Below are 115343 nucleotides of genomic sequence, written 5' to 3'. Positions count from 1 at the left end.
GTTCGAGGTTATATCTCAACAGTTATTGGTTGTCCCTATGAGGGATATATCCATCCAGACAAGGTACTGCGTGTAACGGATAAATTACTGGAAATGGGCGTGGCTGAAATATCACTTGGTGACACAATTGGTGTTGGTGTACCAACACAGGTTGAGTATCTTTTAGAGGAATTACTAAAAAGATATGTACCTGAAAAGTTTGCCATGCATTTTCATGATACACGAGGCACGGCACTAGCTAATATTATGAAATCCTTAGAAATGGGGATTACAAAGTTTGATAGTGCACTTGGTGGATTAGGGGGCTGTCCATATGCTAAGGGAGCTTCAGGAAATGTAGCTACAGAAGATTTGTTGTATTTATTCGATGAGATGGGCATTGAAACAGGAATAGATCGCCAGAAAGTGCTAGAGGCAGCACTCTATATTGAAGAGAAATTAGGAAAAGCTGTTGCATCGAAGCAAATGGCCATTGTCCGTAATGAAAGGAGTGCAAATCAACTATGACGCAACTTGTTCGTTTTGAATTACTGGAGGGGAGTGTTGGGCTTATTACCCTTTCGAGGCCAGAAGCTGCAAATGCAATGTCTGTTCAGTTACTTCGTGAGTTGTCAGACACACTTGATCAAATGAATGGAGATCCTGCAGTGCGTGTAGTTTTACTGACAGGTGAAGGGGAAAAGGCATTTTGCGCAGGCGCTGATCTAAAAGAGCGCAAAGGGATGTCTGATCGCCAAGTAAAGCAAATCGTGCAACTAATTGGGTCGACGGTGGCAAAAGTTGAGACACTTGCACAGCCTGTCATAGCAGTGCTTAATGGCGTAGCTTTTGGAGGTGGTCTAGAGTTGGCATTAGCTTGTGATTTACGTATTGCCGCTACACATGTCCAGCTAGGTCTAACTGAAACCTCTCTCGGAATTATTCCAGGTGCTGGTGGAACACAACGGCTTCCACGTTTAATTGGCCTAGGTAAAGCGAAGGAATTGATTTATACAGCACGTAGGCTGAATGCTGAAGAAGCTAAAAATTACGGTATTGTTGAGCATGTTTATGAAGGACATGAGGTAATGGAAAAGGCACAACAGCTTGCGCTGGAAATGGCTAAAAATGCACCACTTTCTTTAGTGCAAGCTAAAGTCGCGATCAATCAGGGTGTTGAGGTAGATTTAGCTACCGGATTAAAAATTGAATCACTTGCATATAGTGCATTGATACCAACAGAAGACCGATTAGAGGGCTTGCTGGCTTTCCAAGAAAAGCGAACACCACAATATTCAGGGAAATAAAGCACTAAAATATTTCGGTGTAATTGATTGGGCAAAGGGAGGAATAAACATGAGCAATATCTCGACTGAAAATACACCACCTACAATGAAAGACAAAATTTTAACAGGTGGTTTACCAAAATATCATGATAAAAATGCACAACAAGGCAAGCTATTTGTACGTGAACGTCTTGAACTATTACTAGACGATGGTCTTCAATCAGAAGATGGACTTTATGCAAACTGTTTGGCGGGAGATTTGCCGGCAGATGGTGTTGTTACTGGTATTGGTAAAATACATGGACGCACAGTTTGTGTGTTAGCCAATGATTCTACTATTAAAGCTGGCTCTTGGGGAAAACGCACAGTTGAAAAAATGATTCGTATTCAAGAAACTGCTGAAAAGCTAAATTGTCCATTATTATATTTAGTTGATTCAGCAGGTGCACGTATTACAGATCAGTTAGAAATGTTCCCAGGACGTAGAGGTGCGGGTCGCATTTTCTACAACCAAGTAAAGCTGTCAGGAAAAGTTCCGCAAATTTGCTTACTGTTTGGACCTTCTGCAGCAGGTGGTGCTTATATTCCTGCATTTTGTGATATCGTGGTCATGGTGGAAGGCAATGCTTCAATGTATTTAGGCTCTCCTCGAATGGCTGAAATGGTGATTGGTGAGAAAGTAGATTTAGAAACAATGGGTGGCGCAAAAATGCACTGTTCAGTCTCAGGCTGTGGAGATGTGCTTGTCAAAACAGAACAAGAGGCTATTGCTTATGCTCGTAAATACTTAGGCTATTTCCCTAATAACTACGCAGAACGAAGCAAAGTAGAGACACCTAAACCACCTGCTTCATTTGATAAATCTATTGAGGAATTAATCCCTGAAAATCAAAATGTTCCTTTCGATATGTATAAATTAATTGATCGAATTATCGATGAAGATTCGTTTTGTGAGGTAAAGAAATTATTTGCACCTGAACTAATTACAGGTCTTGCACGAATTAATGGGCAATCAGTAGGCATAATCGCTAACCAACCTCGCGTTAAGGGAGGCGTGCTATTCCATGACTCGGCTGATAAAGCAGCAAAATTCATCTCACTTTGTGACGCATTTAATATTCCCCTGTTATTCCTAGCAGACGTTCCTGGCTTCATGATAGGTACACAGGTAGAGAAAGCAGGAATTATCCGTCATGGTGCAAAAATGATTTTTGCTATGAGTGAAGCAACTGTTCCTAAGCTAACGGTCATTGTTCGTAAAGCATATGGGGCAGGTTTATACGCAATGGCAGGTCCAGCATTTGAACCAGATTGCTGTATTGCATTATCTAATGCGCAAATTGCCGTAATGGGGCCAGAAGCAGCGGTCAATGCTGTTTATGCTAATAAAATCGCAGAGCTTCCGAAAGAAGAGCAAGCAAGCTTTATTGCCGAAAAGCGTAAAGAGTACCAAGAGGAAATAGATGTGTATCGTTTAGCATCAGAGCTCATTATCGATGATGTTATTGAGCCGAATGATTTACGCAAAGTACTAGAAAATCGCTTAGAGCTTTATATGTCAAAATACTTATTATTCTCACAGCGTAAGCATGGGGTAAATCCAGTATAACCATATACTTAATTGAAGGGCTGTCTCCGCTATTAGGGGCAGCTTTTTCAATGTTAATTTTTTCAGCTACTTGCATGGTGTAGAGTAGCATATTAAAATATGAAAAGGAATAAAGGGAAGTGGGTGTTAAGCTTGTCTAAAAACAACATAACGGATGTTCAGGGTAATGCTAAGCTCCCATTACCATATCGAGATGTCATTGATACATATTATTTGCCATTAAAGGTCACGGGTTGGATTTTATTTAGTATTTATTCATTTATAGCTTTTTATAAGTTAGTCATTGATCGCTTAGTAAATGTCGTAGTTGTTTTATTTAAGGGTGATTATTCTATAGGTGATTTAGGCTTGTTTGATTATAGTAGCTGGCGATTAACTACGAATTTTGTTCCCTTTGAAACGATTCTCCGCTATATAAACTATTCTCAATATTTTAATTGGGATATCATAATCGTAAATCTTCTTGGTAACTTATTAATTTTTACTCCAATGGGCTTTTTATTGCCATTATTATCGAAGAAATTTCGAAAAGCATGGGTCATTATTTGTTTGGGCTTTTTCGCAAGTCTATCAGTAGAAACCATACAATTTATTTTTACGGTTGGCTCTGCTGATATTGATGATTTAATTTTGAATACAATTGGTGCATGGTTTGGTTATTTAGCTTATAAGGGCATATTGATTAGACCAAAAAAGTGAGAAAAACAGTCCTGTTTTAAGGGCTGTTTTTTATATTGGTGAAAACTTTACTGAAATAGAAATGAAAATTGTCAATGAACGAAGGTCTTTATACCTAATGAAAAAAATAATTAATATCTCTTTAGGTGGTTAGTAGTCATTTCTACTTGAATTTAATAATGAAAATTCCGATAATGAGTGTACAGAAACTGTTCAGATGTTATAGATATAGTGTTAGAAGATATGTTCATATCTAGTATCTTATTGGCATATGAAAATAGAAGGGCGAGGTGAAAACTATGAAAATATTGAATTCTATGGAGCAAGACAGAGTTTCATCGCAATATAATCGTAAAAAGATCTTGCAACGAAAAGAGGCTGGAGACGCCTATCGAAAAAATGCCATGTATTTTCAGCCAAAGAAAAATCCATTATTGCTGGAGCTTGAAAATTTACTTTTAGGGCGTACAGATCAAGACTTATATGAGCAACAACAAGAAAAGGCAAAAGAAGTAACGCCTCAACAGCAAGCAATAATGGAAGATTTACAACAAACCGAAGCTTATGTACGTGCACATGAGCATGCCTATAAAGCAGGGGCTACTGATAACATTGATTCTTCTGCTGTATCCAATCTAGAGCAAAATGACACATTACAAATTTTAGAGCAGGTACGACATGCAGCATTAGCACCGACAGAGCCTTCACCGCAAGATTTACGTGTGGTACAAAGTGTCAACGCGCAAATACAGCAAATGTTAAATAATTCGCATTCTGCAGATGACATAATAGAAGATGGTGAGCCATCTTTTGTACGTGACATGATTGAGATAAAGGTTCCTGAACGTTTCTCCAAGGAATTGAATTTGGACCCATTTGCAGATACAATTTTCGGTAAGAACTATGAGATTACATTTAAGTTGAGAACATTCAAACAGGCCTCAGAAAAATATGTAGCTCACGTTCAAATGACGAAAAATGGCTATCGTCCAGACAAGGATCCTATGTTCTCTTTGATAGCCTGATGCTGTAGATAGGAGATTATTGACATGGCAAAGGCAAAGCATGCGAAAACAAACGCAATTCGATTATTAGAACAACAAAAAATCCATTTCGATGTGATTGAATATGAAATTGGAGACGGTCAGGTTGATGGTGTCTCTGTTGCTGAGAAAATTGGTCAGCCTGTTGCTCGTGTGTTTAAAACACTAGTAGCAAAGGCAAGCGCACAAAAGCTTTTTGTATTTGTCATTCCAGTGGCTGAAGAGCTGGATTTAAAAGCTGCTGCAAAGGTAGTTGGGGAAAAGAAAATCGAAATGCTCGCGGTAAAAGATTTACTTGGCTATACCGGCTATGTTCGTGGTGGATGTTCCCCAGTAGGAATGAAGAAATTATACCCAACAGTCATTGACGATTCCGCACAAGAGCAAGGTAGTATTATTGTGAGTGCAGGGAAAATAGGCATGCAAATTCATGTTCAGTTAGAGGATTTAATAACTGTTACAAAGGCGCAGCTTGCTCCAATTACAACTACCCATGCGTAAGAAAATGGGTAGTTATTTTTATGTATGATTAATACTGTAGCAAAAGCAAGAACTCTCTATTTTCATAGAAAATATGATACAGTAGTGCAATATCATACATAGAGAGAAGGGTACGAAATGCGGAAAATAATGGGGTGGCGTTGGGCATTCTTTATTGGAGGCTTAATTGTAATGTCACTTGGCATCACAATGTCCATAAAAGGGAAAATTGTTGGTACAAGCCCTTGGGATGTCTTGCATGTTGGATTATTTCAAAACTTTGGGCTAAGTATTGGGACATGGTCAATTTTAACAGGGCTTTTTATAGTTGCTTCAACATCTATTGTGTTGCGCGAATGGCCCAAAATAGGCACTTGGTTAAATATGCTGTTAATTGGCTCATTTATTGATGTATTTAACTGGCTATTGCCGTCAACAGATGTTTACAGTCTTCAGATTACATATTTTATCATTGGTTTATTTGTTTTAAGCTTCGGCTGTGGCATGTATATTGCGCCAAATATGGGGGCAGGTCCACGTGATACCTTAATGATGATCCTTGTTGAAAAGTTTGGTGGATCCATTAAAACAGCTAGAATGGGTATCGAGGTTTTGGTGACAATTGTAGGCTGGCTTCTAGGTGGGCCGGTAGGAGTGGGCACGGTATTAATTGCTTTAACTTCAGGCTATATTGTGCAGTATTCATTACCATATTGTCGTAAGCTTTTAATGAAATGTATTGGGAATATAGAGGGTATGAAGCCATTCTATTAAATTAAGAAGCTACTTTTATCTGTCAGGGAGAAGAGTAGCTTTTCATCTTTTTTAGCGTTCTTTCATATAATGCAGGGCAGAAGCTAAAGGAGGAACGACATTTGAATGGAAATGTAACATATTATTTTGGACACGCATTGACTGGGCAAGGTGTGAAACATTTATATAAAGAGATGATGGAAGAAGCGGAGCTTGTTTATTTTTTGCAAGGCGCGCCAACTTTTAAAGGGTCAGAACTGTTAAAAGAGCTAGGTTATTTTTATGTTAAACAAGGCTTTGCAGTCGAGTGGTTTAAGCACGCTTTATTAGAGGAGGTTGTTGAAGCCGTTTATGTAAAGGGCTGTAATAGACTTTTTGTATGGGCCTCTGAATGGAACATTGAGCCAACGCTGCTCGGTACAAAGCATCGTGTATTATCCTTTTATGATTGTTTAGAGGATGTGCAGCTTGAAAAGGTTGGTGAACAGCTAGCTACGGCAATGGAGGAGCGAGCAACATGGCGTGATAAATGTATTGCAAAGCTAAATCATGCAATCAAGCTTCATGATGATTGGGAGGTTGTCACGCAAAGCTGTATGAATTGGCAGGCATTGAATGAACAAGTGGAAAATTTAAAGACAGAGGTATTCCAATCCATTGTCTTAAATAAAACAGGCATGAGGACACATCGTTTACTTGGAACATTAACTCCTAGAGGTGCCGAAAATACAGTTGAAAGTATTACAAAGGGCATCACGACTAGATTGATGATTAAAGGCAAGCCTGGTACAGGTAAATCTTCATTAATGAAGAGCTTAGCTGATGAAGCGAATGCGAGGGGACTTGATGCACAAATCGTCTGGTGTGGTTTGGATGCAGGATCAGTAGATATGGTCATTATTCCAGAATTGAATTTTTGTATCTTTGATAGTACAGAGCCCCATGTCTTTAATCCAGAGGATGGTCGATTAGGGGATAAAATCTTTGATATTGGGCAACATTGTGCACTTTCTGATGAGGCTGAAACGGCCATTGATTTAGTACGTACCCAATATAAAGAAGCGATACAGGATGCGATGGGGCATTCAAAGCGGTATACAGAAGCAGAATATACTGTTCGCCGGCTATTTGATAATTGTCTATCAGCATCATTATGGCGTGAAAGAACAGCGCCACTATTCGAAAGATTAACAAAGTAATTTAGCTAATGGCTTGCATGTGCTAAACTAGGAGCTAGAACAGTTTTCCTAGGAAAGGATGATACGCTTGTCAAAAGTATTGAATGCATTTTTAGATGAAAACCTACAAGCATTACATGAACAAGGCTTATACAATGAAATTGATCCAGTAGAGGGCGCAAATGGCCCAATTATTCAGGTTCGTGGCAAAAATCTTGTTAACTTATCCTCTAACAACTATCTTGGATTAGCAACTAATGAAGAATTAAAGCGTATTGCCAAAGAGACAATTGAACAATACGGTGTTGGAGCAGGTGCTGTTCGTACAATCAACGGGACACTTGATCTACACGTTAAATTAGAAGAAAAGCTTGCTGAATTTAAAGGAACAGAAGCGGCTATTTCCTATCAATCAGGCTTTAATTGTAATATGGCAGCCATTTCAGCTGTCATGGATAAAAATGATGCAATTCTTTCTGATCAATTAAACCATGCATCTATTATCGATGGTTGTCGCTTATCAAAGGCAAAAATCATCGCGTTTAATCACTCTGATATGGATGATTTACGTGCTAAGGCAAAAGCGGCGAAAGAATCAGGATTATACAATAAGATTATGGTCATTACAGATGGTGTCTTCTCAATGGATGGTGATATTGCTAAATTACCTGAAATTGTGGAAATTGCTAAGGAATTTGATTTAATTACGTATGTCGATGATGCCCACGGTTCAGGTGTAACAGGAAAAGGGAAAGGAACTGTGAAGCATTTTGGATTAGAAAAAGAAATCGACTTCCAAATTGGTACACTGTCAAAAGCCATTGGTGTTGTGGGTGGCTATGTTGCGGGTAAGAAAAATTTAATTGATTGGTTAAAAGTACGCTCACGTCCATTTTTATTTTCTACAGCATTACCGCCAGGCGATGTAGCAGCGATTACAGCAGCTGTACAAATGCTAATTGATTCCACTGAGCTTCACGATAAGCTTTGGGATAATGGTAACTATTTAAAGGCCGGTTTAGAGAAGCTTGGCTTTAATATCGGTGAGTCTGAAACACCAATTACACCTTGTATCATTGGGGATGAAAAGCTGACACAGGAGTTTTCAAAACGTTTATTCGAAGAGGGCGTTTATGCAAAATCAATTGTCTTCCCAACTGTTCCTAAAGGTACAGGACGTGTTCGTAATATGCCAACAGCTGCACATACAAAAGAAATGCTTGATGATGCGATTGCAATATATGAAAAAGTTGGTCGTGAGTTAGGCGTTATTCAATAAGAAAAAGGCTTCCTCTGAGATGGGGAAGCCTTTTTTTATCAGTTTAACTGGACAGATGGTAAAAATGAGAAATCACTTTATTTCGAGCCAATAATTTTTGCTGCTCTTAACTGTTGCATGTCTTCATCGGTAATATTCAAAGCTCGTAATATTTCTTCATTATGTTGTCCTAAAGTAGGAGCTGCACTTGTTAGCTGACCAGGTGTTTGTGAGAACTTAGCTGGGAAGCCTAATGTACGCATTGGTCCTGCAGTTGGATGGTCATAGGACAAGACCATGCCTCGCTCTAAAATATGTGGATCATTCAATGTTTGATCATAGGAGTAGATAGGACTTGAAGGTACACCATGTTTATCTAAAAGTGCTAGCCAGTAAGTCGCTTTATGCTTCACTAATTCGCTCTCAATTTCTTTCTCTAGTACTTTCACATGTTGAGCACGAGAATAGTTAGTAGCAAAGAGAGGATTGTTTAACCAATCAGGTCGGTTGACAACCTTAGTCGCAAAAATCTCCCACAGCTTTTGATTACCTGCACCTACTAAAATATAGTCATCCTGAGTTTTGAAGCCTTGATAAGGAGCCGAAACACGATGAGCAGTGCCTGTCCGTTCGGGTAACACGCCTTGTCCAAAGTAAGCAGCCGCCTCCCAAACAGTCCATGCAAGTCCGGACTCTACTAAAGAGACATCTATATATTGCCCCTCACCACTGCGCAGCTTATAAATATAAGCCATCAAAATCGATTGTAATGCTGTTTGAGCAGCAGCAATATCATTGACGGCAAAGCCTACTTTTACAGGTCGGCCTTCCGCTTCGCCAGTCATATGCATTAAGCCACTTAATCCTTGGGCCATAATGTCATAGCCACCTTTTTGGCTATAAGGACCTGTTTGACCATAACCTGAAATGGAGCAATAAATAAGGCCAGGGTTGATGTTCTTTAAAGTGTCATAATCAATGCCAAGCTTTTTCGTGACACCAGGTCGATAGTTTTCTACAAGGACATCTACAGATTGAATAAGCTCTTTGAATAATGCTAGTCCCTCAGCCGTTTTTAAATTGATACAAACGCCTTTTTTATTGCGATTGACCATCATATACATATGGCTTTCTTCACTAATAAAAGGACCCATTGTACGTGTATCGTCGCCATTAGGATATTTTTCGATTTTGATTACTTCCGCGCCCATATCTGCTAGGACCATTGTGCAATAAGGACCAGCTAATACTTGGGATAAATCAACAACTCTTATTCCCTTTAATGCCTGTTTCATTTATCTTCAGTCCCATCAATTTTGACTAATGTGATGTTACGTAACCCCTTGACTGAGGTCACACCAGCTAACGCGATGGAAACCTTTAGCTCATCATAAAGATTGGTCATCACTTTCTCGACACCTTGTTGTCCATTAAGAGCTAGTCCATAAACAAATGGACGTCCAATCGCAACAGCATCTGCACCTAAAGCAAGTGCTTTTAGTGCGTCCATACCACGGTACACACCGCTATCTAAAATAATCGGAATTTGTCCATTTACTGTCTCCACAATAGCAGGAAGGGCATCCAGAGAACCGATCACACCATCTAGTTGACGACCACCATGGTTGGAAACAATGATGCCATCGATGCCATTGTCGATTGCTAACCTTGCATCTTCAGCATGTAAAATTCCTTTCAATAATATTGGAAGATTAGTGCGTCGCTTTAACTCTCGAACATGTTCCCAATTGAGTGTGGGGTGGAAGACATTTTGCAGAACCCCCTGTACATAGGACTCAAATGAATCATCAGGCAATGAGGCAGTAAAAACAGGATCATTCATATAATTTCCTTTTGCATAGCCTAGCTTTAGTGGTGAAAATTGGTTGCGCACATCTTCTTCTCGCCAGCCAAGCATTACCGTATCAATCGTTAAAACGATTGCTTCAAATCCAGCTGCCTCTGCTCGTGCAGCCATACTATAAGCAATTGCCTCATTTGTAGACCAATACAATTGGAACCATTTTGTTGCTGTTGGAGCAGCTTCGGCAACTTCCTCAAGCGCATAAGTGGAAACTGTACTTTGAATATATGGAATATTTAAATGTTGGGCAGCACGGACAACGGCAAGCTCTCCCTCATCGTGAACCATACCATTCATGCCAACTGGAGCAAAAAGCAATGGAGTTGGATAGGTTTTACCAAACAAATGAATCGACGTATCAACATTAGAGACATCATTTAAAAAGCGGGGTACAATGGAGTATTTTTTAAACGCTGCACGATTGTTGTGTAAAGTTTGTTCACCCCCAGCACCTGAACGTATATAGCCGAAGGGTCCAGCTGCTATTTTTTCTGCAACAGTCTTTTCTAGGTCAGCAAAGCAAATGGGAAAGGGGGCTTGTGCAGTAATATTCTTTAACAGTAGATCGCCATCAGTCGTGTTTGTCATCGTAACTACCTCACTTATTTATTGAAAATAGGCTTTCTTTTGTGTAAAAAGGCTTGAATGCCTTCGTTATAATCGTCTGAACTAAATGAATTAAGAACGGTTTGGGCCAGCTCTTCGTTCTCTTCGTTTTCACCATCTACAATCGCCTGAATGATTTTTTTAATGCCTGCATTTGCAACGGATGATTTACTTAATAGATGCTCTGCAAAATGCAATGTGGCATTTTCAATATCCTCTGGCTCATGTAAGGCTGTGATTAAACCAATGCTTTTTCCTTCTTCCGCTGTAAAAATGTTGGCTGTATATAAAATTTCCTTTGCCTTGGCGACACCCACAATATTGATTAAGCGTTTAGTGCTTTCAAGATTATAGACAATACCAATATTGGCTGCCGTAATACCAAGCTTACTATTCGGTGTGGCCAATCTAAAATCACATGCGTTTGCTAACTCTAAGCCACCGCCAATCGCTAAGCCCTGAATCATTGCAATGGTAGGGTGCGGAAATTTATAAAGGGCATCAATGGCTTTTAAAGCTATATCGTTATAGGCTTTGGCATTGTCAGCAGCATAACGAATATCTAAAAACTCACTAATATCTGCACCTGATGAAAAGGCAACTTCATTGATACCGCGAACAATTAATAGCTTAATAGAAGGATCTGTACGTAACTGCTCAAGCTGGTCTACTATGGCCTGAAACATCGCCCTCGATAAAGAATTACGTTTATCAGGGCGATTTAACACTAACGTTGCGATATAGCCGTTTTTTTCTACGTAAATTTCAGTTGTCATCGTCATTCTCCTAGTCTTTCTTTAATTTCGCAGCAAAGCGGTTGCCGATGGATTGTATGCTTTGAACAAGGATGATTAAGATAAAGACAGTGGCATACATAACATCAACCTCATAGCGTAAATGACCATAACGGTAGGCAAGGTCACCTAATCCCCCTGCCCCCACCATTCCAGCCATTGCCGTAGCGCCAATTAAGCCAATTGTGGCAATCGTTAAGCCTAAAATAATCGATGGGCGTGCTTCACGTAATAGGACATGCCAAATAATATGGCGACGTTTTATGCCCATTGCTGTATAAGCTTCTACCACACCTGAATCCACCTCTAAAAGAGCAGATTCCATTAAGCGTGCAATATAAGGAGCTGTATAAACAACTAGTGGGACTATAACACCTTTAACACCAATCGTTGTACCAACAATTAATTTGGTAAATGGTAAGATGAAGAATAATAAAATGATAAATGGAACAGAACGAATAATATTGATGATGAGATTAAAAAGCTGATAGATAATTTTATTTTCAAAGGATTGGCCTGGTCGTGTTAAAACGATTAATAGCCCTAAGGGAATACCAATTAGAATGGAGAAGAGTAGCGAAATTCCGACCATTTGGAATGTTTCGATAATTGATTTTCCAATGACATCTGACCAATCTGAAAAGAAGCTTTGAATACTACTCATTGAATTCGCCTCCTAATTCTTCTACCGCAACACCATTTTCTGTAAAATAGGTTAGGGCCTTTTGGACGATATGGGTTTCTCCATGTAAATGCACCACGATGTTCCCAACAATGCCGTTTTTTAATTCAATAATATTAGCTGTTAAAATATTCGGTTGCACATCGTACACCTTCGTGACTTCTGCTAGTAATGGCTTACCCGTACTTTCACCAAGGAATGTTAAACGAATGACACTTCCTGAAACGTTTAACTGCTCAATGAGTGAAGGGGATAAATTACGCTGAGAAATTGTATTTAAAAACTTTCTAGTAGTAAGGTGCTTCGGTTTTGCAAAAAGCTCAATAGCAGTACCAAACTCCACGACCTTACCTGATTCGAGAACAGATACCTCATCACATATTTTCTGAATGACATTCATTTCATGTGTGATGAGTAGGATCGTAATGCCTAACTCGCGGTTAATTTTTAACAACAATTCAAGGATGGCCTCGGTCGTTTCAGGATCGAGTGCACTTGTTGCCTCGTCACTAAGTAAAATCTCTGGCTCTTGTGCTAAGGCACGTGCAATAGCAACTCGTTGCTTTTGCCCACCAGAAAGTTGATTAGGATAGCTATCCAGTTTCTCTGTTAATCCTACAATTTCGGCGTATTTTGCTACACGGTTTTTTACTTCCTTGTCGTTATAGCCTAGTAGTTTTAAAGGCACGGCAATATTGTTGTAAACTGTTGCAGTTTTTAATAGATTAAAATGTTGGAAAATCATTCCTATTTTTTGTCGTGTTTGACGTAATTCATTTAGCGAAAGGGCTGTAATGTCCACATTGTCTATCAGTACTTTTCCCGAAGTAGGACGTTCCAGTAAATTGACACATCGAATAAGTGTACTTTTACCAGCACCACTATAGCCGATAACCCCATGAATTTGTCCCTTTTTCACATGAAGATTGATCCCATCCACAGCTTTAATGATCCCTTTTTTCGTCTTAAATTCTTTCGATATATTTTGTAATTGAATCATACGATATTGCTCCTTTCTCGTCCTTCTAAAAGTGAGAATCTGCTCGTTTTCTCATGAGGAATACGGCAGATTCTTCTGCTAATAGAAGCATATTACCAGCTAGGAATCACAGAACCTTTGAATTCTTCTTCAATGAATTGACGTACTTCCTCAGATTGGTAAGCCTCAACAAACTTTTTAATGGTTGGGTCGTTTTCATTTTCAGCACGTACTACAATGTAATTCACGTATGGTGAGTCAGTAGATTCTAATAGAATAGAGTCTTCCTTAGGATTAATGCCGGCTTCTAGTGCGAAGTTTGTATTAATGGCTGCTACATCTACTTCACTAAGCTGTTTAGGAATTTGAGCCGCCTCTAGTTCAATGAACTGTAAATTCTTTTTATTTTCTTCAACGTCACGGATAGAGGCTGTTAAGTCTGCACCATCCTTTAGCTTAATATAGCCAGCTTCTTGTAAAACAAAGAGGGCACGGGCCCCATTTGTTGGGTCGTTCGGTAAGCCAAATGTGGCACCATCAGGAATATCATCAAATGATTTATATTTTTCAGAGTAAATACCCATTGGATTTAAAATAGTTTTGCCTACTGGTACTAAATCTGTATCGTGATCTTTATTAAATGTGTCCAAGAAAGGCTCATGTTGGTAGCTGTTTGCATCGAGATCGCCTTCAGCTAACGATGTATTTGGTAAAACATAATCAGAAAACGACTTTAGCTCAACTTCTAAGCCTTTTTCTTTTGCTACTTTAGCTGCTACTTCTGCAATTTGCTCGTGTGGACCAGAAGTGACACCAACGACGATTTTATTTTCATCGATTGCCTCAGCTTGACCTTTACTATCTTCTTTAGAGCCACAGCCTGCTAGAGCTGCTACTAATGTAAGACTTGCTAAACCTACTAAAAATTTATTTTTCTTTTTCATGAAAATGACCTCCAAAATGTTTTTATCGGTTTTTTGAAAATAAAAAAACTCTCTTACAAACTAAGAGAGGCTCATGAAAAAGACGTCCTCTCTTATCTATCAAACGAAATTCGTTTGCAGGATTTAGCACCTTCCTTTTAAAAAGGAGGTTGCCGAGCTTCATAGGGCCAGTCCCTCAGCTACTCTTGATAAGAGATTTATAATATTTTTTTGTAATTCCGATAGAACTAATATAATTTATGGGGTATAGTAAGTCAATAAATATTTTTAAAATTTTTTATATTATTATAATTTTTTGTTATGAAAGAGGGAGAACAATGTCTGTAAGAGTAAATTATGGAATTGGTTCATTTGGCAAGGTTATTAGTGCTCGTATTCTAATGGGGACAGACATCATGGAAGGAATTGAGGCGCTCTGTGAGGAGAATCAAATAGAGTCTGCTACAATTGTAAGTTGTATTGGGAGCTTCCAAAAAAGTAGCTTTGTTTATTTAGTACCTGATGAAACATCGCACATTAAAGTCCGTTTTAGTGAAGTCATTGAAAAAGAGGGACCACTCGAATTTATTCAAGGATCTGGTGTTGTCTGTAAACGAGATGGAGGATATGAAACACATTTCCATGGTTCGATGAGTAATCAATGGGGTGTAGTATCAGGGGGACACTTTCTGAAAGGTAGAAATCCCGTTATTACAGCGGACATTGTACTGGCTGAGATTCAAGGCGTTCAGCATATTCGTAGATTGGATGAAGAAACAGGCCATATACAATTTTATCCGCTAGAGCAAGGTTTAGAGCTACCAAGAAAAATCGAAAAATAGCATGCCCTGTAGCGAATGTATGCTACAGGACATAGTAGTACTAAGCGGTAAATAATTGTAATTGTTCAATTCTGTGAATGGCTTCACGTAAGCGTTCCTCGCTGACAAGTAAGCCAACACGTATATACCCTTCGCCATATTGACCGAAGCCATTGCCTGCGGCTACTGCAATATCAGCTTTTTCTAGCAATAAATCAGCAAATTGTTCACTAGTGTAGCCTACAGGTACAGGAAGCCAAGCAAAAAAGGAGCCCTTCGGAGCCGTAACTTGCCAGCCAATTCTTTGAGCTTCTTCAATTAATACATTTCGACGACGTTCATAAGTAGCCCTTAGTTCATCTGCACATTCTTGAGAAGCTGTTAGTGCCGCTGCTGCTGCTTGCTGAATTGCAGGGAATTGACTACAAAACAAATGATCTTGAATGAGATTAATAGCCGCAATAATATCGGCGTTACCAACGGCGAAGCCTATACGCCAGCCAGCCATATTAAAGGTTTTCGAAAGTGTATACATTTCAATACCAATGTCTTTTGCACCCTCTGCCTGTAGGAAGCTAATAGGTTTATTGCCATCAAATCCTATTGCTCCATAAGCAAAATCATGTGATACGATAATATTATGTTCCTTGGCAAAGCGAACAGTCTCTTCGAAAAATGCCAGTGTTGCTGTACCACCTGTAGGGTTATTCGGGTAATTTAAATAAAGTAGCTTGGCTTTTTCTTTCACTTCATTAGGTAATGCATGATAATCAGGTAAGAAATTATTTTCAGCAAAAAGTGGCATAACCTCAAAATTTACATCACCTAATACTACACCTGATAAGTAGTCTGGATAGCCTGGGTCCGGTAATAGCATGGTATCACCAGGGTTTAATACGGCTAGAGGTAGCTCAACAAGACCTATTTTTGTTCCGCCAAGAATTGCTACCTCCGTGTCGGGATTTATATCAACATTATATTCCCGTTTGTAAAAATTGGCAGCTGCCTGGCGTAATTCGGCGATACCACGAAACGGCGAATATTTGTGATTTTGAGGATTGTCTGCTGCTTCCTGTAATGCTTGAATGATGTGAGGTGGCGTCGGTTGGTCGGGATTACCTTGCCCGAGATTGATGACATCACGTCCCTCCTCTAGGGCACTGTTTACTTTTTGGACGAGTGCCGCAAAAAATTGGGGAGGTAGTTGCTGTAGTTTTTTAGAGAATTCCATGCATGATCACCTTTTTCAGAATATAATAATTATTATTGAAGAATATGAAGCAAATAGTATTACTTTTTCTGTTAATTGTCTAGAGGAGGAATAGATATGAAAATAGGTTGTATTCAATTAAACGTTGGCTTTGGCAAAGTAGAAGAAAATTTTGCCCGAGCAGAAAACAAGATTCGAGAAGCGGCACAACAAGGTGCAGAAATCATTGTGCTACCTGAAATGTGGAATACAGGCTACGCACTAGAGAAATTGCCTGACTTAGCAGATGTCAATGGTGAGCGAACGAAAGCCTTTTTGGCACACTTAGCGAAGGAACTTGGTGTACATATTGTAGGTGGCTCCGTATCAATAAAAAAAGGCGATAAATTTTATAATACGATGTATACATTTGATTGCCAAGGAGAGCTTGTAGGGGAATATAGTAAGGCCCATCTTTTCCGTTTAATGGACGAGCATCTTTATTTAGAAGCAGGGGATGAAATGAATCGTTTTGCTTTAGGAGATATTGAGGCTGCTGGTGTCATTTGCTATGATATTCGTTTCCCTGAATGGTTACGTGCCCACGCCTTACAAGGAGCAAAGGTATTATTTGTACCAGCACAGTGGCCGACACCAAGGATTGATCATTGGAAAACGCTACTACAGGCTCGTGCGATTGAGAACCAATGTTTTGTCATCGCAGTTAATCGTATTTCAAAAAAGGTAGAAAACTTTAATGGGCAATCTATGATTATTCAGCCTTGGGGTGAAGTACTTTGGATTGGTGCTGAAGATGAAGAAGTAGCGGTCATTGATGTAGACTTTTCTATTGTCGATGAAGTACGCGGAAGAATCCCAGTTTATGACGATCGTAGACCTGGACTATATCAGGATGTTGTTGTGAAAGGGTAGTGAAGAGGCACGCTCAAAAGGGAAGACAACCTGCTGAGCGTGCCTACTTTTTTAGACCTTATCCTCAATTAATGAATTTGCCAATAGCATAAACTCAAGTGTGATGCGGTTATGTCCTTTCATAAAATTTTTACCTAATAAACCTTCAAGCTTTTTTAATCGGTGATAGAGGGTTTGACGAACAATAAACAACTGATTGGCTGTTTGTTGTTTGGAGCCATTTGTTTGTAAATACACCTGTAATGTTTCGAGTAGCTTACTATTATATTTTTTATCGTACTCAATCACTGGCTGTAGATAGTCGTAAATAACTTCCTGTAAATTCACCTGCATTTGTAGCTTATAAATTAAATGATATAAATGCAGATCATCATAAAAAAAGGAGGAAGTTTGTACTTTACGGCAAATATATAAGGTTTCTATGGCAGTTTGATAGCTTTTCGGAATTTCCTCTACGTTACAAACGACTTTCCCAACGGCTACTTGAAAGCCTTGTGTCTGTTGCTTCTTATAAAAATCAGTTTTAGGAAGTGTAGAAAAGATGTTATTTAATATGTCACGAGTTGCTTTGCTGTCTTTTGTATGAAGTAAAATAAAAATAACATAGCTCTTTCTTTCAAATAAAAATGGGATGAAGCCATGCTGTTCAAAGAGATTCCGATAATAGAGTTTACTATAGACGATATCTTCCTGTGCTTTCGGCAATGTATGGGGAGAGGCTAAAATAAAAACAGTTCCACTAGATTGTTGATAGCTTGAGTAATGTGTATCAATAAATTTAAAGATTTCCTCCTTAGAAAGTTTTTGATCAATCCAATCTGCTAAAATGGTTGCATCCTCTATATTCTTCTTTTCCTCGATATAGAATTCCCGCATTAATAGTTGCGCTAATGCCGTTGCTGTACGATCTAATATTAATAATTCAAATTCTGAGAATAGCCCATCTTCTCGATAGAGTGTTAGGTCTGCATAATGTTCATCAAAGATGAAAATAGGCTCATGTTTAAATTGTGGTGCAGATTTGTGCAATGTTTCTAATTGCTGCCGTTTTTTGTGTCCCATATTAGGATAAAAGATAGGCTCTCGCTCTTTAATAGCAAACATGATTTGTGTCTTTAATTCGTTATACATATTTTGCAAAATATCGTCTGTGTTCTGTCCTAAGACTGCATTTTTGTTCAATGCCTGTGAGTAAGATTCTAGCGAAGAAATGAGTAAATATTGCTTATTGATAATTTGGCTATGTAAATCCTGTGTAATGCGAACAAAAGGAACTGCCTCATGAAAAACAATAATGGGAAACTGATGATAGTTAGCAAGTGCTATGATTGCTTCAGGAACTGTTTGAATATAGGAGCCATACTCAATACAGAGAGCGGCACATTTTTTTTGAATAAGGGCTTCTACAAATGCCGCAAAATCCTCAATGCTATGCTGTAGACTAATTCCTGTTGTTAATACTAGTTCTTCACCGACCAAAAAATCATCAACTTGCACGATTTCAAGAACATGTACCCATTTGACAATCCTTGATAATCCCTCGTAACCTGCTACAACCTCTGCCTTTTGAAAATATTTATTTTCCAAAACATCTAGTACTTTTAGTTGAAATGGACTCAATTTAGCTCCTCCTTTTGACATGATTAAATTAAAATGATTCTCTATAATTTCTGTTTAATGTTTTATATTTTCTTATAAAATAGCAATTATTTTATTTTAAGAATATTTAGTCTATTTTACATTATGTTTAAAACATATGTATAGAATTTTACAGTTTGTCTATTACTTCAACGTTATGAAACATGTAAGATTTTTGTAAGCGATCAAGTAATCTAATAAAAGAGGTGACAGATATGGAGCAACAAACGCATTTACAAAGAGGGTTAAAAAAGCGGCATATGACGATGATTGCTATTGCCGGAGTAATCGGTGCAGGACTGTTTATGGGAAGTGGCTCGGTTATTAATTTAGCTGGTCCTGGGGCAATTTTATCGTATATATTCGCAGGAATTATCGTTGTGTTAGTTATGCGTATGCTGGGTGAGATGGCGGCTGTCAATCCAACGAGTGGGTCGTTTGCACACTATGCACATGAAGCCATTGGTCCATGGGCAGGCTTTATGATTGGTTGGCTGTACTGGTTTTTCTGGGTTATTGCCATTGCACTAGAGGCAACAGCAGCGGCAGCAATTATTCAGTATTGGTATGATGGGATTCCTTTATGGCTATTAAGTCTGTTGTTAACCGTAGCACTTACTTTAACAAATGTTGTTTCTGTCAAAGCCTTTGGTGAATTTGAGTATTGGTTCTCTCTTATTAAGGTTGCAAGTATAGTAGTGTTCCTCGGTCTTGGAGCATTTATTATTTTTGGCATTGCACCAAACTTTAATGCAGTAGGCATGACCAATTTAGTAGGGCAAGGTGGTTTTTTACCAAATGGTTTTGGTGCTGTGTTAATGGGTGTTGTTATCGTCATTTTTTCTTTCATGGGAACAGAGATCGTGGCTATCGCTGCTGGGGAATCAGATGAACCTTTAGCGGCCGTAACGAAAGCAACCAATTCCATTACTTGGCGTATTTTAATTTTCTATGTCGGCTCTATAGCGGTTGTTGTGACACTTTTACCTTGGCATTCTTCAGATATTTTAACAAGTCCTTATGTAGCGGTTCTCGATTATATTGGGATTCCTGCTGCCGCACAAATCATGAATTTTGTTGTTTTAACAGCTGTGTTATCATGCTTAAATTCAGCACTTTATGCAACTTCACGAATGGTATTTTCTCTAGCGGAGAAAGGGGAGGCCCCAAAAGCATTTTTAAAATTAAATAAAAAAGGTGCTCCTGTAAATGCCATTTTAGCAGCAACATTTTTCTCTTATATTGCAGTTATTATGAATTATGTTTCTCCAGATAAAGTTTTTATGTTTTTACTAAGTTCTTGTAGTGCTATAACGCTCATTCTTTATTTAATCATTGCCTTTTCACAATTAAAAATGCGACGGAAGATTGAACAGGAAAACCCGGAGCTATTAAAGGTGAAAATGTGGTTATTCCCTTATTTAACGTATTTCACAATACTAGCAACAACGGCTTTATTAATTGCGATGTTCTTTATAGAGTCTATGCGCTCGCAAATTTTATTCACATGTGTTGTCGTTGCAGTTGTGATGATTTTCTATATGCTTACGCAAAAGAAAAAGACAGTTAAACAAGCCGATGAATCAAGCTCTATTTTCAGCAAGGAAGAGTTTGATTTTGAACAATAATACGATGAAGGAGTGGTCTCATTATGACAGTTCAGCAAGAAATGAAAACGCTAACACATTTTATTAACGGTGAAGAGGTAGCTGGTACAAGTGGTCGATTCACAGAAGTGTATAACCCATCCACAGGTGAGGTCATTGCAAGAGTACCTCTTGCTTCAAAAGATGAAGTAAAGCATGCTATTCAGCTTGCAAAAGAGGCCTTCCCAGCATGGAAAAAGACATCAATAGGTAAACGAGTAGAAGTGCTACATCGTTTCCGTCAATTGTTAGTAGAAAGACAGGATAAGCTAATCAATATGATTTGTCAGGAAAGTGGTAAAACAAGGGAAGATGCAAAAGGTGAGATTGTTCGTGGTATTGAATCAGTTGATATGGCAATCAGTGCACCCCAAATGCTAAAAGGGGAGTATTCCGTCAATGTAGGTGGAAATATTAATGCTTTTTCTGCCAAATCGCCACTCGGCGTAGTAGCAACCATTGCACCATTTAATTTCCCTGTTATGGTACCACTTGCTATTACAAGTATGGCAGTTGCTGTAGGGAATGCCGTTATATTAAAGCCGTCGGAGCGCGTTCCTATTTCTGCCTTATATTTAAGCCAATTATGGAAAGAGGCAGGACTTCCAGATGGTATTTGGACAGTGGTTAATGGAGATAAAGAGGCAGTCGATGAACTATTAGAAAACAAAGAGATTCAAGCAATTTCATTTGTTGGGTCAACGCCTGTTGCTGAATATATCTATCAAACTGGAACAAAACACAATAAACGAGTTGCAGCATTTGGCGGTGGAAAGAATTTCATGATTGTTATGCCAGATGCCAACTTAGAACAAACAGCCAATGCCTTTTTAGGAGCCGCATATGGTGCAGCCTCTCAGCGCTGTATGGCTATTTCAGGTGCACTTGTTGTAGGTAAGGATACGGAACAACGTTTTACAGAAATATTGAAACATAAAATATCTCAACTTAAGGTAGGGCCATATACAGAGCAAGATGTCGACTTTGGCCCAGTCATTACTAAACAATCGAAGGAAACAATTATACGTTATATCGATGGGGCAGTCACTGAAGGAGCAAATCTTGTCATCGACGGTAGACATCCAAAAGTATGCGAAACGTCTAATGGTTTTTATCTTGGTCCAACACTACTGAACAATGTGACACCAGAAATGACGATCTTTAAAGAAGAGGTTTTTGGACCAGCGCGTATTGTAGTAGGTGTAGATACATTACAAGAAGCGATTGATCTCATAAATGACCATGAACTTGGTAATGGTGTAACCATGTTTACAAGCAGTGGAGCAGCAGCACGTAGATTCCAAGAAGAAATAGAAGTTGGCATGGTAGGGGTTAATGTACCAATACCAATTCCTGTTGGCTATCACAACTTTGGGGGATGGAAACGCTCTAAATTTGGTGAGGGGCATATGTTTGGACCAGATCAAGCGAGATTCTTTACAAAAGCAAAAACCATTTCTGAACGCTGGCCAGATGAAACTGAGGATACAACAAGTTCCTTTGCATTCCCAAGCAATAACGACGCGAAAAGCTAATGCAGTGAAAATAATAAGGAGGGGTGTTTGGCTATGACGCAGACAAATCTTAAAAGTGATGTATTAACAAAGGATGAGCAATATGTATGGCATTCAATGAAACCGTACAATCCACAAGCCACATATGTAGTGGAGAAATCTGATGGTGCCAGAATTATTGATACAGATGGTGTGGAATATATTGATGCGATGGCTGGGCTATGGTGTGTCAATGTTGGCTATGGACGTAAAGAATTAGCCGATGCTGCACATGAGCAAATGATGAAAAATGCGTATGCTCCGTTATCCCAGGGGCATTTGCCAGCAGTCGAACTAGCCGAAAAGCTAAATGACATGCTTGGTGGAGATTACGTTATTTTCTTCTCTAATAGCGGTTCAGAGGCGAATGAAACAGCTTTTAAAATTGCTCGACAATACCACCAGCAAAAGGGACAAAGCTCTCGCTATAAAATTGTCTCTCGCTACCGTGCTTATCATGGGAACTCATTCGGTGCATTAGCGGCAACAGGGCAGGCGGAGCGCAAATATAAATATGAGCCACTATCACCTGGGTTTATCCATGTTGCACCACCTGATCAATATCGCGAGTATGAAAGTGATACTATTGCCCCATTAGATTTAGCGAGTGTAAAGGCTGTAGACAAAACGATGACATGGGAGCTAGGCGATACCATTGCCGCCATGATCTTAGAGCCCATTATTACAGGTGGCGGTGTTATTATGCCACCGGAAAACTATTTAAAAGGCATTGAGGCAGTATGTAAAAAACACGGTGCTTTAATGATTGTCGATGAAGTTATTTGTGGCTTCGGTCGTACAGGGAAGCCTTTTGGATTTATGAATTATGGAGTAAAGCCAGATATTATTACGATGGCTAAAGGAATTACAAGTGCCTACTTACCACTATCTGCTACTGCGGTAAAACGCGAAATTTATGAGGCGTTTACAGGTTCTGATGCATACGGCTATTTCCGCCATGTGAATACATTTGGCGGCTCCCCAGTGGCATGTGCAGTAGCATTGAAGAATATTGAAATTCTTGAACAAGAAGCATTGTTCGAGCGATCCAAAGAAGTGGGCGCTGCCACATTACAATCTTTACAACAAGAATTGCAGCATCATTCAAATGTAGGAGATGTACGAGGAAAAGGCTTATTGATTGGGATTGAATTAGTTGTTGATAAAGTCTCGAAAGATCCTTTACCGGTGGAAAAGGTGAATACTGTCATTGCGAAATGTAAAGAGCAAGGGGTCATCATTGGGAAAAATGGGGCAACCGTTGCAGGGTTTAATAATGTTTTAACATTATCTCCACCACTTAATATTTCAAAAGAAGATCTGGAACGCATACTTGAGGTTGTTGTGGATAGTATAAATCAGCTGTAAATAATTGCTGTCTCTTAAGTGAAGTTTAAGAGACAGCTTTTGTATTTTAAAGCATGACAAAGGCGAGACGGATAATCAATACAGATAGAATTACGCCTGTTATTAGCAATAATAAAAGAATTCGCTTTTTTAATGTAATATTCATAAGTTTCCATCTCCTAGTCCTCTACCTTAAACATGTAACCCTTATAAGATTTATGAATAATCATGACGATTCCCATAAGCATGAAATTCGATAACAATGAACTACCACCATAACTTAAAAATGGTAAGGTTACACCTGTGACAGGCAGGAGACCAATCGTCATACCAATATTTTGAGTAATTTGGAAGGCTAGTAAGCTGGAAATCCCTGCGCCCATTAAAGTCATAAAGGGGTCCTTCGCTTCTACTGTAATAAGAACAATACGGTAAATAACGAAAAATAGTAGGGCAATCACAAAGGCTCCACCCATAAAACCCAACTCCTCCGCTATGGCAGAAAATATAAAATCGGTGTGCTTTTCAGGTACATAGACATTGTTGTTGAGATAACCCTTGCCTGCTAATTCCCCAGATCCGATGGCTAAAAAGCCTTGGCGAACTTGAAAAGATGAATCTGTATATTCATAGGGCTGAAGCCATCCATAAATCCTAGAAACTTGGTGTCCTGACAAGGAACCTAAAATTTTCTCTGTAAAAAATTCGTTAAATCTGACATAGAGCACTAAGATAGTACTAATTATCACTAATGGGATGGCAGTAAAAATGACAAGAAGCTTTTTTTGAATACCTGAAAAGAAGATCATTGGTAAGATCATTGCCATATACAACATTACCATTCCTGTATCGGGTTGTTTATAAACAAGAAGGGTAGGAGGAAGGACAATAAGCCCGATTTTTATGAGTAGCCATAGATCGGCTAGATAAGAGGGGCGTACATTTTTCTCTTGATGTGCAATAATGACCTTACTCACAACAATTAAAAAGGCGAACTTTAAAAATTCTGATGGCTGGAGAGAGCCTAAAAACGGTATTTGATACCAAGATTTAGCTTGATTGATGGTCCTAGCTATACTCTCTGGTGCAATGATTAGTCCAGCCGTTAATAGTACTATCAATCCATAAAATGGCCAGCCAATCCTTTTTAATTGTTCAATATCAAGTAGGGAAATTCCAAACATGATAAAAAAACCAATAAAGTAAAATATAAATTGCTTAATAATGAAGGAACTAGAATATTGAGCGAAGTTGACACTACTAGAATGGACAAAAAGGCAGCTAATACCACCTAGCAGAAGAAGACTTACTATTAAACTAACGTCCAATCTCTTGAGTTGCGACAAATGTAATACCTCCATTCTCTATATACTATAAACGTTGGGAATGCATGGAAGGTTTCAGGAAGTGAATTGGTGTTAATTAGGATCAATAGTATGAAATAAAAAGTATATTAAATTACTTATATAGAACTATCGAGTGGGCAAAAACTCTTAATTCTTCGCGTAATCTTTACAAAAACATAACACTGGCTTTATATCCTCATACTATTATTATTGGTAAGAGTTGGAGAAGGAGCCAAGGATCATGCATTTTTTTCGTTTCATAAAGGTGAAGGACAAGTTACTTGTACTCATGATTGTTTGTGTATTATCGAATGTATTGCTAGGTGTGTTTAGTGTAGATTATTTGAGGAAGATGTCGTGGCATGCAAGTGAGAGTTACACACAGGGACTTGTCCCAATTAGTTTGCTAAATGAGCTTGAAGAATCACAGCGTCAACTAGACTTTATAGTAGATGCTAAGGGTGATTATCAAGAAATGACTGTCGTTTTAAAAGACATGACTATGCCTATTGAGCAACTAGATAGCCAGGAAATCGATAAAAAAATGAGTCATCAGATCAAAAAATATAAAGCTTTGTTCAAGGAGCAGGAAAATTTGATTGAGGACTATAAGCAATTGAACCAAGGAGAGCTAGAGCAGTTTTATTCGCAGACTTTTCTACCCATAAGTCAAGAAAGTCATACATTATTAGAAGAAACACAAAATTATTTAGTTGAAAGAGCTAAAGATCGACAAAAATCTTATCAGAAAGATGTGCAATTTGGATATTGGTTACTAGGGGGTGTATGTTTAACGGTTGTGATGCTTGTCATTCTGATCGGATTTATTGCAACCCAATCAGTCAATGTGCCAACGCGCCAATTAAAGTCATTATTAAAACGAGCAGAGCAAGGAGATTTCACTGCAAATGCTAGTTATGTGGCCCATGATGAGCTTGGTGAGGTAGTATTGTCGTACAATCAAATGACTACTGAGGTGAAGCGTTTACTCCATACTGTAACGGATAGTGCTTATGAAGTAGAGGAAATGACAGGTAAATTACAAGAATCCTCAGAGCAATCATCAACAACAACGTTAAAAATTGCAAAGGATGTACAATCTATTGCTGATTCAACGGCAGCTTCTACAAGCAAATTAGCTTCCAATACGGCTTCCTTAGAGGAAGTTTTACATGATGTACAGGTCATCTTAGAGAAAGTGCAGGTCGTGGAAAGCTTCGCACATCATACAGCACGAGATGCAGAAAGCGGAACAGAAATTGTACAGGCTAATTTAGCACAAATGAAGGCTATTAAGGAGGCTGTTGAAAAATCCAATACAGCGATCTTTAATTTGGTTGAGCGTGCATCATCGATTGATCAAATGATTGAGGTCATTGAAAAAATAACAGCACAAACCAACTTATTAGCGTTAAATGCATCTATCGAAGCTGCTAGAGCAGGAGAACATGGAAAGGGATTCGCGGTTGTTGCTAATGAGGTACGCAAGTTAGCAGAACAAACGGTCCAATCAACACAAACGATTACATCCATTGTCCAGAATATCCATTTAGATTCGAGCTATGCCGTACAAATGATGGAGGGCGTGTTGGTGGCAACTGAAAAAGGTGTTGCTGTAACAGGGCAAACTGCGTCAAGCTTCGATCAAATTTTAGAAAAAGTACATACTATTAAGCCTTATATGATGGAAGTAACTGCCACTGTTCAAGAGATTGCCAATCACACAAAGACAGTAAGTGAGGATGCTGTTATGTTAACAGCTTTATCGGATACGAATACCATGTCTACTAAGCATGTTGCTACACTAACAGCAGACCAATTGGCAGCACAGGAACAATTCAATAATTATATTAAAGAATTGCGCAAAGTATCAAAAGTTTTGCAAATAGCTGTAAAACGTTTTTCGATATAATTTATTCTCAAAGAAAAATGTTGAAAGGGAATCTCCTATGAGAAAGGGGATTCTTTTTTTGTTTGTTTATAAAATAGAGTTAACAACAAAATGTGTATCCTTCAGATGTACAAATGTGTTTTATATATTTTTGTAGCACAATATTTTTTATGAGTTCATATACTGAAAGTAAGGGATTGTTTGTTCCTTTTAAGGAATATCGTTAATATAATTGTTGTATTTTCAAAACGAACACATTATAATGAATTTCATTGAAAGTGTTATTAAATCAATGTTTATCAATATATTTTTGTACTTTCCATAAGTACAATTGTTCACATGTGGAGGTTTTGAGAAATGAAAAAGATAATTGTTACTGGGGCACTTGGTCAAATAGGTTCTGAGCTTGTAGAAAAACTTCGTGGTATTTATGGAGAGGACAATATACTTGCTACAGATATTAGAAAGCTTGAACATACTAAGGGCCCATTTGAAATATTGGACGTGACAGATGGACAAAGAATGCATGATCTAGCAAAGGATTTCGGTGCAGATACGATGATGCATTTAGCGGCATTATTATCTGCTACTGCTGAAAGAAATCCATTGTTAGCTTGGAATTTAAATATGGGTGGATTAATGAATGCATTGGAAGTTTCACGAGAGTTAAATATGCAATTTTTCACGCCAAGCTCTATTGGAGCATTTGGCCCATCTACACCGAAGGAAGATACACCGCAGGATACTTTGCAACGACCAACGACAATGTATGGCGTTAATAAAGTAGCGGGTGAGTTACTATGTGATTATTATTTTAATCGTTTTGGCGTTGATACACGTGGTGTACGCTTCCCTGGATTAATTTCCTATGTAACACCTCCAGGTGGTGGTACGACTGATTATGCGGTAGAGATTTTCTATGAAGCGATCGAACAGGGCAAGTATACATCTTATATCCAAGAGGGTACGTTTATGGATATGATGTACATGCCAGATGCTTTACAAGCTATTGTAGATTTGATGGAGGCAGATGGTAATAAGCTAGTTCATCGTAATGCTTTTAATATTACAGCAATGAGCTTTGAACCGTCGCAAATTGCAGCTGAAATCAAGAAACACTTACCGAATTTCACAATGGACTATCAGGTGGACCCAGTGCGTCAGGCTATAGCAGATAGCTGGCCAAACTCTTTAAATATAGAAGCAGCCCAAAAAGAATGGGGCTTTAAAGCAGAGTATGATTTAGCTAAAATGACAGTTGATATGTTAGAAAAACTGAAAATTAAGCTGCATAAAAAGGCAATTTCATAATAGTGTAAGCTACAGTGTTTTAGAGGTAAATCCTAATGGCAAATAATATTACAGAAATTTACTAAAATAAAGTAAAAAGAGCGATGTCCCAAAAAGGGAGATCGCTCTTTTACAATACTATTTTGTTAACATATGGAAAACTTGTTCAACGTCTTTATCACCACGACCTGAGATATTAATAATAATGCTTTCCTCAGATGGTAAAGTTGGTGCTAATTTTAGAGCATATGCAACTGCATGTGAGCTTTCAAGGGCAGGAATAATACCTTCGACCTTTGAAAGTACTTGAAACGCCTCTAGAACTTCTTCGTTTGTAACAGTTACATACTCCGCACGGCCAATTGTTTTCAAATGACTATGTTCTGGACCTGCTCCAGGGTAATCTAGACCAGCTGCAATTGAATATGTTGGTAGGGGATTTCCTTCATCATCTTGTAACACTAAACATTTGAAGCCATGTAGCTCCCCAGGCGTCCCTTCGTTTAATGTAGCAGCTTGATCGGGTTCGATTCCAATAAGACGAACGCTTTCATCTGCAATATAATCAGCAAATGCTCCAATGGCATTACTACCACCGCCGACACAGGCAAGGACGGCTGTTGGAAGCTTTCCTTCCTTTGCTAAAATTTGCTCACGACTTTCACGGCTAATGACAGATTGAAAATGTTTAACCATTGAAGGGAAAGGATGTGGTCCAACTGCTGAGCCTAATAAATAGAATGTTGTTTCATAGTTTTCTACTAAATCAGCGAACGCTTCATCAACAGCATCTTTTAAGCGACCTTGCCCTTTATCAACAGCTACTACTTTCGCACCAAGAAGCTCCATACGAAATACATTTAATGCCTGACGTTTTGTATCCTCCAAGCCCATATAAATGGTGCAATCAATCCCGAACATGGCACAAGCAGTTGCCGTTGCTACACCATGTTGTCCAGCGCCTGTTTCGGCAATAACGCGATTTGCTCCCATACGTTTAGCTAGTAAAATCTGGCCTAATACATTATTGATTTTATGTGAGCCTGTATGGTTAAGATCTTCACGTTTTAAATAAATTTTTGCGCCACCTAATTGCTTTGTTAAATTTTCTGCAAAGTAAAGAGGGGATTTACGTCCAACGTATTCACGGAAATAGTAATCCAATTCTTTCTTAAAGTCTTCATCATCTTTATACTTTTGGAAATTCTCGTCTAAAATAGTTAATACATTTTGAAGCTCCTCTGGAACAAAGCTTCCTCCAAATTCACCAAAATAACCTTTTTTCTCTACTACTGTACTCATCTTTACTCGACTCCTCTATACTATTTTTCCATAAAAAAAAGCCACTCCAATCCTCATAAAAAGGACGAGTAACCGTGGTGCCACCTTGATTCGCATTTTTGCGCGCTCTTCTACTCCGATAACGGGGAGTGGGTCGGCCTTACATTTGGATAAGGCTGCTCTGAAGTCCATTCACAAGTACATACTACTGGTTTGCACCTACCACCAGCTCTCTTGAAGTTACAGTGCTTGCTACTACTCTTCTTCCTTGCATTTATTAGAAAGAATTGTAGAATATTTTCAGAATAGTGTCAAGAAAAAAAGACGAATCCTAAGACTCGTCTGTTAAATCAAATTTTTAAAGTGAAGACGTTTATTTAGTCCATACATAATAGGTGCACCAACTGCTAACACAACAAACTCACCAGCAGCCACTGTTAGCCAAGTCCAGAAGAATGGAAGCTCTAAGGCTAAGTTTAGTTCAAAGGCAATGATAAACATAGTGCATGTAAATAAAAATGTATTAATAATTAAACGTGCCCAAATATTTTTGACAAATTTACAGATTAAAATGAACAGTCCAAGTGTGATCATAGAATGACCAACACCAAACACTAAATCGTAAATGCCAAGTGGTGAAAAAAGATTGGAGATCAATACTCCAATAATGATCCCTACGGCAAAGCGTGGATTAAAGGCCACTAGATGGTTAAAAATCTCGGATACGCGGAACTGTACTTCTGTAAAACCAAATGGTGCAACAAGCATTGTCACAGCAATATATAAAGCTGCAATAATACCACTTGCTGCTAAAAATTTTATCTTCATATTCATTTCTCCTTAGTTTTTTTTCGTGGGATGGTTACGAACCACGGTGCTTTCACACAAGTAAACATTTTATTATAGATATCTAGTAGAAGTCAAATGTCAGACTTTGTCCACAATGACCTAGCGTCGCAAAATTGTCATAAATATTTTTTACTATGTTAAAAAAGAAAACGAATAACTAAAACAGCGTAGTTTAGCGGTTTAAAGCGCCAAATTGAATGATTAGCTAAAATATTTTGTTAAATTTAAAAGTCAGAACATTCATAATGTTGTTGACGAGGCTCAATAATAACGATAATATAGCGATACATTCACACTTTGTTTGGATAAAGTGCGATAGATATTTTAGTTATTAATCGGGGGGATTATTTGTGAAGGGCAATGTAAAAAAGCTGTCATTCCTTCTATTTGGATTAGTGTTACTTCTTGCTGCCTGTGGTAGTGGTGGTTCTAGTTCAACGGATTCAAAAGGGAATGAATCAAACAACGCAAGTGAGAGCGGAAATGCAGATGATAAAACATATAAAATCGGCATTACTCAAATTGTTGAACATCCATCTTTAAATGCAGCAACAGAAGGCTTTAAAAAGGCAATTGAAGATGCTGGATTAAAAGTTGAATATGATTCACAAATTGCACAAGGAGATAACAGTCTTAACACAACGATTGCTAACAATCTAGTGAGTGCAAACGTAGATTTAATTTTTGCTAACTCTACACCTTCTGCTCAAGCAGCTGCTACAGCTACAAGTGATATTCCAATCATCTTCACTTCTGTAACAGATGCTGTTGGTGCACAGTTAATTGAATCAATGGAGAAACCAGGAAAAAATGTTACAGGTACAATCGATTTACATCCTGAAACGATTTCTAAAACAGTAGCATTTCTAAAAGAGCTTGGCGCAAAGAATGTGGGTATGGTCTACAATGCTGGTGAGCAAAACTCTGTAGCACAAGTTTCAGAAGTGAAAAAAGTTATGGGTGAGCAGGGCTTAACGGTTGTAGAAGCTTCGGCATCCACTTCAGCAGATGTGAAACAAGCAACAGAATCGTTAATTGGTAAAGTAGATGCTTTCTATATTATTACTGATAACACAGTGGTTTCTGCGTTAGAATCTGTTATTGATGTTGCTAACACAAATAAATTACCACTTATCGTAGGAGAGCTAGACTCTGTTGCACGAGGCGGTTTAGCTGCTTATGGTTTCGAATATTTTGATATTGGCTATGAAGCTGGACAAATGGCTGTGAAAATTTTAAAAGGTGAAGCTACACCTGCTGATACACCAGCACAATATCCACAAAATTTAAAACTACTAATCAATAAAAAGGTAGCGGATGATTTAGAAATTGAAATTAAAGATTCTTGGGGTGCAGAACTTCTAGAAAAGTAAAACGAAGCGGGGGAGAACTATCCCCGCTTTATCTTCATTTATAAGCGGTATAAATAAAAAAGAGATTTAGGAGATGATTCAACGATGTTTTTAGCATTATTTGGCGCAGTGGAGCAAGGAATCATCTATGCAATTATGGCACTTGGTGTATATTTAACATTTCGGGTGTTAGATTTTCCGGATTTAACGGTTGATGGAAGCTTTGTAACAGGGGCGGCAACTGCAGCAACAATGGTCTTGCTTGGCTACCACCCAATCTTAGCGACTTTAGTGGCAATTGTTGCTGGATTTATTGCTGGATGTATGACAGGAATTCTCCACACGAAAGGGAAGATTAATCCGCTATTATCAGGGATATTAATGATGATTGCATTGTACTCAATAAACCTACGTATTATGGGGTTAACTGCAGAAAATACGATAGGTCGCCCGAATATTCCACTGCTAAATTCAGAAACGATATTTTCAAAGTTTCAAACATTTTGGAGTAATTTAGGGATCGATGATGCTCTTAATAACCTATTAAAAGGCATGGGATTTCAGCATGTACCAGGTACATGGAGTGTGCTGATTGTCGTATTAATCATCACGATTTTAATTAAATTATTAGCAGACTGGTTCTTAAAGACTGAGGTAGGGCTTGCTATTCGAGCAACTGGTGATAATAAACGAATGATTCGTAGCTTCTCAGCAAATACAGATACACTTATCATTCTAGGTCTAGGACTTTCTAATGCACTTGTCGCATTTTCTGGAGCTTTAATCGCACAATACTCGAAGTTCTCCGATGTTAGTATGGGGATTGGTATGATTGTTATCGGTCTTGCTTCGGTTATTATTGGTGAAGCCATTTTTGGTACAAAAACAATTATTCGTACTACTTTTGCAGTCATTGCTGGCGCGATCATTTATCGTATTATTCTAGCATTAGCTTTACGTGTAGATTTCCTTGATTCAGGAGATATGAAATTAATTACAGCAATCATCGTTATTTTGGCACTTGTCTTACCGCAATTTATCAACAAGACTAAGGAGCGCAAACGAAAGGCGAAACGTGCTGCAGAACTTAAACCAGTAAAAACTGTAGAGCGAGGGGGAAAAGGCCTTGCTTAAATTACATGGCATTAATAAGGTGTTTAATGAAGGAACACCAGATGAAAAAATTGCACTTGCAGAAATTAATCTTCACTTAAAACCAGGGGATTTTGTGACAATCATCGGTAGTAATGGAGCAGGGAAGTCTACGATGATGAATATGATTTCAGGAGCTTTAACACCTGATTTTGGGACAGTGTCCATCGATGGTAATGATGTGACGAATTTACCTGAATATAAACGCTCGCAATATATTGGTCGTGTGTTCCAAGATCCAATGGCAGGTACAGCACCTGCTATGACAATTGAAGAAAACGTCGCATTAGCATACTCAAGAAATAAGAGCAGAGGCTTACGTATCGGTGTAGATAAAAAGCGCCGTGAATTTTTCAAGGAATCATTAGAGATGCTTGGTTTAAATCTTGAAAATCGACTTTCCGCAAAAGTAGGCCTACTGTCAGGTGGGGAACGTCAAGCATTGTCATTATTAATGGCTACATTCACGAAACCGTCTATTTTATTGCTGGATGAGCATACAGCTGCACTTGATCCATCTCGTGCAGAGTTAATTACTCGGATTACAAAGTATCTAGTGGAAAAAGATAATTTAACGACATTAATGGTCACGCATAATATGCAACAAGCTTTAGATTTAGGGAATCGTCTTATAATGATGGATAAAGGGCAAATCATTTTAGAGGTTGGTGAAGATCGTAAACATGAATTAACCATCCCAGATTTAATGGCTGAATTTGAACGCATACGTGGTGAAAAAATGAATTCAGATCGTGCTTTATTAGGATAATTGGAACGCTAAAAGGAATCGAGAACTTTCACGCTCGATTCCTTTTGTTATTTTCTTAAGTTGATGACCAAATCAATTCACCTGCTAAGCAGTGAGACTCTTTATTTTAAACTAGTAAGCCAAATAGTTGAATGTCATTGTTTACTTCTTTGTATTTGAAGCCAAACTCATTCATTCGCGCTAGCAACCCTTCATAATCAGCTCGATCGCCAAGTTCAATACCGACTAAGGCAGGACCACTTTCTTTATTGTTTTTCTTAGTATATTCAAACGTAGTGATGTCATCATTTGGTCCTAGCACACTAGTGAGGAATTGGCGTAGTGCGCCTGCACGTTGAGGGAAGCTGACAATGAAGTAGTAAAGCAACCCTTCATGAATAAGCGACTTTTCCTTAATCTCCTGCATTCGTCCAATATCATTATTACCACCACTAATAATGACAACGACTGACTTACCTTTAATTTCTTCCTTATAAAAATCAAGAGCTGCAACTGACAGTGCTCCAGCAGGCTCGGCAATAATCGCATGTTTATTATATAGATCTAAGATTGTTGTACAAACTTTGCCTTCAGGTACAAGTAGTATGTCGTCTAAATAGCGACGACAAACATCATATGTGTGATGACCGACGCATTTTACTGCAGCTCCATCGACGAATTTGTCAATCCAATCAAGAGCCACCGCACCACCTTCAGCAAAAGCAGCTTTCATACTGCCCGCTCCAGCTGGTTCGACACCAATAATTTTACTAGAAGGGGAGAGGTTTTTCACGTAGGCAGAAACGCCTGACATTAAGCCACCACCGCCTATACTACCAAATACGTAGTCGATTGGTTCCTCCATGTCATTCATAATTTCAACTGCTACAGTTCCTTGACCCGCAATAACATCGAAATCATCAAATGGATGAATGAAAATTTTACCGTGTTCCTCACAGTAACTTAACGCGCTTTCGGCAGAGTCATCAAATGTATCGCCTGCTAAAATAATCTCTACATATTCACGGCCAAACATGCGGACCTGATCTATTTTTTGCTTAGGTGTTGTTTGGGGCATAAAAATGCTAGCTTGAATTTTTAATTGTGCACAGGCGTAAGCTACACCTTGTGCATGATTTCCTGCACTTGCACAGACCACACCCGCATTGCGTGCTTCATCTTCAATTTTTTTAATTTTATAATAGGCACCACGAAGTTTGAATGAGCGTACATGCTGTAAATCTTCGCGTTTAAAATAAATATTTGCTCCGTATTTCTCAGATAAATAGTCGTTTTTTTGTAGTGGCGTATGCACAACTACATCTTTTAAAAAATGATGTGCAATTAAGACATTCTCTACTTGCACGGTTCTAGTATCAGCAACTTCCATAGTATTCATCCTCCGTTATACGTTTAAAACATTCATCTATAATAGCACACTTTTTTTGCTTTTTGTGATTAATTTTTAGTAAATTCTAAATTTTCCGTGTCTATTTTAAGATGTAAGCGTTTTATCAAATAAATACAACTCTCATAACAAAAATGGTCAAGCATATACTAGATTAGCTTAGGACAAGTGGGAGGGTAAGTGGTGGAGATCATTCAAGGAATTCTATCTACATATAGGCAATTTTTTGATTGGGCCATGTGGCAGGAAGTATTGACCGACCCTGTATCTTGGGGGCTAATTTCCTCATTAATTATAATAGAAGGATTGCTGTCAGCCGATAATGCACTAGTATTAGCAGTACTCGTTAAACATTTACCAGATAAACAACGTAAACGAGCGTTAATGTATGGGATGTTAGGTGCCTATTTTTTTAGATTTTTATTCATTGGTATAGGGGTATACCTTGTAGAGTTTTGGTTTATTAAAGTGTTAGGTGCTTTATATTTGGCTTGGCTCTGTGTGGCTCATTTTCTTCATATAGGGAATGAAGATAGTGTGAAAGAAGTAAAAAAATCAGGATGGATGGTACGTCTTTTTGGCACCTTTTGGGCAACGGTCATCTCTGTTGAACTAATGGACATTGCATTTTCAATCGATTCCATATTTGCTGCCTTTGCCGTATCAGATCAAGTGTGGGTGCTTTTAATTGGAGGAATGTTAGGAATATTAATGATGAGAACGATTGCAGGTGTTTTTTTAATCATTATCGAAAAAATTCCTGAGCTCGAAGCAACAGCCTTTATAATTATTGGGGTCATTGGCTTAAAAATGTTAGTGAGTGTTGTCGATATCCATATACCACATTATTTATTCTTCTTATTCTTAGTGGTTGCTTTTCTAATCACCATGGTTGTGCATATTTTGAATAAAGTAAGAGCTTCCTAATAAAAACGTTCTGTTCTCAAAGATAAAATGAGAACAGAACGTTTTTTATTTTACATATTTGTCAGGATCAACAATATAGAATTTTTCAACATTGAGCCAGCTCTCACTCATTGGTTCACCGTCATCAATGCGTTTTTCAGTTTCCTGCATCATCCAGCCCGTTTGTGATGCATGGGCTTGTAATGCTTTTAATTTGTCCATTCTCATTTCACGAATATCGTAGACAATATGCGGTTCACCATTTTTTTCAATCGTATCATTGGCAAAAGCGCATCCAAATACTTGTGGACGAGCAGCCTTTGGCATACGGCGTACAGCCTCTACAACAGCACGCGCTGTTGCTTCGTGGTCTGGATGAACTGCAAAACCAGGTAAGAATGTGAAAATTAAAGAAGGCATTAGCTCTTCAATTAGACCTTCCACTAATTTTACCATTTTCTCATCATCTTCAAATTCAATTGTTTTATCTCTCAAACCAAGCATACGTAAATCTTGAATACCCATTGCCTCTGCTGCTGCAACTAGCTCCTTACGGCGGATTTCAGGTAAGGACTCACGCGTTGCAAAGGGTGGATTACCTAAATTACGTCCCATTTCGCCTAATGTTAAACAGGCATATGTAACAGGTGTATTCATTTTCTTTGTATAGTAGGCGATTGTACCGGCAACTGAAAAAGCCTCATCATCTGGGTGAGGGTACACAATTAAAATATGACGTTGTGGTTGTAAATTCAAATAGTCGTCCCCCTTAGTAACTAAATGGCGTTTCACTAATTTCAAGTGCAATCGCCAATTTTCCAGAATAGTCTAGTCCAGCCATTAATAAACGGCCTAAATCATCTAATTCAAAATGTGTAATGCCTTGTGCATAAACCCAACCATGAGGTAATTTTAAACCAACACGATGCGGTGCATGATCTACCACTTTAGCAAGCTCATAATTAATCTTAGCATTGCGAATAAAAGCACCTGCATTAAAGAATTTTTCATCATAGTGTGCTGCATAAGAACCGTTTGTCGTCTCAAGATGAATATAAACGTCTTTGTTGGCGAAAGAATTCAGCAATTCTTGCAACGTCTCTACTTGTACTTCTTGCATCTTAACACTCCTCTCGATCATTTCTCCTTTTAGTATAGTAAAAAAAATTCGCAAAGGGAAATTGATTGCTTTGGTATTAAAAATTCATGATTTATTTACATTGAGCCTCGGAGTTATTGCTACTTACACTTTGTTTTGGAAGTAGATAAATAAACGCCAAGATTTTTTTAGACTGGCAAGTAAAATTTAGCGAGAATGTTTAACTAAACAAACTCATACATTTCTCTAATAATTCTGAGACGTCTTCAAGGTAAATGAATCATCATCTCTTAATCTATGATAAATTTTTAAGCAATATTCTTGAAAAAATTATTGTAATGTATCAATATAGGGAGTGTGAAAATAAATATGTACAAAATGTGTCGTTTTGTATTGTATCCATCTTCACATCCTAATAGATATTGCAACCATGACTTCTTCCTAAATCGTGTGTGTAGACAGCTCCAGCTGTTAGAGGGAGTATTATTTCGGTAATAACGAACTCTATCTTGGTACAATAGATGACGTTCCTTTAACAGGTATACAGGTTGCTGTGAAAAAGGAAGAAAAATGAAGCTCATTATCATAGTATAGTAAAAAACCGCGATTCTCTTTTATGACGGAGAGTCGCGGTTTTTTATTGAGTTTTTGTGTAGGCTATGTATTCGTTAGTATCGATTAAGCTTGCGCTCTATCGCATCTAAACGATTGTTCATATTTTGTAGCTGCTTATACATTTGCCTCATATAAAGATTTTGATCTTGGGTTTCAGTTGTCTTGGCCTGTGCTAATTCTTCCTCCTCCTGCAGAGCTAATATGGTGGCAAGGGTGGATAATGAGTAACCAAGTGTTAATATAATGGAAGAAATTACTTCAACTTTTGAAGAGGTGATTTCTCCTGCTAGTAATCCTGATTCTTCCGTTACGTCCTCTATCTTGTTTTTTTTCATCTTTTCCCCTCCCATACAGCTAATATATGGGATACGAAGTCCTAACGTATCTTGTCCCATTTTAACTTTAGCTGATACGTAAACAATAAAGAATCGTTTAAAGATTGTAATATTCTGAAAATTAAATAAAACTTGAAAACAGGGGAAAGAAAGGTGGCAGTGACTGCATTATTAACCTCTGTAGCATTAGATGACAATAAAAAACCTGCGTTAGTTCCCCGTGCTATCCCCGAAACGGTGGAGGAAACGAGGTTGCATGAAACTGCTTCAGAGCGAGCAAAGGCACGTGCTGAGCGTAAAAAGGAAAGTAAGGCTTTAGCCCAATTTATTTCAATAAATGACCCATGGGATTATAGGCTTGAGATGATGGAGAAATATCTGTAAAGAAAAGGGATGTCTCAAATAACTTTTGAGGCCATCCCTTTCTTAATTAAACTTCAGTTACTGTTACTTGTGGAGCACCATAACGGGATTTTGCTCCGTGCATGACAGGACCAACATAGTCATTTAGAGCCCAGCCATGTGCGATGGCAGCTGATACAAATTCTTTTGCCTCAATAACAGCATCTTTAATAGAAAGACCGTTGGCAAGGTTTGCCGTTACAGAAGCAGCAAATGTACAGCCTGCACCATGGTTATTAGTCGAAGCAACTTTCTCGGATTCTAATAGGAAGAATGTTTCTCCATCGAAGAATAGGTCTGTTGCTTTTTCTGTTGCTAGTGCTTTTCCACCTTTGATGACAACAGCTTTTGCACCTAGTTCATGGATTTTTCGTGCTGCTGTTTTCATTTCATCTATTGTTTTGGGTGTACCTGTCCCAGCTAATTGTCCAGCCTCGAAAAGATTAGGTGTTGTGACTGCTGCTAATGGTAAAAGATGTTGTATCATAGCATCTGTGTTACCAGGGTTCAGGACTTCATCTTCTCCCTTACATACCATCACAGGATCGATAACTACATTTGTTGTGCCTGATTTTGCGATAGCCTCACCAGCAATACGAATGATTTCTTCAGTTGATAACATACCTGTTTTAATGGCATCAATACCTGTAGAAAGAGCTGTGTCAATTTGCTTTTGTAAAAGCTCTGTTGGGAGTGGAGTAACATGATGTGTCCAGCCGTTCGGATCCATTGTTACGACAACTGTTAAAGCCACCATACCATATGTACCGTGCTCTTGAAATGTTTTTAGGTCGGCTTGCATCCCAGCTCCGCCTGATGTATCTGAACCAGCAATTGTTAATGTTTTTTTTAGAGTCATGTAAAAGATCTCCTTTATCGTAATTAAATTTACCATTTAGTATAGTCTGAATCTGATTCTATAAAAATAGCCAGAATATGATATTTATATAAGGTCAGTTTGAAATGACGCTTGAATTCAAGATTAATTTTTTGTACCGTTGTAAGAAGAGAAAGGGGCTTAATGGACGATGAAACAAGTATTCCCGAATGATTGGCAAGAAATACTCGCTAAAGAGATGGAAAAACCATACTATCAACAACTACGCCAGTTTATAGCAAATGAATATTCCACACAAACAATTTATCCACCAATGGATGATGTAATGAATGCATTTTATACAACAGCTTACCATGATGTAAAGGTAGTGATTTTAGGACAAGATCCTTATCATGGTCCAAATCAAGCACATGGCTTAAGCTTTTCAGTTAAGCCAGGTATTCCGCATCCACCTAGCTTACGAAACATGTTTCAAGAGCTACAAGATGATATTGGCTGTCCTATTCCTAAAAATGGAACATTAACAAAATGGGCAGAGCAAGGTGTCATGCTTTTAAATACGGTTCTTACGGTGCGAGCGGGACAGGCACATTCTCATAAAGATCAAGGGTGGGAGCAATTTACCGATGCAGTAATTGATCAATTGGCAGCTAGGGAAGAACCACTTATTTTTGTACTTTGGGGTAAACCAGCACAGCGAAAAAAACAGCTGATACGAAAATATAAAACACCTCATGCCATCCTCGAGGCGCCACATCCGAGCCCTCTAAGTGCATACCGAGGATTTTTTGGAAGTAAACCATATTCAACAATTAACCAGCAATTAGAGGAGTGGGGCAAGCAACCCATTGATTGGTGTTTAGCATAGATTGGCACAAATCGTTTGCTTTATACCCTCTACAAATCATGATACAGTTATTATAGAAGAAAGTGAGGGACGATGATGAAGGTGAATTGTTTTAAGTGTCAGTTCTTTAAAGTAACCTGGGACCCACAAACCCCACGAGCTTGTGCAGCATATGGCTTTAAAACAAAGCAAATACCATCCGTTGTCGTTAAACAATCCTCAGGTATGGATTGTTTGAAATTTGTACCAAAAGTAGAAAGTGGGAGAATGTAATGATTCCTTATCAAGCCGTTATACAACAACTTGAAAAACAATTATCTGGTGCAAAAAATGCAGGGAATGATCAACAAATTCGCGAAGCTCTTATAGCCATTCGAGCATTATGTGATGTGGTGTTAGATTCTCCAAGTGATACCGCATCAATCACACCTCCTAAGCATTTACCACAAATGCTTGTGGCAGAGTCAAAACCATCAACTTTATATACTTCAAAGATTGAAGAAGATGGAGCAAATGGTGATTCCATTTTTGATTTTTAATCCATTTTAAAGGTAGGGTAACGAGAAATGAAAAGATTTATCGTGTCAGGTGCTCTTCACGGCCTATTAGCAGTGGCATTTGGTGCATTCGGTGCACATGCGTTAAAGGAAGTTTTAGATGAATATAGTCGAGGTATTTGGGAAACCGCAGTCCAATATCAAATGTTTCATGCTACGGGCTTGCTAGTTATTGGCCTACTAATGAGCTCTAAACTATTTGGTGAAGTGAAACAATTAAATGTGGCAGGTATTTTCTTTAACCTTGGGATTGTTTTCTTTTCAGGTAGCTTATATGTATTAGCAATAAGTGGTATAAAAGTGTTGGGTGCCATTACACCGATTGGTGGCGTCCTATTTTTAATAGGATGGTTACTCATTATCTTATCTGCTCTAAAACATGCTCGCTAATAAATTATGTCTCTCTTGCACTATGTGTAGGAGAGTTTTCTTTGTTATAAACAATTACTCTCAATGTAAATCGTATTCATTTAACAAGTTATTATAGTACACTACTATTACTTGTAATATTTTGAAAATATAAAAAGTGAGGTTGTGGAAGCATGGAAAAGCTATTTACATTCATAGATCGTTACTATGATGAGATGGTAGGAATTCGTCGGCACTTACACGAATACCCTGAATTATCCTTTGAGGAAGAGAAGACGCCAGCTTATATAGCTGCTTTTCATAGAGAATTGGGCCATGAGGTTCGTGAAGGTGTAGGGGGGCGTGGTGTAGTAGCCATATTACACGGTAATAAACCTGGCAAAACAGTAGCATTGCGAGCTGATTTTGACGCTTTAGCTATACAAGAGGAAAATGATGTTCCCTATAAATCTAAAGTACCTGGAATAATGCATGCTTGTGGGCATGATGGTCATACAGCCACATTGCTCGGGTTAGCTAAGGCACTTAATGCGATGAAGGACGACATAGCAGGCAATGTAGTTTTTATTCATCAGCATGCTGAAGAAGTGGCACCAGGTGGAGCAAAGCCAATGATAGAGGACGGATGTTTAGATGGGGTAGATGTTATTTTTGGTACACATCTATGGGCACCTACACCATTAGGAGAAATTTTAGTGAAAGATGGCGCAATTATGGCTGCCGCTGATAAAGTAGAAATTGCGATCCAAGGAAAGGGTGGTCATGGTGCAGAGCCACATCACTCCATTGATGCTGTAACCCTTGCCTCACAATTTGTCATTAATGCTCAACAGCTTGTTTCAAGACGTATTGATCCATTAAAATCAGCTGTGTTAACAATCGGTCATTTCGAGGCAATTAATCCGTTTAATGTTATTGCTGACCGAGTGGTACTGGCGGGAACAATTCGTACATTTGAAGAAGAGGTGCGGACACAAATAGAGCGAGAGCTAGAAGCAGTATTGAATGCAACTTGCCTTGCATTCGGGGCAAGCTATGAGTATCGCTACTCAAGAGGCTATCCACCTGTTTATAATCATCAGAAAGAAACCGATTTCGTGACTGAGCTAGCTTCAACTGTACCAGGTGTAGCGCACGTAAGAACATGTCCACCGTTTATGGTTGGGGAGGATTTTGCTTATTATTTAGAAAAAGTACCGGGTACATTCTTCTTCACCGGTGCTAAAAAGCCAGAGTGGGAAACGGCCTATCCTCATCATCATGCCCGCTTTGATTTTGATGAACGTGCCATGCTGATTGCTGCAAAAACTTTAGGTAAAGCAACATTAGCGTATTTAAAAGGAAATGAAATCGAGTAAACGATAAAAAATCCGCATACGCTCATTGACCATTTGTCAGTGAGCGTATTGCGGATTTTTACACTAGAAAATACAATTATGGATTCTGATTAAAATAAGCCATTTCTTCATCATACTCAGCGAAATCAAAATAAATCATAGGGAATAGGAAACGATGATTGGATTTAAGTTCACGGATAATGACATGATCCCGTCCAGCGGCTTCCACTACACCACGCACAGTTTTTGTGTTTTTTCCCTGTTCTACTGCATGCTCAAAAGAAAAATGGAAGGTAGCTGGTTTTCCTCGATTCAATCTTAAAATATTTTCTATATAGGACTCTTCGCGACCAGGTGGTCTTCCGCTTGGAAGTGTCACTGGAGGAGGAGTCATTTGTTGTTGCGTTGTTGGTGTCCAATAATAAGGCATCATCAATTATCGACCTACTTTCTTTTTAAATTTGAGGACAATCTTGTTCAGTTGGCGAGAAAAAGCAATGAGATTTGAATCTGCCAGTATTCCACTGGCCATACCATTGTGCAGGACATTCACCTGCAGGCATGAAAAACCATAAGGAGCGGGTCGCTGGATGAAATCGTTCGCCTTGAATCACCCGTTTTGCTAACCGAATATCTTGATCACGTGCTCGTTGATAAAAATAACTTTTTTGAGTCGCTTCAAAGCCTCCTGGACGTTGATAAACCATCTGCTCAATTGTTCGAATATCACCAAAGTCTAAACAATCACCCCTTACACGATTAACACCAACATTCCCAACCATTAACATGCCTAGCTCTCCTTCACCTTCTGCTTCGGCACGCATAAGTCTTGCTAGTAGGGCTGTTTGTGCATCATTCGTCTTGATAACAGCGATTTTCATACCTCCTCGCAGACAGTATATGCACGAGGGTATTGTAGACATGTTCAATTTTGATAAGAAAGACAATCACACATCAAAGTTAGTATGCATATAGTAGTAATAACGACAAATGCCCATAAATTAATTGATAATCCTACAAGTTCCATAGTTTTTTAGATAAAACGGGTAAATAGAAAAAGATAGAAATAGGGGAACGTGAAATGAATTGCATGTGTATTCCATACATGTGAGGTGATGGGTAATGGAAATTGGGGTTTGGTTCGGGATTTTATTAAGTGCAGTATTAGCCTTTCTACTAGGAGAGTTTTATGGACAGCCACTCCATTGGTACCTCTTTATATTAATTATTGTGATTGGCTTTTTTATTCAAACGGTTATTTTAATTTTAAAGGTAAAGGATGAAAGCTCTTAAGGAAGTATGTGGAGGTTAAAATCTACTGGATAAGAAAGTGTCATCGTAGAGGGATGGCGCTTTTTTATCTTGGATCTGGCGAAGCGTTATAAGAATATATCCTCAAAAAAGATGAATCTTGCCTAGACGTAAAACTTTTACGTAGCAAGTATAGTAACTATTAACCGAGACATACTAAAAATGAAATAATATATGCATTTATGAAGGAGCGTATCCATGCGTATTTTTAGTATGTTTGTAGCCATTATTATCAGTGCTTTTTTGGCAGTAGCAATAGCAGAATACTACAATCAACCATATAATGGGTATTTGATTTTTCTGATGATTCTTACTGGATTTTTTATTCATATCATTATTTTAATATTTGAATCCGAGAATGCTGAAGAAAACGAAATTTAAAAATGCGAGTCCATAGCAGGGACTCGCATTTTTAATTGGTATTAAACAGTTAAGAATTTAACCAGTTTATCTTTATCCAGTAGGTTTCCGACGAAGAATTCACCGAACTCGCCGTAGCGTGCAGATACTTCATCGAAGCGCATTTCATATACTAATTTTTTGAATTGTAGCACATCATCAGCAAATAATGTTACGCCCCATTCGTGATCATCAAAGCCCACAGAACCTGTAATAATTTGCTTAACTTTACCAGCATAACCTCGGCCAATCATTCCGTGAGAACGCATTAATGATTTACGCTCATCCATTGATAGCATGTACCAGTTATCGTTCCCTTGACGGCGTTTATCCATCGGGTAGAAGCATACATATTTAGCACGTGGAAGTTCAGGATATAAACGTGCACGTACATGTGGATTTTGGTATGGATCTTCATTTGATTCGCCGGCTAAATAGTTAGAAAGCTCCACAACAGATACATAAGAGTATGTAGGAATTGTAAAATCAGCTATCGCTAATTTATTAAATTCTGCTTCAAGCTCTTGTAGCTCATCCATTGTTTCACGCAATGTCATAATCATAAAGTCAGCTTTTTGGCCAACGATTGCATAAAATGCATGTGCACCTGTTTTTGCGATATCAGCTTCGTTTAGCTTTTCTAAATAAGCAATAAATTCTTCTACTGCTGCCTGACGTTCTTCAGCAGAAACAAGTTTCCAAGAAGCCCAGTCGATTGAGCGGAAGTCATGTAAAGCATACCATCCATCTAATGTAATTGCTGCTTCATTCATTATTGAAAACACTCCTTTATAAGTGAATACCATTCAAAAATTAGTTTATCATAGTTTGTACAAAATCCCTAAATTCATGATAGTAGTTCACGAATTTGACACCAACTAGAGATAATGTATGCTAAGAGAAGAGATGTAGATAGAGGAGTACCAATATGAAAAGTATGTTACAACAGCCAATTTGGCGTTTTTATGATCAATCGATTAGTGCAAAGCAAAGATCACCGTTAGAATCATTTGCGACAGATGATACGTTGTGTCAATTAGTTGGGCAATTAACTTCGCCGCCAACAATTCGTACCTGGGTTCATGAGGCTTCGGTTGTACTTGGTATTCAAGATCATCGTTTACCTTATGTTCAACAAGGTATGGAATTACTAGAGTCTAGAGGCTATCATCCTATCGTTCGTAACTCGGGTGGATTAGCGGTAGTGCTAGATGAAGGAGTTCTCAATATTTCTATTATATTGTCTGAACAAACTCAGTCACTTAGCATTAATGATGGCTATGATGTAATGGTAGATCTTGTGAAGGGGTTGTTCCCAGAAGTAGCTACTAAAATTGAGGCTTATGAAATAGTAGGCTCTTATTGTCCAGGATCTTATGATTTAAGTATTGAAGGGAAAAAATTTGCAGGCATTTCACAAAGACGTCTACGCCAAGGAGTAGCTGTTCAAATCTATTTATGTATTGAAGGAAGCGGCTCACAACGTGCTGCACTTATTCGTGACTTTTATGAGGAAAGTTTGCAACAGGCAGAGACAAAGTTTGTGTATCCTCAAATTGTGCCTGAAGTCATGGCTTCGCTTTCAGAACTTGTCGATCCAAATTTAACAGTAGAGGCGGTTGTCATTCGTCTTCAGCAACTACTTCATCATTTAGCTGAGGAAGTTCGTCCTCAATCTTTCGATAATGAGGAATTAAAGCTATACGGTTTTTATTTACAGCGTGTTTTCGAGCGCAATGCCAAAATGCTTGAACGAAAGTCATAGACTCATTATATGAAACATAAAAAAGGCGATGCTGCTAATTAAGCGCATCGCCATTTTCTGATTGATAAATAGAGCTGCTTGTTACAAGGTTGCCGTTTTTCTCCATTTTGAAAACAGGCGCAATTCGCTCTTCCTCTTCATCTAATGTAACAAGTCGTCTAGCGCGATTCATAATTTGAACAAATTGCTCGTAATCCTTGCGAATCGCTCGATTTTCTTCTTCTAGTTTTGTAATAGTTTTCTCTAGCTTTTTATTTTTCTCAGATGTTACATGTACAAGCTGTCTCCATTTTGAAGATTCATTTCCTACTTCACCAGAATGCTGTAAACGTAGTAAATAGGCTATAACAATATCAAGAGAAAGAGCAGATAGTGGAATTGATTTTCCTTCTGCTGCACTACTATTTACTGTAAACATACTAGAAGCACGTCGTCTTGCTGGTGCTCCCAACACTCGCATTCTCTCTTTTCTTTCCTTCTTTGCTTCTGCTAATTGTTCCTCGTATTCTTTACGAACAACCGCATTCCAACGAAAACCACAGGCTGCAGCAGTACGGTTCAATGCATCACCAGCTTCTTCAAAGGCATTGAGCTGTGTGCTACCTTCCGTTACATGTCGAATAACCGCCTCTGCTAATAATTCATCGTTTTCTTTTAACCAAGCATCTTGTCTTACTTTACTCATTTTTTAAATCCTCCCACCTTTATTGGTAACTTGTTATTTAAGACTAGCATGACCAATCTTTTAACCTTTTATTCATCTATGTAGAAGGAAATATGCTTGAATAGAAGGGGAAAAATGCGATACAATACCCGATGTAGGTTTGTACGTATGCTGCATACTTAAATATGTGAAGGTCATGCGTTCAATAGAGCGATATTTTTGTTTAAAAATACTATATAGAAAGGGTTGTTGACAAAATGGCAAACGAATTTAAAGTTTGCGATGAATGTCAGGCCGTTAACTTAAAAACGTTAATTCCAAAATTAAAGGAAATCGATCCTGATGCAACCATCGAAATAGGCTGTCATTCTTACTGTGGTCCAGGACGCAAAAAAACATTTACCTTTGTAAATAGCCGACCTGTTGCTGCCTTAACAGAAGAAGAACTTATGGAAAAGGTTTTAGCAAAATTAAAGAAATAAGTAAAACATCATGCTATCTCTACTTGTTAGGGATAGCTTTTGTTTTTGTTTTTTTAGATGGCTATAAATATTAGACCAATAGAATTTGGGGTAAATTGGATTATAGCTGAAAAAGGTTGTTAGTATCTATAGAAAAAAGGTAATAAGTATGCTAGTCCTAGATTTATCGCATATAATAGAACTATAACAAAATGGGGGTGCTATCCAAATGACATATGCAGACGCTAAATTGCAAGAAGAGAAAGTATTTAAAGACCCTGTTCACCGGTATGTACATGTTCGAGATCAGGTGATATGGGATTTAGTGGGTACAAGAGAATTTCAGCGTTTACGCAGAATTCGTCAGTTAGGTACCACATTTTTAGTATTTCATGGAGCGGAACACAGTCGCTTTAGCCATTCCCTTGGTGTTTACGAAATTGTCCGACGTATAGTAGACGATATTTTCGTAGGTCGCCCTGATTGGGATGAAGGTGAGCGACTATTAGTATTATGTGCAGCCCTTTTACATGATTTAGGACATGGACCATTTTCACATGCCTTTGAAAATGTCTTTGAGCTGGATCATGAATACTATACAAGGCAAATACTATTGGGCGATACGGAAGTAAATGCAGTATTAAAAAAAGTAGCAGATGATTTTCCTGAAAAGGTCTCGCAAGTAATTGAAAAGACATATCCAAATAAGCAAGTGATCAGTTTAATTTCAAGTCAAATCGATGCGGATCGTATGGATTACTTGCAGCGTGATGCTTATTTTACAGGTGTTAGCTATGGTCACTTTGATATGGAGCGGATTTTAAGAGTAATGCGCCCACGTAAAAACCAAGTGGTAATAAAAGCAACAGGTATGCATGCAGTGGAAGATTATATTATGAGTCGATATCAGATGTATTTACAAATTTATTTCCACCCAGTGTCCCGTAGCGCAGAAGTGATTTTAAATAATATTCTTAAACGAGTAAAACAATTAAGCTTAGCAGGTTATACATTTAAGCATGAACCTACACACTTTCTAGCATTTTTCCGTAATGTTATCACACTAGAGGATTATCTTGCGTTAGACGAGAGTATACTTTTTACATATTTTCAGCTATGGATGCAAGAGGATGATGCTATTCTAAGTGATTTAAGTCGCCGCTTTGTTAACCGTAAGCTATTTCAGTACATTGATTTAGACCCTGGAGTCGAGTTAGATAAATATCAAAGACTCCAAGAGCTTTTCAAACAGGCTGACTTGAACCCAGATTATTATCTTGTGCACGATACAACGGCAGATTTGCCATATGATTTTTACAGACCTGGAGAGGAAGAAGTACGTGTACCGATATTCTTAGAAATGAAAAATGGTGAGCTACGGGAGCTTTCGCGAGAATCGATTATAGTTGATTCTATTTCAGGACGTATGAAGCGAGATCATAAAATCTATTTTCCATTAGATTTTTTAGAGGATACTACTACACATTCCGTTGTAAAAGAAGAAATACTAGCCTTGTTGAAAGGTCAAAAATAAAAATTAAATGTATAAAAATTTGTATATAAAAAAATAAATTTTCTAAATTATTGTGAAGAAACAGTAAAAGAACTCAATTTGAGTTTTCTTTTACTGTTTTTATTTATGTATAAATATAAATCAAATGGAAAATATTTAATTTTTAATAAGTAAATAAGCCTTAATTGTTTAGAATTTGTTCAGTTATCACTAATACAATATAATTCTATAATCCTAGGGGTGGTGAAGAATGTCGATTATGTGAATCTAAAGTAGTGGGTGATGACATAATTATTTATATTATATTCTTGGATAATCGTTATTGCCTATTTAATGTGCTTTTTTGCAAGGTAATCAACTTTGACGACAATCAAAATGAAGAAAAGAGGGATCGACCTATTGTTTGTAGCAATGAATATTAAAAGAATGCCTACGTCGTCAGCAAACACACAGGTATCTCTCTGGACTTAGAAAAGGAGAGAAGCATGAAAAACTTAAAAAAACTAAACATAGCAATAATTTTATTGCTACTCGTATTCCAAACAGTACTTTCGCCGATTTCAGTGTTTGCAGCAGAGGGTAATGACATACGGCCAATAGAAAATACGAATACAGGTAGCGGTACTAGTAAAGAGCCAGAACTGACTAATGAAGCTGAACCGGTAGAACAACCAACAGAAACACCAGCAGTACCAGAAGGAGATGCTAGTACTGATAATGGAGCAGAGTCAACAGAACCATCACAACCAAGTAACGAAGAAGTGGGGAATGATTCTGAACCAGTTGTACCAGACGAAGAAGGTGCTACTGAGACTGGAGAGGATACAGATACTGAAACGGATGAAACAGATGAGGCAGTAACTCCAGAGGAAGAGCAGCTTGAGGAGCCTATGCAAGCTGATACACCGATGCCACTTGCATTTACACCTGAATCTATGCAAGCTGATATTAGCATGTCGTTTAAGAATTTAATACTAAATGGTACACCAATTCGAGATGCTACTGATTTAGCAAACTATTCAGGACCAAAGCCGAGAAAAGGTGATCAGGTAACTTTAAATTATAGCTTTGCAGTAGATCCAACAAAGAACTATGGAGTAGGCTCTACATTTACATTCCAACTCCCGGCCAATATGATTGAAGAATTCACATCAGGCTCTTTCAATGTTGCAAGAACAACAGAATATGCGAGCTATCATTCAACATATGACAGTGCAACAAAGACGGTAACAGTTTTCCTAGATAGTGATATTGAAGAGGCGCAAGCTGGGAATATTACTTTTGACTTCGTAGCTAAATTTGGTAATTTTGCTGATGAAGAGGAGCTTGAGCAAACACTAATTATTCCAATTGAAGGTGGAACAACAGTTAACTTACCATTTGAATTTGCACCGTTAGGTAACGGAGATTTACTGAAAAAAAGTGCCGCTGCAATTAAACGTGATGCAAATGGTAAAGTGACAATTCCATGGACAGTTTGGGTAAATACAGGTGGAGAAAAACTGAATGGGGCAAGTTTAAATGATGTACCAGATATTAAACATGCATTAACAGGAGATATTACAGTTGAGCGCTATAAAGTAGGCTTAAATGGTTTTAATCCAAATAGTCCCGGTACACCTGAGACGATATTAGAAACTGCATTTCCTATTAATTTAACAGATGGGAATTATGCATACAAAGTAACATACAATACTGTCGTAACAGCTGATCCAACAGATTCAAGCATGACGTATAAGAATACAGCTACATTGATAGGAACTAATATTCCAACAACGACAGCGGATGGCACTCAAACTGTGCAGTATGGTCCTAGCTTAGATAAAGCAAGAACTGGGGATAAATATAGGTCAGAATGGACAATTAAGTACAATTGGCTTGGTCAAAAAATTCCTGCAGCTCAAGCTATATTAACAGATACATTAACAACTTCTTCTGATACTACAGGAAAACATAAAATTGACTACACAAGCTTTAAAGTATATCGTGTGACGCTATCAAATGATGGTCAAACTAAACAATCTGCTACACTTCTAACAAAAGGTAAAGATTATACTTTAACAGAAGATGATTATGATTTTAAAATAGACTTTGACAGTCCATCAAACACTACAGGACCAAACGGTGAAGTAACATCAGCATTTAAAATTGTTTATAATACAGAGCTAGAAGATGAGTTTGTAACAGATGCCAATCAAGGTACGGTTACAAATACTGTCACAAGAGGAGATGGTGGATCAGATATAGCCACTGTTGATCTTACACCAGAAATCTTTAATAAATCACGTGGCAAAATTGACTATGGAACGAAAACAATTGATTGGACTTTAACAATTAAGGCTGAGAAAAACTTGGATAACCTTGTTATTGAAGACGACTTTACAACGACAAATAAACCTGGAGACACATTAAAGCATACATTGACGCAATGGAGCGACTCAACATTTTATAATGTGACAGGCGCAGGCTCTTTAGATTATGCTATTACAGATAAAAGCGGCAATGCTCCAGCAGCAGGTAATGAAGGCTTTAAAGTAACATTTTCGAATACGATTCCAGCAGGAAGTACAATTACTATTAACTACAAAACAAAGTTTGATATTAAGCCAAATGGTAATGTAGCAACTATGTATCGTAATCTAGCAGAAGTTACTTGGGATGGTGTAGAAAGTACTGGTAATCAAGCTAGTAGAACAGCAGACTATTCACCTAACCAAGATTCTCCAACAAATAATAATGGTTATAAGAAGGTAAAGGTAAATAACAATACACAGGAATTTGCTTGGCGTGTAGGTATTAATATTAATAAACAAGATATTGATAGAGCTACATTAACGGATACATTAGGTGCAGGTCACTATATCCCTGTTCCAAATGGTGAAACATTAAAAGAGCAAATCACAATTACAAGATTGAATTTAACAACAGAAGAAGGTACAACAACTGGTCAGCCACAGTTGGATTCATCTAAATGGACTGTTTCCGAAACAGTAATGGATGGTAAAGTAACAGGCTTTGTTATTACATTTTCAGGACTAGATGCAAGTGAAAACAATGAAGCATATTTAGTAGAGTATACATCAAAAGATGCTGATGATATTTATGGACAAAGTAGTGGCAATGCAAGTCAATATACAAATAGTGCAGTGTTGGATACGCCACATAATGGTAATTACACATATAATGCAATAGCGACAATTAGTAATCATGCAAATGAATTAATTACAAAATCAGCAGCTCCTCGTCCAGCAGCAGATATTATCGAATGGACAGTAACAGTTAATGCTTCTAACTCTAAGCTTGGAAATATTGTATTAACAGATAAACCTTCTGCTAATCAAAAAGTATTAACAAATTCATTTAAAAAGCAAGAAATTAAGTTGAATGAAAAAGGTGATTTAGTAACTGGAAATACTATTACTATCAATGAAAATGAGATTGTTATAAATCCAGATGGCAGCTTTAGCATTGACTTAGGAGAGCTAAACGATAAAGGCTATATTGTTACGTATTCAACTTTCTTTATGGGCGATGGCAACACTGGAGAAACTATAAGTAACGTGGCTTCTATTGGCTATGCAGGAGCTTCAGCAGCAGGCACAACTGACCAGGATGGAGATTCAAAACTCTTTAAGTATAGTTCATCGGATTCAACTGCTTCAGCAACTAGAGGTACTATTCAACTGAACAAGTTTAAAGTAAATCCATTATCAGGAGTGCGAGAAGTATTTGAAGGCGTAACATTTGAGTTATGGAATAAAGATAATACAGTTAAGCTTGCTGAAGGTGTAACGGATGCTAATGGTAGGGTAGCATTCGAGCAAGTACGCTACGGTAAATATACTTTAAGAGAAGTGACACCAACAGGCTATGAAGTGATTCAGCCATTTGCAGTCACGATGAACGCACAATTTGATATTTTAGTTGGTGGAGAACCATATGTTGTTGAAAATATCGAAAGTGTTACTGATCCAAATGCGTGTCCTAAATTTACAATTACAGTGAACGATGCAAATGGCAATCCAATTAGCTCAGGTAAAGACATCACATTATTGAATAGCAACGGCATAGAAATAGCCCAAGGCTCAACGGATGCAAATGGGCAATTCACAGTGAAACGACCTGACACAGGTGGTTCAGAAATAGCTGTACAGGCGGGGTTATATACTGTAGAAGTAAAGAACGGAGCAGATAGTATTGTCTTAGAAAATGCAAAGATTACTGTGAAGTATGGGGATGATTGTAAGGCTGAGGTACAGCAAGCAAAAGCTTGTCCATCAGTAACAATTACAATTAACGATGAAAATAACAGTCCACGTACAAATGTAACAGTAACTGTAAAAGATTCGAACAATGCTATACTCGCTACAGAAAAAACAGATAATGATGGCAAATTTATATTACCATCTACAACACCAGCAGGTACGTATAAAGTATATGAAGGTAAACAATATTTAGGCACAGTAACAATTGATTATACAACTGGCTGTGAGGTTGAATTAACAATAGCTAGAGCGTGTGAAACATTTACATTAACAATTAATGATGTGGATGGTAAGCCGCGGGAAAATGTAGCTATAGAGATTGTTGACAAACAAAATTCTAATAAAGCATTCACTGGTAAAACGGATGTAGATGGAGAAGTAGTATTTGATAACCTTCCACCTACAGGTCTTCCGCCAGCTGAGTATGAAGTGTATGAAAATGGTAAAAAGATTGATGAGTTTGCAGTTGATACAAACTGTGCCCATACAATCCAACCAGCACCAGCGTGTCCGCAGTTTACTGTAGAGCTAAAAGGTGATAACGATATATTAGTGCCAGCTAGTCAAAGCGTAGTCATTAAGGACAAATCAGGTAACATCATTCCAACAAGTATAGATGCAGATGGACGCATTACATTTGTTTCACAAGATGTGCCAGCAGGTATGTATGATGTGTTTGATATCAAAGTTTACTTAGGTGAAATTGAAGTATCCTATAAACAATCTTGTCAAACAGAGTTACAAATTGCGCCAGCATGTCCAGATTTCACATTAACAATTAACAATGCATATGGGCAGCCACGTGCAGGTGTAAAAGTTACAATTACAGGTGAAGATGGGATTGCTGTAGAGGAAAATGGTTCAACAGAATTTACAACAGATAGCCAAGGCCAAATTGTTATTAGCAATTCAATTATCAAGCCAGGCAAGTATGTTGTAAAAGAGAATGGTGAAACAATTATTGGTACAATTACAGTAGGTAATACATGTGAGGCTACAATTCAGCCATCACGACCAGTTACACCTCCAGATCCAGTTGAACCAGGAAACCCAGGTCCAAATAACCCGGATCCAAATAACCCGGTAGATCCGAATAAACCAGATCCAAATAACCCGGTAGATCCGAATAAACCAGATTCAAATAACCCGGTAGATCCGAATAAACCAAATCCAAGTAACCCGGTAGATCCGAATAAACCAGATCCAAATAACCCGGTAGATCCGAATAAACCAAATCCAAATAACCCGGTAGATCCGAATAAACCAGATCCAAGTAACCCGGTAGATCCGAATAAACCAGATCCAAATAACCCCGTAGATCCAAATAAACCAGATCCAAGTAAGCCATCAAATCCAACACCAGGACCAGACAATCCATCTCCTTCTGATAAGGGGGATGTAACTGTACAGGATGTGATTAATCAAGGTCAGCAATTACCAGGCTTTGATCCATCAAATGCAACAAAGCAAACATTAAAGGCTTATCAAGACTTCCTTAACAATTATAATAAGCTATCAAAAGAAGATCAGTCTAAAGTAGCTCAAGCTATTGATATTAATAAAATTAAAGCAGATGCAGAGCGTTTAGAATCATTGCTAAATTCAAAAGGTAAATTACCACAAACAGATGGAGCAGATCAAACAGCGTTTGTATTTGTTGGCTTGATTCTTGTTATTGGTGCATTATTGTTAATGCGTCGCCGCCAAACAAAGGCATAAGAAAATTAATAATAAAAAGCGCCTCCAATTGATCTGACCCAAAAAAGTTAGACATATTTAGTTAAGCTACTTCTAAGACCTGAGTTCGGTACTCCACCGGGCTTAGGTCTTTTAATTTTGCCTTCATTCGTTTGTGATTGTAATAGTGAATATAGTCATGAAGTTCCTGTTCGAAATGTGCCATGGATTTTAAATTCTTGTAGATACAGGAGTTCAGATTTTAATAAGCCAAAGAAATTTTCTATGACTGCGTTATCTAAACAATTGCCCTTACGGGACATACTTTGCGTAATCCCATGTTGTTTTAAGGTTCGTTGATACTTTTTCATTTGATAGTGCCAACCTTGATCCGAATGAAGAACGACTTGATCACCTGATTGAATGCGCTCCAATGCTTGTTCTAGCATATCATGGACGAGGTTATACACTGGACGATTCATTACCGTGTATGCAATAATTTCGCCATTACATAAATCAAGGACTGGTGATAAATAGCGTTTCTCACCAAATAGATGGAACTCTGTCACGTCTGTTACCCATTTCTCGTTCATTTTTTTCGCTGTAAAATCACGTTGTAATATGTTTGGGGCAATTTTTCCGACTTTTCCTTTATACGAACGATATTTCCTCATGCGGACTTCACATTTTATGCCAATGGCATTCATCAAACCGTTAATCGTTTTGGGATCATGAACAATGCCGTATTTTTTAAGTTCTTTAGCAATCCGACGATAGCCATAAAGTCCCTTATGTTCATGATAAATGGACTGAATTGCGACTTTCACATCAGCGTATTTATCAGTACGATTCAAACGCTTTTCCCAGTAATAATACGTACTACGTGGAATATCAGCGACTTTGATTAATTCCACCACTTCATAGATTTCCTTTAGTTCGTAAATTACTTGCGCTTTGATTTGGTTGGTAATTTTTCTTTCATTTGAACTAAAGTATTCAACTTTTTTAAGTAGGCATTCTCCATTTCTAATTGTTTAATACGTGCTGTTAACGCCTCAACAGACCCTTCAGCTGGTATTGATTTCGTTGTTCTTTTTGTGTCATTTTTCATGGATGGACGCCCCTTTTTCTTGGAAACAAGAGCATCATAACCACCAACTTCAAACTTTAATTTCCAACCCCGAATTAAGCCAGAAGATGAAATATTAAAGAGAGCAGCTGTATCAACTGAAGATGTACCTGTCTCGTTCATATAATTTAGTACATTCATTTTATAGTCAGCTGAATAGTTTGTATAGGACTTTAAGAAAGTCTCTACACCATTTTTTTGATAACGGCGAACCCATTCACTTACAACCCTTTTTGTCACTCCGATGTCTTCTGCGATTTCAATCATAGATTCATCTCCATTTAAGTATCGCTGGACTGCTTGAATACGTTGTTCAGCCTTTACTTTTGCCATAAAAAAACCCCCGTAAAAGTTAGATTGGTGTCTAACTTTTACGGGGCAGTTCAAATTTGGAAGGCGCTTTTTATTAGGGCTGAAGGATATCCTGTGCATCTTCTATAGGATAGCTTTGCACAAAGTCTGCCTGTATAGCTAGTCGCTTCGTTCCTTTCTCTGCACAAGTAATCAATGTTAGTAATGTTTGGTCAGGAAGGTCGTCAATAATATAAATATCTGTTGCAGCAATCACTTTTTTGGTTGCCAATTTATATTCATACACATCTGTCATATCTGTTACATAAATGATGTCACCAACTTGTGCTTGATAGAGTGGGCTAAATAGAATATCCTTATTCTCGAAATAATGACCTGCTAACGCATAGTTTCCTTGTCCAAGCTGCTGATCAGGCTTCAGTGTACCAGCCCCAGCGGCAAGGACAGCGTTGCCAACGCCCTTTAAAATAGGAAGCTGCATCTGTACATTTGGCACGATAATACTGCCTATTACAGGCATATTGCTAGCCTTTATTTGCGCTTGGAGCACCTCTGCAATAGAAAGTGATTGTACATTGTCAAACTCAAAATCTGCATGTGCTTGATTGTTTTTTTCAATATCCGTTGCACTATAATCGGCTGTATTTAATTGATCACTTAAACGGTCAATAATTGCATTTTGAATGGGCTGAATAAAAATAAGTAATAGACCAATAATCAGTATTAAAATAAGTAAGATTCGTTTGTAGTGCTTCAATCTATCACATCCTGACATTGAAATAACAAAATCTCTATAAAAAAGGGTAGAGTGTTACTTGCTCTACCCAGTTTTTCTTATTTATCACTAAAACGTACGCCTGCAACGCCGTAATGGTTTTTAGACATTTCTTCGATAAAAACTGTTACATTTTCTGCAGGTGCATTTACCGTGCGAGAAACGGCCTCTGTTACTTCTTTGACAAGAGCACGTTTTTGTTCCTCTGTACGACCTTCAAGCATTTTCACTGTTACGTATGGCATAATATTGCCTCCTTTATAGAATAATGTTGTATAGTTAGTTTATAAGAAAGTATAAACTTCTTACTTGCGTTGAGGCATACGCGCAATGTTGAAAATAGCGTTTAGTATGACAGAATAATGCGTCGGTATGCTTTCCTTTATAATAGCAGAACGGAGGATATTTAAGTATGGCAAATGAAGAAAAACCAAAACAAAAAATGGGTTTTACCATTATAAAAAATGATCCAACAGATGGACATAAAGGGTTTGGAATTGGTTCACTTTCACTAGAGAATGTATCGCCCGTGATAATTGATGTAGAAGAGGGAACAGCTTCTGTTGAAATTGGTGCGATGCATGCACGTAGTGATGTAGAACGAGGTATTAAATTTACGGTAGATCGCGCTGATTCAGAGGGTGGAAAACCGTATTGGCTAGTATGGGTGACTATCGATCATAAAGAGGATGGGCCATACTATGCAGGTGTAACTGCTTGTGAAATGGTTGTTAATCGCGAAAAGCGTCGTGGTTATAAAATTTTAGCTGACCATGTAAACAAAATGGATAAATCCATGAAGCGTCAAATTATTGTAGAGCATATGGATGCACCGTCTAAAAAAGTATTGGCTACTTTCCTAGAGCAACTTAATCCTGAATTATGGAAACGTAGTGAGGAGCAATTGCGTCAAGACTTATTTGTTGAATAGTCCAACAATGATTGAACAATCTGTGACATTTTGCAATCGCTTTCGATATTAGGTTGAAAGTGGGTTTGAAACAAAGTACACTTGATGCAGAGCTTACATTTTAGTAAGCTAGGACACTTGGTATCGCGAATGTGATGAGCGCTATGCGGCATTTGAACAACCCAAACCCAAGCCAAATGCCCCATGATGCTCATACTTCGCGAACCATAAAAAGAAAAGCTTTCTGTTCCCACGGACATGTTTCCGGGGAAGAGAAAGCTTTTCTTATTTTTTTGTCTATTCGTTACTTTGTCGAGAGCCTTCATAACATAGAACGTGTAATGCTCAAAAAGGTTTCCGAATTATTGCTTATTTTTTTCATCGCCTTTAAAAAGTGAGAAAGGAAGCATGTTCCAAAACTCTCCCCAAGTATTATTGTCCAGAATATCAAAGTTTGTACATTTTTCAGTTGGTACATCTTTAGATTCAACATAGACAAGACGCTGTTTAGGACAAGCATCAGTCGCTAATTTCCCTGTTTCGATATCAATGACAACGCCTTCTACACCTTTAGGTTTTTTGAAATCTTCATTTTTCGTTCCTTTGTTGACAGTTTCCATAAAGTCGATCCAAATCTGTTTTGTGGCAGCAGTGTCTTCCTTTGTTGTAAGGTTTTTACCCTGGTCGTAGCCATTCCATACACCAGCAGTTAGGCTTGGTGTGAAACCAATTAGCCATTGGTCACTATTAGTAGAGCCTGATTTGGCAGCATAAGTGTGTGTCATTCGTGAACGGATACTAATTCCTGTAGCAGGTGAATAATCACTGAACACAGGGTCGAAAATACCTGTCATCATTTCAGTCAAAATGAATGCATTTTCTTTTGAAATAGCCTTCTCAGCCTTGCTTGTAACATCTTTGTTTTCATAAATAACATCGCCATTTGCATTTTTAATGGACACAATTGTTGTTGGAATGGTTTGCTGTCCCTGCGACGCTAAAATATTATAAGCATTTGTCATTTCATATAGCGTCGTTTCAATTGTACCAAGTGCGATTGATAAATTATCTTTCGTACCAATCCCTACGCTAAAACGGTTTGCCATATCATGAAATTCCTTGAAGCCGATGTCCTCTAATGTTTTAACCGCGTATATATTATCTGAAATAGCAATTGCTTGCGCCATTGTCATATCATGATCTGCAAACTGACCATTGACGTTTTTAGGTGCATACGTTCCACGACCATTATCATAAGTAAAGGTCGTTTCACCGACATCTAAAAAAGTAAGTGGTGTGTAGCCATTTTCTAGTGCCGCCGCATACAATATCGGCTTTATAGTAGAACCTGGTTGACGTTTAGCTTGCGTTACACGGTTAAATGAGCTCACTGAATAATCACGGCCTCCAACTAATGCAGTAACAGCACCTGTTTTCGATTCCATACTAACGAATGCTGTTTGGAGATCATTCGCAGGCATATTTTTTGCAACTGCTTCTTCAGCTGCTTTTTGATGCTCCAGGTTAAGCGTCGTTTGAATCGTCCAGCCACCTTCACTAATATCGAGATTTTTCGTTTTTAAAATTTCACTGGCCTCTTGCCAAGCAACATCAAGGAAATAAGGAGCGACAGATTTTGTTGCAACCCAACTATCATTTTTTAAGACAAGCTGTTCATTTTCAGCACGTGTTTTTTCCTCTTGTGAAATAGCCCCTTGATCTGCCATAAGCTTTAAAATAACATGTTGGCGATTTGTAGCCTTTTCTAAATTGGCAATCGGCGAATAGATACTTGGTCCCTTTGGAACACCCGTTAACATGGCTGCTTCTGCAAGGGTTAAATCGCTGGCAGATTTCCCGAAGTAAAACCGACTCGCAGCTTCCACACCATACATGCCGTGACCATAGTAGACAGTATTTAAATATCCCTCTAGTATTTCGTCCTTATCATAAAAAACTTCTAATCTATAAGCATAAAGGGCTTCATTTAACTTACGTGTCCAAGATTTTTCATGGGAAAGATAAAGGTTACGTGCATATTGCTGCGTAATTGTACTAGCTCCTTGGACCTTTCCACCAGCTTTAATATCCACTAAAATGGCACCAGCAATACGTGAATAATCAAAACCGCCATGTTTATAAAAATCTTTATCCTCAACAGCAACTACTGCTTCTTTTAAATAAGGTGACATCTCATCGAGACCAACCCAATAACGTCGTTGATTTGTAAAGTGGTCCCCAATTTGGTTCTCATTTTCATCTAAGAAGATGGAGGCTTTCGGTACGGTTAAAGGCGGTGCACCAGCCACTTGAACATAGATGCGGAGAGCGACAAATGCTACGACAATTGCAGATGCAAAGGCGACAAAAAGAGTAAGGGTTTTACGGGTGCGCTTTACACGCTTTTGCTTTCGATGATAGCTTTTTCGTTTCATCCGACTTCACCTCGTTTTCTCACAACTTCGAATTTAGCTTTAGTATGTGTTCGAACAATCATCTTTAATCGAAATTCTAACTAAAAACTATTGCACTTTATTCAAAAACATCTATACTTTTTTTGTACTACTTGAAACGCAAGCATTCGACATAAACGTCACACCTTGTAGATTTTAATCGAAATTTGCTAGACGTTACAATAATGTATACGAGGATGAAAGGATACAGGTTTCATTACAATCCTGTAAGCCATAATAGAGGAAATTAAAGAATAGCGATGAACAAAAACATATTTTAATGATTCGGAGGGCTAGCAATGAGATTTGATGAAGCTTATTCAGGAAATGTTTTTATAAAAAGTCACCCTACTTATGAGGATGCACAAGCAGTTATTTATGGGATGCCAATGGATTGGACAGTAAGTTATCGTCCAGGATCACGCTTCGGTCCACAACGTATTCGTGAGGTATCAATTGGTCTTGAAGAGTACAGCCCATATTTAGATCGTGAGCTTGAAGAAGTTAAGTACTTCGATGCAGGTGATATTCCACTACCTTTCGGGAATGCACAGCGTTCATTAGATGAAATTGAAAAGTTCATTGAAAAATTATTAGCGGATGGCAAAGTTCCAGTTGGTATGGGAGGGGAACATTTAGTGTCTTGGCCTGTCATGAAGGCTGTTTCTGCTAAATACGATGACCTTGCGATTATTCACTTTGATGCACATACGGATTTACGTGTGGAATATGAAGGAGAGCCACTTTCTCACTCAACACCAATCCGTAAAATTGCAGAACATATCGGACCAAAGAATGTCTATTCATTTGGCATTCGTTCAGGCATGAAAGAAGAATTTGAATGGGCGAAGGAAAACGGCATGCACATTTCAAAATTTGAAGTGCTTGAACCATTAAAAGAAGTGCTACCAACATTAGCTGGACGCAATGTTTATGTAACAATCGATATTGATGTTTTAGATCCAGCCCATGCACCAGGTACTGGGACGGTTGATTGTGGTGGTATTACATCCAAAGAATTACTAGCCTCTATCCATGCTATTGCAGCAAGTGGTGTAAATGTTGTAGGCTTTGACCTTGTAGAAGTAGCACCAATCTACGACTCATCAGAAATGACAGCAAACACAGCCTCTAAATTATTACGTGAAATGATTTTAGGCTGGGTAAAATAAGTAAAATAGCGATTTGTTGGGGTTAGCTAAGGCTAGCCCCATTTTTATATTTAAAACAATAAAATTGAAACTTATTTCAATTACTTTCGTATAAGAAAAATAGAGTAAAAAGAAATAATCTAAGGACCATGATTTCAATGGATAGTATGGTACCTGAAATCATGTTTATTCCTAGCTAACGTAATAAAAATAGGGAAGGAGGAGTATGATGATTTGGTCACTTCTCATCAATGATTTATTCATCTTTGTCAGTACAATGGAATACTTTTGGCTATTAGCTTCTTTACTTTTAACTGTACTAAGTGTTCATTTGCATTTGTATTTAGTTAATAAAATAACCATTCAAGAAGTGAAGGACGAAGAGTTTGAAGTTGACTATAATATCACGAATACTTGGACTCCACCTATGTTAACGTGGTTTGTTCTTTGTATTAGAACGTCAGAAGATAATGAGGAAGAAAGTGTCTCTCCTAGTTTCATTTAAAGTTTAAACTAGGAGGAATAGCATTGTTAACATTTTTAGCACAACCTATCATTTACCTCATACATTTCATCCATTCTTTCACAGGAAGCTATGCGATTAGTGTTATTGGTATTACGATAGCGGTAAGATTAATTCTTATGCCGTTATTTATTCGATCAGCTCAACACCAAAAGCGTTCAAAAGAATTAATGACATCAATTAAGCCTGAATTAGATGCCCTAACTGCTAAGTTTAAGAATAGTAATAACGAATCTGAAAAAATAAAGGTTCAACATCAAATTCAGGAGTTAACAGCAGGTTCTTTAAAAAGTTCGTTATTAGGTTGTTTGCCAATCATTATTCAATTACCTATATTATTTTCACTGTATTATGCGATTAAACTAGATTCAGTTATCGCAAGTGAAAATTTCCTTTGGATGAATTTAGGTACGATAGATATTGGCATTTCGATGATTGCTTGTTTGATCTATTTAATTCAAAGCTGCATTTCTTTAGAAAAAAGCCAGCCATTAAATATGAAGGTTATGGTGTTCGTTAATCCAATCATGATCCTTATTTTTAGTTTGTTCAACCCTGCGATTATTCCAATATACTGGACTGTTAGTGCTTTATTATTAATGATTCAACAATTGATTATAAAAAAAAGGTATAGATAGAATGATAAAGTCCTCTCTTAATAAAGGGAGGATTTTTAATTTTTCCATATAAACACAGCAGATGTGTTCTAGTTGACTTCTACCTTGAAAAAACATCCGTATTCATCCTATAATAAAAAGGTTATAGTAAAAGACTAAAAAGGGAGCGTCCGTTATGGCGAACGATGTAAGATCGCAAGTGAACATTAAGCTCATTTCTACAATTCATCCAAGCGATGGAGAGTCCGAAAGTTATGAAATGTGGCTTAAAGGGCAGCTACTTGAAAAAGCAGGAAGCTTGTATTTGAAATATGAAGAGGTGCAGGAGGATAAAACCATCCGCACAACGATGAAATTAGGTCAAGAGAAGGCACTCATTATGCGTGCTGGAGCGGTCAATATGCGGTTACCACTTAACATAATTGAACAACAAATGGGACATTATGAGAGTGAGTTCGGTTCCATGCCACTCGTTATAGATACGAAGAAAATGACATTTACGAAGCAGGCAGTAGGCGGAGATTTCCATGTACAGTACGATTTACTAATGGGTGGGCAATCCGTTGGCAACTATACATTAGATATTACATTTACGGAGGTACAATGATGAACGCAGTAGAACAAGTACAACAGGCTATAAAAGCAGCACTAGCTCAAGCTGTTGAAAAAGCTGGCTTAGTGGAGGTTGGCACAGAATTAACGATTCACCTGGAAACACCAAAGGATAAAGCAAATGGTGACTATGCAACTAACATTGCGATGCAATTAACAAAGCTTGCTAAAAAGCCACCACGTGCCATTGCAGAAGCTATTTTAGAAAACCTTGATTCAGCTGGAACAGATATCGAAAAAATCGACATTGCTGGTCCTGGTTTCATGAATATTACCGTGCGTAAAGATTTCCTAACAGGGGTAGTTACACAGGTCCTTGAGCAAGGCGCTGACTATGGTTGTTCAAATGCTGGCGCAGGTGAAAAAATTCAAGTGGAGTTCGTTTCTGCGAACCCTACAGGGGATCTTCATTTAGGACATGCGCGTGGAGCATCTGTCGGAGATTCATTGTGTAATGTATTAGATATGGCTGGTTACAATGTCTCACGTGAGTACTATATTAATGATGCAGGAAATCAAATTAATAACCTTGCTTATTCATTAGAAGCACGCTATAAGCAAGCGTTAGGACTAGATGCTGAAATGCCAGAGGATGGCTACCATGGCCAAGATATTATTGATATCGCTGGCAAGCTTGTGAAAGAGCATGGGGATGCTATTCTTGAAAAATCAGATGAAGAGCGTTTTGCATTCTTCCGCCAGCACGGTTTGGCGTTGGAATTAGATAAATTAAAAACAGACTTAGCAAACTTCCGCGTGAACTTTGATGTTTGGTATTCAGAAACATCTCTATATGAAAACGGTAAAATTGAAGTAGCTTTAGATAAATTAAAAGCAAATGGCCATGTGTTTGAAGAGGATGGTGCCACTTGGTTCCGCTCTACAACATTTGGGGATGATAAAGACCGTGTGTTAATTAAAAATGATGGGTCTTTCACATATTTAACGCCAGATATTGCTTACCATGAGGATAAAATTGTTCGTGGCTTCGATAAGTTAATCAATATTTGGGGAGCTGACCACCACGGGTATATTCCACGTATGAAAGCAGCGATTCAAGCACTTGGCTATGATCGCGATACATTAGAAGTTGAAGTGATTCAAATGGTTCAGCTTTATAAAAACGGAGAAAAATTCAAGATGTCTAAACGTACAGGAAACGCAGTAACGATGCGTGAGCTTGTTGAAGAGGTAGGCCTTGACGCAGTTCGTTACTTCTTCGTGAAAACAGCTGGCGATTCTCATATGGACTTTGATCTTGATCTTGCTGTATCACAATCTAATGAAAACCCAGTGTACTATGCACAATATGCACATGCACGTATTTCGTCTATTTTACGTTCAGCAAATGAGCAAGGTTTTGCTGCCACAACAGAACATTTGAATCTGTTAACAGCAGAAAAAGAAATTGATTTACTGAAAAAAATCGGCGATTTCCCGAGAGTGGTTGCTGAAGCAGCGAAACACCGTACACCTCACCGTATCGCAAACTATATTCAAGAAACAGCAGCTGCATTCCATAGTTTCTATAATGCAGAAAAAGTATTAGATGCTTCAAACAAAGAATTAACAGAGGCTCGTTTAGCATTAATTACAGCTGTACGCACAACAATTGCCAACGCACTGCGTTTAATCGGCGTATCTGCACCAGAAAAAATGTAATCCTTTTTAAGCTCCTAACATGAAATGTGTTAGGGGCTTTTTTGATGGATAAAAAGCGAAAAGTGAGCGATAGATTTCTAAAAGTGACGGATAGAGCAATGAAAATGATGGATAAAGCTCCAAAAGTGGTGGATAGAGCACTGAAAATGCCTGATAAACCTACAAATGAATGAAGAGAACACTAGATTATCTGCTTCACTCTTATTTTTTCTGTAAATTCCGAAAATTTTGTTGAACTTTACGTTAACGTCAATGGTATACTGTTGCCAATTAGGAGAGGTGGGGATGGCTTTGATAACAATTCAGGAGGTAGCAAAGCAGTTTAATGTGTCAACACGTACTATTCGTTATTATGAGGAACTTGGCCTTCTTTGTCCCCATCGTTCATCTACCAATCAACGAACCTTTTCAAGGAAAGAATTGGCGAAGCTCAAGCTTATATTCAGAGGAAAGCGTTACGGCTTTTCGTTAGAAGAAATTAAGGAAATGGTTTTACTGTTTGATTTTGATCGTTCGGGTATTCAGCAATTGGAGCGAACAGTTGAATACGGAGAACAAAAAATTCAAGAGATAGATCACAAAATAGCCGAGCTTACACAAATGAAGCAGGAGTTACAACAAATGCATAGCATGTTTAATGAAAAATTAGCGACTTTAAAGGGAGAGATGCACGATGAATAGTTCCAATTTGTTAGCACGTAATGCCCGTAAGTATCCAAAAAAAGAAGCCGTTATTTGTCATGGCAGAAGAGTGAATTACCTTGATTTAGATGAGCAAGTGACGCGATTTAGTCATGCCTTGCTGGAGCAAGGAGTAAAGCAGGGTGATAAGATTTTAATCTTTATGCCGAACACTTTAGAGTTTGTTGTGAGTTATTTTGCCATTCAGCGTATCGGAGCTATTGTTGTTCCAGTTAATGCGAAATTTACATTGCAGGAGGTCGAATATGTGGCGCAGCATGCCGAAGCGAAAGCCATTGTCGTTCATGAGGCCATTTTTACTGCAGTCGAGCATCTAGCTATTGTCCCAATAAAAATTAAAACAGGCTCAGAAAAAGCAGGCTGGCTTCATTATGAAACGATGATACAAGATGCTAGTACACAACTGATAGATTGTCAGCTTCATGAAGATGACGCTTCGACTATTTTGTATACTTCAGGTACAACAGGTAAACCAAAGGGTGTGTTATTTAGCTATCGTAATATATTAACAGTGGCACAAATGATAGCGGTTGAAATGGAAGTTAAGCCTGAGAGTCGGATTTTGCTCATGATGCCATTAACACACTCGGCACCATTGCATTTATTTTTAATGGCAGGCGTATTAGTAGGTTCGACAAATGTGTTAACACCAACTTTTACTCCTGATCTATTTATTGATTCAATTGAACAGGAAAAAACAACGCATTTCTTTGGTGCACCTGTTGCTTATCTATTAACAGCGCAGATGCCAAGATTGAAATCAGCTGATTTGTCTTCAATGAAGTGGTGGGTCTATGGTGGTGCACCCTTATCCCAACAAGAGGTTCGTTTCATTCAACAAGCATTTCGAACAAGTAATTTAACTTGTGTGTATGGCTTAACGGAGGCGGGACCAAGTGGCTCATTATTGTTTGGGAAGGAACATGAAACAAAGGCAGGTAGTATTGGTCAGCGGGCCCCGCTTGGTACAGAATTAAAAATTATCAATGATAATGGAGAAGATGTAAGTGTTGGTGAAGTAGGGGAAATTGTATTACTAGGTGAGGGGAATATGCTTGGCTACTACAAGGATGAGGTAGCGACTAATGCGGCCTTTATAAATGGTTGGTTGAAAACAGGGGACTTAGCTCGAATGGATGAGGACGGCTTTATTTGGATTGTTGATCGGAAAAAAGATGTGATTATTTCGGGCGGTGTCAATATTTATCCGAAAGAAATAGAAGATTGCCTATTAGGCTATGAGGGCATATTTGAAGTGGCAGTTATTGGTGTACCACATCCACAAGGGGGAGAAACGGTGAAGGCGGTTTATTCTGCTAATCAAGAAATTGATGAAAATGCTTTAAAAGAATATTTAGAGGACCATCTTGCGAAGTATAAAATTCCACGCATTTTTGAAAAAGTGAAAGCGCTACCACGAAATGCTTCAGGCAAAATTTTAAAACAATCCTTGAAGGGACAAGAGGTGAGATAGTATGAAAGTTTTACAACAGGAGAAAACGCGGCCGACGAATTTTTTTACAGATGATGAGACGCTCCAAAAAGTGATAGAAATGATGTTAGATCAAGAGTTTTTATCCTACGCAAAGCAAGAGCTAGCGGATTTCGGGGAGCTATGTGCAGGTGATATTGATGCAAGAGCGAAACATACAGATCGACAGGGGGAGCCTCGCCTTCAAAGGTATGATGCTTATGGTGAAGAGATATCAGAGGTTTGGGTCAATGATGGCTACAAAAAAACAATTGAGGAGACATATAATACAGGCATTGTTGGCTACGTGCACAAGGATATTCCGCAGCTAGGGCGCAAAGGAAATTATGTCTATAGCTTTGCGCAAGGCTATTTGCTGTCCCATGCAGAGCCAGGTTTTTATTGTCCTGTGACATTAACAATGGCTACTGCCTATCTATTAGATCATTATGCTGATGACGAGGTTAAACAGCGTTTCTTACCACATGTTTGTGCAACAGGTGATACAGAGTTATATGAAGGAGCAACATTTTTAACTGAACGTCAAGGGGGCTCAGATGTAGGGGCGAATGTTGTGGAAGCGAGAAGGGAAGGCAATGAATTCCGCCTCTATGGTGAAAAATACTTCGCTTCCAATGCCGGTATGTGTGGGGTAGCAATGGTGTTGGCACGTCTAGAAGGTGCACAAGCAGGCTCTAAAGGATTAACCTTATTTGCTGTTCCTTGGCGTAAAGAAGACGGAACGGCAAATCATCTACGTATTCGACGACTAAAAGATAAGTTGGGTGTTCGGGCAGTTCCATCTGGTGAGGTTGAATTTGATGGTGCACTTGCTTATGTTGTAGGTGAACAAAGTAAGGGGATTTATTATATGCTGGAGGCACTGAATCTCTCAAGAATTTGCAATGCCGTAGCATCGATTGGGATTATGCGTCGAGGTTTCTTAGAGGCGAAGCATTATGTGACAAATCGATATGCATTTGGCAAGCCTTTAACACAATACCCAATGATTCAAGATACATTAGGGAAATTTGCAGCTAAGCTACATGTAGAAGTAGCGACCGTTTTTGATCTTATTCAATTATACGATAAAGTAACGAATGGGCATGGAACACAACAAGATGTTATTATGAATCGTTTATATATTGCCATTATGAAAAAGGAAACGGCAGAGCAAGCGGTTCATTATGCTAGTGAAGCAATTGAATTACATGGTGGCAATGGTTATATTGAGGACTTTGTGACACCGCGCTTACTGAGAGATGCTCAAGTGTTGACGGTATGGGAGGGCACGGCTAATATTCTGGCGTTAGAGCTTATTCGGTTAGTGGATAAGTATCAGGCACATGAGCTATTTGTCAGTGAGATGGAAGAACGGTTAGAAAAATTAACAGATAGCGCTTTGGTGCAAATTGTGAGAGAGCAATTGGTGAAACTAGCTGGGATCTTACAAATTTTTAGTGCTTTAGATGATGCCACGAAAACATTTGAAGCAAAAGATGTTGCAAAGAAAATGGCGCTGTTATATGAAAGTGTCGTAGCAGTTGAATGGGCGCAAAAATTTGGTGGAAAGTATGAAAAGTTTGCGGACGTTTATTTAGAACAGGCATGGTCATTGCGACAAATTGGAGATCAGATGAAAACCGTACAATATTTTTCTGATATTGTATAGAAGCTAGAAGTCGTCTTGAATAGGGGCGACTTTTTTTCGTTTTCATGTATAATAAAATCAACTGAATAGTATAAAGGTTCTTTACTTAAGTAAAGTGAAAAGGGAAAACGGTGTAATTCCGATGCGGTCCCGCCACTGTAAATGTGAGTTTTTTCAAAAGATGCCACTGATGATATTCGGGAAGGCTTGAAAAGACGTAATAAGCATAAGCCAGGAGACCTGCCTTTATAGTATAGACATAACAGCCTACGAGGATAGGGTGGTGGATTTTGTATCAGTTCTTTGGTGCAATGTTAACCCTTCATCATTCGTAGATGAGGGGTCTTATTTGTGTAGGAGAATTTCTGCCCAAATAAAGCACAGATCAACGAAGGAGGATTCACATGAAGAAATTTTGGAAGATAGGATTATCAGCATTTTTAACACTAGGGTTGCTAGCTGCCTGTGGCCAAGAGGAGAAAAACGACAAGTCGTCTAATGAACCGCAAACACAGCAAGAGACATCACAGGTGGACGAAGCAACTTTCCCAATGACCATAACAGATGCCATTGGCAAGGATATAACACTAGAAGCTCCTCCAGAGAAAATTGTTTCACTTATTCCAAGTAATACTGAAATATTATTTAGCCTTGGTTTAAAAGATGAAATAGTAGGGGTTACAGACAACGATGATTATCCACCAGAGGTAGCTGAAAAGGAAAAGGTTGGCGGTATGGAATACAATATTGAAAAAATTATTGCCCTCAACCCAGATATCGTTTTTTCACATGAATCTAGCATGTCTCTTTCAGAAGCAGCGATTGAACAGCTTGAGTCAGCGGGTGTAAAAGTATTTGTCGTCAATAATGCACAAGATTTTAATGAGACATACACGACGATTGAGCAGCTTGGTCGAGCTACAGGGAAATTGCCAGAGGCTGAAGAAGTTATTGCCAACATGAAGGCAAAGGTAGAAGAAGTGCTGGCCAAAGTAAAAGATGTTGAACTAAAGAAAGTGCTAGTAGAAGCATCTGATGAGCCAGATATCTATACAGCTGGGAATGGTACGTTTATGAACGCGATGCTTGAAATGATCCATGCAGAAAATGTAGCGGCAGATGCTGATGATTGGTATAAAGTTGATGCAGAACAGATTATCGCTAAAAATCCAGATGTCATCGTGGTGACTTATCACTATGTACCAGATATTTTAACTAAAATACCACAGCGTGCTGGCTTCGATACAATTAATGCTGTGAAAAATAAAGCAATTGTACAAGTAGATGAAAACACAACAAGTCGTCAAGGTCCTCGTTTAGGAGAAGGTCTTGAAGAATTAGCAAAAGCGATCTATCCAGAGGTATTTAAGTGAAAAAAATAGCAGTAGCCTATTTAGTAACAGGCACGCTTCTTCTTATTAGCATCTGGTGTGGCGTAGCAATAGGCTCAGTGCATATTCCTTTTGAAGTATTGTGGAATCAGGCGGTTGATGAAACAGCCGCCAATATCTTTTGGAAAATCCGCTTGCCACGTGTATTGTTAGCGGGACTAGTAGGGGCTTCTCTAGCTATTGCAGGAGCTGCCTTTCAAGGTTTGCTAAAAAATCCATTAGCAGATCCATATACACTAGGTGTTTCATCTGGTGCTTCGGTTGGTGCTGTAATGACGATCTTTTTTAGCCTATCTATTCCTATTGTAGGTTTATATGCATTACCCATTTTTAGTATGATTGGCGCTATTATCACGATGGTAGTTGTGATGAGTTTTGCTAGAATGGTAGACCGTTCATTAAAAATGGAGACATTGATATTAACAGGTGTTATTTTTAGTTCATTTTTAGGTTCACTCATTTCTTTAATGATTGCTTTATCTGGTGAAGAGCTACGCCAAGTCGTTGGTTGGTTACTTGGATCTGTATCAATGCGTGGATGGCCATATGTCCAAATGATTATCCCGTTTGTTTTGATTGGCTCACTTATGCTATGGACACAAAGAAGAGAGCTAAATGTTTTATTATATGGTGAAGAGAGAGCGAAACATCTTGGGGTTAATGTAAAGCGGAGTAAGTATTTGATTTTAGCAGGTGGGTCCATGTTAACGGGAGCGGCTGTAGCGGTTTCTGGGACAATTGGTTTTGTAGGCTTAGTTGTGCCGCATATGACAAGAATGATTTGGGGTTCTGATCATCGCCATTTATTGCCATTATCATTTTTAAATGGCGCCACATTACTGATTATTTGCGATTTAGTAGCACGAACAATTATCTTGCCCAGAGAGCTACCAATTGGTGTGATTACGGCATTTATCGGAGCACCTGTTTTCTCCTACATATTTTATAAGCAACGAAGAAGCAAGGGGGTACGGGCATGATTGTGGTCGAACATCTATCAGGTGGCTATGAAGACGTAGCAATCGTCAAGGATATAAGCTTCACTGTTGAGAAGGGGAAAATTCTAGGTATTCTAGGACCGAATGGTAGTGGGAAATCCACATTATTAAAGGTAATGAGTGGTATACTACCAGCTATTGATGGAACAATTACTATAGATGGGAAAAATATCCTTTCCTATAATGCTCGTGCTTTGGCGAAAAAGATGGCTGTACTACCTCAGCTTCATGCAAATGCTTTTTCAAACAGTGTGAGAGAGGCCGTTTCACTTGGGCGCTACCCGCATCAAACAGGTTTTTTCTCGAGTTGGTCTGAACAGGACGAACAGGCTGTACAACATGCTATGCTACAAACAGGCGTGAAGCGTTATGAGCATACTGCCATGGAATTTTTATCTGGCGGTGAACAGCAAAGAGTTTTTGTTGCACAAGCATTAGCTCAAACAGCTGAAATTTTACTGCTGGATGAACCAACGAATCATCTTGATATTGCACACCAACGTCAAATTTTAGATTTGGTTCGGCAGGAAGCTGTGAAGTGTGGTTTAACGGTAGTGATGGTCCTACACGATATGAATTTAGCCTCTCTTTATTGTGATGAATTATTGCTTATGGAAGGCGGACAAATGAGAGCACTTGGTGCACCACATGAAGTATTAGTTGCTTCCCAAATCGAAGAAGTTTATCAAGCTCGAGTGACTACCTATGCCCATCCTGAATTACCAAAACCACAAATTACAATGATGCCCTCAGCTACCGATTTTCAGGAGCGGGCTGTCATCAAAAAGGAACATTTCACCATAACAGAACATTATATTCAACTCAAGACAGAGATTCCTTTAAAAACAGTATCCTCTGCTGTTCATAATCCTGGTATCGGCTGGCATAACTGCTTATTAAATCGCTCTGTACCTAGTGATTATGTCATTAGTGATGTGAAGAGAGAAGTCAACGAGTTTTTGCGTAAGGGTAAATTTTCGCCTACAAATACGGTTGTTATGTTAACAGCAGTACCAACATCTCTAGTAGCAATGAATGAATTTTCTGCTCCTTTTGGCAGTATGATAGTAGCTGTAACAGCTGGTGTAGGGAATGCGGTTGATGTGTCACGTGTACATGAAAGACAGGATGATCCATATATTGGTACTATTAATACATGGGTCATTATCAATGGCTGTTTATCGGAGGAAGCATTTTTTCAGGCAATGATGACAGCTACTGAGGCAAAAACGAAAGCTTTACATTCAGAAAATATACGTGACGAGCGTAGTGGTACCATTGCTACAGGAACTGCTACAGACAGTCTTTTAATTGCAGCGACGCAAAAAGGAGAAGAAATGCTGTATGGTGGTCCAATTACAGAGGTTGGTAAAATGATTGCTAAAGGTGTTTATGAGACAACGGTTCAGGCAATCAGAAATTATAAAAATTCATTTTAGGAGATGAGAGAAATGAAGCTTTACACGAAAACAGGTGATACAGGGAAAACAAGTCTTATTGGAGGTCGCGTTGATAAAGATAGTTTGCGTGTTGAAACATATGGGGCGATTGATGAATTAAACTCCTTTATTGGTAAGGCTGTTAGTGAATTAGATCAAGCGCTTTTCAAGGATATTTTGACAGACCTAGAAACAATTCAGCATGAACTATTCGATGCAGGTGGGGATTTAGCCAATGTGATGAAAGAGCGCCACTATAAATTAACAGAACAACCAATTGAGGTGCTTGAAGCACGTATTGATGCATTATCCGATGAAGCACCACCGTTACAACGCTTTATATTACCAGGAGGTGCACCAGCAGCTGCTACTTTACACATTGCTCGTACAGTTGCACGTCGAGCAGAGCGTGAAATGGTAACGCTTATGAAGGAAGTTGAGGATGTGCCAAAGGTTGTTCAAAAATATTTAAATCGATTATCAGATTACTTATTTGCTGCTGCACGTGTTGTGAATGCTCGATTAAATGTAGCAGATGTAGAATATATTCGTAGCGGCAATGTCTTTAAAAAATAAAATGTAATTTAATGTTGTATCAGTGAATCTCTAGTTGTAATTGATTAGGAAAGTAAAAAATGCTACTTTGAAAAAAATTCAGGGTGGCTTTTTTTCTTGTAAAATGTAAGAATATAAAATTATCAGAAATATTTCCGTTTTATGTTGACTGAATGCTCACTCATTTATTAGAATAGGAATATAATGATAAAGTGACGTACATTTCCGTATGAACTAGCAAATTTTCCACAAAGAGAGAAAATGACGACAAACTAAAGGGGGGACCAACCATGAGTCCATTATTAATTGCTAACATTGTCTTAACAGTCGTGGTTGTGCTTTATGCAGTAGGATTGTTCTTCTATCTGTTAAAAACACGCTATAAATATGTGCAATTGGGGAAAAAGGTTGAGTTTGATGAAAGTGTTAAGGAACGACTTCGCTATATTATGGTCAATGTATTTGGTCAAAATAAGCTATTAAAGGATCCAAAAAGTGGATTAATTCACGTTATGTTTTTCTATGGGTTTTTAATGGTACAGCTAGGTGCTATTGATTTAATCTGGAAGGGGTTAGCACCAGGATCACATCTGCCATTAGGCATATTCTATGGTGTCTTTACATTCTTCCAAGAGCTTGTGGTTTTAATGATTTTAATCGCAGTAGTGTGGGCATTCTACCGACGCTATGTGGAAAAGCTAGTGCGTCTAAAGAGAGGATGGAAAAACGGTCTTGTATTAATTTTCATTGGGGGATTAATGGTATCAACATTACTTGCCAATGGTATGGGGTTAATTTGGCATGGTGAAGGATTAACGTATACAGAGCCAGTTGCTTCTAGCATCGCTGCTATTTTTGGTTTCTTACCTACATCAGTAGCTGCTGGAGTATTTTATGTCATGTGGTGGGCACACCTTTTAATTTTACTAACATTCCTTGTGTACGTTCCACAATCTAAACATTTCCATTTAATTGTAAGTCCGCTTAACGTTTACATGAATCGTTTAGATCGCACAGGTACATTAACACCAATCGATTTTGAGGCTTTAGAAGAAGCTGGTGAAAACGCTGAAAGTGAAGAGGATATGCCTTCAATTGGGGTTGGGCGCATACAGGACTTCACGCAAAAGCAAATGCTAGATTTGTATTCTTGTGTAGAATGTGGGCGCTGTACAAATATGTGTCCAGCAACAGGAACGGGAAAAATGCTATCTCCAATGGATTTAATCGTAAAACTACGCGATCATCTAACATTTACTGGTGCTGTTGTAACGAAGCAAAAGCCTTGGGTACCATATCAATTCTTTGCCAATACAAAGGGTAATCAACTTGCAATGGCTGCTGGTGCTGAAGGTGCTGTGATTGAAGATATCTACAGTCCATCTTTAATTGGCGATGTCATTACGGAAGAAGAAATTTGGGCTTGTACGACTTGTCGTAACTGTGAGGATCAATGTCCAGTAATGAATGAGCATGTTGATAAAATCATTGACCTACGTCGTTATTTAACAATGACGGAAGGGAAAGTAAACCCAGATGCGCAACGTGCTATGACAAATATCGAGCGACAAGGAAACCCTTGGGGCTTAAACCGTAAAGAGAAAGAAAACTGGCGTGACCTTGATCCAACAATCCATATTCCAACAGTAAAAGAGCTGAAAAAATCTGGTGAGGAAATGGAGTACTTATTCTGGGTTGGCTCGATGGGGGCATTCGATAACCGTTCTCAAAAAATTGCTTTGGCGTTCTGCCGCTTATTAAACGAAGCTGGTGTGAAGTTTGCAATTTTAGGTAATAAAGAAAAAAACTCTGGGGATACACCTCGACGTTTAGGCAATGAATTTTTATTCCAGGAGCTAGCTACAGCAAATATTGATGAGTTTGTTAAAAACGATGTGAAAAAAATCGTAACAATTGACCCTCATGCTTACAACATCTTTAAAAACGAATATCAAGATTTTGGCTGGAAAGGTGAAGTTTATCACCATACCGAATTATTAAATCAGTTGATTGAAGAAAATCGTCTAGCGCTAAATTATGAGGTGCATGAAACAATTGTTTTCCATGATTCTTGTTACTTAGGACGTTATAACGATGTCTATGATGCTCCGCGTGAAATCTTACGAGGTATTCCAGGCGTGAAGCTTGTAGAAATGGAACGAAACCGCGAATCAGCTATGTGCTGTGGTGCTGGTGGAGGCTTAATGTGGATGGAAGAGCATGTCGGTAACCGCATTAACGTGGCGCGTACAGAGCAGGCTCTTGCAACAAATGCATCTGTTATTTCCTCTGGATGTCCTTACTGCTTAACAATGCTAGAGGATGGCACAAAGGCAAAAGAAGTGGAAGATTCAATTGGAACATTTGATGTTGCAGAATTACTAGAGCGATCAGTGTTTGGTGAAAAAGTGAAGGCTACAGAACAATCTTCTGAAGAAGCAAAAGAAGATACACTTGAAGAAGTCGTAGCGTCAGTAGAAAACATTCAACAAGACGAGAATGTTGAAGCAAACGCAGAAAAATGATCACTATTGCAGAAATATTTTAGTTATCTGAAAAATATAAATTGCACAATAAAAAATTGTTTTGTAGAATAAGATTAAATAGAAATGGGAGTTGAAATAACAAACTCCCATTTTTTATCGATAGGAGTCGAGCGAGCGTTCAGTCAATAAAATGCTTCACTACTTCATCGAGTACGTAAAACAAAAGGGGTGTTTTACTTGAATAGAGCTGTAATTTTAGCAGGAGCAAGAACAGCATTTGGTAAATTTGGTGGTTCATTATCGCCATTACATGCAAGTGATTTAGGGGCAATTGCAATAAAAGGTGCATTAGAGAAAGCAAATATTGCATCAGAAGAAGTCAATGAAGTGATTTTAGGCTCTGTATTACAAGGGGGACAGGGGCAAATTCCTTCTCGACAGGCAGCAATAAAAGCCAATTTACCAATAGAGGTAAAAACAGAAACAATTAATAAAGTTTGTGCGTCGGGGATGCGGGCTGTAACATTAGCCGATCAATTGATTCGATTAGGGGACGAAGAAGTGATTGTTGCTGGTGGAATGGAGTCTATGTCCAATGCTCCGTACTATCTATTAAATGGTCGAAATGGTTTAAGAATGGGAGATTCCACAATGGTGGATGGCATGCTATATGATGGTCTAACTTGTGCTTTCGATAAAGCAAGACCACATATGGGGAGCTATGGCAATGCGACGGCTCAAGAGTTTTCACTAAGCCGTGAGGAGCAGGACGCTTGGTCAGTACGCAGTCATGAATGTGCTCTTGCAGCAATTGACAAAGGATATTTTGCTGAAGAAATCGTACCGGTAGAGATTCCTCAACGCAAAGGCGAGCCGCTTATTGTCGATACAGACGAAGCACCAAGAGCAGGTACATCCTTGGAGGTGCTAGCGAAGCTGAAACCAGCCTTTGATAAGGATGGCACAATTACAGCAGGTAACGCACCTGGCGTTAATGATGGTGCATGTGCCCTTGTTGTTATGAGTGAGGAACGTGCAGCACGTGAAGGCAGAGAGCCCTTGGCAGTAATCATTGGGCACGAAGAGCTAGCAATAGAGCCTGAAAATTTCCCGCAAACTCCTGGTCTTGTTATTAATAAATTGCTGAAAAAGACTAATAAATCATTAGCTGATATTGATTTGATTGAAATTAATGAAGCCTTTGCAGCAGTTGCTTTAGTTAGCAAGCAATTAGCTGATTTAGATGCAGAAAAGGTCAATGTAAATGGCGGTGCAGTTGCTTTAGGTCATCCGATTGGGGCGTCTGGAGCACGTATTATTTTAACGCTTGCACATGAATTAAAGCGCCGTGGTGGGGGTATTGGCATTGCAGCAATTTGTTCAGGCGGTGGTCAAGGAGATGCAATTATGATAGAAGTACCGAAAACAGGGGGACTGAACTAATGGGAATTCAAAAGGTAATGGTCATTGGTGCAGGGCAAATGGGCTCTGGCATTGCACAGGTTTGTGCACAAGCAGGCTATGAAGTGAAATTAAACGATATCAAACAAGAATTCTTCGAGCGTGGGATTGGGGTTATTACAAAAAATCTTTCACGTGATGTAGAAAAGGGTCGTAAAACGGAGGATGAGAAGGCGGCTATTCTAGGTCGAATTACTATGTCACTAGATTTACAGGATGCTAGTGATGTAGACATTATCATTGAGGCAGCTGTAGAAAATATGGACATTAAGCAATCCATTTTTAAGCAACTTGATGAAATTGCACCTACACATGCTATTTTAGCTACGAATACATCTTCACTGCCAATTACAGAGATTGCAGCGGTAACAAATCGTCCGGAACAAGTAATTGGGATGCACTTTATGAATCCGGTACCTGTTATGAAGCTTGTAGAAATCATTAGGGGATTAGCAACAGCGGATGAAGTGTACAAAGCTGTTGAAGAGATGACGATTAAGTTATCAAAAACACCAGTGGAAGTAAATGACTTCCCAGGTTTTATTTCAAATAGAATCTTGCTTCCGATGATTAATGAAGCAATTTATGCACTTTATGAAGGCGTAGCTACGAAGGAAGCAATTGACGATGTTATGAAGCTTGGTATGAATCATCCAATGGGACCATTAACATTAGCAGACTTCATTGGCTTAGATACTTGCCTTTACATCATGGAGATTTTACATGAGGGTCTAGGAGATAGTAAATATCGTCCTTGTCCACTGCTTCGCAAATACGTAGCAGCAGGCTGGCTAGGGAAAAAATCAGGAAGAGGCTTTTACGTATATGAATAATCCTATGGGGATGGGGTTATAGATGCAACGGACAACTTAGAGGGGTGACATTATAGATGCATTTGCAATTTACAGATGAGCAAATTATGATGCGCGATATGGTTCGTAATTTCGCTCAAGAAAAAATTCAACCATGGGTAGAGCGAATGGAGGCTGGGGAATTCCCCCGAGAGATTCTTCAACAAATGGGTGAACTAGGACTAATGGGGATTACAACACCAGAAGACTTAGGTGGATCTGGTATGGATTTTACATCGTATATTATTGCGATCAATGAACTATCGAAAGTAAGCGCTGTAATGGGGGTTATTTTATCGGTGCATACATCGGTAGGTACAAATCCTATCATTTACTTCGGGAATGAAGAACAAAAGAAACGTTATGTACCTAAGCTTGCAGCAGGGGAATATTTAGGGGCGTTTTGTTTAACAGAGCCGAGTGCAGGTTCGGATGCTGGTTCATTACAATCAAAGGCAGTAAAAGATGGCGATGAATACGTCATAAATGGCTCAAAAGTATTTATTACAAATGGTGGTGAGGCTGATGTATATATTGTCTTCGCATCGACTAACCCTACTGATAAAACACGAGGTATTTCGGCCTTTATTGTCGAAAAAGGAACACCTGGCTTAATTATTGGAAAAGATGAACAGAAAATGGGCTTACACGGCTCACGTACTGTTCAATTAACATTTGATAATTGTCGTATTCCAGCTGACAACCTACTTGGGGAAGAGGGGGAAGGCTTCAAGATTGCGATGGCCAATTTAGATGTTGGACGCATTGGTATTGCAGCACAGGCATTAGGTATTGCTGAAGCAGCACTAGAAGCGGCCACTGCTTATGCAAAAGAACGTGTACAATTTGGTAAACCAATTGCTACACAACAAGGGGTTGGCTTTAAGCTAGCTGATATGGCAACAGCGGTTGAATCAGCAAAACTATTAGTCTATCGCGCAGCAGATTTACGTGCAAAAGGTTTACCTTGTGGAGCGGAAGCCTCAATGGCTAAACTCTTTGCATCACGAACAGCCGTACAAACTGCAATCGAAGCTGTTCAAGTATTTGGCGGCTATGGCTATACAGAAGATTATCCAGTAGAACGCTACTTCCGCGATGCAAAGGTCACAGAAATCTATGAAGGCACAAGTGAGATTCAAAGATTAGTCATTAGTAAACATTTACTGAAATAAAGCCTGATGTTAGGTTATGTTGATGAATTAATGGAGGAGAAAGTCGCTCTGTATAATGGGGAAATCGATCAAATAAGTGTGGACACTCCGTTCAGAAGTGAGAGAACTCCGCTTAAAGAAGGGGTAGAACCCTCTTAAGGGAGAAATGCACTCAAAGGAAGTGGAGACCGGCTCCAAAGTGTGAGAAACCCGCTCAAAGAGTGTGGCAACCCGCTCCAAAGTGTGAGAAATCCGCTCAAAGGAAGTGGCAACCCGCTCCAAAGTGTGAGGAATCCGCTCAAAGGAAGTGGCAACCCGCTCCAAAAGGTGAGAAAACCGCTCAAAGAGTGTGGAGACCCGCTCCAAAGTGTGAGAAACCCGCTCAAAGGAAGTGGAGACCCGCTCCAAAGTGTGAGAAATCCGCTCAAAGGAAGTGGAGACCCGCTCCAAAAGGTGAGAAACCCGCTCAAAGCGATCGAAATCCTTCAGCCGACATAACAGCATACAGGTAGCTACAGAACAGAGTCTAATTAAAAAGGGGAAATGGACAATGAACTTTCAGTTAACAGAAGAGCATGAACAATTACGTGAAATGATTCGTGATTTTGCGATAAATGAAGTGGCGCCAACAGCGGCAGAACGTGATGAGAATGAAGAATTCGACCGTGCTATTTTCGATAAGATGGCAGAGCTTGGGTTAACGGGTATTCCGTGGCCTGAGGAATATGGTGGCGCAGGATTTGATTACCTTGCGTATGTCATTGCTGTCGAGGAATTATCACGTGTTTGTGCTTCAACAGGGGTAACGTTATCGGCACATACGTCATTGGCAGGCTGGCCACTTTACAAGTTCGGTACAGAAGAACAAAAACAAAAATATCTTCGTCCAATGGCTGAAGGAAAACATATTGGAGCTTACGGCTTAACAGAACCAGGATCAGGTTCAGATGCAGGCGGCATGAAAACATATGCAAAACGTGATGGCGATGATTATATTTTAAATGGCTCAAAAATCTTTATTACAAACGGTGGAGTGGCGGATACATATATTGTATTTGCTGTTACTGATCCAGAGGCAAAACATGGTACATCAGCATTTATCGTAGAAGCTGGATTCGAAGGTTTTTCTGTAGGTAAGAAAGAGAAGAAATTAGGGATTCGTTCATCTCCAACAACAGAAATTATTTTTGAAAACTGTCGTGTGCCAAAAGAAAATCTACTAGGTGCTGAAGGGGAAGGCTTTAAAATTGCTATGACGACACTAGACGGTGGACGTAATGGTATTGCGGCTCAAGCTGTAGGAATTGCGCAAGGAGCACTTGATGCAGCAGTTGACTACGCAAAAGAACGTGTACAATTTGGTAAACCAATCACTGCCAATCAAGGTGTATCCTTTAAATTAGCAGATATGGCTACTCAAATTGAGGCTTCTCGACTTCTTACATACCAAGCGGCTTGGTTAGAGTCTAATAACCTACCGTATGGGAAGGCATCTGCAATGGCGAAATTGATGGCTGGTGATACAGCAATGAGTGTAACGACAGAGGCGGTTCAAGTATTTGGTGGCTATGGTTATACAAAAGATTATCCGGTAGAGCGCTTTATGCGTGATGCCAAAATTACACAAATTTACGAGGGTACGCAGGAGATTCAACGTCTAGTAATCTCGCGTATGTTAACGAAATAATCGATGACTGAAAAAGATAAAAGGCCCCAAGTACAGTCAACCGTAAAAGATGAAAATTTAATCGCCATTCGACGTGAACAAATGATTCAGGGAGCTATTAAGTTATTTAAAGAAAAAGGCTTTCACCGTGCTACGACGAGAGAAATTGCAAAAGCTGCTGGCTTTAGTATCGGTACGTTGTATGAGTACATTCGAACTAAAGAAGACGTTCTTTATCTTGTATGTGATAGTATTTATCATCATGCGATGGAGCGACTTTCGAGTTACGAGATTAAAGCGGGAACAATCGATGAGTTAAAAGAAATGATTCGAGAATATTTCCTGCAAATTGATAGCATGGTTGATGAGCTAACAATCATGTATCAAGAAACCAAATCATTATCAAAAGAAGCACAACGCTATGTATTTAGTAAAGAATTTGAAATGGTTGCTACATTTGAGCGATTGCTACAGCGTTGTGTACAGTCTGGAGAATTAACAATGACAGACAAGCAAATCCATTTAGCAGCCAATAACTTAGTTGTATCAGGACAAAGTTGGGCGTTCCGCAAATGGGCATTACATCGTCAGCATTCAATTGAAGAGTTTATTGATATGCAAATTACATTGTTTATTTCAGGCATAAAGGGGTTCTAATATTTCGTAAGGGGTTTGTCGGTAATTGCATACAGCGACATTGCAATTGCCGGCTTTTTTCAATTCATTAAGGGGAGAGAGTGAGGATTTCATATGACAAAGGTAGAAGTATATCGTCCAAAAAATCATGTACGTTTTGTGACAGCATCGAGTCTTTTTGATGGACATGATGCTTCAGTCAATATTATGCGACGCATTTTACAATCGAGCGGTGTGGAAGTAATCCATTTAGGTCATAACCGCTCGGTTGAAGAAGTCGTGAATGCTGCGATACAAGAAGATGCACAAGGTATTGCTGTTTCTTCTTATCAAGGCGGACATATGGAATACTTTAAATATATGTATGATTTACTGCGTGAAAAAGGAGCACCTCATATTAAAATTTATGGCGGTGGTGGAGGGGTAATTTTACCTCGGGAAATAAAAGAGCTTCATGCATATGGCATTGCAGGAATTTTCTCACCAGAGGATGGCCGTGTATTAGGGCTACAAGGAATGATCAATGAGCAAATTAAAGGAACAGACTTTCCTACTGCAACAGGTAACTATTTAGAGAAATTAGAGGCATTAACAACAGATACGCCAGAAATTTTAGCAAATTTAATAACAGCAGCTGAGTCAAATGATGATGAAGCTACGAAAGAAATGTTGGATGAGGCACGAAAGCGTTCTAAAGCTACACCTGTAATGGGGATTACAGGAACAGGTGGAGCAGGGAAATCTTCTTTAACAGATGAACTAATTCGCCGATTCTTAAAGGAATTCCCAGATAAACGTGTAGCCATTCTGTCTGTTGATCCAACAAAGCAAAAAACGGGTGGGGCATTACTTGGGGATCGAATTCGTATGAATGCTATCTTCAATAACCGTGTTTACATGCGTAGTTTAGCAACTCGTGGCTCACGTACGGAATTATCAGCATCGATTGGTGATGTTCTAGATGTTGTACGCGTAGCAGGCTATGATTTAATCATCGTAGAAACAAGTGGTATTGGTCAAGGTGATGCTGAAATTACAAAATACACGGATCTATCTATGTATGTGATGACAAGTGAATTTGGTGCACCAACACAGCTTGAGAAAATCGATATGATTGATTTTGCAGATGTTATTGCTATTAATAAATTTGAGCGAAAAGGCTCAGAGGATGCATTACGCCAAGTTCAAAAACAATATCAACGTTCAAGAGAGCTTTGGGAAGAATCACTTGATGCTATGCCAGTATACGGTACGATTGCTAGTCAATTTAATGATAAAGGGACCAATGCATTATTCGCAGCCTTAGTAAATATTATTAATGAGAAAACAGGCTACAATTGGGAAACGAGCTATGAGCAATTTGCTAAGACACAAAAGCAAGATGTTATCATTCCAAATGACCGTCGTTATTATTTACGAGAAATTACGGATACAGTTCGTGGCTATCATAAAAAATCAGAACAGCAGGTGGCATTTGCCCGACGTCTGTTCCAATTAGAAGGGGCCATGGCAGCAGTTAAGGAAAAGGCGCCAGATGATGCTCTTGTCGCATCGCTTGCTTCTTTAGCAGAAGGTGTTAGGGACGAATTAACAGCAGAATCCAAGCGTATATTGGATAATTGGCAAGCTTTAAAAGAAGCCTATGCTGGCGATGAGTTTGTGACAAAAGTTCGTGATAAAGAAATTCGCACAATCTTAAAAACAACCAGTCTTTCTGGTACGAAAATTCCAAAAGTAGTATTGCCAAAGTTTGAGGACTACGGTGAAATATTGCGTTGGGTTTATAAAGAAAATGTGCCTGGAGAATTCCCATATACAGCAGGAGTTTTCCAATTCAAACGTGAAGGTGAAGATCCAAAGCGTCAATTTGCTGGTGAAGGCACGCCAGAGCGAACAAATAAACGCTTCCACTATTTATCGAAGGATGATGATGCAAAGCGTTTATCTACAGCATTTGATTCTGTTACATTGTATGGGGAGGACCCAGATTACCGACCAGATATTTATGGTAAGGTCGGCGAATCAGGTGTATCAATCTGTACACTAGAAGATATGAAAAAGCTTTATGCAGGCTTTGATTTATGTGCTCCTTCTACATCTGTTTCCATGACAATTAATGGTCCAGCACCTATTATTTTAGCCATGTTCATGAATACAGCAATTGATCAACAAGTACAATTGCGTGAGAAAGAGTTAGGACGTACTTTGACAGTTGAAGAGTTTACGGAGACACGTGAGAAAACATTGCAGGTTGTGCGTGGAACAGTGCAGGCTGATATTTTAAAAGAAGATCAAGGGCAAAATACATGTATTTTCTCAACTGAATTTGCTTTACGTATGATGGGTGATATTCAGCAGTACTTCATTGATCATAAAGTGCGTAACTACTATTCAGTTTCTATTTCCGGCTACCATATTGCAGAGGCTGGAGCAAATCCTATTTCTCAATTAGCCTTTACCTTAGCAAATGGCTTTACGTATGTAGAGTATTATTTAAGTCGAGGCATGAATATTAATGACTTTGCACCAAACCTATCGTTCTTCTTCTCTAATGGATTAGATCCTGAGTATACAGTTATTGGACGTGTTGCTCGCCGTATTTGGGCAATTGTTATGCGTGATAAATATAGTGCGAATGAGCGTGCTCAAAAGCTGAAATATCATATTCAAACATCTGGTCGTAGTCTACACGCACAGGAGATTGATTTTAATGATATTCGTACAACACTACAGGCATTAATGGCTTTACAAGATAATTGTAACTCATTGCATACTAACGCCTATGATGAGGCTATTACTACGCCTACTGAGGAATCAGTGCGCCGTGCGATGGCTATACAAATGATTATTACGAAGGAACATGGTTTAGCGAAAAATGAAAATCCGCTACAAGGTGCGTTTATTGTAGAAGAGTTGACAGATCTTGTAGAAGAAGCGGTCCTTGAAGAATTTGATCGTATCAATGATCGTGGTGGGGTGCTAGGTGCGATGGAGACGCAGTACCAACGAGGTAAAATTCAAGAGGAGTCCATGTACTACGAAATGCTAAAGCACTCTGGTGAGTTACCGATTATCGGTGTCAATACTTACTTAAATCCAAATCCACCTTCAGATGCAGATATAGATAATATGGAAATTGCCCGTGCCTCAACTGAAGAAAAGGAAACACAAATTCACAATTTACAAGCATTCTGGAAGGCGCATGAAGGGGAAAGTGAAGCAGCTATTGCACGTTTACAAGAAGTTGCTGTCAATAACGGCAATATTTTTGCTGAGCTGATGGAAACAGTAAAAGTAGCTAGTTTAGGACAAATTACGAAAGCCTTATATGAAGTAGGTGGACAATATCGTCGTAACATGTAATGGTAGTTCAAACTTCATCATTTCTAATAGTCTTATTTAATTTTTGTAACTCAAGCATTTAGTGTCTAGTCTTTAGATTAGGCACTTCTTTTTATTTTCGTTATAATAGAAATGTAAAAAAAAGGGGAGGCGCGGTAGAGGATGAAAGCAGTAATTCACTACATAATTATATTAGCTTTAGTATTGGGAGCCTTTTTCCTGTATAATAAGCAAATTGGCGCTATTCCTTTACTACTATTATCTGTCTATTTGTTTTATCTTGGAATAAAAAAAATGCGTAATATAAAAAACAGTAATTGAAGCTAGCAAAGGGGCTAAAACTTTGTATATAATGGGTATTATGCTTATTGTATGGAAAGTACCTTTTGCGTGGCCTTTTTTGCTGCGCTTGGAAAATAAAGCACCATGTAATTTTAATACGTCCATTGTGATGAGGGAAAGGAAGTGCACGAATTGAATTTTCGTGAAATGACAAAGGAACAATTAACAGAAGAATCGTTAATTAACTTAGCTTATGCAGTTTTAAATGAAAAACGTGCCTCAGTGTCTTTTAATGATTTGCTAAAAATAATTCAAGAACTTGTAGGCTATAGTGATGAAGAAATGAAATCCCGTCTACTACAATTTTACACAGATATCAATATAGATGGCCGTTTCTTATATAATCAAGAAACAGGTTGGGGCTTACGTGAATGGTTTAAAGTTGAGCAAATTGAAGAAGAAACAGCACCTTCAGTTAAGACTCAAAAGAAAAAATCTAAAGCTGCGTTTGATGAGGATGAGGACCTTGATGATGTAGATCTAGATGAAGAGGATATTGATTTTGACGAAGACTTCGAAGAGTTCGTTGATGAAGAAGAACTTGATGAAGAAGAAGAGGATAAAGAAGATATCGATTTTGATGATGATGAATTAGAAGACATTGATGAAGAGATCGATGAAGACTTTATTGATGAAGAAGAAGAGTTTGAGGAAGAAGAGGAAGAGATCTAATACAGTACTCTTAGAATTTTCTTTCTTTTAAGCTCAATGTAAAAAATCTTGACTTCTACCACGGTTCCGTTTAATCTTTTACTTGGGCTCCTTAAAAGAAGGAGAAAGACCGTGTATATAATACGCTCCCCCTGCAAACCTATGCAGGAGGAGCGTTTTTTTGTTTTTAACTTTTATTCAGTTTAGTTCTCCCATGCTTTTAATACAGCTATGAATATAAATGTTTTTATTTATTCATGATGTAAGTAAACGGTACTGAATAGTTGTTAGAGTTTTAAGGTTTAAAGGAAAGTGAAAAGAGATAGAACCGATTACAGCTTCGAATCGACTACGTTTTGTAGACATTCTCGGCTTTTCTTTTTTTAGGGTATTAGAATGTAAGTTGTTTTGATCCCTAAATGATTTAGTGATTAAGTACATCATAAGGAGGAATTTATTCATGACGAAGTATATTTTTGTAACAGGTGGGGTTGTATCATCTCTTGGAAAAGGGATTGTTGCAGCATCTCTAGGTCGTTTATTAAAAAATCGCGGTTTAGAAGTTACGATTCAAAAATTTGACCCATATATCAATATAGACCCAGGTACAATGAGCCCTTATCAACATGGTGAAGTATTTGTAACGGATGATGGTGCTGAGGCTGACTTAGACTTAGGACACTATGAACGTTTCATTGATATTAACCTAGGAAAACATTCTACAGTAACTTCAGGTCGCGTTTATCAATCTGTTTTACAGAAAGAACGTCGTGGAGATTATAACGGTGGAACAGTTCAAGTAATTCCTCATATTACAAACGAAATCAAAGACCGTATCCAACGCGCTGGTCGTGAAACAAATGCAGACGTTGTTATTACAGAGGTTGGAGGAACAGTAGGTGATATTGAATCATTACCATTCCTTGAAGCAATCCGCCAAATGAAAACAAATTTAGGGCATAACAATGTAATGTATATTCACTGTACACTTATTCCTTATATTAAAGCAGCTGGTGAGCTTAAAACAAAACCTACACAACATTCTGTAAAAGAATTGCGCTCTTTAGGAATCCAGCCAAACATTATTGTTGTACGTACAGAACAAGAAGTACCACAAGATATGAAAGAGAAATTAGCATTATTCTGTGATGTTCAACCACATGAAATTATTGAATCTCGCGATGCTGAGCATTTATATGAAGTACCATTAAACCTTCACGCACAAGATATAGATGATATCGTTCTTGATCATTTTGGTATTGAAGCTCCAGAGGCAGATATGGAAGAATGGCGCGAACTTGTAGAAAAGGTGAAGAACTTACCAAATAAAAGAAAGGTAGCATTAGTAGGGAAATATGTAGAACTACAAGATGCTTACATTTCAGTAGTTGAGGCATTAAAGCATGCAGGTTATGTATATAATTCTGATATTGAAATTGACTGGATTAATGCAGAACACGTAGATGCAGATAATGTTGCTTCACTTTTAAAAGGTGCAGACGCAATTTTAGTACCAGGTGGCTTCGGTGATCGTGGTGTGGAAGGCAAAATTTTAGCGACACAATATGCACGTGAAAATGATGTACCTTTCTTAGGTATTTGTTTAGGTATGCAATTGGCCACAGTAGAATTTGCTCGTAATGTCCTTGGCCTAAAAGGTGCACATTCTACAGAGCTTGATGCCAATACAGAGTATCCAATTATCGATTTCTTACCTGATCAAAACGATAGTGTTGATATCGGTGGTACATTACGTTTAGGATTATATCCATGTAAATTAAAAGATGGCTCTAAAGCAAGCACAGCTTACGGCAAAGAGCTTGTTTATGAGCGTCACCGTCATCGCTATGAATTTAATAATGAATATCGTGAAGCAATGGAAGCAGCTGGTCTTGTCTTCTCAGGTACAAGCCCTGATGGCAAATTGGTTGAAATTATTGAGCTACCAGAAAACAATTTCTTTGTAGCATGTCAATTCCACCCAGAGCTAGTTTCACGTCCAAATCGTCCACAACCATTGTTCCGTGATTTTATCGGTGCAACATTTAAATAAATTAAAAAGAGTTGTCTCGTTTATTGAGACAACTCTTTTATTTTGAATAGTTTACAGTTCTTCCTCGTCAAAGCCGAGCATTTCGTCATAAGCAATTTTTACTGCCTCGTATACAAAAAGGCCAGCCATTGCATGAGGAACAACAATTCGTTGTCCTAAATCATTTGGTAACAACCCGCCTTTGACACGTGTAGAGATATACGTATAGGCCAAATCTGCAAGAGGATTTTCTGCATCTGCTAGTTCACTAGCTACAGCAGCAAAAGGAATAAAACGTTTATTTAATTCTTGGGCTAAAGCGAGTGCCTCAGGATCTTGTGCACTACGTGTAAAAATACAAACGCGGTCGGCTTCTGTTAAGCTTGTATCCGAAGTCCATGGAGCTAGCTTGTTAAATGGTTCAACTGCTTGGAGTGCATTGAACTCTACAACTTGCATTTCACCAAAGCAGATGAAATATACGTGACCCTCACCAATGGCTGCTTGTGCAAGTAGCCTTGCTGTCTCCTCGATGGCATCCTCTTCATTTTGGGTTATTCTTTGTAATAATCCACTTAATTGTGTTGTTAGTATTTTTGACATGTTTCCACCTCTATCAATATTATAGAGGTGGAAAAGATAGAAAGCAAAAGCAGATAATTTATAATACTAGAAGGTATTAAGCTGAAAAAGGAGAATTATACATAATAACGAAAGTATTTGTGTAAAACTAAAAATAAAAAAGGGCGGAATGCGATGTGAAACGATTACTTATTGTCGATGATCAGCAGGGGATTCGTTTACTTTTAAATGAAGTGCTGAAAAAGGAAGGTTATATTACATATTTAGCGGCTAATGGTTCAGAGGCATTAAAGTATGCAGATGAGCAAAAAATGGATTGTGTTTTATTGGATATGAAAATCCCTGGTATGGACGGTATTGAAATTTTGAAGCGTTTAAAAGAAAAGTTTCCAAAGCTCCCTGTCTTTATGATGACAGCCTATGGCGAGTTAGATGTGGTAAAAGAAGCTTTAGAATTAGGAGCTATTCGTTACTTTACAAAACCATTTGATATTTTTGAAGTACGTGATGAGGTAAATAAAGCTTTACAGGTGTAAAAAGCAGGCAGTGGACACACGGCCTGTTTTTTTATGTCAGTTGCGTTGCACTCCGCTTTCGTGTAGAAAATAATAGCCCCTGCTTTTCAGGGGCTTGGCCTCCGTTTCGTTTCACTGCACTGCGGCTGACACTGTCGCTACGTTGCACTCCGCTTTCGTGTAGAAAATAATAGCCCCTGCTTTTCAGGGGCTGGCCTCCGTTTCGTTGCACTGCACTGCGGCTGACACTGTCGCTACGTTGCACTCCGCTTTCGTGTAGAAAATAATAGCCCCTGCTTTTCAGGGGCTGGCCTCCGTTTCGTTGCACTGCACTGCGGCTGACACTGTCGCTTCGTTGCGTTGCACTGCACTCCGCTTTCGTGTAGAAAATAATAGCCCCTGCTTTTCAGGGGCTTGGCCTTCGTTTCGTTTCACTGCACTGCGGCTGACACTGTCGCTACGTTGCACTCCGCTTTCGTGTAGAAAATAATAGCCCCTGCTTTTCAGGGGCTTGGCCTCCGTTTCGTTTCACTGCACTGCGGCTGACACTGTCGCTTCGTTGCGTTGCACTGCACTCCGCTTTCGTGTAGAAAATAATAGCCCCTGCTTTTCAGGGGCTATTATTTTTGCTATGATTGAGGAGCATATTTATGTAGAAAGAATAGTCCTATGAGGAGGATTTTTAGTATGGCATTAGTATCTATGAAAGAGATGTTAATTAAAGCAAAAGCAGAGGGTTATGCTGTTGGTCAATTCAACATTAACAACCTTGAATGGACACAAGCAATTTTAAAAGCAGCAGAAGAAGAAAAATCTCCAGTGATTCTTGGTGTTTCTGAAGGCGCAGGTAAATACATGGGCGGATTTGTCGCTGTTGTTCACATGGTAAAAGGTTTAATGGAATCTTACGGTACGACAGTTCCTGTAGCGATTCATCTTGACCATGGTTCTAGCTTTGCAAAATGTAAAGAAGCAATTGATGCAGGCTTTACTTCCGTGATGATTGATGCATCACATCACCCATTTGAGGAAAATGTTAAAATTACTTCAGAAGTAGTAGAATACGCACATGCTAAAGGCGTTTCTGTTGAAGCAGAATTAGGAACAGTTGGTGGGGATGAAGATGGCGTAATCGGTGGTATTATTTACGCTAATCCAGAAGAATGCCGCAAAATGGTTGAGCTAACTGATATCGACTGCTTAGCACCAGCACTTGGCTCTGTACATGGTCCTTACAAAGGAGAGCCGAACCTAGGCTTTAAAGAAATGGAAGAAATCTCTAAGCTGGCAGATCTACCACTTGTATTACACGGTGGTACAGGTATCCCAACAAAAGATATCCAACGCTCCATTTCATTAGGTACAGCTAAAATCAACGTCAATACTGAAAATCAAATTGAAGCAACAAAAGTAATCCGTGAAATTCTTGACAATGACAAAGTGGTTTACGATCCTCGTAAATTCCTTGGTCCAGCACGTGAAGCCATCAAAGCTACGGTTATTGGTAAAATTCGTGAATTTGGAAGTGCACAAAAAGCATAATTTTTGCATTTAATATGTTACAAAAGCATAGATAAATACACATAATAAGAGAAGTGTTGATGCTTTCAATCGACCTTCTCTTGTTTTTGAAATAATGAAAATTTGGAAAATAACTAATAATATAAGAAAAATGATCAGGAGGAAATATAATGAAATTTTTCATTGATACAGCAAATTTTGAAGAGATTAAAGAGGCACATGCATGGGGTATCTTATCAGGAGTTACAACAAACCCATCGTTAGTTGCTAAAGAAGAAAATGTTTCTTTCCATGATCGTCTACGTGAAATCGCTGAGCTAGTTGATGGCTCTGTGAGCGGGGAAGTTATTGCGCTTGATGCAGAAGGAATGATTAAAGAAGGTTTAGAATTAGCTGCGATTGCTCCAAACATTACAGTGAAACTACCAATGACACCAGCTGGATTAGAGGCATGTCGTTACTTTGCAAACAAAGGTATTAAAACAAATGTGACATTAATCTTTAGTGCAAACCAAGCATTAATGGCTGCGCGTGCAGGTGCTACATACGTATCACCATTTATCGGCCGTTTAGATGACATTGGTCAAAATGGTGTAGAACTAATTGAAACAATTGCTGATATTTTTACAATTCATAATATCGATACGCAAATTATTGCTGCCTCTGTTCGTCATCCACAGCACGTTACGGCTGCAGCATTAGCGGGCGCACATATTTCAACTACTCCGTTTAAAGTATTAAAACAACTTTTCCACCATCCATTAACGGAAAAAGGAATTGAAGGATTTTTAGCGGATTGGAATAAGAGAAAAGGCGAATAATAAGAATATAGAGTGTGAGCGAATTGCAAAAAATACTACTTTCCAATCATGAGGGAGAACGCAAAATGGATGTTTATAAAATTACTGGCGAAAATCGTCTTCAAGGTACAATTAAAGTTAGTGGTGCAAAAAATAGTGCAGTCGCCTTAATTCCTGCATCAATTTTGGCGAACTCTCCAGTGACTATTGGAGGGATACCCGAAATTTCAGATGCATGGACATTAAAGGCTTTGTTAGAGGAAATTGGCGGGGAAGTTTCGTTTGAGAATGGTAAAATGACGATCGATCCAACCGATATGATTGCATTGCCGTTACCAAATGGTAACGTTAAAAAGCTACGCGCTTCCTATTATTTAATGGGTGCTATGCTTGGTCGTTTTAAGAAAGCAGTTATTGGATTACCTGGAGGCTGCTTTTTAGGACCACGTCCAATTGATCAACATATAAAAGGCTTTGAGGCATTGGGAGCTAAAATTACCAATGAACATGGGGCGATATATTTACGCGCAGATGAATTGATTGGGGCAAAAATTTATTTAGATGTGGCCAGTGTTGGAGCTACAATTAATATCATGTTAGCCGCAGTCCTTGCAAAGGGACGTACTGTCATTGAAAATGCTGCAAAGGAACCTGAAATTATCGATGTAGCGACACTTCTAACGAATATGGGAGCTAATATTAAAGGTGCAGGTACAAGTGTTATCCGTATTGAAGGTGTGGAAGAATTACACGGTACCGAGCATACGATTATTCCAGATCGTATTGAAGCTTCTACATTTTTAATTATGGCTGCAGCAGTCGGTGACGGTATTACTATTGATAATGTTATTCCACTGCATTTAGAAGCTATTATTGCCAAGCTTCGTGAAATGGGTGTGAAAATTGAAATTGGGGAAGAAAGCATTTATGTGCCTAAAACAGACCTCTCAACATTACAAGCGGTGGATGTCAAAACCTTGGTATATCCAGGATTCCCGACGGATATTCAGCAACCACTTGCTGTGTTAATGTCACAAGCATTCGGTTCCTCAAAAGTAACAGATACTATTTATACAGCTCGATTTAAGCATATTGATGAACTTCGACGTATGAATGCAGATGCTCGAGTAGAAGGAAACACGGCTATTATTAAAGGGCCAAGTAAATTGCATGGCTCAACCGTAACAGCTACAGATCTTCGCGCTGGTGCAGCTTTAGTATTAGCTGGTCTCTTAGCGGAAGGTGAAACAGAAATTCATGATATCTATCATATCGAACGTGGCTATAGCTCACTTATTGAGAAATTACGTGATTTAGGCGCTGATATTCGACGTGAAACCATCATGGCACGCGTAGCTGAGACAAAGGAATAATGAGAGCTAAAAGTTTTCAACCAATTATGTTACAATAGAGGTAATTTGAATGTTTTGGCACGTATAAGATGCCAATAACGGGAGGCAAAGCAACAATGGAACGTAGTTTATCGATGGAAGTAGTACGAGTAACAGAAGCAGCAGCAATCGCATCCGGGAAATGGATGGGGCGCGGTTTAAAAATTGAGGCAGATGATGCAGCAACAACAGCGATGCGCAAAATGTTCGATACAATTCCAATGCATGCTACAGTAGTAATTGGTGAAGGTGAAATGGATGAAGCACCAATGCTTTATATTGGTGAAGAACTTGGTTTACGAAATGGCGGTCCACAGGTAGATATTGCAGTGGATCCACTAGAAGGTACAAATATTGTGGCAAAAGGTACAAATGGTGCAATGACAGTACTTGCGATTGCAGATAAAGGGAATCTGTTAAATGCTCCAGACATGTACATGGAGAAAATTGCCGTTGGACCAGAAGCTGCTGGGAAAGTAGATATCAATGCTTCTGTCACTTATAACTTATTACAAGTTGCAAAAGCTAAAAATAAAGATATTTCTGATGTTGTCGCTACTCTTTTAGATCGACCACGTCACCAAGCAATTGTTGATGAAATTCGTGAAGCGGGTGCACGTATTAAATTTATTCAAGATGGCGATGTTGGTGCAGCGATTAATACTGCTTTTGATGAAACAGGTATTGATATTATGTTTGGAACAGGTGGCGCACCAGAGGGCGTTATTGCAGCTGTCGCGTTAAAATGCCTAGGTGGAGATTTCCAAGCAAAACTTGTACCAGAGGATGAGGAGCAATTAGAACGCTGCACAAAAATGGGTGTAGATGTTGAAAAAGTTCTTTATTTAGATGACCTAGTAAAAGGTGACGATGCTATTTTTGCAGCGACTGCTGTAACAGATTGCGAGCTTTTAAAGGGTGTTCAATATAAAGGTGCTTATGCCTTAACACATTCAGTAGTTATGCGTGCTAAATCTGGTACGGTTCGTTTTGTTGAAGGCCGTCACGCTCTTGAGAAAAAACCTAGATATTAATGATATTTTCTTCTAAAATATACCTAGTACATCTATTGTGCTAGGTACCTTCTTCTTTAATTAACCATCCAATATTTTGTAAGGCGAAGTTTCGTTTTATGGTAGAAAGTGTACCAGTAGTTATTATTAAACTAAGGCACCATATAAGCGTTAACAGAGCCTATCGTAAAAACTTCAATGAAAACCCCAATAATGTATTATATTTTGAAAAAGACTGGAGTTGTGCATATGTCTGCATTGACAATCGCTCAATTAGAAAACATGACGTTAAAAGAGCTTTACGCCCTTGCACGCCAATATAAAATTTCATATTATAGCAAGCTAACGAAAAAAGAATTAATATTTGCTATTTTGAAAACGCGTTCAGAGCAAGAGGGCTATTTCTTTATGGAAGGCGTACTAGAAATTGTTTCGCAAGAGGGCTTTGGCTTCCTTCGACCAATCAACTACTCTCCAAGTAAAGAAGATATTTATATTTCTGCATCCCAAATACGTCGCTTTGATCTACGTAATGGGGACAAGGTGTCAGGAAAGGTGCGCCCACCAAAGGAAAATGAGCGCTATTATGGCCTATTACAAGTAGATGCTGTTAATGGCGAAGATCCTGAAGTGGCGAAAGAACGTGTTCATTTCCCTGCATTAACACCTTTATATCCGAATCGACAAATTAAGCTAGAAACAACACAACGTAATTTATCGACACGTATCATGGATTTAGTTGCACCTGTGGGCTTTGGCCAACGTGGTTTAATCGTTGCACCACCAAAGGCGGGGAAAACATCTTTATTAAAAGAAATCGCGAACGCCATTACAACCAATCATCCTGAAGCAGAGTTAATTGTCTTACTGATTGATGAACGTCCTGAGGAAGTTACAGATATTGAACGTTCTGTCAATGCAGATGTTGTCAGCTCAACTTTCGATGAAGTGCCAGAGAACCATGTAAAAGTGGCAGAGATTGTATTAGAACGTGCACGACGTTTAGTGGAGCATAAGCGTGATGTCATTATTCTAATGGACTCAATTACACGTTTAGCGCGCGCTTATAACCTAGTAATTCCACCAAGTGGACGTACACTTTCAGGTGGTATTGATCCGGCGGCTTTCCATAGACCGAAACGTTTCTTTGGTTCAGCTCGAAATATTGAAGAAGGCGGTAGCTTAACGATTTTAGCAACAGCTTTAGTCGATACGGGTTCACGGATGGACGAAGTAATTTATGAAGAATTTAAGGGAACAGGTAATTTAGAGCTCCATCTTGATCGTCAGCTTGCAGAGCGCCGTATTTTCCCTGCGCTTGATATTCGTCGTTCAGGTACACGTAAAGAAGAGCTTCTTCTTGAGCCAGAGCAACTTGAAAAGCTATGGGCTATCCGTAAAACGTTTTCAGATGCGCCTGATTTTGCAGAGCGCTTCCTGAAAAAAATACGTACAACAAAATCGAATGAAGAGTTTTTTGAAAAACTTAACGAAGATATGAAGAAAGCAACAAAGGGTAAGGGGCTTTTATAAAATAGCAATCACCATTGACAAGAAATTGTCAATGGTGATTTTTTTGTATTTTAAAAGATTGTTGATATTGATAATCATTATCAATATACTGGAGCTATAACAACTGTTGAAAGGAGACGAAGATGAACTATGATGCCTACATGCTTCTTTGGCAAAATACATTCCTTCAAGTGAAGCATATCGAATACATAAATAAAGCAGAAGTCCGAATATCAAAAGTATTAACCTGTAGCACATTTCTTATTGTCACAGCAGGTGATGCACAGGTTGTTATTGATGAACAGCCTTATCATGTACAACGCTTCACTATTTTTCACATCGGAAAATCTCAATGTCTTCAGATTACTGCGCAGCATAGAGTTAGTTACTTTCTTATAGGTTATAAAGGCAGTGTCATGTACAGAGATGCTTTTTTACAGCATTTACAAATACAATACCAACCTTTTCAAACATGCTTTTCTTGTGTACCTGCGAACCCAATCATCATTCACAACATTCTTCAGGATATGTATAGAAAATGGAATTCTGGCTCTATTCAAGAGCATCTGTCGGTTAAAGCTTCGATGTATGAGTTTATTTATCTTATATTTCATGAAATGGCTGATGGACAAGGCACTCCACATGAAGTGGATAAAGCTGAAGTAGCACACTTGTATATTAAACAACATCTTCATCAACCATTATCTGTGCAAACACTAGCAGATATGCTTCATATCAGTACGCGTCATCTTTTACGTATTTTTAAAGCTCGTTTTGGGGTGGGACCACAAATTTATTTACAGCAATTGAGAATAGAGCAAGCAAAAAAATACTTGCTGACCAATCATTATGGCATAAAAGAAATTGCTATTTCACTAGGTTTTGAAGATGAATACTATTTTAGTCGAGCATTTAAAAAGGCGACAAATATGGCACCAAGCAGTTTTAGGCTGAAATATGCAAGTTCTATGTCCGAAATTGCCATTACAAATGAGAATCGTTTTCAATACAATAAGAATCAGCTCGCGCAAGCAAAACGATTTGAGAATGGAGAAAATGAATTCATGAGGCAAAAGATGATTCAGCATATCAAAATATCTTTTTTATTAAGCTTGCTAGTTTTATTAGCAGCATGCAATGAAGATACTAGTCAAACTAAAGAGGAGCAACAAACACCACTTACTCCAGAGACTAGAATCGTGATGGATGATAGTGGACGCAAAGTAGAAATTCCGATGAGAGCAGAGAGAATCGTAACAGATTGGTATCTTGGTCAAATTTTAGCGTTAGATATTGTACCCGTAGGAGGAGTAACGGCTAACCTCGATTATGCTGCCTTTTTAAAGCAACATTACAAGAATGGGGAAATTACCAATATTGGTACGGATGGTAAGGTGTCATTAGAAAAGGTTTTGGAGTTAAAACCAGATTTAATCATTACATGGAATCCAGAAGATGTAGAGAAGTTCGAGAAAATTGCACCAACCCTTGTATTCGCTGAAGATGCTCATCCATCAGCAACTGAAGAAATTAAGGCGATGGGTAATTTTTTAGGAAGACAGGACGAGGCTGAAACATTTACAAAAGAATTTGAAGATCGTATAGCAAAAGCGAAGCAAAAAATTAATGATGTGATTCCAGATGGAGCAACATTTACTATTTTTGAAATGTTTAAAAAAATGCATCAGTTGTTGGAAATTCAGGCGTATCAGGCGGTAGAGCACTCTATCAAATCTTGGAAATGAAACCTCAAGGAAAGGTGCAAGAGTTATATGATACAAAGGAAGCGAGTGGTGGGCGTTATGAGATTTCCTATGAGGTAGTAGGAGACTTTGTAGGTGACTATAACTTCATGATTAACTTCTTTTACAAAGATAAGAAGTTACCGGCCACATGGGTAAATTTAAACATTGTAAAAAATAATCAAATACTAGAGCTTCCATCTGAATTTTATTTTGCTTCTGATCCGCTTTCTGGCTTACATCAAGCTGAGGAACTGGCTGACAAAATAGCTAACTTTACGAAGGCTCAGCAACAATAATTGTGAAAACTGGGAGCTATCTGTAAAAACAGATAGCTCGTTTATTAGATTGGGCGAATGATATCGCAAGAGGAGGCAGCAACAATGTTATTACAGCGTTTTTTTTCCTATTATAAGCCCTACAAAGGTTTATTTATTTTAGATTTTAGTTGTGCGATTTTAGTGGCATTAATCGAGCTAGCATTTCCGATTGTATTAAATAAAGTAATTGATGATATTCTCCCTGATGGAGAAATGAAGTGGATTATTATGGCAAGCTTATTGCTGTTTGCCTTATACATCTTCAACTCCATTTTACATTTTATCGTATCGTATTGGGGACATATGCTGGGAATAAATATTGAAACAGATATGAGAAAGGAATCCTTTAGTCATGTGCAAAAACTTTCCTTTAGGTATTTTGATAATAATAAAACAGGACATCTAGTTTCTCGCTTAACGAACGATTTAATGGATATTGGTGAGCTTGCTCACCATGGTCCAGAGGATATCTTTATTGCGGCAATGACGATTATTGGGACATTCGGTGTCATGTTCTATATTGATCCAACTTTTACGATTCTCATTTTCTTACTTGTACCTATCATCTTAATTTTGACGATAATTTTTGGGAAATTAATGTCTAAAGCATTCCGCCAGATGTTTGGGGATATAGCAGATTTCAATGCTCGCGTTGAAAATAATGTCAGTGGCATTCGTGTTGTACAAGCCTTTACCAACGAAGAGCATGAGATTCAACGTTTTAAAGTAAATAATGAAAGATTCCGTATGACTAAGTTGTTTTCTTATAAAGTTATGGCTTGGAATGAAGCCATTTCAGGCATTCTCACGAAGGTTTTATCATTATTTACATTATTTGTTGGAGCATTTTTTGTATTAAATGGCCATTTAACTAACGGTGATTTCATCGCATTTATTTTACTTTCAGGTATCCTTTTAGGGCCAATAAACAAAATTAATATGTTTATAGAAAGCTATCCAAAAGGCATGGCAGGATTTAGACGCTATATTGAATTCCTTGAAACAGAGCCTGAAATAGCAGATCGTCCAGAGGCAAAAGCCATCAATGAAATTGAAGGAGAAATTATATTCAAGGATGTCTCGTTTGGCTACACAGATAATTATCGTGCTTTACAGCTAATGAACTTAAGGGTTCGCCCTGGTGAAACAGTGGCACTCGTAGGACCCTCGGGTGCAGGGAAATCTACAATTTGCAGTTTATTACCTCGGTTTTATGAAGTAAATGAAGGCTCTATTAAAATTGATGGCATTGATATCCGTGATTTTAAACTGCAATCGTTGCGTTCGCATATAGGGATTGTCCAACAGGATGTCTTTTTATTTGATGGCACTATTCGTGAAAACATTGCCTATGGTAATTTACATGCGAATGAAGAAGATATTTGGAATGCAGCACAACGAGCACAGCTTACCGATGTCATCCAAACTCTTCCTGAGGGAATGGATACATTGATTGGTGAGCGTGGTGTGAAACTATCAGGCGGGCAGAAGCAAAGATTATCGATCGCTCGTATGTTTTTGAAGAACCCCAAAATTTTAATATTAGATGAAGCAACATCAGCATTGGATACAGAGACTGAACAAGCTATCCAGCAAGCGTTAAATGAGCTAGCCATTGGACGTACTACATTAGTAATTGCCCATCGTTTAGCAACGATTAAAGATGCAGACAGAATTGTAGTTGTCTCGAAAAAGGGTATAGTTGAAGAAGGTACACATGAGCAATTAATGGAACGAAAAAATGCTTACTATGGCTTGTATACAGCTCAATTTGGTTTACAAATATAAGGGTGATAGTGCGCTCGAAAAAGAAAGGAAGTTAAAAATGGCAGTACTAGAAATAGATCGTGTTGCGATAGGTTATCCCTCAGCGCTCATCGTCAATGATTTAAGTGTGAAGATTCCTAAAGAACAAATCTCCACAATTATTGGTCCAAATGGTTGTGGTAAATCTACTTTATTAAAAGCTGTAGCCCGTGTACTTCGGACACAAAATGGAGCAATCTATTTAGATGGCAAAGCTATTCACCAATTAAAGACAAAAGAAGTAGCGAAAAGGATGGCTATTTTACCTCAAACGGCAACAGCACCAGGAGGGTTAACGGTTTTTGAGTTAGTATCATACGGTCGTTTTCCACACCAAGTAGGATTTAGGAATTTACACAAGGAAGACTATGAATATATCCATTGGGCAATCGATGCTACAGGGCTGAGAGAATATAGTGATCGACCCATTGAAGCATTGTCAGGTGGTCAGCGCCAAAGAGTATGGATTGCCTTGGCATTGGCACAAGGCACAGATATTTTAGTACTAGATGAACCAACAACTTATTTAGATTTAGCACATCAGCTTGATATTTTATTGCTGCTTCAAAAGCTAAATAAAGAAGAACGACGAACAATTATCATGGTATTGCACGATTTGAATCATGCTTCCCGTTTCTCGCATTTTCTGATAGCCATGAGAGAGGGCAATTTAATCGTGAATGGCAGTCCAAAAGAAGTGATGACAAAAGAAAATTTACAAACCGTTTTCAATATCGACGCAGAAATGGCTGTTTGTCCATTTAGTAAAAATCCAATTTGCTTATCTTATCAGCTGCACGACATGAAGGTATAAAATTTGAGGAGGAAATAGAATGACTACGTCGACAGAAGTAGGGGAGCTCAACGAAATACAAAAGCTCCAGAAACGATCTCATCCGATCCGTGGAGCAGTAGCCTTAATTGTTGGAATAATTGGATTAATATTTACCATCGTTTTATCGATTTCCTTTGGTGCTGCGGATATTTCATTGGGTACTATTTGGACGGCAGTTACCCAATATTCCCCTGGATTAACAACACATCAAGTTATTCATGATATTCGCTTACCTCGCGTACTTGGAGCTGCATTAGTGGGCGCGAGCTTTGCAGTAGCAGGGGCGATCATGCAAGGGATGACACGCAACCCGTTAGCAGACTCGGGATTACTAGGCTTAAATTCAGGAGCTGCCTTGATGCTAGCAATATGCTTTGTCTTTTTCCCTGGTCTACCTTATATGTATTTAATTTTATGGTCCTTTGTAGGAGCAGGTCTTGGCGTTCTCATTGTTTATGGAATTGGCTCACTGTCTAATGGTGGCTTAACACCAATGCGACTTGTTCTAGCTGGAGCTGCTGTCAGTACATTGCTTGGCGCACTAGGGGAAGGGATTGCTCTTTACTATCGCATTGGACAAAATCTAGCTTTTTGGTATGCGGGTGGGGTTTCGGGCACAAAATGGAGTCATCTACAGATTTTATCTCCATGGATACTTATCGCCATGATTGGTGCACTTACTCTATCACGTTCGATTACTGTGCTGAGCTTAGGTGAAGAAATTGCTGTTGGACTTGGGCAACGTACGGCTGCTGTAAAAGTATGGGGAATGATGATTGTTTTAATTTTAGCAGGAGCCGCAGTTTCTGTTTTAGGAGCAGTTGGTTTTGTAGGGTTAATTATCCCTCATTTAACAAGATACATAGTAGGTCATGATTATCGTTGGATTATTTCCTGCTCAATCCTATATGGGGCATTGCTTGTAGTACTAGCTGATCTTATAGCACGTATGCTCAACCCACCATACGAAGCACCTGTTGGCGCGCTTATTGCCTTTATCGGTGTACCTTTTTTCCTGTATTTAGCACGTAAGGGAGGAAAAGAACTATGAGTAATTGCTATTTAACACCAAGTCAAATTAAGTTGAGAAGAAAAAATATCTCCATTATGGTGATACTGATAGTTTTAATCTTCATTACCTTTATTATTAGTATGAATACTGGTGTCATTAAGCTAACACCTTTGGATATTTTCTGGACGCTGTTAGGACAAGGAGATGCACAACAACAAGTAATTTTATTTGAGTTCAGGCTACCTAGAATCGTCATTGCTGTATTCGTAGGGATGGGCTTAGCAATTTCAGGAGCTATTTTACAAGGTGTTTCAAAAAATGCTTTAGCAGATCCAGGGATACTAGGAATTAATGCTGGTGCAGGCCTGGCTGTCATGCTCTATGTATCATTTTTTCCTATTACAAAAGCAGCGCCTGTTTATTTACTACCAGTAATGGCTTTTATAGGGGCAGGTTTAACTGCGGTTATCATTTATACACTTTCTTATAGAAGGCATGAAGGTATTACACCGATGCGCTTAATTTTAACTGGGGTAGCAGTAGCGGCAGGGATTAGCTCTGCTATGATTGTACTAACATTACGTCTGTCACCAGAAAATTATCAATTTGTAGCAACATGGCTAGCAGGGAGCATTTGGGGTTCAAATTGGCTATTTGTGTTTTCATTGTTACCTTGGCTAGTTATTTTATTGCCTTTTGTTTTTGTAAAAGCAACGGTATTAAATGTTTTGAATTTAGGTGAATTAACAGCTGTGGGGCTTGGGGCATCCATAGAAAAAGAGCGTCGTTGGTTGTTAGTAGCTGCTGTTGGCTTAGCAGGTGCTAGTGTTTCCGTAAGTGGAGGGATTGGTTTCGTAGGACTGATCGCACCACATTTAGCTCGACAGCTTGTTGGAGCTAAGCATCAGTTTTTACTACCAACCGCAGCACTGTTAGGAGGCTTTCTAGTTTTAATGGCGGATACGGTTGGTCGTTCTATTTTTGAACCATCAGAAATTCCAACTGGGATTGTAGTAGCTGTTATAGGTGCGCCGTATTTCTTGTATTTGTTGGCAAGATTGAAGGAATAAATATGATTACACAATATCACTTCAAAGTACGAGATGAAAAATAGTGTTAGTAGACTGTGATTATCGAGAATCTCGAGAATAGGAACAACCAGGTAATATTTTTTTCTTGAAAAGAATAAATCGACTATGCTATACTTCATAGGTATGTAACGTGTACATATATAGCTGATGTTTCGCTCATATTCGGGCTATGTAAGGTACAGTTCGATAATACTCTGTTCCAGATGGTTCAGGGCGAGAGGAGAAAACGAATATGAAACAAGGAATTCATCCAGACTACAAAGAAGCAACAGTAACTTGCTCTTGTGGGAACACTTTCAAAACTGGTTCAGTAAAAGAAAACATCGTTGTCGAGTTCTGCAACGAATGTCACCCATTCTATACTGGCCGTCAAAAATTCGCGTCTGCTGATGGTCGCGTGGATCGTTTCAACAAAAAATACGGTCTTAAAAACTAATGTTAGTTTAATACCTGCCAAGCATGCGCTTGGCAGGTATTTTTTTCAGAAAATAAACACGTTGATGCAAGTCTTTTCAAAATCCAGATTGAAATGAAGAAAGGGAGAAGACAAAATGGCACAGCTATATTTTAAACATGGTGCAATGAATAGTGGGAAATCGATAGAAATTCTAAAAGTTGCCCATAATTATGAAGAACAGCAGAAGCCTGTGATGATGTTTACTTCAGGTTTAGATACACGTGATGAGGTTGGCTTTGTTTCAAGTCGAGTAGGATTACGACAACAGGCCATTCCTGTATATGAGGATACAAACATTTTCGAACTAGTTAAAAATAATGTCGTCAAGCCATATTGTGTGCTTGTAGATGAAGTTCAATTTCTAAAAAAAGCACATGTTTTACAACTAGCTAATATTGTGGATCAATTGGACATCCCTGTGATGGGCTTTGGATTAAAAAATGATTTTCAAAATGAGCTATTTGAAGGTAGCCAATACATGCTTACATATGCAGATAAAATTGAGGAAATGAAAACAATTTGCTGGTTCTGTCATAAAAAGGCGACAATGAATTTACGAGTAGATGAAAGCGGTAAGCCAGTCTACACAGGGGATCAAATTCAAATCGGTGGGAATGACTCGTATTATCCCGTTTGCCGAAAATGTCACGCACATCCATCACTATAAAGCATGTGACAACGCTAAGAAAAAGTAGCATACATGCGAAAATTTCCTTATACTAAGTAGTGGAAATAAGAAATGTAAATTAGCCATTACGCCTAAGCGTCATTTTGATTGTAGCTGCTTCTCCTTAAAGAAGGAGCATCTTAAAAAACTAAATAGAGGTGAAATCCATGTTTGATCGATTACAAGCAGTGGAAGATCGCTATGAAAGGCTAACAGAGCTTTTGAGCGATCCGGATATTGTTAATGACAGTAAGAAATTACGTGAATATTCTAAAGAACAATCAGATATCCAAGAAACAGTGGATACTTATCGTGAATATAAAAGTGTTAAAGAGCAGTTAGTGGATACACGTGAAATGTTAGATAGCGAAAAAGATCCTGATATGCATGAAATGGTGAAGGAAGAATTTAACCTATTAAAAGCACAGCAGGAAGAGCTAGAAGAACGTTTACGTATTTTATTAATTCCAAAAGATCCGAATGATAATAAGAACGTTATTATGGAAATTCGTGGTGCAGCTGGTGGTGACGAAGCTAATATCTTTGCGGGTGATTTGTTCCGTATGTATTCTCGCTATGCAGAAACACAAGGCTGGAAAATTGATATTATGGAAGCTACACCGAACCCAATGGGCGGCTATAAAGAAGTAATCTTTATGATAAACGGACAAGGAGCCTATTCAAAATTCAAATTTGAAAATGGTGCCCACCGTGTACAACGCGTCCCTGCTACAGAGTCACAAGGTCGTATTCATACATCGACAGCAACAGTAGCGTGCTTACCTGAAGTTGAAGAAGTAGATGTTGAGATCCATGAAAAAGATATTCGTGTAGATACATTTGCGTCTTCAGGTGCAGGTGGTCAATCCGTAAATACAACGATGTCTGCTGTTCGTATGACCCATTTACCAACAGGCGTGGTAGTTTCAATGCAGGATGAACGTTCACAAATTAAAAACCGTGAGAAAGCGATGAAAATTCTACGTGCCCGCGTTGCAGATATGTATATGCAGGAGGCGCAAAAGGAAATTGATGCTACACGTAAATCTGCTGTTGGCTCAGGTGACCGCTCTGAGCGAATCCGCACATACAATTATCCACAAAACCGTGTAACAGACCACCGTATCGGTTTAACGATTCAAAAGCTTGATCAAATCGTTGAAGGTAGACTAGACGAAATTATCGATGCACTTATTTTAGAAGAGCAAGCATCGAAGTTAGAGCGATTAAATGATGACCTATAAAAATGTGATGGAGGCCCTTGAGTGGGCTTCTTCTTTTTTAGTGGATAACGGTCGTGAGCAAACAGCAGCGCGTATTGTCATGCAACATGTACTGGGTACTAGTTATTCAGAGGTCATGTTACATTTACAGGATGAATTAACAGCGGAGCAGCAAGAGACATTTAAAGCACTTCTAGAAGAACATGTAAGTGGGCGTCCAGTTCAATATTGTGTTGGTAGTGAGGAATTTTATGGTCGTTCCTTTTTAGTTGATGAATCGGTCCTAATTCCTCGCCCTGAAACAGAGGAATTAGTACTCGGAACAATCAATCGCTTGCCAAAACTTTTTCAACATCAAACATTGAAGCTAGCTGATATCGGTACGGGCAGTGGTGCCATTGCCATTTCAATGAAGCTAGAATGTCCAGAGTTAACGGTTATTGCCACAGATTTATCAGAGGATGCATTAGCTACCGCACAAAAAAATGCCCAGCGCTTAGAGGCGGATATTGATTTCAGATTGGGCGATTTAACCGCTCCGCTTGCAGGAGAGAAATTTGATATTGTTTTATCCAATCCACCGTATATCGCCTTTGATGAAGCGCAGGAAATGTCGAGTGTTGTGCTTGAGCATGAGCCGCATAGTGCGCTATTTGCAGAGGAAGACGGTCTTATTTTATATAGAAAATTAGCTGAACAATTACCCTTTTATATGAATAGCCCAGCATTAATAGGTTTAGAAATTGGTTATACACAAGGAGAAAAAGTAGCTAAATTCTTTCAAGATAGTTTTCCACAGGCTACAGTTTCAATAGAAAAAGATATTAATGGTAAACCTCGAATGATTTTTTGTGAGATTCATGTATAAAGTTTCTTGAACTTGCCAACAATGTTGAGCAAGGAGGGATTTTTATGTTAAACGAATACAAGATTATTAGATTACCTAAACAAAATATCTTTCTAGCTTTTGCTAGATTAGTAGTAGTGGCGATTGCTTTGCAACTATGTATTTTATATATTCCATCATTAGTAGGCTTTGCAAAGGAAGCTATAAATGATGAGCAAGAAAAGGATTTTCGTATACGCATTATTGCAAACAGTAATACGACACAAGATCAGCGAGAGAAAGAGCAGCTTGCGGAAGATTTAAAGCCTTACTTTATGCAAGTTGCCACTGCTGGATTTGCAGGGAATGAGCAAATTCTTTCTTTAAAACAACAAATCGAAACAGAATTGAATGAAAATTATCCACAGATGGATACACAGGTTGTAGTTGGGGATAACTTATTTCCACCGAAAAGACAAGGTGCTGTTCTATATCCACAGAATGTGTATCATTCCATTGTCGTTAAGATTGGTGATGCGCGTGGGGATAACTGGTGGTGCAGCATCTTCCCATCCATTTGTGAGCCAGAAAAAGAAGAAGTAAAAGTGGAAGAGTCCGAAGAAAAAGAGCAAGTAACATTCTTTATATGGGAATGGATTAAAGGACTTTTTGAATGAATTGTGCACAAATTCAGATAACTTATACACATTTTTTAATAGGTTATAAACAATTTGTGGATAATTCAGTAAAAAACAATAATTGAAGGTAGGTTGTAATCATGGAAACTGTTTGCAAGGTTGTGGACAGTAATGTGAATAGTCAGATTAATTATACACAAGCTGTGGATATCTTAAATGCAGGAGAAGTAGTAGCATTTCCGACAGAAACGGTTTATGGCCTAGGAGCAGTTGCGACAAATGATCTGGCAGTTAAAAAAATATTTGAAGCGAAAGGACGCCCTTCAGATAATCCTTTGATTGTGCATGTTGGTACAAAAGAAGAAGTAGAGATTTATATCGAGCATATTTCAGAAGTAGCTAAACAATGCATGGATTTATTTTGGCCTGGACCGTTAACGCTTGTGATGCCAGCGAAGCCCAACGTCTTAGCTAAAAGTGTCACAGCTGGATTATCAACAGTCGGCATTCGAATGCCTGATCATCCAGTAGCGCTTGCTTTATTACAACAACTTAAAAAACCTCTTGCAGCGCCAAGTGCTAATCGTAGTGGTAAACCAAGTCCTACAGAAGCAGTCCATGTTTTAGATGATTTGGGAGGGTACATACCTTATATTTTAGATGGAGGCTCTACAGGCATAGGTTTTGAATCTACTGTGCTAGATGTTACACATGAGCCACCAGTCATTTTACGTCCAGGTGGCATTACAAAGGAAATGCTTGAGGCTAAGATTGGTCCTGTTATTCAACCGAACAAAGTTGAGCAGAAGTTAGACACAACTCCTAAGGCACCAGGAATGAAATATACACATTATGCACCGAATGCTCCTGTCTATTTAATAGACTGCCAATTGGAGAAAGTTAGGGAAGCGGTTAAGCAACTGCAGCACGAAGGCCATGCCGTAGCTCTACTTGCACCAGCTAATTTTGAAAATAGTGAGGCTGATTTTTACTTCTCTATTGGAGAAATGGGTAGTAAACAAGAAATGGGAGCCGCATTATACAATGCACTAAGAGCATGTGATAAAACAAACGCTACCATTATATTAGCAACAACAACCTCAACAGAAGGCGTAGGAGCAGCCATTATGAATCGACTGGAAAAAGCCTCTGGAGGTAAATGGTATTCATCTAAATAACAATGACTCAATTATGTTAGCGACAAAAGACATTGAAAATTTCATGTGTTTTGTCCTTTTTTTGTTCATATAAGAAATTCTACAAGAGGCAATTATGATAATAATGTATTTGCTAGCATAAAATGATAAAATATTAGGGAGCGAAGGAGTGCGTTCTTGCAGGGAATTCTTGCAGGTATATTAACGTCTGTTGATGTGATTGGTCTATATGTTTTGCTGCCAAATGTTAGGTATCGCTTATTTTTATCACTATGGACGGCTGCATTGCATATGCTTTTTCCATTATTAGGATTTGAATTAGGGAGTTATTTAGTACGTTTTCTTTTAGAATGGGGACAATGGATTTCAAGTATTTTATTATTTTGTATTGGTATGCATTTACTATTATTCTCTCATCGAGATGAAAAAGTAACGATTTCTCCAGTACTTTTAGCTGTGACTGCAAGCCTAGATACCTTTTCAGTTAGTGTTTCTTTTGGTATGCTTAACTTAGAAAAAACAATTTTTATCATGAGTGCAGGGTTAAGTGCTCTAATTTGTGCTTATGGGTCATTAGTCATTGCACGTAGAAGCCAAGTCTTTTTTGGTAATAAAATTCAAATAGTTGCTGGGATTATATTCATCATCATGGGTATTCTAGCTATTCAACAATAGATCAAACTGGAGAGTGATAAGTGTGAAAATATTATTTGTTTGTACAGGCAATACTTGTCGCAGTCCAATGGCCGAAGTCATTTTAAAACATAAACGAGTAGACAATGTAGAAGTACGATCAGCAGGTATTTATGCAATGCCAAATGCACACATGTCAGCACATGCGCAACAAGTACTAAATGAAGCCCAAATGTCACATCAACATTTAGCAACTCAATTATCATTTGCTGAAATAGAGTGGGCTGACTTGATTTTGACAATGACGTCTGCTCATAAAGACACCGTCATTTCTAATTATCCAGGATCCGAATATAAAGTGTATACATTGAAAGAGTATACAAATGAAGGTAGTCTCGAAAATGTAGTAGATCCTTATGGGGGCAATAAAGCAATATACGAAGCAACATTTGCAGAATTAAAGGAATTGATTGATCAACTAATTAAAAAACTAGAAAAGAATTGAGGGGCCCTATGAAAAAACAATTTGGTTTACGACTTAAATTAGTGTTGTTTGTTAGTGTTCTTGCATTAATTACCTACAGTGTCAGTTTTATATTCATTGAGTTTTTACAACCGACTTTTTTCCCTGAAACTAATGGAAAATTGTTTCAAGTGATTACTTACACATTAGGTATTATATGGTCAGGTATATTGGCTGCTATTTTTAGTGTGATTTTAATCAAACCTTTACAGCAGCTTGAGCATTCTGCAACTCTTGTGGCAGAAGGGAAAATTGGACAGGATGTGCAAATGCCTAGAACAAATGATGAAATTCGATCAGTAGCAGAGGCATTCCAACTAATGGTGTTAAATTTACGTCAAATGGTGGAAAGTATTGATCATAACTTCCAACAAACAAATCAGTCCATTATTCAACTCTCTGATGAGGCAGGAGTGGCGACAAAAAAGGCAGAAGGTATTGCCTCTACAGTGAAGCATATTTCTGCTGGTGCAGAAGCATCTGCAACAGCGGTACAAGATACTGCTGAAGCAATTGAGGATGTACGAGCACTTGCGACTGAAGTAAATAGTAGAGCAGAGGCATCCGCATCGCAATCAAAAGAGATCCTACATAATTTAACGACAACAACAAAAGCCATCGAAACACTAGTAAATAGTATCCAGCAAATTGCAACGGGTAATAATGAAGCATTAAAAAGCATTCATGCATTAGAAGAAAATGCTGGCCAAGTAGAACGCATTATTAGCTTAGTCGGTGACATTGCGGCACAAACAAATTTATTAGCATTAAACGCCTCAATCGAAGCAGCACGTGCAGGAGAGCATGGAAAGGGCTTTGCGGTAGTAGCGGAAGAAGTACGTGGTTTAGCTGATGAAAGTGCGAAAGCAGTCCAAGGCATTACAGCTTTAATCCAGTCCATGCAGCAAAATGTAGAAGTAGTTGTTAAACAAATGAACGAACAAGTGGCTTTTGCAACAAAGGAAGCTGATCGTGTTTCTGAAACAACGACAGCGGTAGAAGGGATGGCATCTAATGTCCATGAAATGGCGACAGCAATTGTTGAGATTTCTACTTTAATTGAACAGCAAATGCATAATATTGAAACGACAGCACGACAATCACAGGAAGTCGCAGCCATAGCAGAAGAAACATCAGCGGGAGCACAAGAAGTTCGAAGTGCTGCTGAAGAGCAAGCCCATGCAATTGAACAGGTTGAACATCTTGCGCAAAGTTTAAAAAAGCAATCAGAAGCATTGCATAAAATGATTCAACAATTTGATAGACAAGCATAGTCCAATGGGCTATACATAATTGCGATGAAAATCGGATTATGTATAGTCTTTTTTTCTTCCCTTTTGTCAGTAGTAAATTTCTATCTAAAAGTCGCCTTTATGTCCACTGTAAGTAAAAAGCTGAAAAAACTTTAGTAGATGGAATATTACAACAAAAGACTGTTATCCGAACTTATTAACACGATATTCACATTATCCACAGAAAAATAGGTTTAAAAGTGAATGTTTTTGTGTTAATATACAATAAACGTTCGTCTTTCGTGGGAAATCAACGTAAAAATACTAGAAAAATCATGTTATTATTCGAAAAGAAGTGGTACACTAAGGTTGACTATAATTCGAAAAGAGGGAACCCAGTGAGAATAGCAATTTCTTCTGATCACGGAGGCAATAACTTACGTCGTGAGATTATGCAGCTATTAGATGAACTTCAAATTAGCTACGAAGATTTTGGTCCACAATCTGCGGATTCAGTAGACTATCCAGATTACGCAAAACCAGTTTCAGAGGGTGTTGCTAATGGAGAATTTGATAAAGGAATTTTAATTTGTGGTACAGGAATTGGTATGTCCATTGCTGCAAATAAAGTGAAAGGCATTCGTTGTGCATTAGTGCATGATGTATTTAGTGCCAAGGCAACACGTTGCCATAATGATTCAAATATTTTAGCGATGGGTGAACGCGTCATTGGTCCGGGCCTTGCAAGAGAAATTGCACAAACTTGGCTAGAGACAGATTTCGAAGGTGGCCGTCATGCACGCCGCATTGAAAAAATTACAGAACTAGAGCAATAAAGATTTATTATTCCGTGAATGGCATTCGGAAAGGATGTCATTCATGGCATGATTTTAATGAATATAGATGAAGGAGCTGAGCTTAATGGTTGTAAAACAAATACGAACGCATTTGACTCAGTTACTCAGTGAATTTGAAGAGCAAGTCATTTTACGACCCCATACAATTTTTGTCGTAGGATGCTCTACATCTGAAGTGATTGGTCAGAAAATTGGCACAGCGGGTGCGTTGGAAATAGCTGAAGCCATTTACGAGCCGTTACAAGAATTTGCATCAAAACATCAGCTATATTTAGCATTCCAAGGTTGTGAACATATTAACCGTGCTATTACGATGGAGGCATCAGCAGCTGAAAAGTTTGGTTATGATCCAGTAGCGGTAGTCCCAATACGTACGGCAGGTGGGTCAATGTCCGCTTATGCCTACACAAGATTTGCTAGCCCTGTGGTTGTGGAAACAGTCCAGGCACATGCTGGTATTGATATTGGACAAACATTAATTGGTATGCATTTAAAAGCGGTAGCTGTTCCAGTTCGAACATCAGTAAAAATGGTGGGCGAAGCAGTTGTCACAATTGCTACAACACGTCCGAAGCTAATTGGCGGAGAACGTGCAGTATATAAATAATTACCACTTTTATCTGTGGTATAGATAAATGATACTTTAGGAGGCTTTTTCTAACATGGCATATGAAAAATTAGCAGTACAAGACAAAGCAGTATTAGATGGAATTCTTGCAGAGAAAAAACGTCAACAAGCAAATATTGAATTGATTGCATCAGAAAACTTTGTATCAGAAGCAGTTATGGAAGCACAAGGTTCTGTACTGACAAATAAATACGCTGAAGGCTATCCGGGTAAACGTTACTATGGTGGATGTGAATATGTAGACGTTGTAGAAGATATCGCGCGTGACCGTGTGAAAGAAATCTTTGGTGCGGAATATGCAAACGTCCAACCTCACTCAGGTGCGCAGGCAAATATGGCTGTGTACCACACAATTTTAGAACCAGGTGACACGGTTCTTGGTATGAACCTTTCTCATGGTGGTCACTTAACACACGGATCACCAGTAAACTTCTCTGGTATTCTATACAATTTTGTGGAATACGGTGTAACAAAAGATACGCAAGTAATTGATTATGAAGATGTACGTCAAAAGGCATTAGAACATAAGCCAAAACTTATTGTTGCAGGTGCTTCAGCTTATCCACGTGAAATCGATTTCTCTAAATTCCGTGAAATAGCAGACGAAGTAGGCGCATATTTCATGGTTGATATGGCGCACATTGCTGGTCTAGTTGCGGCTGGCGAACACCAATCACCAGTGCCATATGCTGATTTTGTTACATCAACAACACATAAAACATTACGTGGACCTCGTGGTGGACTAATTCTTGCTTCAAAAGAATGGGAGCAAAAACTAAATAAATCTGTTTTCCCTGGCATACAAGGTGGTCCATTAATGCATGTTATTGCAGCTAAAGCTGTAGCATTTGGCGAAGCATTACAACCAGAATTTAAAGACTATGCGAAGCAAATTAAAGCGAATGCAAAAGCGTTAGCTGAAGTTCTAATTGCTGAAGGTGTTGAAATTGTATCTGGTGGTACAGATAACCACTTATTACTACTTAACGTTAAATCTCTTGGTTTAACAGGTAAAGTTGCTGAGCATGCACTAGATGAAGTAGGTATTACAACGAATAAAAACACGATTCCTTACGATACTGAATCTCCATTTGTTACTTCTGGTATTCGTATTGGTACGCCAGCTGTTACTTCTCGTGGCTTTAAAGAGGAAGATATGAAAGAAGTTGGAGAAATTATTGCAGCTGTTCTAAAAAATCCTGACGATAAGGCAGTTAAAGCGGAAGCAAAAGAGCGCGTGAAAGCATTAACAGATAAACATCCATTATACGCATAATAGAATAATAGGGCTGTGTTTAGAGTACATTTTTTACTTTAAACACAGTCTTTTATTTTTCGGAAATATAGGGTTAAACTGTAAAATGCATCTTTTTTCTAATAAAGTAGAATAATCCTCTTATTTTTGAATAAATTTACATAACGCAGGTATAAAGGGATATATTATAGTATGCTGAGGACAGATAATGTCCTAGAAAAGAAGTTTTTTTTCACAAAAGTGAAAATTTAATTAAATTTTATGTACAATGGAAATGGGATGAAGTGATAGAGACGGAGGGGTTGGATGGTCACTAAATCGTTAGACATAGATCATGATGTTTTATTAAACAGCATTCGCAAGTTAGGGGATAATTCGAAAGAAAGTTACGTTATTTTTGATTCAACCAATTGTCAGTGCATACTGGAATGTAGTGATTCTTTTTGTACGCTTACAAATGCTTCGCGGTCACAAATCCTAAATACTAATTTTTTTTCATGGCTTTCTATGGATGAAGAAAAGACAACCATTGAAATGATGAAAGAAAAAATACATAACGGCATAATGGTACAAGCGAAGCTTACTCATAATACCATTAATAAACACCCCTTTTGGGCGGAAATACAAGCATTACCATTTTGTAATGAGGCAAATGTAACGCAATTTGTTCTAGTACTTGTGAAGGATGTTACCTATTATCATACAGAAGATTTCTTTATGCGTTTAGAAAATGATATGTACAAGGCGATTGAAAGAGATAGCAGCTTTGAACAAAAAATGAAAATGATATGCCGTGGACTTGATGAATTTTTCATGCCGAATATTTCAAGTATGGTTCTCATTAAAAAGGACGCAAAACAATTGCAAGTATTTACAGGTGAGGATGAATCACGATGTGTACCAAAATGTTGTGAAAACAATGAATTTTTTACGGAAATTATGCAGTCAGAAACATCTACGTTCATTGAAAATTTAGATGAAGTAGATATTCCTGTAGAACATAAAAAATATGCAACATTGTCTCAAATGCCATATGGTTGGTTTATACCAATACGCAATCAACAACGGCAAGTGATAGGACTTTTTTCGATATTTGGTCAAAAAACGTTAAGTGACCAAAAGTTTTTGAAAAATATGTTTCGGAAAATGGGGGCACTAGTTGCCTTAGCTTTTTCGTATGCGAAGACGCAGAAAAAAATATGGAGTTTAGCCTACACAGATATTACAACGGGTTTACCAAATCGCCACAGCTTCGTTAATTCTCTTGAAAAAGTAGTTGAACAGGGTCAAAGTGGCTTTATTAAAATATTAAAACCAAGTGAATTTCACCAAGTAGTCGAATTATACGGACGGGAAATTGGTGATGAACTTTTAAGACAACTTGCCAAACGACTTGAGCAAGACAAGCCTGAATACCATGAATATGTTGCTAGATTTACAAGTTCTAGTCTCATTATGTCTACAATAGCACAGCATGAAAATTTACAAGATTACGAAGTGCGGATAAAGGAAACAATTCGTCAGCCATTTGTTATTGGAGGAAAGCAAATCTATATAACGTTAAAAACAGGTATTGCTTCTTATAATAATAGTACAAAAATCAATGATGCAATCCGTTTTGCTGACAATGCTCTCTCCTTTGCTATCGATAAGCCAGGTACACATACAGAAATATTTACGACAGAGAAAAATGATGCACTTGTGCAGAAAATGACCATTTTAAACCATTTATCTCAAGCGATTAAAAATAAAGAAATTACAGTCCATTTACAGCCTAAAGTAGATTTACGTAATGGCGAAATTAAAAGTATTGAAGCTCTAGCACGTTGGATTTCTCCTAAGCTAGGTTTTGTTTCACCAGCAATCTTTATTCCAGTAGCAGAAAGTGTGGGAAAGGTTCGGGAAATTGATGTTCAAGTTCTAGAAACTGTACTCTCATGGCTTTCACAGCGTCAACGGTTAGGAAAAAAATTAGTGAGAGTAGCAGTCAATATTTCACCAGATCATTTTTACTATCCACATTTTGTTCAGGATACAGTAAAACTAGTTTGGAAATATAAGATTGATCCTAGTTATATCATTTTAGAGGTAACAGAAAATATTGGCCTAGTAGATTTCCAATCTGCCTATAAAATTATTCAAGAGCTAAAGAGCTATGGCTTTAAAACATCAGTAGATGATTTTGGCACAGGTTTTTCATCATTAAGTTATTTGCAACAATTACCGTTCTCTGAATTAAAGATTGATCGGAGCTTTATTAATGCAATTGAAGATGCTGCAACACTGGCTATAGTGCGCTCTATTATTCAACTGGCATTAAATTTAGGGATGACATCAGTAGCAGAGGGGATTGAAACAGAGGAACAGGTTGAAATTTTACGTACGCTTGGCTGTACTGTGGGACAAGGGTATTTCTACTATAAACCAATGACAATTGAACAATTAGATACAATCCTTGAATAATAACTTATTTTTGTCAAAAGAACTATAACAAAAGGAGTCGTCCTAAATTTATTTTTGAGGCGACTCCTTTTTTCTGTTATACTAGTTGAGATAAAAATGAAATCCGAACGGTTAGGAGAGAATCCCTTTGAGCAAAGTCTATGTATTTGATCATCCACTAATCCAACACAAGTTAACTTATATTCGTGATAAGAACACAGGAACTAAAGAATTTCGTGAGCTAGTAGACGAAGTAGCAACACTTATGGCATTTGAAATCACACGTGATATGCCTGTAGAAGAAATTGAAATTGAAACACCTGTAACCATTGCAAAAACAAAAGTACTATCTGGTAAAAAGCTTGCTATCGTACCAATTCTACGTGCAGGTATCGGCATGGTAGATGGCGTATTAAAGCTTATCCCAGCTGCAAAAGTTGGACATATTGGTCTTTATCGTGACCCTGAAACATTAAAGCCAGTTGAATATTATGCAAAATTGCCTGCAGATGTTGAAGAACGTGATTTCATTATTGTAGATCCAATGCTTGCAACTGGTGGTTCAGCAGTGGAAGCTATCCATTCATTGAAGAAACGTGGAGCTAAAAACATTAAATTCATGTGCTTAATCGCTGCACCAGAGGGCGTAAAAGCTATTCAGGAAGAACATTCGGATGTAGATATTTACATTGCTGCTCTTGATGAAAAATTAAATGATCATGGCTATATTGTTCCGGGTCTAGGTGATGCAGGAGACCGCCTATTCGGTACAAAATAAACATCAATACATGAAATTCCTTTATTTAGGAAGAAACTAATAACTTGTTAAAGCGTCCTTCAAATTGAAGGGCGTTTCATAGTATGTTTGGGCAAGTACATCTCTTGATAGCAATCAACGGATGTGGCTAACCTTCTCATACAATAACAAAAAGGACGGTGCAGATCGTTTTGACAAAGAAATGGAAAGTAATGACGATTTTTGGTACAAGACCAGAAGCAATTAAAATGGCTCCTCTCGTTTTAGAGTTACAAAAGTATCCAGAGCAAATAGAATCTATTGTAACCGTAACAGCACAGCATCGCCAAATGCTTGATCAAGTACTAGAGACATTTAAAATTACACCTAACTATGATTTAAATATTATGAAGGATCGTCAAACATTAATTGATGTCACAACAAACGCTTTACAGGGCTTAGATAAAGTAATGAAAGAAGCACAACCTGATATCGTTTTAGTACATGGTGATACAGCGACGACTTTTATTGCCAGCTTGGCGGCATTTTATAATCAAATAGCTATCGGACATGTGGAAGCTGGTCTTCGTACGTGGAACAAATATTCACCGTACCCTGAGGAAATGAATCGTCAACTAACAGGTGTGATGGCTGATTTGCATTTTGCACCAACAGAGGTATCTAAAAAGAATCTACTAGATGAAAATAAAAACCCAGATACTATTTTCGTGACGGGTAACACAGCTATTGACGCATTAGCAACAACGGTTAGCGAGCATTACACTCATCCAGTATTAGAAAAAATAGGTAAGGATCGCATGATTTTATTAACGGCACACCGTCGAGAAAATTTAGGTGAGCCAATGCGTCATATGTTCAAAGCGATCACAAGAATACTAGCAGAGCATGAGGATGTACAAGTTGTTTATCCTGTGCACATGAATCCTGCTGTAAGAGAAATTGCCAATGAAATCTTAGGTGAAAATAATCGTGTGCATTTAATAGAGCCACTTGAAGTGTTTGATTTCCATAACTTTGCAG

Annotated in this window: 108 protein-coding genes, 1 pseudogene, 3 riboswitches and 1 other annotated feature (2 of these 113 running past the window's edge); of the genes and pseudogenes, 84 read left to right on the top strand and 25 right to left on the bottom strand. The window is 38.4% G+C overall.

All coding sequences use genetic code 11. The features are described from left to right. From ABC382_RS13245 to ABC382_RS13205, 9 genes are all read left to right on the top strand, one after another. A protein-coding gene (locus ABC382_RS13245) for a hydroxymethylglutaryl-CoA lyase (protein WP_322604830.1) crosses the window boundary here: on the top strand, window positions 1-507 show its 3' portion. Its footprint begins 411 nt before the window's first position; the window shows 507 of its 918 coding nt (coding positions 412-918); the start codon falls outside the window, past its left edge; it ends in the stop codon at window positions 505-507. Further along, on the top strand, window positions 504-1286 hold the full coding sequence (locus ABC382_RS13240; protein ID WP_312505046.1) for an enoyl-CoA hydratase: 783 nt from the start codon (window positions 504-506) through the stop codon (window positions 1284-1286). The genes ABC382_RS13245 and ABC382_RS13240 overlap by 4 nt, the downstream gene beginning before the upstream one ends. Window positions 1287-1335: 49 nt before the next feature. After that, window positions 1336-2874: an acyl-CoA carboxylase subunit beta gene (locus ABC382_RS13235; RefSeq protein WP_274795461.1), complete on the top strand. Its 1539-nt coding sequence runs from the start codon at window positions 1336-1338 to the stop codon at window positions 2872-2874. Window positions 2875-2997: 123 nt separating this feature from the next. Further along, the gene (locus tag ABC382_RS13230; RefSeq protein ID WP_322611400.1) at window positions 2998-3573 is read left to right on the top strand and encodes a VanZ family protein; all 576 of its coding nucleotides are present in this window, start codon (window positions 2998-3000) and stop codon (window positions 3571-3573) included. Between the two features lie 278 nt (window positions 3574-3851). Continuing rightward, window positions 3852-4577 carry a hypothetical protein gene (locus ABC382_RS13225; RefSeq protein ID WP_412926926.1) on the top strand — a complete coding sequence of 242 codons (726 nt, stop codon included), beginning with the start codon at window positions 3852-3854 and terminating at the stop codon, window positions 4575-4577. A gap of 24 nt (window positions 4578-4601) precedes the next feature. After that, entirely contained in the window at window positions 4602-5096 is a 495-nt protein-coding gene (ybaK, locus tag ABC382_RS13220) for a Cys-tRNA(Pro) deacylase (protein WP_274795463.1), read from the top strand. 117 nt (window positions 5097-5213) lie between these two features. Next, window positions 5214-5849, top strand: coding sequence for a YczE/YyaS/YitT family protein (locus ABC382_RS13215; RefSeq protein ID WP_274795464.1), 636 nt, complete (start codon window positions 5214-5216; stop codon window positions 5847-5849). Between the two features lie 101 nt (window positions 5850-5950). Next, a complete protein-coding gene (locus ABC382_RS13210; RefSeq protein WP_322611225.1) occupies window positions 5951-7027 on the top strand; it encodes a nucleotide kinase in 1077 nt (358 codons plus the stop codon). A 58-nt stretch (window positions 7028-7085) separates the two neighbouring features. After that, the gene (locus ABC382_RS13205; protein ID WP_274795466.1) at window positions 7086-8285 is read left to right on the top strand and encodes a glycine C-acetyltransferase; all 1200 of its coding nucleotides are present in this window, start codon (window positions 7086-7088) and stop codon (window positions 8283-8285) included. A gap of 77 nt (window positions 8286-8362) precedes the next feature. On the opposite strand, the gene ABC382_RS13200 is transcribed toward ABC382_RS13205, so the two are convergent. The 6 genes from ABC382_RS13200 to ABC382_RS13175 all read right to left on the bottom strand — a co-directional run bounded on the left by ABC382_RS13200 (window position 8363) and on the right by ABC382_RS13175 (window position 14133). Further along, complete coding sequence (locus tag ABC382_RS13200) at window positions 8363-9559, bottom strand: CaiB/BaiF CoA transferase family protein (RefSeq protein WP_274795467.1); 1197 nt, start codon at window positions 9557-9559, stop codon at window positions 8363-8365. After that, window positions 9556-10716: an alpha-hydroxy acid oxidase gene (locus ABC382_RS13195; RefSeq protein WP_322611226.1), complete on the bottom strand. Its 1161-nt coding sequence runs from the start codon at window positions 10714-10716 to the stop codon at window positions 9556-9558. The genes ABC382_RS13200 and ABC382_RS13195 overlap by 4 nt, the downstream gene beginning before the upstream one ends. A gap of 14 nt (window positions 10717-10730) precedes the next feature. Next, window positions 10731-11510: an enoyl-CoA hydratase/isomerase family protein gene (locus tag ABC382_RS13190; protein ID WP_322604820.1), complete on the bottom strand. Its 780-nt coding sequence runs from the start codon at window positions 11508-11510 to the stop codon at window positions 10731-10733. Window positions 11511-11520: 10 nt separating this feature from the next. Next, a complete protein-coding gene (locus tag ABC382_RS13185) occupies window positions 11521-12192 on the bottom strand; it encodes a methionine ABC transporter permease (protein ID WP_274795470.1) in 672 nt (223 codons plus the stop codon). Then, window positions 12185-13210, bottom strand: coding sequence for a methionine ABC transporter ATP-binding protein (locus tag ABC382_RS13180; protein WP_312505031.1), 1026 nt, complete (start codon window positions 13208-13210; stop codon window positions 12185-12187). The genes ABC382_RS13185 and ABC382_RS13180 overlap by 8 nt, the downstream gene beginning before the upstream one ends. A gap of 92 nt (window positions 13211-13302) precedes the next feature. Continuing rightward, window positions 13303-14133 (bottom strand): MetQ/NlpA family ABC transporter substrate-binding protein, encoded by an 831-nt coding sequence (locus tag ABC382_RS13175; RefSeq protein ID WP_274795472.1) that lies wholly within the window; start codon window positions 14131-14133, stop codon window positions 13303-13305. 89 nt (window positions 14134-14222) lie between these two features. Further along, a riboswitch (SAM riboswitch) is annotated at window positions 14223-14328 on the bottom strand. Window positions 14329-14450: 122 nt separating this feature from the next. Here ABC382_RS13175 and ABC382_RS13170 point away from each other — a divergent pair. After that, window positions 14451-14954 (top strand): PPC domain-containing DNA-binding protein, encoded by a 504-nt coding sequence (locus ABC382_RS13170; protein ID WP_322611228.1) that lies wholly within the window; start codon window positions 14451-14453, stop codon window positions 14952-14954. A 40-nt stretch (window positions 14955-14994) separates the two neighbouring features. Here the strand turns inward: ABC382_RS13170 and ABC382_RS13165 are convergent, their stop codons facing one another. Further along, window positions 14995-16164, bottom strand: coding sequence for a pyridoxal phosphate-dependent aminotransferase (locus tag ABC382_RS13165; RefSeq protein ID WP_312505026.1), 1170 nt, complete (start codon window positions 16162-16164; stop codon window positions 14995-14997). Window positions 16165-16260: 96 nt separating this feature from the next. Here ABC382_RS13165 and ABC382_RS13160 point away from each other — a divergent pair, with 96 nt between their 5' ends. Beyond that, window positions 16261-17055 carry a carbon-nitrogen family hydrolase gene (locus ABC382_RS13160; RefSeq protein WP_322611229.1) on the top strand — a complete coding sequence of 265 codons (795 nt, stop codon included), beginning with the start codon at window positions 16261-16263 and terminating at the stop codon, window positions 17053-17055. A 51-nt stretch (window positions 17056-17106) separates the two neighbouring features. Here the strand turns inward: ABC382_RS13160 and ABC382_RS13155 are convergent, their stop codons facing one another. Further along, on the bottom strand, window positions 17107-18675 hold the full coding sequence (locus tag ABC382_RS13155; RefSeq protein WP_412926925.1) for a PucR family transcriptional regulator: 1569 nt from the start codon (window positions 18673-18675) through the stop codon (window positions 17107-17109). 233 nt (window positions 18676-18908) lie between these two features. On the opposite strand from ABC382_RS13155, the gene ABC382_RS13150 reads away from it, so the two are divergent. From ABC382_RS13150 to ABC382_RS13140, 3 genes are read left to right on the top strand one after another with little or no spacing between them, the layout of a single operon-like run. Next, window positions 18909-20321, top strand: a complete 1413-nt coding sequence (locus tag ABC382_RS13150) for an amino acid permease (protein ID WP_274795478.1) — start codon at window positions 18909-18911, stop codon at window positions 20319-20321. A 23-nt stretch (window positions 20322-20344) separates the two neighbouring features. Continuing rightward, complete coding sequence (locus tag ABC382_RS13145; protein WP_312505024.1) at window positions 20345-21874, top strand: CoA-acylating methylmalonate-semialdehyde dehydrogenase; 1530 nt, start codon at window positions 20345-20347, stop codon at window positions 21872-21874. Window positions 21875-21907: 33 nt separating this feature from the next. Beyond that, complete coding sequence (locus tag ABC382_RS13140; RefSeq protein WP_274795480.1) at window positions 21908-23260, top strand: aspartate aminotransferase family protein; 1353 nt, start codon at window positions 21908-21910, stop codon at window positions 23258-23260. 158 nt (window positions 23261-23418) lie between these two features. On the opposite strand, the gene ABC382_RS13135 is transcribed toward ABC382_RS13140, so the two are convergent. After that, window positions 23419-24585 carry an FtsW/RodA/SpoVE family cell cycle protein gene (locus ABC382_RS13135; RefSeq protein ID WP_274795481.1) on the bottom strand — a complete coding sequence of 389 codons (1167 nt, stop codon included), beginning with the start codon at window positions 24583-24585 and terminating at the stop codon, window positions 23419-23421. A gap of 241 nt (window positions 24586-24826) precedes the next feature. Here ABC382_RS13135 and ABC382_RS13130 point away from each other — a divergent pair, with 241 nt between their 5' ends. Further along, window positions 24827-26497: a HAMP domain-containing methyl-accepting chemotaxis protein gene (locus ABC382_RS13130; protein WP_274795482.1), complete on the top strand. Its 1671-nt coding sequence runs from the start codon at window positions 24827-24829 to the stop codon at window positions 26495-26497. A gap of 336 nt (window positions 26498-26833) precedes the next feature. Continuing rightward, complete coding sequence (locus tag ABC382_RS13125; RefSeq protein WP_274795483.1) at window positions 26834-27787, top strand: L-threonine 3-dehydrogenase; 954 nt, start codon at window positions 26834-26836, stop codon at window positions 27785-27787. 117 nt (window positions 27788-27904) lie between these two features. On the opposite strand, the gene trpB is transcribed toward ABC382_RS13125, so the two are convergent. Both trpB and ABC382_RS13115 read right to left on the bottom strand, forming a co-directional pair. After that, a complete protein-coding gene (trpB, locus tag ABC382_RS13120) occupies window positions 27905-29068 on the bottom strand; it encodes a tryptophan synthase subunit beta (RefSeq protein WP_274795484.1) in 1164 nt (387 codons plus the stop codon). Between the two features lie 57 nt (window positions 29069-29125). Further along, window positions 29126-29325, bottom strand: a binding site (T-box leader). A 67-nt stretch (window positions 29326-29392) separates the two neighbouring features. Then, window positions 29393-29875 carry a QueT transporter family protein gene (locus ABC382_RS13115; protein WP_274795485.1) on the bottom strand — a complete coding sequence of 161 codons (483 nt, stop codon included), beginning with the start codon at window positions 29873-29875 and terminating at the stop codon, window positions 29393-29395. Between the two features lie 6 nt (window positions 29876-29881). Then, window positions 29882-29926: riboswitch (PreQ1 riboswitch) on the bottom strand. Window positions 29927-30246: 320 nt separating this feature from the next. Here ABC382_RS13115 and ABC382_RS13110 point away from each other — a divergent pair. The 3 genes from ABC382_RS13110 to ABC382_RS13100 all read left to right on the top strand — a co-directional run bounded on the left by ABC382_RS13110 (window position 30247) and on the right by ABC382_RS13100 (window position 33169). Next, a complete protein-coding gene (locus ABC382_RS13110; RefSeq protein ID WP_322604814.1) occupies window positions 30247-31269 on the top strand; it encodes an ABC transporter substrate-binding protein in 1023 nt (340 codons plus the stop codon). Window positions 31270-31353: 84 nt separating this feature from the next. Then, window positions 31354-32382, top strand: coding sequence for an ABC transporter permease (locus ABC382_RS13105; RefSeq protein WP_322604813.1), 1029 nt, complete (start codon window positions 31354-31356; stop codon window positions 32380-32382). After that, window positions 32375-33169 (top strand): ABC transporter ATP-binding protein, encoded by a 795-nt coding sequence (locus ABC382_RS13100; RefSeq protein ID WP_322611238.1) that lies wholly within the window; start codon window positions 32375-32377, stop codon window positions 33167-33169. The genes ABC382_RS13105 and ABC382_RS13100 overlap by 8 nt, the downstream gene beginning before the upstream one ends. A 106-nt stretch (window positions 33170-33275) precedes the next feature. Here the strand turns inward: ABC382_RS13100 and ilvA are convergent, their stop codons facing one another. Continuing rightward, entirely contained in the window at window positions 33276-34538 is a 1263-nt protein-coding gene (ilvA, locus tag ABC382_RS13095) for a threonine ammonia-lyase IlvA (protein ID WP_322611239.1), read from the bottom strand. A gap of 201 nt (window positions 34539-34739) precedes the next feature. Between ilvA and ABC382_RS13090 the strand changes: the two genes are divergently transcribed. Next, a complete protein-coding gene (locus ABC382_RS13090; protein ID WP_412926923.1) occupies window positions 34740-35483 on the top strand; it encodes a TerC family protein in 744 nt (247 codons plus the stop codon). A gap of 45 nt (window positions 35484-35528) precedes the next feature. Here ABC382_RS13090 and bshB2 read toward each other — a convergent pair whose 3' ends face one another. The 3 genes from bshB2 to ABC382_RS13075 form a co-directional block, all read right to left on the bottom strand. Continuing rightward, window positions 35529-36218, bottom strand: coding sequence for a bacillithiol biosynthesis deacetylase BshB2 (gene bshB2 / locus ABC382_RS13085; protein ID WP_274795490.1), 690 nt, complete (start codon window positions 36216-36218; stop codon window positions 35529-35531). Window positions 36219-36231: 13 nt separating this feature from the next. Then, window positions 36232-36582 (bottom strand): YojF family protein, encoded by a 351-nt coding sequence (locus ABC382_RS13080; RefSeq protein WP_274795491.1) that lies wholly within the window; start codon window positions 36580-36582, stop codon window positions 36232-36234. 647 nt (window positions 36583-37229) lie between these two features. Beyond that, a complete protein-coding gene (locus ABC382_RS13075) occupies window positions 37230-37511 on the bottom strand; it encodes a hypothetical protein (protein WP_274795492.1) in 282 nt (93 codons plus the stop codon). Between the two features lie 153 nt (window positions 37512-37664). On the opposite strand from ABC382_RS13075, the gene ABC382_RS13070 reads away from it, so the two are divergent. Then, window positions 37665-37895 (top strand): hypothetical protein, encoded by a 231-nt coding sequence (locus tag ABC382_RS13070; protein WP_407132725.1) that lies wholly within the window; start codon window positions 37665-37667, stop codon window positions 37893-37895. Between the two features lie 46 nt (window positions 37896-37941). Here the strand turns inward: ABC382_RS13070 and thiD are convergent, their stop codons facing one another. Beyond that, window positions 37942-38772, bottom strand: a complete 831-nt coding sequence (gene thiD, locus ABC382_RS13065) for a bifunctional hydroxymethylpyrimidine kinase/phosphomethylpyrimidine kinase (protein ID WP_322604810.1) — start codon at window positions 38770-38772, stop codon at window positions 37942-37944. Window positions 38773-38941: 169 nt separating this feature from the next. On the opposite strand from thiD, the gene ABC382_RS13060 reads away from it, so the two are divergent. The 5 genes from ABC382_RS13060 to ABC382_RS13040 all read left to right on the top strand — a co-directional run bounded on the left by ABC382_RS13060 (window position 38942) and on the right by ABC382_RS13040 (window position 41882). Continuing rightward, complete coding sequence (locus ABC382_RS13060) at window positions 38942-39619, top strand: uracil-DNA glycosylase (RefSeq protein ID WP_274795495.1); 678 nt, start codon at window positions 38942-38944, stop codon at window positions 39617-39619. A 75-nt stretch (window positions 39620-39694) separates the two neighbouring features. After that, the gene (locus ABC382_RS13055) at window positions 39695-39871 is read left to right on the top strand and encodes a uracil-DNA glycosylase (protein ID WP_274797261.1); all 177 of its coding nucleotides are present in this window, start codon (window positions 39695-39697) and stop codon (window positions 39869-39871) included. Beyond that, window positions 39871-40137: a YwdI family protein gene (locus ABC382_RS13050; RefSeq protein ID WP_274795496.1), complete on the top strand. Its 267-nt coding sequence runs from the start codon at window positions 39871-39873 to the stop codon at window positions 40135-40137. The genes ABC382_RS13055 and ABC382_RS13050 overlap by 1 nt, the downstream gene beginning before the upstream one ends. A 27-nt stretch (window positions 40138-40164) precedes the next feature. Next, window positions 40165-40545, top strand: coding sequence for a DUF423 domain-containing protein (locus tag ABC382_RS13045; protein WP_274795497.1), 381 nt, complete (start codon window positions 40165-40167; stop codon window positions 40543-40545). A 152-nt stretch (window positions 40546-40697) separates the two neighbouring features. Continuing rightward, window positions 40698-41882, top strand: a complete 1185-nt coding sequence (locus ABC382_RS13040) for a M20 family metallopeptidase (protein ID WP_274795498.1) — start codon at window positions 40698-40700, stop codon at window positions 41880-41882. A 76-nt stretch (window positions 41883-41958) separates the two neighbouring features. Here the strand turns inward: ABC382_RS13040 and gerQ are convergent, their stop codons facing one another. Continuing rightward, on the bottom strand, window positions 41959-42294 hold the full coding sequence (gerQ, locus tag ABC382_RS13035) for a spore coat protein GerQ (RefSeq protein ID WP_004227629.1): 336 nt from the start codon (window positions 42292-42294) through the stop codon (window positions 41959-41961). Between the two features lie 22 nt (window positions 42295-42316). Continuing rightward, window positions 42317-42742 carry a cell wall hydrolase gene (locus ABC382_RS13030; protein ID WP_274795499.1) on the bottom strand — a complete coding sequence of 142 codons (426 nt, stop codon included), beginning with the start codon at window positions 42740-42742 and terminating at the stop codon, window positions 42317-42319. 241 nt (window positions 42743-42983) lie between these two features. Between ABC382_RS13030 and ABC382_RS13025 the strand changes: the two genes are divergently transcribed. Both ABC382_RS13025 and ABC382_RS13020 read left to right on the top strand, forming a co-directional pair. Further along, the gene (locus ABC382_RS13025) at window positions 42984-43154 is read left to right on the top strand and encodes a hypothetical protein (protein WP_197278966.1); all 171 of its coding nucleotides are present in this window, start codon (window positions 42984-42986) and stop codon (window positions 43152-43154) included. A 216-nt stretch (window positions 43155-43370) separates the two neighbouring features. Beyond that, window positions 43371-43553 carry a hypothetical protein gene (locus ABC382_RS13020; RefSeq protein ID WP_274795500.1) on the top strand — a complete coding sequence of 61 codons (183 nt, stop codon included), beginning with the start codon at window positions 43371-43373 and terminating at the stop codon, window positions 43551-43553. Between the two features lie 41 nt (window positions 43554-43594). Here the strand turns inward: ABC382_RS13020 and hemQ are convergent, their stop codons facing one another. Then, window positions 43595-44344, bottom strand: a complete 750-nt coding sequence (hemQ, locus tag ABC382_RS13015; RefSeq protein ID WP_274795501.1) for a hydrogen peroxide-dependent heme synthase — start codon at window positions 44342-44344, stop codon at window positions 43595-43597. A 155-nt stretch (window positions 44345-44499) separates the two neighbouring features. On the opposite strand from hemQ, the gene lipL reads away from it, so the two are divergent. After that, the gene (lipL, locus tag ABC382_RS13010; protein WP_312505010.1) at window positions 44500-45336 is read left to right on the top strand and encodes an octanoyl-[GcvH]:protein N-octanoyltransferase; all 837 of its coding nucleotides are present in this window, start codon (window positions 44500-44502) and stop codon (window positions 45334-45336) included. Between the two features lie 34 nt (window positions 45337-45370). Here lipL and ABC382_RS13005 read toward each other — a convergent pair whose 3' ends face one another. Beyond that, on the bottom strand, window positions 45371-46021 hold the full coding sequence (locus tag ABC382_RS13005) for an RsfA family transcriptional regulator (protein ID WP_274795503.1): 651 nt from the start codon (window positions 46019-46021) through the stop codon (window positions 45371-45373). A 236-nt stretch (window positions 46022-46257) separates the two neighbouring features. Between ABC382_RS13005 and ABC382_RS13000 the strand changes: the two genes are divergently transcribed. The 3 genes from ABC382_RS13000 (at window position 46258) to ABC382_RS12990 (ending at window position 53958) form a co-directional block, all read left to right on the top strand. Then, window positions 46258-46482, top strand: a complete 225-nt coding sequence (locus tag ABC382_RS13000) for a YuzB family protein (RefSeq protein WP_049667962.1) — start codon at window positions 46258-46260, stop codon at window positions 46480-46482. Between the two features lie 208 nt (window positions 46483-46690). Continuing rightward, window positions 46691-47995 carry an HD domain-containing protein gene (locus tag ABC382_RS12995; RefSeq protein WP_407132729.1) on the top strand — a complete coding sequence of 435 codons (1305 nt, stop codon included), beginning with the start codon at window positions 46691-46693 and terminating at the stop codon, window positions 47993-47995. 464 nt (window positions 47996-48459) lie between these two features. Next, window positions 48460-53958, top strand: coding sequence for a collagen binding domain-containing protein (locus ABC382_RS12990; protein ID WP_412926922.1), 5499 nt, complete (start codon window positions 48460-48462; stop codon window positions 53956-53958). Window positions 53959-54019: 61 nt separating this feature from the next. Here the strand turns inward: ABC382_RS12990 and ABC382_RS12985 are convergent. The 3 genes and pseudogenes from ABC382_RS12985 to ABC382_RS12975 form a co-directional block, all read right to left on the bottom strand. After that, window positions 54020-55378: pseudogene (locus ABC382_RS12985) on the bottom strand (IS3 family transposase). Window positions 55379-55451: 73 nt separating this feature from the next. Beyond that, window positions 55452-56114, bottom strand: coding sequence for a class A sortase (locus ABC382_RS12980; RefSeq protein ID WP_274795506.1), 663 nt, complete (start codon window positions 56112-56114; stop codon window positions 55452-55454). Window positions 56115-56191: 77 nt separating this feature from the next. Continuing rightward, the gene (locus ABC382_RS12975; protein WP_004231516.1) at window positions 56192-56377 is read right to left on the bottom strand and encodes a 2-hydroxymuconate tautomerase; all 186 of its coding nucleotides are present in this window, start codon (window positions 56375-56377) and stop codon (window positions 56192-56194) included. 167 nt (window positions 56378-56544) lie between these two features. Between ABC382_RS12975 and ABC382_RS12970 the strand changes: the two genes are divergently transcribed. Next, window positions 56545-57063, top strand: coding sequence for a YwhD family protein (locus tag ABC382_RS12970; protein WP_274795507.1), 519 nt, complete (start codon window positions 56545-56547; stop codon window positions 57061-57063). Window positions 57064-57404: 341 nt separating this feature from the next. On the opposite strand, the gene ABC382_RS12965 is transcribed toward ABC382_RS12970, so the two are convergent. Beyond that, the gene (locus ABC382_RS12965; RefSeq protein WP_412926921.1) at window positions 57405-59477 is read right to left on the bottom strand and encodes a transglycosylase domain-containing protein; all 2073 of its coding nucleotides are present in this window, start codon (window positions 59475-59477) and stop codon (window positions 57405-57407) included. A gap of 317 nt (window positions 59478-59794) precedes the next feature. Between ABC382_RS12965 and speB the strand changes: the two genes are divergently transcribed. The 24 genes from speB to pyrG all read left to right on the top strand — a co-directional run bounded on the left by speB (window position 59795) and on the right by pyrG (window position 86909). Beyond that, window positions 59795-60667, top strand: a complete 873-nt coding sequence (speB, locus tag ABC382_RS12960; protein WP_274795509.1) for an agmatinase — start codon at window positions 59795-59797, stop codon at window positions 60665-60667. A gap of 208 nt (window positions 60668-60875) precedes the next feature. Next, window positions 60876-61151 carry a hypothetical protein gene (locus ABC382_RS12955; protein ID WP_312504997.1) on the top strand — a complete coding sequence of 92 codons (276 nt, stop codon included), beginning with the start codon at window positions 60876-60878 and terminating at the stop codon, window positions 61149-61151. 23 nt (window positions 61152-61174) lie between these two features. Continuing rightward, the gene (yidC, locus tag ABC382_RS12950) at window positions 61175-61807 is read left to right on the top strand and encodes a membrane protein insertase YidC (RefSeq protein WP_412926920.1); all 633 of its coding nucleotides are present in this window, start codon (window positions 61175-61177) and stop codon (window positions 61805-61807) included. A 154-nt stretch (window positions 61808-61961) separates the two neighbouring features. Continuing rightward, window positions 61962-62393 carry a YwiB family protein gene (locus tag ABC382_RS12945; protein WP_274795512.1) on the top strand — a complete coding sequence of 144 codons (432 nt, stop codon included), beginning with the start codon at window positions 61962-61964 and terminating at the stop codon, window positions 62391-62393. After that, window positions 62393-64060: an arginine--tRNA ligase gene (argS, locus tag ABC382_RS12940; protein WP_412926919.1), complete on the top strand. Its 1668-nt coding sequence runs from the start codon at window positions 62393-62395 to the stop codon at window positions 64058-64060. Before ABC382_RS12945 ends, argS begins: the two co-directional genes overlap by 1 nt. A 44-nt stretch (window positions 64061-64104) precedes the next feature. Then, the gene (locus tag ABC382_RS12935; RefSeq protein ID WP_322604803.1) at window positions 64105-64233 is read left to right on the top strand and encodes a hypothetical protein; all 129 of its coding nucleotides are present in this window, start codon (window positions 64105-64107) and stop codon (window positions 64231-64233) included. Window positions 64234-64351: 118 nt separating this feature from the next. Beyond that, window positions 64352-64741, top strand: a complete 390-nt coding sequence (locus ABC382_RS12930; protein ID WP_274795514.1) for a MerR family transcriptional regulator — start codon at window positions 64352-64354, stop codon at window positions 64739-64741. Then, complete coding sequence (locus tag ABC382_RS12925; protein WP_412926916.1) at window positions 64734-66236, top strand: class I adenylate-forming enzyme family protein; 1503 nt, start codon at window positions 64734-64736, stop codon at window positions 66234-66236. Before ABC382_RS12930 ends, ABC382_RS12925 begins: the two co-directional genes overlap by 8 nt. A gap of 1 nt (window position 66237) precedes the next feature. Beyond that, window positions 66238-67905, top strand: coding sequence for an acyl-CoA dehydrogenase family protein (locus ABC382_RS12920; protein ID WP_322604801.1), 1668 nt, complete (start codon window positions 66238-66240; stop codon window positions 67903-67905). Between the two features lie 57 nt (window positions 67906-67962). Next, window positions 67963-68146, top strand: a riboswitch (cobalamin riboswitch). Between the two features lie 142 nt (window positions 68147-68288). Further along, window positions 68289-69257 carry an ABC transporter substrate-binding protein gene (locus ABC382_RS12915; protein WP_412926915.1) on the top strand — a complete coding sequence of 323 codons (969 nt, stop codon included), beginning with the start codon at window positions 68289-68291 and terminating at the stop codon, window positions 69255-69257. Further along, window positions 69254-70255: a FecCD family ABC transporter permease gene (locus tag ABC382_RS12910; RefSeq protein ID WP_313471357.1), complete on the top strand. Its 1002-nt coding sequence runs from the start codon at window positions 69254-69256 to the stop codon at window positions 70253-70255. Before ABC382_RS12915 ends, ABC382_RS12910 begins: the two co-directional genes overlap by 4 nt. Next, complete coding sequence (locus ABC382_RS12905; RefSeq protein ID WP_322604800.1) at window positions 70252-71712, top strand: adenosylcobinamide amidohydrolase; 1461 nt, start codon at window positions 70252-70254, stop codon at window positions 71710-71712. The genes ABC382_RS12910 and ABC382_RS12905 overlap by 4 nt, the downstream gene beginning before the upstream one ends. Window positions 71713-71724: 12 nt before the next feature. After that, on the top strand, window positions 71725-72288 hold the full coding sequence (locus tag ABC382_RS12900) for a cob(I)yrinic acid a,c-diamide adenosyltransferase (RefSeq protein ID WP_004231536.1): 564 nt from the start codon (window positions 71725-71727) through the stop codon (window positions 72286-72288). Between the two features lie 269 nt (window positions 72289-72557). Then, on the top strand, window positions 72558-74792 hold the full coding sequence (locus ABC382_RS12895) for a heterodisulfide reductase-related iron-sulfur binding cluster (protein WP_313471553.1): 2235 nt from the start codon (window positions 72558-72560) through the stop codon (window positions 74790-74792). A gap of 198 nt (window positions 74793-74990) precedes the next feature. Beyond that, window positions 74991-76196, top strand: a complete 1206-nt coding sequence (locus ABC382_RS12890; RefSeq protein WP_412926913.1) for an acetyl-CoA C-acetyltransferase — start codon at window positions 74991-74993, stop codon at window positions 76194-76196. Further along, window positions 76196-77047 carry a 3-hydroxybutyryl-CoA dehydrogenase gene (locus ABC382_RS12885; RefSeq protein ID WP_322604797.1) on the top strand — a complete coding sequence of 284 codons (852 nt, stop codon included), beginning with the start codon at window positions 76196-76198 and terminating at the stop codon, window positions 77045-77047. The genes ABC382_RS12890 and ABC382_RS12885 overlap by 1 nt, the downstream gene beginning before the upstream one ends. A gap of 56 nt (window positions 77048-77103) precedes the next feature. Beyond that, window positions 77104-78240 carry an acyl-CoA dehydrogenase gene (locus tag ABC382_RS12880; protein WP_274795523.1) on the top strand — a complete coding sequence of 379 codons (1137 nt, stop codon included), beginning with the start codon at window positions 77104-77106 and terminating at the stop codon, window positions 78238-78240. Between the two features lie 180 nt (window positions 78241-78420). Beyond that, on the top strand, window positions 78421-78717 hold the full coding sequence (locus ABC382_RS12875) for a ribosomal eL19 family protein (protein ID WP_322611250.1): 297 nt from the start codon (window positions 78421-78423) through the stop codon (window positions 78715-78717). Between the two features lie 52 nt (window positions 78718-78769). Beyond that, window positions 78770-79906 (top strand): acyl-CoA dehydrogenase, encoded by a 1137-nt coding sequence (locus ABC382_RS12870; RefSeq protein ID WP_274795525.1) that lies wholly within the window; start codon window positions 78770-78772, stop codon window positions 79904-79906. A 3-nt stretch (window positions 79907-79909) separates the two neighbouring features. Continuing rightward, window positions 79910-80542, top strand: a complete 633-nt coding sequence (locus ABC382_RS12865; RefSeq protein ID WP_274795526.1) for a TetR/AcrR family transcriptional regulator — start codon at window positions 79910-79912, stop codon at window positions 80540-80542. A gap of 93 nt (window positions 80543-80635) precedes the next feature. Beyond that, window positions 80636-83884, top strand: coding sequence for a fused isobutyryl-CoA mutase/GTPase IcmF (gene icmF / locus ABC382_RS12860; RefSeq protein WP_412926912.1), 3249 nt, complete (start codon window positions 80636-80638; stop codon window positions 83882-83884). Between the two features lie 141 nt (window positions 83885-84025). Further along, on the top strand, window positions 84026-84184 hold the full coding sequence (locus ABC382_RS12855; protein WP_274795528.1) for a hypothetical protein: 159 nt from the start codon (window positions 84026-84028) through the stop codon (window positions 84182-84184). A gap of 153 nt (window positions 84185-84337) precedes the next feature. After that, on the top strand, window positions 84338-84877 hold the full coding sequence (rpoE, locus tag ABC382_RS12850; protein WP_274795529.1) for a DNA-directed RNA polymerase subunit delta: 540 nt from the start codon (window positions 84338-84340) through the stop codon (window positions 84875-84877). A 439-nt stretch (window positions 84878-85316) separates the two neighbouring features. After that, the gene (gene pyrG, locus ABC382_RS12845) at window positions 85317-86909 is read left to right on the top strand and encodes a CTP synthase (RefSeq protein ID WP_274795530.1); all 1593 of its coding nucleotides are present in this window, start codon (window positions 85317-85319) and stop codon (window positions 86907-86909) included. A gap of 51 nt (window positions 86910-86960) precedes the next feature. On the opposite strand, the gene ABC382_RS12840 is transcribed toward pyrG, so the two are convergent. Further along, complete coding sequence (locus ABC382_RS12840) at window positions 86961-87491, bottom strand: DUF2529 family protein (protein WP_274795531.1); 531 nt, start codon at window positions 87489-87491, stop codon at window positions 86961-86963. A gap of 155 nt (window positions 87492-87646) precedes the next feature. Here ABC382_RS12840 and ABC382_RS12835 point away from each other — a divergent pair, with 155 nt between their 5' ends. From ABC382_RS12835 to wecB, 27 genes are all read left to right on the top strand, one after another. Then, window positions 87647-88006, top strand: coding sequence for a response regulator (locus tag ABC382_RS12835; protein WP_274795532.1), 360 nt, complete (start codon window positions 87647-87649; stop codon window positions 88004-88006). Between the two features lie 666 nt (window positions 88007-88672). Further along, window positions 88673-89527: a class II fructose-bisphosphate aldolase gene (locus tag ABC382_RS12830; protein WP_412926910.1), complete on the top strand. Its 855-nt coding sequence runs from the start codon at window positions 88673-88675 to the stop codon at window positions 89525-89527. A gap of 149 nt (window positions 89528-89676) precedes the next feature. Next, entirely contained in the window at window positions 89677-90327 is a 651-nt protein-coding gene (fsa, locus tag ABC382_RS12825; protein ID WP_274795534.1) for a fructose-6-phosphate aldolase, read from the top strand. A 65-nt stretch (window positions 90328-90392) separates the two neighbouring features. After that, window positions 90393-91679, top strand: coding sequence for a UDP-N-acetylglucosamine 1-carboxyvinyltransferase (gene murA, locus ABC382_RS12820; RefSeq protein ID WP_274795535.1), 1287 nt, complete (start codon window positions 90393-90395; stop codon window positions 91677-91679). A gap of 95 nt (window positions 91680-91774) precedes the next feature. Then, the gene (gene glpX / locus ABC382_RS12815; protein ID WP_274795536.1) at window positions 91775-92731 is read left to right on the top strand and encodes a class II fructose-bisphosphatase; all 957 of its coding nucleotides are present in this window, start codon (window positions 91775-91777) and stop codon (window positions 92729-92731) included. Window positions 92732-92959: 228 nt separating this feature from the next. Beyond that, the gene (rho, locus tag ABC382_RS12810; RefSeq protein ID WP_274795537.1) at window positions 92960-94243 is read left to right on the top strand and encodes a transcription termination factor Rho; all 1284 of its coding nucleotides are present in this window, start codon (window positions 92960-92962) and stop codon (window positions 94241-94243) included. 122 nt (window positions 94244-94365) lie between these two features. Beyond that, window positions 94366-95967, top strand: coding sequence for a helix-turn-helix domain-containing protein (locus ABC382_RS12805; RefSeq protein WP_412926908.1), 1602 nt, complete (start codon window positions 94366-94368; stop codon window positions 95965-95967). 14 nt (window positions 95968-95981) lie between these two features. Next, the gene (locus tag ABC382_RS12800; RefSeq protein ID WP_412926907.1) at window positions 95982-96263 is read left to right on the top strand and encodes a TroA family protein; all 282 of its coding nucleotides are present in this window, start codon (window positions 95982-95984) and stop codon (window positions 96261-96263) included. Between the two features lie 84 nt (window positions 96264-96347). Then, on the top strand, window positions 96348-98072 hold the full coding sequence (locus ABC382_RS12795; RefSeq protein ID WP_322604793.1) for an ABC transporter ATP-binding protein: 1725 nt from the start codon (window positions 96348-96350) through the stop codon (window positions 98070-98072). A gap of 37 nt (window positions 98073-98109) precedes the next feature. After that, the gene (locus ABC382_RS12790) at window positions 98110-98904 is read left to right on the top strand and encodes an ABC transporter ATP-binding protein (protein WP_412926906.1); all 795 of its coding nucleotides are present in this window, start codon (window positions 98110-98112) and stop codon (window positions 98902-98904) included. Window positions 98905-98923: 19 nt separating this feature from the next. Beyond that, the gene (locus ABC382_RS12785) at window positions 98924-99976 is read left to right on the top strand and encodes a FecCD family ABC transporter permease (RefSeq protein ID WP_322604792.1); all 1053 of its coding nucleotides are present in this window, start codon (window positions 98924-98926) and stop codon (window positions 99974-99976) included. Then, entirely contained in the window at window positions 99973-101007 is a 1035-nt protein-coding gene (locus tag ABC382_RS12780) for a FecCD family ABC transporter permease (protein WP_412926905.1), read from the top strand. Before ABC382_RS12785 ends, ABC382_RS12780 begins: the two co-directional genes overlap by 4 nt. 253 nt (window positions 101008-101260) lie before the next feature. Further along, on the top strand, window positions 101261-101464 hold the full coding sequence (gene rpmE, locus ABC382_RS12775; RefSeq protein WP_004269457.1) for a 50S ribosomal protein L31: 204 nt from the start codon (window positions 101261-101263) through the stop codon (window positions 101462-101464). A 115-nt stretch (window positions 101465-101579) separates the two neighbouring features. After that, window positions 101580-102152, top strand: a complete 573-nt coding sequence (locus ABC382_RS12770; RefSeq protein WP_274795545.1) for a thymidine kinase — start codon at window positions 101580-101582, stop codon at window positions 102150-102152. Window positions 102153-102319: 167 nt separating this feature from the next. Further along, window positions 102320-103396, top strand: coding sequence for a peptide chain release factor 1 (prfA, locus tag ABC382_RS12765; RefSeq protein ID WP_004269459.1), 1077 nt, complete (start codon window positions 102320-102322; stop codon window positions 103394-103396). Beyond that, entirely contained in the window at window positions 103383-104243 is an 861-nt protein-coding gene (gene prmC / locus ABC382_RS12760; protein ID WP_412926904.1) for a peptide chain release factor N(5)-glutamine methyltransferase, read from the top strand. The genes prfA and prmC overlap by 14 nt, the downstream gene beginning before the upstream one ends. 44 nt (window positions 104244-104287) lie before the next feature. Beyond that, on the top strand, window positions 104288-104878 hold the full coding sequence (locus ABC382_RS12755) for a stage II sporulation protein R (protein ID WP_412926903.1): 591 nt from the start codon (window positions 104288-104290) through the stop codon (window positions 104876-104878). Window positions 104879-104979: 101 nt separating this feature from the next. Then, window positions 104980-106017 (top strand): L-threonylcarbamoyladenylate synthase, encoded by a 1038-nt coding sequence (locus ABC382_RS12750; RefSeq protein ID WP_412926902.1) that lies wholly within the window; start codon window positions 104980-104982, stop codon window positions 106015-106017. A 156-nt stretch (window positions 106018-106173) separates the two neighbouring features. Continuing rightward, window positions 106174-106671 (top strand): manganese efflux pump MntP, encoded by a 498-nt coding sequence (locus ABC382_RS12745; RefSeq protein WP_274795549.1) that lies wholly within the window; start codon window positions 106174-106176, stop codon window positions 106669-106671. 22 nt (window positions 106672-106693) lie between these two features. Continuing rightward, complete coding sequence (locus ABC382_RS12740) at window positions 106694-107134, top strand: low molecular weight protein arginine phosphatase (protein ID WP_412926901.1); 441 nt, start codon at window positions 106694-106696, stop codon at window positions 107132-107134. 8 nt (window positions 107135-107142) lie between these two features. Then, window positions 107143-108426 carry a methyl-accepting chemotaxis protein gene (locus tag ABC382_RS12735; protein ID WP_274795551.1) on the top strand — a complete coding sequence of 428 codons (1284 nt, stop codon included), beginning with the start codon at window positions 107143-107145 and terminating at the stop codon, window positions 108424-108426. Between the two features lie 356 nt (window positions 108427-108782). Further along, on the top strand, window positions 108783-109220 hold the full coding sequence (gene rpiB / locus ABC382_RS12730; RefSeq protein ID WP_274795552.1) for a ribose 5-phosphate isomerase B: 438 nt from the start codon (window positions 108783-108785) through the stop codon (window positions 109218-109220). An 85-nt stretch (window positions 109221-109305) separates the two neighbouring features. Further along, window positions 109306-109848, top strand: a complete 543-nt coding sequence (locus tag ABC382_RS12725) for a TIGR01440 family protein (protein WP_412926900.1) — start codon at window positions 109306-109308, stop codon at window positions 109846-109848. A 55-nt stretch (window positions 109849-109903) separates the two neighbouring features. Next, window positions 109904-111145, top strand: a complete 1242-nt coding sequence (glyA, locus tag ABC382_RS12720; RefSeq protein ID WP_412926899.1) for a serine hydroxymethyltransferase — start codon at window positions 109904-109906, stop codon at window positions 111143-111145. 285 nt (window positions 111146-111430) lie between these two features. Continuing rightward, on the top strand, window positions 111431-113587 hold the full coding sequence (locus ABC382_RS12715; RefSeq protein WP_412926898.1) for an EAL domain-containing protein: 2157 nt from the start codon (window positions 111431-111433) through the stop codon (window positions 113585-113587). A 127-nt stretch (window positions 113588-113714) separates the two neighbouring features. Beyond that, a complete protein-coding gene (upp, locus tag ABC382_RS12710; protein WP_004269470.1) occupies window positions 113715-114344 on the top strand; it encodes a uracil phosphoribosyltransferase in 630 nt (209 codons plus the stop codon). A 170-nt stretch (window positions 114345-114514) separates the two neighbouring features. Then, window positions 114515-115343 carry the 5' portion of a non-hydrolyzing UDP-N-acetylglucosamine 2-epimerase gene (gene wecB / locus ABC382_RS12705; RefSeq protein ID WP_412926897.1) on the top strand. The gene runs 293 nt beyond the window's last position, so the window shows 829 of its 1122 coding nt (coding positions 1-829); it begins with the start codon at window positions 114515-114517; its stop codon lies beyond the right edge, outside the window.

This window comes from Lysinibacillus phoenicis (assembly GCF_047238325.1).
GTDB classification, from domain to species: Bacteria; Bacillota; Bacilli; order Bacillales_A; family Planococcaceae; genus Lysinibacillus; species Lysinibacillus irui.
This window is presented reverse-complemented; position numbering and strand designations above follow the sequence as displayed.

Excerpts from the sequence above, each read along its gene's own strand:
- ABC382_RS13240 (WP_312505046.1), top strand. The coding sequence starts at position 504 with ATGACGCAACTTGTTCGTTTTGAATTACTGGAGGGGAGTGTTGGGCTT.
- ABC382_RS13235 (WP_274795461.1), top strand. The coding sequence starts at position 1,336 with ATGAGCAATATCTCGACTGAAAATACACCACCTACAATGAAAGACAAA.
- ABC382_RS13225 (WP_412926926.1), top strand. The coding sequence starts at position 3,852 with ATGAAAATATTGAATTCTATGGAGCAAGACAGAGTTTCATCGCAATAT.
- ybaK (WP_274795463.1), top strand. The coding sequence starts at position 4,602 with ATGGCAAAGGCAAAGCATGCGAAAACAAACGCAATTCGATTATTAGAA.
- ABC382_RS13215 (WP_274795464.1), top strand. The coding sequence starts at position 5,214 with ATGCGGAAAATAATGGGGTGGCGTTGGGCATTCTTTATTGGAGGCTTA.
- ABC382_RS13205 (WP_274795466.1), top strand. The coding sequence starts at position 7,086 with ATGATACGCTTGTCAAAAGTATTGAATGCATTTTTAGATGAAAACCTA.
- ABC382_RS13200 (WP_274795467.1), bottom strand. The coding sequence starts at position 9,559 with ATGAAACAGGCATTAAAGGGAATAAGAGTTGTTGATTTATCCCAAGTA.
- ABC382_RS13195 (WP_322611226.1), bottom strand. The coding sequence starts at position 10,716 with ATGACAAACACGACTGATGGCGATCTACTGTTAAAGAATATTACTGCA.
- ABC382_RS13190 (WP_322604820.1), bottom strand. The coding sequence starts at position 11,510 with ATGACAACTGAAATTTACGTAGAAAAAAACGGCTATATCGCAACGTTA.
- ABC382_RS13185 (WP_274795470.1), bottom strand. The coding sequence starts at position 12,192 with ATGAGTAGTATTCAAAGCTTCTTTTCAGATTGGTCAGATGTCATTGGA.
- ABC382_RS13180 (WP_312505031.1), bottom strand. The coding sequence starts at position 13,210 with ATGATTCAATTACAAAATATATCGAAAGAATTTAAGACGAAAAAAGGG.
- ABC382_RS13175 (WP_274795472.1), bottom strand. The coding sequence starts at position 14,133 with ATGAAAAAGAAAAATAAATTTTTAGTAGGTTTAGCAAGTCTTACATTA.
- ABC382_RS13170 (WP_322611228.1), top strand. The coding sequence starts at position 14,451 with ATGTCTGTAAGAGTAAATTATGGAATTGGTTCATTTGGCAAGGTTATT.
- ABC382_RS13165 (WP_312505026.1), bottom strand. The coding sequence starts at position 16,164 with ATGGAATTCTCTAAAAAACTACAGCAACTACCTCCCCAATTTTTTGCG.
- ABC382_RS13160 (WP_322611229.1), top strand. The coding sequence starts at position 16,261 with ATGAAAATAGGTTGTATTCAATTAAACGTTGGCTTTGGCAAAGTAGAA.
- ABC382_RS13150 (WP_274795478.1), top strand. The coding sequence starts at position 18,909 with ATGGAGCAACAAACGCATTTACAAAGAGGGTTAAAAAAGCGGCATATG.
- ABC382_RS13145 (WP_312505024.1), top strand. The coding sequence starts at position 20,345 with ATGACAGTTCAGCAAGAAATGAAAACGCTAACACATTTTATTAACGGT.
- ABC382_RS13140 (WP_274795480.1), top strand. The coding sequence starts at position 21,908 with ATGACGCAGACAAATCTTAAAAGTGATGTATTAACAAAGGATGAGCAA.
- ABC382_RS13130 (WP_274795482.1), top strand. The coding sequence starts at position 24,827 with ATGCATTTTTTTCGTTTCATAAAGGTGAAGGACAAGTTACTTGTACTC.
- ABC382_RS13125 (WP_274795483.1), top strand. The coding sequence starts at position 26,834 with ATGAAAAAGATAATTGTTACTGGGGCACTTGGTCAAATAGGTTCTGAG.
- trpB (WP_274795484.1), bottom strand. The coding sequence starts at position 29,068 with ATGAGTACAGTAGTAGAGAAAAAAGGTTATTTTGGTGAATTTGGAGGA.
- ABC382_RS13115 (WP_274795485.1), bottom strand. The coding sequence starts at position 29,875 with ATGAAGATAAAATTTTTAGCAGCAAGTGGTATTATTGCAGCTTTATAT.
- ABC382_RS13105 (WP_322604813.1), top strand. The coding sequence starts at position 31,354 with ATGTTTTTAGCATTATTTGGCGCAGTGGAGCAAGGAATCATCTATGCA.
- ilvA (WP_322611239.1), bottom strand. The coding sequence starts at position 34,538 with ATGGAAGTTGCTGATACTAGAACCGTGCAAGTAGAGAATGTCTTAATT.
- ABC382_RS13080 (WP_274795491.1), bottom strand. The coding sequence starts at position 36,582 with ATGCAAGAAGTACAAGTAGAGACGTTGCAAGAATTGCTGAATTCTTTC.
- ABC382_RS13075 (WP_274795492.1), bottom strand. The coding sequence starts at position 37,511 with ATGAAAAAAAACAAGATAGAGGACGTAACGGAAGAATCAGGATTACTA.
- thiD (WP_322604810.1), bottom strand. The coding sequence starts at position 38,772 with ATGACTCTAAAAAAAACATTAACAATTGCTGGTTCAGATACATCAGGC.
- ABC382_RS13060 (WP_274795495.1), top strand. The coding sequence starts at position 38,942 with ATGAAACAAGTATTCCCGAATGATTGGCAAGAAATACTCGCTAAAGAG.
- ABC382_RS13055 (WP_274797261.1), top strand. The coding sequence starts at position 39,695 with ATGAAGGTGAATTGTTTTAAGTGTCAGTTCTTTAAAGTAACCTGGGAC.
- ABC382_RS13050 (WP_274795496.1), top strand. The coding sequence starts at position 39,871 with ATGATTCCTTATCAAGCCGTTATACAACAACTTGAAAAACAATTATCT.
- ABC382_RS13045 (WP_274795497.1), top strand. The coding sequence starts at position 40,165 with ATGAAAAGATTTATCGTGTCAGGTGCTCTTCACGGCCTATTAGCAGTG.
- ABC382_RS13040 (WP_274795498.1), top strand. The coding sequence starts at position 40,698 with ATGGAAAAGCTATTTACATTCATAGATCGTTACTATGATGAGATGGTA.
- gerQ (WP_004227629.1), bottom strand. The coding sequence starts at position 42,294 with ATGATGCCTTATTATTGGACACCAACAACGCAACAACAAATGACTCCT.
- ABC382_RS13030 (WP_274795499.1), bottom strand. The coding sequence starts at position 42,742 with ATGAAAATCGCTGTTATCAAGACGAATGATGCACAAACAGCCCTACTA.
- ABC382_RS13025 (WP_197278966.1), top strand. The coding sequence starts at position 42,984 with ATGGAAATTGGGGTTTGGTTCGGGATTTTATTAAGTGCAGTATTAGCC.
- ABC382_RS13020 (WP_274795500.1), top strand. The coding sequence starts at position 43,371 with ATGCGTATTTTTAGTATGTTTGTAGCCATTATTATCAGTGCTTTTTTG.
- hemQ (WP_274795501.1), bottom strand. The coding sequence starts at position 44,344 with ATGAATGAAGCAGCAATTACATTAGATGGATGGTATGCTTTACATGAC.
- lipL (WP_312505010.1), top strand. The coding sequence starts at position 44,500 with ATGAAAAGTATGTTACAACAGCCAATTTGGCGTTTTTATGATCAATCG.
- ABC382_RS13005 (WP_274795503.1), bottom strand. The coding sequence starts at position 46,021 with ATGAGTAAAGTAAGACAAGATGCTTGGTTAAAAGAAAACGATGAATTA.
- ABC382_RS13000 (WP_049667962.1), top strand. The coding sequence starts at position 46,258 with ATGGCAAACGAATTTAAAGTTTGCGATGAATGTCAGGCCGTTAACTTA.
- ABC382_RS12995 (WP_407132729.1), top strand. The coding sequence starts at position 46,691 with ATGACATATGCAGACGCTAAATTGCAAGAAGAGAAAGTATTTAAAGAC.
- ABC382_RS12990 (WP_412926922.1), top strand. The coding sequence starts at position 48,460 with ATGAAAAACTTAAAAAAACTAAACATAGCAATAATTTTATTGCTACTC.
- ABC382_RS12975 (WP_004231516.1), bottom strand. The coding sequence starts at position 56,377 with ATGCCATACGTAACAGTGAAAATGCTTGAAGGTCGTACAGAGGAACAA.
- ABC382_RS12970 (WP_274795507.1), top strand. The coding sequence starts at position 56,545 with ATGGCAAATGAAGAAAAACCAAAACAAAAAATGGGTTTTACCATTATA.
- ABC382_RS12965 (WP_412926921.1), bottom strand. The coding sequence starts at position 59,477 with ATGAAACGAAAAAGCTATCATCGAAAGCAAAAGCGTGTAAAGCGCACC.
- speB (WP_274795509.1), top strand. The coding sequence starts at position 59,795 with ATGAGATTTGATGAAGCTTATTCAGGAAATGTTTTTATAAAAAGTCAC.
- ABC382_RS12955 (WP_312504997.1), top strand. The coding sequence starts at position 60,876 with ATGATTTGGTCACTTCTCATCAATGATTTATTCATCTTTGTCAGTACA.
- ABC382_RS12945 (WP_274795512.1), top strand. The coding sequence starts at position 61,962 with ATGGCGAACGATGTAAGATCGCAAGTGAACATTAAGCTCATTTCTACA.
- argS (WP_412926919.1), top strand. The coding sequence starts at position 62,393 with ATGAACGCAGTAGAACAAGTACAACAGGCTATAAAAGCAGCACTAGCT.
- ABC382_RS12935 (WP_322604803.1), top strand. The coding sequence starts at position 64,105 with ATGGATAAAAAGCGAAAAGTGAGCGATAGATTTCTAAAAGTGACGGAT.
- ABC382_RS12925 (WP_412926916.1), top strand. The coding sequence starts at position 64,734 with ATGAATAGTTCCAATTTGTTAGCACGTAATGCCCGTAAGTATCCAAAA.
- ABC382_RS12920 (WP_322604801.1), top strand. The coding sequence starts at position 66,238 with ATGAAAGTTTTACAACAGGAGAAAACGCGGCCGACGAATTTTTTTACA.
- ABC382_RS12915 (WP_412926915.1), top strand. The coding sequence starts at position 68,289 with ATGAAGAAATTTTGGAAGATAGGATTATCAGCATTTTTAACACTAGGG.
- ABC382_RS12905 (WP_322604800.1), top strand. The coding sequence starts at position 70,252 with ATGATTGTGGTCGAACATCTATCAGGTGGCTATGAAGACGTAGCAATC.
- ABC382_RS12900 (WP_004231536.1), top strand. The coding sequence starts at position 71,725 with ATGAAGCTTTACACGAAAACAGGTGATACAGGGAAAACAAGTCTTATT.
- ABC382_RS12895 (WP_313471553.1), top strand. The coding sequence starts at position 72,558 with ATGAGTCCATTATTAATTGCTAACATTGTCTTAACAGTCGTGGTTGTG.
- ABC382_RS12885 (WP_322604797.1), top strand. The coding sequence starts at position 76,196 with ATGGGAATTCAAAAGGTAATGGTCATTGGTGCAGGGCAAATGGGCTCT.
- ABC382_RS12880 (WP_274795523.1), top strand. The coding sequence starts at position 77,104 with ATGCATTTGCAATTTACAGATGAGCAAATTATGATGCGCGATATGGTT.
- ABC382_RS12870 (WP_274795525.1), top strand. The coding sequence starts at position 78,770 with ATGAACTTTCAGTTAACAGAAGAGCATGAACAATTACGTGAAATGATT.
- ABC382_RS12865 (WP_274795526.1), top strand. The coding sequence starts at position 79,910 with ATGACTGAAAAAGATAAAAGGCCCCAAGTACAGTCAACCGTAAAAGAT.
- icmF (WP_412926912.1), top strand. The coding sequence starts at position 80,636 with ATGACAAAGGTAGAAGTATATCGTCCAAAAAATCATGTACGTTTTGTG.
- ABC382_RS12855 (WP_274795528.1), top strand. The coding sequence starts at position 84,026 with ATGAAAGCAGTAATTCACTACATAATTATATTAGCTTTAGTATTGGGA.
- pyrG (WP_274795530.1), top strand. The coding sequence starts at position 85,317 with ATGACGAAGTATATTTTTGTAACAGGTGGGGTTGTATCATCTCTTGGA.
- ABC382_RS12840 (WP_274795531.1), bottom strand. The coding sequence starts at position 87,491 with ATGTCAAAAATACTAACAACACAATTAAGTGGATTATTACAAAGAATA.
- ABC382_RS12830 (WP_412926910.1), top strand. The coding sequence starts at position 88,673 with ATGGCATTAGTATCTATGAAAGAGATGTTAATTAAAGCAAAAGCAGAG.
- fsa (WP_274795534.1), top strand. The coding sequence starts at position 89,677 with ATGAAATTTTTCATTGATACAGCAAATTTTGAAGAGATTAAAGAGGCA.
- murA (WP_274795535.1), top strand. The coding sequence starts at position 90,393 with ATGGATGTTTATAAAATTACTGGCGAAAATCGTCTTCAAGGTACAATT.
- glpX (WP_274795536.1), top strand. The coding sequence starts at position 91,775 with ATGGAACGTAGTTTATCGATGGAAGTAGTACGAGTAACAGAAGCAGCA.
- rho (WP_274795537.1), top strand. The coding sequence starts at position 92,960 with ATGTCTGCATTGACAATCGCTCAATTAGAAAACATGACGTTAAAAGAG.
- ABC382_RS12805 (WP_412926908.1), top strand. The coding sequence starts at position 94,366 with ATGAACTATGATGCCTACATGCTTCTTTGGCAAAATACATTCCTTCAA.
- ABC382_RS12795 (WP_322604793.1), top strand. The coding sequence starts at position 96,348 with ATGTTATTACAGCGTTTTTTTTCCTATTATAAGCCCTACAAAGGTTTA.
- ABC382_RS12790 (WP_412926906.1), top strand. The coding sequence starts at position 98,110 with ATGGCAGTACTAGAAATAGATCGTGTTGCGATAGGTTATCCCTCAGCG.
- ABC382_RS12785 (WP_322604792.1), top strand. The coding sequence starts at position 98,924 with ATGACTACGTCGACAGAAGTAGGGGAGCTCAACGAAATACAAAAGCTC.
- ABC382_RS12780 (WP_412926905.1), top strand. The coding sequence starts at position 99,973 with ATGAGTAATTGCTATTTAACACCAAGTCAAATTAAGTTGAGAAGAAAA.
- rpmE (WP_004269457.1), top strand. The coding sequence starts at position 101,261 with ATGAAACAAGGAATTCATCCAGACTACAAAGAAGCAACAGTAACTTGC.
- ABC382_RS12770 (WP_274795545.1), top strand. The coding sequence starts at position 101,580 with ATGGCACAGCTATATTTTAAACATGGTGCAATGAATAGTGGGAAATCG.
- prfA (WP_004269459.1), top strand. The coding sequence starts at position 102,320 with ATGTTTGATCGATTACAAGCAGTGGAAGATCGCTATGAAAGGCTAACA.
- prmC (WP_412926904.1), top strand. The coding sequence starts at position 103,383 with ATGATGACCTATAAAAATGTGATGGAGGCCCTTGAGTGGGCTTCTTCT.
- ABC382_RS12755 (WP_412926903.1), top strand. The coding sequence starts at position 104,288 with ATGTTAAACGAATACAAGATTATTAGATTACCTAAACAAAATATCTTT.
- ABC382_RS12750 (WP_412926902.1), top strand. The coding sequence starts at position 104,980 with ATGGAAACTGTTTGCAAGGTTGTGGACAGTAATGTGAATAGTCAGATT.
- ABC382_RS12735 (WP_274795551.1), top strand. The coding sequence starts at position 107,143 with ATGAAAAAACAATTTGGTTTACGACTTAAATTAGTGTTGTTTGTTAGT.
- ABC382_RS12725 (WP_412926900.1), top strand. The coding sequence starts at position 109,306 with ATGGTTGTAAAACAAATACGAACGCATTTGACTCAGTTACTCAGTGAA.
- glyA (WP_412926899.1), top strand. The coding sequence starts at position 109,904 with ATGGCATATGAAAAATTAGCAGTACAAGACAAAGCAGTATTAGATGGA.
- ABC382_RS12715 (WP_412926898.1), top strand. The coding sequence starts at position 111,431 with ATGGTCACTAAATCGTTAGACATAGATCATGATGTTTTATTAAACAGC.